Origin of the sequence: Brevibacillus fortis (assembly GCF_046196545.1) — a bacterium.
In the GTDB taxonomy this organism is placed as follows: domain Bacteria; phylum Bacillota; class Bacilli; order Brevibacillales; family Brevibacillaceae; genus Brevibacillus; species Brevibacillus fortis_A.
In genome coordinates this window covers 3,244,434-3,359,776 of record NZ_CP176370.1, presented here as the reverse complement: position 1 = coordinate 3,359,776, position 115,343 = coordinate 3,244,434, and the positions used below count along the sequence as shown (strand labels likewise).

General features: G+C 45.3%; 110 protein-coding genes, 4 pseudogenes and 2 riboswitches (1 of these 116 only partly in view). Of the genes and pseudogenes, 73 read left to right on the top strand and 41 right to left on the bottom strand.

The window, feature by feature from the left end; translation table 11 throughout:
- Positions 1-134 precede the first annotated feature (134 nt).
- The 6 genes from ACKKE8_RS16680 to ACKKE8_RS16655 all read left to right on the top strand — a co-directional run bounded on the left by ACKKE8_RS16680 (position 135) and on the right by ACKKE8_RS16655 (position 6,562).
- Positions 135-1,022 carry a MurR/RpiR family transcriptional regulator gene (locus ACKKE8_RS16680; protein WP_026043120.1) on the top strand — a complete coding sequence of 296 codons (888 nt, stop codon included), beginning with the start codon at positions 135-137 and terminating at the stop codon, positions 1,020-1,022.
- Between the two features lie 40 nt (positions 1,023-1,062).
- A complete protein-coding gene (locus ACKKE8_RS16675; RefSeq protein WP_409174064.1) occupies positions 1,063-2,364 on the top strand; it encodes a CapA family protein in 1,302 nt (433 codons plus the stop codon).
- A gap of 46 nt (positions 2,365-2,410) precedes the next feature.
- Entirely contained in the window at positions 2,411-3,670 is a 1,260-nt protein-coding gene (locus tag ACKKE8_RS16670) for an MFS transporter (protein ID WP_409174063.1), read from the top strand.
- Positions 3,671-3,733: 63 nt separating this feature from the next.
- Entirely contained in the window at positions 3,734-5,242 is a 1,509-nt protein-coding gene (locus ACKKE8_RS16665) for a fatty acid--CoA ligase family protein (RefSeq protein ID WP_409179144.1), read from the top strand.
- 122 nt (positions 5,243-5,364) lie between these two features.
- A complete protein-coding gene (locus ACKKE8_RS16660; RefSeq protein WP_409174062.1) occupies positions 5,365-5,841 on the top strand; it encodes a GNAT family N-acetyltransferase in 477 nt (158 codons plus the stop codon).
- Between the two features lie 178 nt (positions 5,842-6,019).
- Complete coding sequence (locus ACKKE8_RS16655; protein WP_409174061.1) at positions 6,020-6,562, top strand: NAD(P)H-dependent oxidoreductase; 543 nt, start codon at positions 6,020-6,022, stop codon at positions 6,560-6,562.
- 58 nt (positions 6,563-6,620) lie between these two features.
- Here the strand turns inward: ACKKE8_RS16655 and ACKKE8_RS16650 are convergent, their stop codons facing one another.
- Both ACKKE8_RS16650 and ACKKE8_RS16645 read right to left on the bottom strand, forming a co-directional pair.
- A complete protein-coding gene (locus ACKKE8_RS16650) occupies positions 6,621-6,986 on the bottom strand; it encodes a winged helix-turn-helix transcriptional regulator (RefSeq protein WP_409174060.1) in 366 nt (121 codons plus the stop codon).
- 106 nt (positions 6,987-7,092) lie between these two features.
- On the bottom strand, positions 7,093-8,604 hold the full coding sequence (locus tag ACKKE8_RS16645; RefSeq protein WP_409174059.1) for an MFS transporter: 1,512 nt from the start codon (positions 8,602-8,604) through the stop codon (positions 7,093-7,095).
- A 262-nt stretch (positions 8,605-8,866) separates the two neighbouring features.
- On the opposite strand from ACKKE8_RS16645, the gene ACKKE8_RS16640 reads away from it, so the two are divergent.
- Positions 8,867-9,691, top strand: a complete 825-nt coding sequence (locus ACKKE8_RS16640; RefSeq protein WP_409174058.1) for a MerR family transcriptional regulator — start codon at positions 8,867-8,869, stop codon at positions 9,689-9,691.
- A 27-nt stretch (positions 9,692-9,718) separates the two neighbouring features.
- Positions 9,719-10,738 (top strand): serine hydrolase domain-containing protein, encoded by a 1,020-nt coding sequence (locus ACKKE8_RS16635; RefSeq protein ID WP_409174057.1) that lies wholly within the window; start codon positions 9,719-9,721, stop codon positions 10,736-10,738.
- A gap of 81 nt (positions 10,739-10,819) precedes the next feature.
- Here the strand turns inward: ACKKE8_RS16635 and ACKKE8_RS16630 are convergent, their stop codons facing one another.
- Positions 10,820-11,557, bottom strand: coding sequence for a MerR family transcriptional regulator (locus tag ACKKE8_RS16630; protein WP_409174056.1), 738 nt, complete (start codon positions 11,555-11,557; stop codon positions 10,820-10,822).
- A gap of 132 nt (positions 11,558-11,689) precedes the next feature.
- On the opposite strand from ACKKE8_RS16630, the gene ACKKE8_RS16625 reads away from it, so the two are divergent.
- Positions 11,690-12,694 carry a phosphotransferase enzyme family protein gene (locus ACKKE8_RS16625; RefSeq protein ID WP_409174055.1) on the top strand — a complete coding sequence of 335 codons (1,005 nt, stop codon included), beginning with the start codon at positions 11,690-11,692 and terminating at the stop codon, positions 12,692-12,694.
- A 54-nt stretch (positions 12,695-12,748) separates the two neighbouring features.
- Here ACKKE8_RS16625 and ACKKE8_RS16620 read toward each other — a convergent pair whose 3' ends face one another.
- Complete coding sequence (locus ACKKE8_RS16620) at positions 12,749-13,906, bottom strand: GNAT family N-acetyltransferase (RefSeq protein ID WP_409174054.1); 1,158 nt, start codon at positions 13,904-13,906, stop codon at positions 12,749-12,751.
- A 360-nt stretch (positions 13,907-14,266) separates the two neighbouring features.
- A complete protein-coding gene (locus ACKKE8_RS16615; protein WP_409174053.1) occupies positions 14,267-16,390 on the bottom strand; it encodes a helix-turn-helix domain-containing protein in 2,124 nt (707 codons plus the stop codon).
- Positions 16,391-16,492: 102 nt separating this feature from the next.
- Between ACKKE8_RS16615 and ACKKE8_RS16610 the strand changes: the two genes are divergently transcribed.
- The 16 genes from ACKKE8_RS16610 to ACKKE8_RS16535 all read left to right on the top strand — a co-directional run bounded on the left by ACKKE8_RS16610 (position 16,493) and on the right by ACKKE8_RS16535 (position 31,859).
- Complete coding sequence (locus ACKKE8_RS16610; protein WP_409174052.1) at positions 16,493-17,965, top strand: aldehyde dehydrogenase family protein; 1,473 nt, start codon at positions 16,493-16,495, stop codon at positions 17,963-17,965.
- A gap of 26 nt (positions 17,966-17,991) precedes the next feature.
- Positions 17,992-18,882 carry an NAD(P)-dependent oxidoreductase gene (locus ACKKE8_RS16605; RefSeq protein WP_409174051.1) on the top strand — a complete coding sequence of 297 codons (891 nt, stop codon included), beginning with the start codon at positions 17,992-17,994 and terminating at the stop codon, positions 18,880-18,882.
- 396 nt (positions 18,883-19,278) lie between these two features.
- Complete coding sequence (locus ACKKE8_RS16600; protein WP_409174050.1) at positions 19,279-19,383, top strand: class III lanthipeptide; 105 nt, start codon at positions 19,279-19,281, stop codon at positions 19,381-19,383.
- 141 nt (positions 19,384-19,524) lie between these two features.
- Positions 19,525-22,152, top strand: a complete 2,628-nt coding sequence (lanKC, locus tag ACKKE8_RS16595; RefSeq protein ID WP_409174049.1) for a class III lanthionine synthetase LanKC — start codon at positions 19,525-19,527, stop codon at positions 22,150-22,152.
- A gap of 151 nt (positions 22,153-22,303) precedes the next feature.
- Positions 22,304-22,612 (top strand): thioredoxin family protein, encoded by a 309-nt coding sequence (locus ACKKE8_RS16590; RefSeq protein ID WP_409174048.1) that lies wholly within the window; start codon positions 22,304-22,306, stop codon positions 22,610-22,612.
- A 64-nt stretch (positions 22,613-22,676) separates the two neighbouring features.
- Positions 22,677-23,960 carry a LysM peptidoglycan-binding domain-containing protein gene (locus tag ACKKE8_RS16585; RefSeq protein ID WP_409174047.1) on the top strand — a complete coding sequence of 428 codons (1,284 nt, stop codon included), beginning with the start codon at positions 22,677-22,679 and terminating at the stop codon, positions 23,958-23,960.
- Positions 23,961-24,056: 96 nt separating this feature from the next.
- The gene (locus ACKKE8_RS16580; protein WP_041749457.1) at positions 24,057-24,284 is read left to right on the top strand and encodes a hypothetical protein; all 228 of its coding nucleotides are present in this window, start codon (positions 24,057-24,059) and stop codon (positions 24,282-24,284) included.
- A gap of 82 nt (positions 24,285-24,366) precedes the next feature.
- The gene (locus ACKKE8_RS16575; protein WP_409174046.1) at positions 24,367-25,578 is read left to right on the top strand and encodes an alanyl-tRNA editing protein; all 1,212 of its coding nucleotides are present in this window, start codon (positions 24,367-24,369) and stop codon (positions 25,576-25,578) included.
- 33 nt (positions 25,579-25,611) lie between these two features.
- Positions 25,612-25,995, top strand: coding sequence for a kinase-associated lipoprotein B (locus ACKKE8_RS16570; RefSeq protein WP_409174045.1), 384 nt, complete (start codon positions 25,612-25,614; stop codon positions 25,993-25,995).
- 41 nt (positions 25,996-26,036) lie between these two features.
- A riboswitch (TPP riboswitch) is annotated at positions 26,037-26,147 on the top strand.
- Positions 26,148-26,347: 200 nt separating this feature from the next.
- On the top strand, positions 26,348-26,551 hold the full coding sequence (thiS, locus tag ACKKE8_RS16565; RefSeq protein ID WP_007729348.1) for a sulfur carrier protein ThiS: 204 nt from the start codon (positions 26,348-26,350) through the stop codon (positions 26,549-26,551).
- A 5-nt stretch (positions 26,552-26,556) separates the two neighbouring features.
- Positions 26,557-27,330, top strand: coding sequence for a thiazole synthase (locus tag ACKKE8_RS16560; protein WP_186380573.1), 774 nt, complete (start codon positions 26,557-26,559; stop codon positions 27,328-27,330).
- On the top strand, positions 27,323-28,618 hold the full coding sequence (locus tag ACKKE8_RS16555) for an acetylornithine deacetylase (RefSeq protein ID WP_409174044.1): 1,296 nt from the start codon (positions 27,323-27,325) through the stop codon (positions 28,616-28,618). The genes ACKKE8_RS16560 and ACKKE8_RS16555 overlap by 8 nt, the downstream gene beginning before the upstream one ends.
- A gap of 7 nt (positions 28,619-28,625) precedes the next feature.
- Positions 28,626-29,306, top strand: a complete 681-nt coding sequence (gene tenA / locus ACKKE8_RS16550) for a thiaminase II (protein ID WP_106655437.1) — start codon at positions 28,626-28,628, stop codon at positions 29,304-29,306.
- A complete protein-coding gene (locus tag ACKKE8_RS16545; protein ID WP_409174043.1) occupies positions 29,291-30,073 on the top strand; it encodes an ABC transporter ATP-binding protein in 783 nt (260 codons plus the stop codon). The genes tenA and ACKKE8_RS16545 overlap by 16 nt, the downstream gene beginning before the upstream one ends.
- Complete coding sequence (locus ACKKE8_RS16540; protein ID WP_409179143.1) at positions 30,073-30,831, top strand: ABC transporter permease; 759 nt, start codon at positions 30,073-30,075, stop codon at positions 30,829-30,831. Before ACKKE8_RS16545 ends, ACKKE8_RS16540 begins: the two co-directional genes overlap by 1 nt.
- Positions 30,828-31,859, top strand: a complete 1,032-nt coding sequence (locus tag ACKKE8_RS16535; RefSeq protein ID WP_409174042.1) for an ABC transporter substrate-binding protein — start codon at positions 30,828-30,830, stop codon at positions 31,857-31,859. The genes ACKKE8_RS16540 and ACKKE8_RS16535 overlap by 4 nt, the downstream gene beginning before the upstream one ends.
- A 99-nt stretch (positions 31,860-31,958) precedes the next feature.
- Here the strand turns inward: ACKKE8_RS16535 and ACKKE8_RS16530 are convergent, their stop codons facing one another.
- Together ACKKE8_RS16530 and ACKKE8_RS16525 are read right to left on the bottom strand one after the other, a co-directional pair.
- Complete coding sequence (locus ACKKE8_RS16530) at positions 31,959-33,344, bottom strand: sensor histidine kinase (protein ID WP_409174041.1); 1,386 nt, start codon at positions 33,342-33,344, stop codon at positions 31,959-31,961.
- On the bottom strand, positions 33,345-34,058 hold the full coding sequence (locus ACKKE8_RS16525; protein WP_409174040.1) for a response regulator transcription factor: 714 nt from the start codon (positions 34,056-34,058) through the stop codon (positions 33,345-33,347).
- 152 nt (positions 34,059-34,210) lie between these two features.
- Here ACKKE8_RS16525 and ACKKE8_RS16520 point away from each other — a divergent pair, with 152 nt between their 5' ends.
- Genes ACKKE8_RS16520 through ACKKE8_RS16510 form a run of 3 tightly spaced genes read left to right on the top strand, consistent with a single transcriptional unit; the run spans position 34,211 to position 36,615 of the window.
- Positions 34,211-35,122 carry an ABC transporter ATP-binding protein gene (locus ACKKE8_RS16520; protein WP_409174039.1) on the top strand — a complete coding sequence of 304 codons (912 nt, stop codon included), beginning with the start codon at positions 34,211-34,213 and terminating at the stop codon, positions 35,120-35,122.
- Positions 35,122-35,871, top strand: a complete 750-nt coding sequence (locus tag ACKKE8_RS16515; RefSeq protein WP_409174038.1) for an ABC transporter permease — start codon at positions 35,122-35,124, stop codon at positions 35,869-35,871. The genes ACKKE8_RS16520 and ACKKE8_RS16515 overlap by 1 nt, the downstream gene beginning before the upstream one ends.
- Before the next feature lie 12 nt (positions 35,872-35,883).
- Positions 35,884-36,615 carry an ABC transporter permease gene (locus tag ACKKE8_RS16510; protein WP_409174037.1) on the top strand — a complete coding sequence of 244 codons (732 nt, stop codon included), beginning with the start codon at positions 35,884-35,886 and terminating at the stop codon, positions 36,613-36,615.
- 262 nt (positions 36,616-36,877) lie between these two features.
- On the opposite strand, the gene ACKKE8_RS16505 is transcribed toward ACKKE8_RS16510, so the two are convergent.
- The gene (locus ACKKE8_RS16505) at positions 36,878-37,420 is read right to left on the bottom strand and encodes a hypothetical protein (protein WP_409174036.1); all 543 of its coding nucleotides are present in this window, start codon (positions 37,418-37,420) and stop codon (positions 36,878-36,880) included.
- Between the two features lie 179 nt (positions 37,421-37,599).
- On the opposite strand from ACKKE8_RS16505, the gene dacB reads away from it, so the two are divergent.
- The 10 genes from dacB to ACKKE8_RS16455 all read left to right on the top strand — a co-directional run bounded on the left by dacB (position 37,600) and on the right by ACKKE8_RS16455 (position 50,507).
- Entirely contained in the window at positions 37,600-40,494 is a 2,895-nt protein-coding gene (gene dacB, locus ACKKE8_RS16500) for a D-alanyl-D-alanine carboxypeptidase/D-alanyl-D-alanine-endopeptidase (RefSeq protein WP_409174035.1), read from the top strand.
- A 167-nt stretch (positions 40,495-40,661) separates the two neighbouring features.
- Positions 40,662-41,726 carry an Ldh family oxidoreductase gene (locus ACKKE8_RS16495; RefSeq protein WP_409174034.1) on the top strand — a complete coding sequence of 355 codons (1,065 nt, stop codon included), beginning with the start codon at positions 40,662-40,664 and terminating at the stop codon, positions 41,724-41,726.
- Positions 41,727-41,810: 84 nt separating this feature from the next.
- A complete protein-coding gene (gene panD / locus ACKKE8_RS16490) occupies positions 41,811-42,203 on the top strand; it encodes an aspartate 1-decarboxylase (protein WP_106655425.1) in 393 nt (130 codons plus the stop codon).
- A 38-nt stretch (positions 42,204-42,241) separates the two neighbouring features.
- Positions 42,242-42,934, top strand: coding sequence for a YheC/YheD family protein (locus tag ACKKE8_RS16485; protein WP_409174033.1), 693 nt, complete (start codon positions 42,242-42,244; stop codon positions 42,932-42,934).
- A gap of 191 nt (positions 42,935-43,125) precedes the next feature.
- Positions 43,126-44,469: a branched-chain amino acid transport system II carrier protein gene (gene brnQ / locus ACKKE8_RS16480; protein WP_409174032.1), complete on the top strand. Its 1,344-nt coding sequence runs from the start codon at positions 43,126-43,128 to the stop codon at positions 44,467-44,469.
- A gap of 132 nt (positions 44,470-44,601) precedes the next feature.
- Complete coding sequence (locus ACKKE8_RS16475) at positions 44,602-45,807, top strand: DUF418 domain-containing protein (RefSeq protein ID WP_409174031.1); 1,206 nt, start codon at positions 44,602-44,604, stop codon at positions 45,805-45,807.
- A 221-nt stretch (positions 45,808-46,028) separates the two neighbouring features.
- Entirely contained in the window at positions 46,029-47,441 is a 1,413-nt protein-coding gene (locus tag ACKKE8_RS16470) for an FMN-binding glutamate synthase family protein (protein WP_409174030.1), read from the top strand.
- Positions 47,442-47,530: 89 nt separating this feature from the next.
- The gene (locus ACKKE8_RS16465; RefSeq protein WP_409174029.1) at positions 47,531-48,241 is read left to right on the top strand and encodes a YqjF family protein; all 711 of its coding nucleotides are present in this window, start codon (positions 47,531-47,533) and stop codon (positions 48,239-48,241) included.
- A gap of 129 nt (positions 48,242-48,370) precedes the next feature.
- Positions 48,371-49,546 carry an acyltransferase gene (locus ACKKE8_RS16460; RefSeq protein ID WP_409174028.1) on the top strand — a complete coding sequence of 392 codons (1,176 nt, stop codon included), beginning with the start codon at positions 48,371-48,373 and terminating at the stop codon, positions 49,544-49,546.
- 61 nt (positions 49,547-49,607) lie between these two features.
- Positions 49,608-50,507, top strand: a complete 900-nt coding sequence (locus ACKKE8_RS16455) for a DMT family transporter (RefSeq protein WP_409174027.1) — start codon at positions 49,608-49,610, stop codon at positions 50,505-50,507.
- Between the two features lie 135 nt (positions 50,508-50,642).
- On the opposite strand, the gene ACKKE8_RS16450 is transcribed toward ACKKE8_RS16455, so the two are convergent.
- A complete protein-coding gene (locus ACKKE8_RS16450; protein WP_409174026.1) occupies positions 50,643-51,950 on the bottom strand; it encodes an aminotransferase class I/II-fold pyridoxal phosphate-dependent enzyme in 1,308 nt (435 codons plus the stop codon).
- A 178-nt stretch (positions 51,951-52,128) separates the two neighbouring features.
- On the opposite strand from ACKKE8_RS16450, the gene def reads away from it, so the two are divergent.
- From def to ACKKE8_RS16435, 3 genes are all read left to right on the top strand, one after another.
- On the top strand, positions 52,129-52,656 hold the full coding sequence (def, locus tag ACKKE8_RS16445) for a peptide deformylase (RefSeq protein ID WP_409174025.1): 528 nt from the start codon (positions 52,129-52,131) through the stop codon (positions 52,654-52,656).
- Between the two features lie 30 nt (positions 52,657-52,686).
- Complete coding sequence (locus tag ACKKE8_RS16440) at positions 52,687-53,697, top strand: homoserine dehydrogenase (protein ID WP_409174024.1); 1,011 nt, start codon at positions 52,687-52,689, stop codon at positions 53,695-53,697.
- A gap of 101 nt (positions 53,698-53,798) precedes the next feature.
- The gene (locus tag ACKKE8_RS16435; protein ID WP_409174023.1) at positions 53,799-53,954 is read left to right on the top strand and encodes a hypothetical protein; all 156 of its coding nucleotides are present in this window, start codon (positions 53,799-53,801) and stop codon (positions 53,952-53,954) included.
- A gap of 64 nt (positions 53,955-54,018) precedes the next feature.
- On the opposite strand, the gene ACKKE8_RS16430 is transcribed toward ACKKE8_RS16435, so the two are convergent.
- Both ACKKE8_RS16430 and ACKKE8_RS16425 read right to left on the bottom strand, forming a co-directional pair.
- Positions 54,019-54,735 carry a CAP domain-containing protein gene (locus ACKKE8_RS16430; RefSeq protein WP_409174022.1) on the bottom strand — a complete coding sequence of 239 codons (717 nt, stop codon included), beginning with the start codon at positions 54,733-54,735 and terminating at the stop codon, positions 54,019-54,021.
- A 7-nt stretch (positions 54,736-54,742) separates the two neighbouring features.
- Positions 54,743-54,900, bottom strand: a riboswitch (cyclic di-AMP (ydaO/yuaA leader).
- A gap of 84 nt (positions 54,901-54,984) precedes the next feature.
- Positions 54,985-55,332, bottom strand: a complete 348-nt coding sequence (locus ACKKE8_RS16425; protein WP_409174021.1) for a rhodanese-like domain-containing protein — start codon at positions 55,330-55,332, stop codon at positions 54,985-54,987.
- A gap of 432 nt (positions 55,333-55,764) precedes the next feature.
- Here ACKKE8_RS16425 and ACKKE8_RS16420 point away from each other — a divergent pair, with 432 nt between their 5' ends.
- Entirely contained in the window at positions 55,765-55,968 is a 204-nt protein-coding gene (locus ACKKE8_RS16420; protein WP_007729289.1) for a cold-shock protein, read from the top strand.
- Between the two features lie 169 nt (positions 55,969-56,137).
- On the opposite strand, the gene ACKKE8_RS16415 is transcribed toward ACKKE8_RS16420, so the two are convergent.
- A complete protein-coding gene (locus tag ACKKE8_RS16415; protein ID WP_409174020.1) occupies positions 56,138-56,509 on the bottom strand; it encodes a hypothetical protein in 372 nt (123 codons plus the stop codon).
- 201 nt (positions 56,510-56,710) lie between these two features.
- Here ACKKE8_RS16415 and ACKKE8_RS16410 point away from each other — a divergent pair, with 201 nt between their 5' ends.
- From ACKKE8_RS16410 to ACKKE8_RS16370, 9 genes are all read left to right on the top strand, one after another.
- Entirely contained in the window at positions 56,711-57,040 is a 330-nt protein-coding gene (locus ACKKE8_RS16410; RefSeq protein ID WP_409174019.1) for a hypothetical protein, read from the top strand.
- An 80-nt stretch (positions 57,041-57,120) separates the two neighbouring features.
- A complete protein-coding gene (locus tag ACKKE8_RS16405; protein WP_409174018.1) occupies positions 57,121-58,710 on the top strand; it encodes a catalase in 1,590 nt (529 codons plus the stop codon).
- A 146-nt stretch (positions 58,711-58,856) separates the two neighbouring features.
- Positions 58,857-59,432, top strand: coding sequence for a TetR/AcrR family transcriptional regulator (locus tag ACKKE8_RS16400; RefSeq protein WP_409174017.1), 576 nt, complete (start codon positions 58,857-58,859; stop codon positions 59,430-59,432).
- Positions 59,433-59,509: 77 nt separating this feature from the next.
- The gene (locus ACKKE8_RS16395) at positions 59,510-61,624 is read left to right on the top strand and encodes a regulator (RefSeq protein ID WP_409179142.1); all 2,115 of its coding nucleotides are present in this window, start codon (positions 59,510-59,512) and stop codon (positions 61,622-61,624) included.
- 164 nt (positions 61,625-61,788) lie between these two features.
- Complete coding sequence (locus tag ACKKE8_RS16390) at positions 61,789-62,172, top strand: BlaI/MecI/CopY family transcriptional regulator (protein ID WP_142496850.1); 384 nt, start codon at positions 61,789-61,791, stop codon at positions 62,170-62,172.
- A 14-nt stretch (positions 62,173-62,186) separates the two neighbouring features.
- Positions 62,187-64,370: a M56 family metallopeptidase gene (locus tag ACKKE8_RS16385; protein WP_409174016.1), complete on the top strand. Its 2,184-nt coding sequence runs from the start codon at positions 62,187-62,189 to the stop codon at positions 64,368-64,370.
- A gap of 180 nt (positions 64,371-64,550) precedes the next feature.
- On the top strand, positions 64,551-66,461 hold the full coding sequence (locus ACKKE8_RS16380; protein ID WP_409174015.1) for a putative bifunctional diguanylate cyclase/phosphodiesterase: 1,911 nt from the start codon (positions 64,551-64,553) through the stop codon (positions 66,459-66,461).
- Positions 66,462-66,616: 155 nt separating this feature from the next.
- Positions 66,617-67,075, top strand: coding sequence for a GreA/GreB family elongation factor (locus tag ACKKE8_RS16375; protein WP_047068594.1), 459 nt, complete (start codon positions 66,617-66,619; stop codon positions 67,073-67,075).
- 115 nt (positions 67,076-67,190) lie between these two features.
- Entirely contained in the window at positions 67,191-67,670 is a 480-nt protein-coding gene (locus tag ACKKE8_RS16370; protein WP_409174014.1) for a DUF4265 domain-containing protein, read from the top strand.
- Between the two features lie 107 nt (positions 67,671-67,777).
- On the opposite strand, the gene ACKKE8_RS16365 is transcribed toward ACKKE8_RS16370, so the two are convergent.
- Complete coding sequence (locus ACKKE8_RS16365; protein ID WP_409174013.1) at positions 67,778-68,500, bottom strand: EAL domain-containing protein; 723 nt, start codon at positions 68,498-68,500, stop codon at positions 67,778-67,780.
- Between the two features lie 224 nt (positions 68,501-68,724).
- On the opposite strand from ACKKE8_RS16365, the gene ACKKE8_RS16360 reads away from it, so the two are divergent.
- The 6 genes from ACKKE8_RS16360 to ACKKE8_RS16335 all read left to right on the top strand — a co-directional run bounded on the left by ACKKE8_RS16360 (position 68,725) and on the right by ACKKE8_RS16335 (position 73,872).
- Positions 68,725-69,339, top strand: coding sequence for a superoxide dismutase (locus ACKKE8_RS16360; RefSeq protein WP_409174012.1), 615 nt, complete (start codon positions 68,725-68,727; stop codon positions 69,337-69,339).
- Between the two features lie 13 nt (positions 69,340-69,352).
- Positions 69,353-70,006, top strand: a complete 654-nt coding sequence (locus tag ACKKE8_RS16355; protein WP_409174011.1) for a helix-turn-helix transcriptional regulator — start codon at positions 69,353-69,355, stop codon at positions 70,004-70,006.
- Between the two features lie 166 nt (positions 70,007-70,172).
- Entirely contained in the window at positions 70,173-71,051 is an 879-nt protein-coding gene (locus ACKKE8_RS16350; protein WP_409174010.1) for a hypothetical protein, read from the top strand.
- A 97-nt stretch (positions 71,052-71,148) separates the two neighbouring features.
- A complete protein-coding gene (locus ACKKE8_RS16345) occupies positions 71,149-71,934 on the top strand; it encodes a CsxC family protein (protein WP_409174009.1) in 786 nt (261 codons plus the stop codon).
- Positions 71,935-72,228: 294 nt separating this feature from the next.
- Positions 72,229-73,428, top strand: coding sequence for an MFS transporter (locus ACKKE8_RS16340; RefSeq protein WP_409174008.1), 1,200 nt, complete (start codon positions 72,229-72,231; stop codon positions 73,426-73,428).
- Between the two features lie 78 nt (positions 73,429-73,506).
- Positions 73,507-73,872 carry a MerR family transcriptional regulator gene (locus ACKKE8_RS16335; RefSeq protein ID WP_409174007.1) on the top strand — a complete coding sequence of 122 codons (366 nt, stop codon included), beginning with the start codon at positions 73,507-73,509 and terminating at the stop codon, positions 73,870-73,872.
- A gap of 48 nt (positions 73,873-73,920) precedes the next feature.
- Here the strand turns inward: ACKKE8_RS16335 and ACKKE8_RS16330 are convergent, their stop codons facing one another.
- Positions 73,921-74,679, bottom strand: coding sequence for an SDR family NAD(P)-dependent oxidoreductase (locus ACKKE8_RS16330; protein WP_409174006.1), 759 nt, complete (start codon positions 74,677-74,679; stop codon positions 73,921-73,923).
- 149 nt (positions 74,680-74,828) lie between these two features.
- On the opposite strand from ACKKE8_RS16330, the pseudogene ACKKE8_RS16325 reads away from it, so the two are divergent.
- The 5 genes and pseudogenes from ACKKE8_RS16325 to ACKKE8_RS16305 all read left to right on the top strand — a co-directional run bounded on the left by ACKKE8_RS16325 (position 74,829) and on the right by ACKKE8_RS16305 (position 78,529).
- Positions 74,829-75,573 (top strand): annotated as a pseudogene (locus ACKKE8_RS16325) (nucleotidyltransferase).
- A 262-nt stretch (positions 75,574-75,835) separates the two neighbouring features.
- On the top strand, positions 75,836-76,120 hold the full coding sequence (locus ACKKE8_RS16320; protein ID WP_409174005.1) for a hypothetical protein: 285 nt from the start codon (positions 75,836-75,838) through the stop codon (positions 76,118-76,120).
- Positions 76,121-76,157: 37 nt separating this feature from the next.
- Complete coding sequence (locus ACKKE8_RS16315; RefSeq protein ID WP_409174004.1) at positions 76,158-76,613, top strand: DUF2628 domain-containing protein; 456 nt, start codon at positions 76,158-76,160, stop codon at positions 76,611-76,613.
- 293 nt (positions 76,614-76,906) lie between these two features.
- Positions 76,907-77,548 carry a hypothetical protein gene (locus ACKKE8_RS16310; RefSeq protein WP_409174003.1) on the top strand — a complete coding sequence of 214 codons (642 nt, stop codon included), beginning with the start codon at positions 76,907-76,909 and terminating at the stop codon, positions 77,546-77,548.
- A gap of 45 nt (positions 77,549-77,593) precedes the next feature.
- The gene (locus tag ACKKE8_RS16305; RefSeq protein ID WP_409174002.1) at positions 77,594-78,529 is read left to right on the top strand and encodes a DUF4261 domain-containing protein; all 936 of its coding nucleotides are present in this window, start codon (positions 77,594-77,596) and stop codon (positions 78,527-78,529) included.
- A gap of 481 nt (positions 78,530-79,010) precedes the next feature.
- On the opposite strand, the gene ACKKE8_RS16300 is transcribed toward ACKKE8_RS16305, so the two are convergent.
- Together ACKKE8_RS16300 and ACKKE8_RS16295 are read right to left on the bottom strand one after the other, a co-directional pair.
- Complete coding sequence (locus ACKKE8_RS16300) at positions 79,011-80,042, bottom strand: hypothetical protein (protein ID WP_409174001.1); 1,032 nt, start codon at positions 80,040-80,042, stop codon at positions 79,011-79,013.
- A gap of 155 nt (positions 80,043-80,197) precedes the next feature.
- A complete protein-coding gene (locus tag ACKKE8_RS16295; protein ID WP_409179049.1) occupies positions 80,198-81,592 on the bottom strand; it encodes a hypothetical protein in 1,395 nt (464 codons plus the stop codon).
- Positions 81,593-81,826: 234 nt separating this feature from the next.
- On the opposite strand from ACKKE8_RS16295, the gene ACKKE8_RS16290 reads away from it, so the two are divergent.
- Entirely contained in the window at positions 81,827-83,128 is a 1,302-nt protein-coding gene (locus ACKKE8_RS16290) for an AAA family ATPase (protein WP_409179141.1), read from the top strand.
- Positions 83,129-83,140: 12 nt separating this feature from the next.
- Entirely contained in the window at positions 83,141-84,859 is a 1,719-nt protein-coding gene (locus tag ACKKE8_RS16285; RefSeq protein ID WP_409179048.1) for a hypothetical protein, read from the top strand.
- A 174-nt stretch (positions 84,860-85,033) separates the two neighbouring features.
- Here the strand turns inward: ACKKE8_RS16285 and ACKKE8_RS16280 are convergent, their stop codons facing one another.
- Complete coding sequence (locus ACKKE8_RS16280) at positions 85,034-85,912, bottom strand: 5'-3' exonuclease H3TH domain-containing protein (RefSeq protein WP_409179047.1); 879 nt, start codon at positions 85,910-85,912, stop codon at positions 85,034-85,036.
- A gap of 246 nt (positions 85,913-86,158) precedes the next feature.
- On the opposite strand from ACKKE8_RS16280, the gene ACKKE8_RS16275 reads away from it, so the two are divergent.
- The 9 genes from ACKKE8_RS16275 (at position 86,159) to ACKKE8_RS16235 (ending at position 93,314) form a co-directional block, all read left to right on the top strand.
- The gene (locus tag ACKKE8_RS16275; RefSeq protein ID WP_047067213.1) at positions 86,159-86,365 is read left to right on the top strand and encodes an alpha/beta-type small acid-soluble spore protein; all 207 of its coding nucleotides are present in this window, start codon (positions 86,159-86,161) and stop codon (positions 86,363-86,365) included.
- Positions 86,366-86,551: 186 nt separating this feature from the next.
- Complete coding sequence (locus ACKKE8_RS16270) at positions 86,552-86,809, top strand: hypothetical protein (RefSeq protein WP_409179046.1); 258 nt, start codon at positions 86,552-86,554, stop codon at positions 86,807-86,809.
- Positions 86,810-86,913: 104 nt separating this feature from the next.
- The gene (locus tag ACKKE8_RS16265) at positions 86,914-87,789 is read left to right on the top strand and encodes a M23 family metallopeptidase (RefSeq protein ID WP_069844933.1); all 876 of its coding nucleotides are present in this window, start codon (positions 86,914-86,916) and stop codon (positions 87,787-87,789) included.
- A 14-nt stretch (positions 87,790-87,803) separates the two neighbouring features.
- Positions 87,804-88,619, top strand: a complete 816-nt coding sequence (locus tag ACKKE8_RS16260; protein WP_409179045.1) for a GTP pyrophosphokinase family protein — start codon at positions 87,804-87,806, stop codon at positions 88,617-88,619.
- A gap of 68 nt (positions 88,620-88,687) precedes the next feature.
- On the top strand, positions 88,688-89,908 hold the full coding sequence (locus ACKKE8_RS16255; RefSeq protein ID WP_409179044.1) for a D-alanyl-D-alanine carboxypeptidase family protein: 1,221 nt from the start codon (positions 88,688-88,690) through the stop codon (positions 89,906-89,908).
- 157 nt (positions 89,909-90,065) lie between these two features.
- On the top strand, positions 90,066-90,941 hold the full coding sequence (locus ACKKE8_RS16250) for a glycosyltransferase (RefSeq protein WP_409179043.1): 876 nt from the start codon (positions 90,066-90,068) through the stop codon (positions 90,939-90,941).
- On the top strand, positions 90,901-91,656 hold the full coding sequence (locus ACKKE8_RS16245) for a glycosyltransferase family A protein (protein ID WP_409179140.1): 756 nt from the start codon (positions 90,901-90,903) through the stop codon (positions 91,654-91,656). Before ACKKE8_RS16250 ends, ACKKE8_RS16245 begins: the two co-directional genes overlap by 41 nt.
- 180 nt (positions 91,657-91,836) lie before the next feature.
- Positions 91,837-92,544: a purine-nucleoside phosphorylase gene (gene deoD, locus ACKKE8_RS16240; RefSeq protein ID WP_069844937.1), complete on the top strand. Its 708-nt coding sequence runs from the start codon at positions 91,837-91,839 to the stop codon at positions 92,542-92,544.
- 80 nt (positions 92,545-92,624) lie between these two features.
- The gene (locus ACKKE8_RS16235; protein ID WP_409179042.1) at positions 92,625-93,314 is read left to right on the top strand and encodes a DUF4241 domain-containing protein; all 690 of its coding nucleotides are present in this window, start codon (positions 92,625-92,627) and stop codon (positions 93,312-93,314) included.
- Between the two features lie 1,083 nt (positions 93,315-94,397).
- On the opposite strand, the gene ACKKE8_RS16230 is transcribed toward ACKKE8_RS16235, so the two are convergent.
- The 24 genes and pseudogenes from ACKKE8_RS16230 to ACKKE8_RS16115 all read right to left on the bottom strand — a co-directional run.
- Positions 94,398-94,733, bottom strand: a complete 336-nt coding sequence (locus ACKKE8_RS16230) for a hypothetical protein (protein WP_409179041.1) — start codon at positions 94,731-94,733, stop codon at positions 94,398-94,400.
- Positions 94,720-95,031 (bottom strand): hypothetical protein, encoded by a 312-nt coding sequence (locus ACKKE8_RS16225; protein ID WP_409179040.1) that lies wholly within the window; start codon positions 95,029-95,031, stop codon positions 94,720-94,722. The genes ACKKE8_RS16230 and ACKKE8_RS16225 overlap by 14 nt, the downstream gene beginning before the upstream one ends.
- A gap of 40 nt (positions 95,032-95,071) precedes the next feature.
- Positions 95,072-95,566: a competence protein CoiA family protein gene (locus ACKKE8_RS16220; protein WP_409179039.1), complete on the bottom strand. Its 495-nt coding sequence runs from the start codon at positions 95,564-95,566 to the stop codon at positions 95,072-95,074.
- A 210-nt stretch (positions 95,567-95,776) separates the two neighbouring features.
- Positions 95,777-97,843 carry a serine hydrolase domain-containing protein gene (locus ACKKE8_RS16215; RefSeq protein ID WP_409179038.1) on the bottom strand — a complete coding sequence of 689 codons (2,067 nt, stop codon included), beginning with the start codon at positions 97,841-97,843 and terminating at the stop codon, positions 95,777-95,779.
- 602 nt (positions 97,844-98,445) lie between these two features.
- Positions 98,446-99,480 (bottom strand): alpha/beta hydrolase family protein, encoded by a 1,035-nt coding sequence (locus tag ACKKE8_RS16210; RefSeq protein WP_409179139.1) that lies wholly within the window; start codon positions 99,478-99,480, stop codon positions 98,446-98,448.
- A 414-nt stretch (positions 99,481-99,894) separates the two neighbouring features.
- Positions 99,895-100,686, bottom strand: a complete 792-nt coding sequence (locus ACKKE8_RS16205) for a MerR family transcriptional regulator (protein WP_409179037.1) — start codon at positions 100,684-100,686, stop codon at positions 99,895-99,897.
- A 471-nt stretch (positions 100,687-101,157) separates the two neighbouring features.
- The gene (locus tag ACKKE8_RS16200; protein ID WP_409179036.1) at positions 101,158-102,099 is read right to left on the bottom strand and encodes a PhzF family phenazine biosynthesis protein; all 942 of its coding nucleotides are present in this window, start codon (positions 102,097-102,099) and stop codon (positions 101,158-101,160) included.
- A 201-nt stretch (positions 102,100-102,300) separates the two neighbouring features.
- Positions 102,301-102,897 carry a DJ-1/PfpI family protein gene (locus tag ACKKE8_RS16195; protein WP_409179035.1) on the bottom strand — a complete coding sequence of 199 codons (597 nt, stop codon included), beginning with the start codon at positions 102,895-102,897 and terminating at the stop codon, positions 102,301-102,303.
- Positions 102,898-103,048: 151 nt separating this feature from the next.
- The gene (locus ACKKE8_RS16190; protein ID WP_409179034.1) at positions 103,049-103,768 is read right to left on the bottom strand and encodes a M15 family metallopeptidase; all 720 of its coding nucleotides are present in this window, start codon (positions 103,766-103,768) and stop codon (positions 103,049-103,051) included.
- On the bottom strand, positions 103,761-104,846 hold the full coding sequence (locus ACKKE8_RS16185) for a serine hydrolase domain-containing protein (RefSeq protein ID WP_409179033.1): 1,086 nt from the start codon (positions 104,844-104,846) through the stop codon (positions 103,761-103,763). Before ACKKE8_RS16185 ends, ACKKE8_RS16190 begins: the two co-directional genes overlap by 8 nt.
- A gap of 57 nt (positions 104,847-104,903) precedes the next feature.
- Complete coding sequence (locus ACKKE8_RS16180) at positions 104,904-105,014, bottom strand: class I SAM-dependent methyltransferase (RefSeq protein ID WP_409179138.1); 111 nt, start codon at positions 105,012-105,014, stop codon at positions 104,904-104,906.
- 621 nt (positions 105,015-105,635) lie between these two features.
- Positions 105,636-106,436, bottom strand: a complete 801-nt coding sequence (locus tag ACKKE8_RS16175) for a MerR family transcriptional regulator (protein ID WP_409179032.1) — start codon at positions 106,434-106,436, stop codon at positions 105,636-105,638.
- A gap of 242 nt (positions 106,437-106,678) precedes the next feature.
- Complete coding sequence (locus ACKKE8_RS16170) at positions 106,679-107,347, bottom strand: hypothetical protein (protein WP_409179031.1); 669 nt, start codon at positions 107,345-107,347, stop codon at positions 106,679-106,681.
- Positions 107,344-107,955, bottom strand: coding sequence for a TetR/AcrR family transcriptional regulator (locus ACKKE8_RS16165; protein WP_409179030.1), 612 nt, complete (start codon positions 107,953-107,955; stop codon positions 107,344-107,346). Before ACKKE8_RS16165 ends, ACKKE8_RS16170 begins: the two co-directional genes overlap by 4 nt.
- 152 nt (positions 107,956-108,107) lie before the next feature.
- A pseudogene (locus ACKKE8_RS16160) lies at positions 108,108-108,198 on the bottom strand (MerR family transcriptional regulator); the annotation flags it as partial.
- A gap of 180 nt (positions 108,199-108,378) precedes the next feature.
- Positions 108,379-109,032, bottom strand: coding sequence for a hypothetical protein (locus tag ACKKE8_RS16155; RefSeq protein ID WP_409179029.1), 654 nt, complete (start codon positions 109,030-109,032; stop codon positions 108,379-108,381).
- 194 nt (positions 109,033-109,226) lie between these two features.
- Positions 109,227-109,646, bottom strand: coding sequence for a DUF1801 domain-containing protein (locus ACKKE8_RS16150; protein WP_409179028.1), 420 nt, complete (start codon positions 109,644-109,646; stop codon positions 109,227-109,229).
- 43 nt (positions 109,647-109,689) lie between these two features.
- Positions 109,690-109,989, bottom strand: a pseudogene (locus tag ACKKE8_RS16145) (GyrI-like domain-containing protein); the annotation flags it as partial.
- A 43-nt stretch (positions 109,990-110,032) separates the two neighbouring features.
- Positions 110,033-110,227, bottom strand: a complete 195-nt coding sequence (locus tag ACKKE8_RS16140) for a hypothetical protein (protein ID WP_409179027.1) — start codon at positions 110,225-110,227, stop codon at positions 110,033-110,035.
- 15 nt (positions 110,228-110,242) lie between these two features.
- Positions 110,243-110,449, bottom strand: coding sequence for a hypothetical protein (locus tag ACKKE8_RS16135; RefSeq protein ID WP_409179026.1), 207 nt, complete (start codon positions 110,447-110,449; stop codon positions 110,243-110,245).
- Positions 110,450-110,606: 157 nt separating this feature from the next.
- Positions 110,607-111,629 carry a heparan-alpha-glucosaminide N-acetyltransferase domain-containing protein gene (locus ACKKE8_RS16130; RefSeq protein ID WP_409179025.1) on the bottom strand — a complete coding sequence of 341 codons (1,023 nt, stop codon included), beginning with the start codon at positions 111,627-111,629 and terminating at the stop codon, positions 110,607-110,609.
- An 808-nt stretch (positions 111,630-112,437) separates the two neighbouring features.
- A complete protein-coding gene (locus ACKKE8_RS16125) occupies positions 112,438-114,114 on the bottom strand; it encodes a M20/M25/M40 family metallo-hydrolase (protein WP_409179024.1) in 1,677 nt (558 codons plus the stop codon).
- A gap of 224 nt (positions 114,115-114,338) precedes the next feature.
- Positions 114,339-114,468, bottom strand: a pseudogene (locus ACKKE8_RS16120) (class I SAM-dependent methyltransferase); the annotation flags it as partial.
- A 252-nt stretch (positions 114,469-114,720) separates the two neighbouring features.
- Positions 114,721-115,343, bottom strand: the 3' portion of a protein-coding gene (locus ACKKE8_RS16115) for an agmatine/peptidylarginine deiminase (protein ID WP_409179137.1). 394 nt of this gene lie beyond the right edge of the window; the window shows 623 of its 1,017 coding nt (coding positions 395-1,017); the start codon falls outside the window, past its right edge; the stop codon is at positions 114,721-114,723.

The window sequence follows — 115,343 nt, the reverse complement described above, 5'->3', positions numbered from 1 at the left end:
CAGTCATTATTTCACTGTCATACACCAAAATGAAGCGAAAACTACATTTTCTAAGAAGTATTGAAGTGATTTATTGCAAGAGATATACTATTCTCAAAATTAAAACAAATTCGAATGATAAAGGAGCTTCAAGCATGGCACAACTCGTAAAAGAACGGATTCGGAAGCAGTATGGAAAGCTGACAGCAAGCCAAAAAATCATCTGTAAGATCGCGATTGAAAAGCCAAGCTTACTTGCGATCCATACCGCCAAAAAAATCGCGGAGTTTACGAATACCAGTGAAGCGACCGTCATTCGCTTTTGTTACGCATTGGGTTACTCCGGATACACAGAGCTTCAGGAAGAAATCAAAAAGTCTCTTTTAATAGGAGACCAGAGGAAGGGGCCGATCCAGAAATATCGAGACACCGAGGTTACGCTCGATCAGAGCAATTACGCGCATCAAGTGATGGAAAGTGACATTGCGTATCTCCAACAAGGCTTGCAGCAAATTGACTACACGTTGCTCCAAGAGGTGGTTAAAAGCATCGTGCAGGCTAACCGAATCGTAGTGGTAGGATTTCGTTGGTGCCATATTCCTGCAAAATGGTTGTTCTCAGCGTTGAATGCCATCAAAGGAAACACACATCTGTATACGGGAGCAGTTGATAACGCAGATTATTTTCTCACCGAACGAGATCAAGAATGGCTGGTCATTGCGATTTCATTTCCTCGTCATCCTAGCGAGACGGTTGCCATGGTCCATTCAGCAAAGGAGCTGGGAGCGAAGATTTTGGCGATTACGGAAGGCGAGTTCTCCCCCATCAGCCAAGTCGCAGATCATCTTCTGAAAATCACCACCCCCCAACCCGTTGCCACAAGCGGTATGCCCACATTATTCTCCATGCTAAATGTCTTGATCAAAGGCGTCATGCTCCATGACGCGGAAAATGTCCAGAAACGTTTGCAGCACTATGATGAAATCAGCTCGAAGCTATACTCGTTTGTCGGAGAAGATGAGGAAGACTTCTCGATCTTTTGAAAGCAGAAAAAATGAGAAAAGGGAAAGGGGAATCCTGCCAATGACCAAGCCTATTTGGTTTACTGCGACTGGTGACAGCTTCATTACACGCAATCTGCCATACAGGGACCAAGCTTTTCAAGAGGTTTCCAGCTTGCTGCACCGTGCGGATGTACGCATTGCGAATCTGGAGACGACCGTACACGATAATGAGGGCTATCCCAGCGCGCAAAGCGGAGGCACATGGGCGATGTCACCACCTTCCGTTTTGCAAGTCATGAAGGATTACGGCTTTAACATGATTGGCTGGGCGAATAACCATACGCTTGATTATTTGTATGGGGGACTAGAAGCAACCGAACGATATCTCAATCAGTATGGCTTCGTCCATGCTGGCGCAGGTAAAAATCTCGCTGAAGCGGGGGCTCCGCGTTATCTCGAATGCGAAGGGGCCAGGGTAGCCTTGATCGCTGCGACGTCGACTTTTCATCCATGGTGGGCGGCCGGAGATCAGCGTTCGGATAGTATCGGCAGACCAGGGATCAATCCGATGCGCTATGTGATGACACACCACATTACGGAAGAAAAGCTCGCTGATTTGAGGGCCATAGCGGAGGCGACGGACATTAACGCCTTCAGCAAGCTTCTCATCGAGGAAGGCTTCATGAACGATCCGGGCAAGGAGATCTTTCTCTTCGGAAATGCACGTTTCATGGTAAGCGACGAAGAGGGGACGACTACCGAACCGCATCCGCGCGATCTGAACAGAATCGCGGGAACGATTGAGGAGGCAAATAGGCGGGCTGATTACGTCATCGTGAGTATTCACGCACATGAAATGAAGGGGGACGCGAAAGAGGTTGCAGCTGATTTCTTGCCTGTTTTTGCAAAAGCTTGCATCGATGCAGGCGCTCATGCAGTGGTGGGACACGGCCCCCATTTATTGCGTGGCATTGAAATCTACAACAATCGACCGATCTTTTACAGCTTGGGAGATTTTATTTTTCAGACAGAAGCTGTTACGAGTCAACCCGCCGATTTCTACGAGCACTATGGCCTAGACCACACCAATAATGTGGCAGATGCCTTGGAAGCGATGAGTGCCAATTACACTCGCGGACTCTGTGTGCACAAAGAGGTGTGGGAGTCGGTTATTCCGTTGTGGAAAATGCAAGATGGTGAGCTGCTCGAACTGGAGCTGCATCCGATTGAATTAGGCTTTGATCTGCCTGTACATCGTATGGGGTGGCCGAAATTAAGCGGGGATACCTCAATCCTGGAGGGGCTCAAGACTTTGAGCGAACCATACGGCACAGTGATTGAGATTACGGATGGAGTTGGGCGCGTGAGGCTTTCAAAATAGCGGGGAATAGTGGCAGTCTATTTCCTAGACAAATGGAGTGATTCACATGATGGCCAGAATCACAATGGTTATGTTATTTGTGCTATACATGATCAATTATGCGGACAAAACAATTGCGGGATATTCTGCTGTGCCGATTATGACTGAATTTTCGTTGAACGAGAAAGAATGGGGAATTGTCGGAAGCAGTTTTTTCTGGTTTTTTTCCATTGCCGGGATTATAGGCGCAGCATTGTCGGACCGCATTGGGACGAAAAAAATGCTGGCGATCATGGCATTGTCCTGGACAGTCATCCAATTCGGCGCTTATGCGATCGCGGGTTTGCCAATGCTTGTCGTTGCGCGGGTATTGCTTGGAATAGGCGAAGGGCCATTTTGGGCAACGGTTGTCAGCCATTTGAACAAATGGTTTCCCGAAGAAAAGCGTGGACTGGTTTATTCAACTGTGAACTTCGGTGCTTTCGTCGGTGCGGTTGCTTCCGCACCGATGATTGTCGCGCTAATTGATAGCTATGGATGGCGATTTTCCTGGGCGTTTATGGGCGCACTCAGTCTGATATGGCTCTTGGTCTGGCTCTGGATTGGAAAAGAAAAACCACTTGTCAGCGTCGCTCCTGCAAAAGTCGCAGCTCCCACCTTGCCAAAAGCGAAATGGTCGGATATATCCGGTGTCTTGCTCTCATCCACGTTTCTATTCTGTTTTTTAATTTATTTCGCACAAATATGGGGGACCACCTTCGCATCCGTATGGGAGCCTGTCTATCTCGTCAAGGTCTTCCAGTTTACGAATCAGGAAATGGCCTATGCGATTGCTGGCACGGGACTTTTGGCCGGACTGATGACCATACTGATTTCTTCGATTGGTGATCGTTTCTTTAAAAAGCATCGCAGCTATCGCAAATCATACGTTCTGGTTGGCGGTGTTTCGATTATTTTAGGGGGACTTTGCTTTTACGGTGTTGCTCTTGTTCAATCTACGGTATTTGTTTTGATCCTTCTGTGCCTAGGAAAAGGATTTGCTTTTTCTGTGGGGACAGCTGCCTCTGTCATTGTCAGCAGCTTATTGCCGGAACGCACGGGACTTTTGGTAGGCGTGTTGTCCAGCCTGGTTACGTTGGCAGGGATCATCTCGCCGCTGGTCACGGGCTCTATTGTTCAGTCAGCCGGAGATATTGGCACTGGTTTTGGCAACGCCATGATCGTCAACGGGGTGCTCTTTATCATTTGCGGCGTGCTTTTCCTGCTCTTTGTAAAGCGCAATGAACCAGTCAGTCAATCAGCCCCGCCAATCTCCCATGTTTCCTAAAAGTAATACTTTATAGGCTTGGCTCTAGGTGTTAAAATTTTCTGAAAAGGGGGTAGATGTGTGATGTATCATTTGAATGAAAGCCTCACGCAGAGCGCGAAACAGTTTCCGGACCGCCCAGCTTTCGTCTTCCTGGGAGAAACGACCACGTACGCGGAATTCAATCAGCAGGTCGAACATCTCGCAGTAGGACTTGCCCAGCACGGGATTGGAAAAGGGGATGCTGTCGCCCTGCTCATGGATAATCGGCCGCATTTTGTTAGCGCTTACTATGCGATTCTCCGCGTGGGAGCTGTTGTTGTTCCTATGAACCCCATCTATACGGCGCGTGAAATCAGCTTCATTCTATCGAACAGTAAAGCAAAGGCAGCCATTGCCTTGTCCGCGTTGCAGCCGGTACTAACCCCGATGAAGGACCAAATAAAAGATTTGCAGCTTCTCATCTACACGGAATCCATTGAAAATGAAATAACGATCGATCAGCTTGTACAGGAAGGGCAAGAGTCAGAGGCAGGGTACGCGGAGCCGGAACGAAACGAAGATGATCTAGCTGTAATCCTGTACACATCAGGTACGACTGGTCAGCCAAAAGGAGCGATGCTCTCCCACCGCAATATGGCTTCGAATGCAGAAGCGATGGGGCTATTGTTCGAGCTGGTGCCAGAAGATCGCATGGTCGCGGTACTTCCGATGTTTCACGTCTTCTGCATGACGGTGTGCATGAATGGCCCGATTCGCACGGGAGCGGCCATTATTATCGTGCCAAAATTTCATCCGGTAGACGTCCTCCAAACGATTCAGGAGCAAAAAGCCACATGTTTCGCAGGTGTTCCGACCATGTACAACTATCTGCTACAGCTGCCGACTGCGACAAAAGAAGATTTCTCCTCGATCCGGATATACTGCTCGGGAGGTGCATCCATGCCCGTCGAGCTCCTGCACAAGTTCGAAGCGAAATACGATGCCAAGGTACTGGAGGGCTACGGTTTGTCAGAGGCAGCTCCAGCTACAACATTTAATCCATTGCACGGGACCAGAAAGCCAGGATCGGTTGGAGTCGATATCCCGCTTGTGAAGAACAAGGTCGTCGATCCCGAAGGAAACGAAGTCGCGCGTGGAGAAGTAGGCGAGCTGGTGATACAAGGGCCCAATGTCATGATAGGGTACCTCGGTTTGCCAGATGATACGGCCGCGGCGCTCCGAGATGGTTGGTTGTATACGGGAGACATGGCTCGTATGGATGGTGAAGGATATGTGTACATCGTTGATCGCAAAAAAGACATGATTCTCGTTGACGGCTATAACGTGTACCCGCGTGAGGTAGAAGAAGTGCTTTACCAGCATCCTGCTATCATCGAGGCGGCTGTGATCGGGATTCCTGACGAGGTGCATGGTGAAGCAGTCAAGGCATTTGTGGCATTGAAGGAAGTAGCGGTTTCTCAAGAGGATATCATGGCATTTTGTCGTGACAAGCTGGCGAAATACAAAGTTCCTCGTCAGGTCGAATTCGTAGCAGAGCTTCCCAAAAACAGTACGGGGAAAATCTTGCGTCGCTCGTTGCGCACCTCTTAAACGATCGCACGACGAAATGAAAAATGCCAGCTCACACAATGATCCTTTTGTTGTAAGCTGGTTTTTTCGTGTCACGGAATTGCACGAGTTTCAGTTTGTAGAATGTAAAACGGGATGTGGAGGTGTTTGGATTGCTGCATTTGATTCATGCAATGGAGGAATATGAATACGATCAAGCACGTGAACTTTTCTTGGAGTATGTAGATTCATTAGGAGTGGATTTGAGCTTTCAAAACATTGCGACCGAATTGCAAAATATACCAGGCGAATACGCACCCCCTGCCGGCTGTATTTTGCTGGCGCTAGATTACGAGCAGCCAGCAGGATGTGTTGCCTTACGAAAAATAGATGAACAAGTTTGCGAAATGAAGAGATTGTATGTGAAGCCTGAATGGAAGGGAAGAGGGGTAGGGAAAAAATTAGCCATGGCGATCATGGACGAAGCAAAATTACGGGGCTATTCATTCATCCGATTAGATACGCTTCCTACGATGGAACAAGCGATTCAGCTGTACCGCTCGTTGGGATTTTATCCAATTGAGCCCTATCGTTTTAATCCGATTGAAGGCACGCTGTATATGGAGAAAAAGCTGAAATAACACATTTGCAAAGGGGCCTCCCAACGATACAAACCTAAATCTTTAGGTTGAGGGGAGGCTTTTTTCTGTTCTTCACACTCACCTTTATGTAAGTAACTGAACTAAATGTGCATACTTACAAATTTGTAGCAAGCATTTTATACTCATAAAACAACAAACATTCAAGGAGGACCTTACTTTGAAAACTCTTGTCATCGTCACACATCCAAGCATCGAAACATCCGTCATCAATAAGCGATGGGTAGAAGAACTGAAAAAATATCCAGAAAAGTATACCGTACACGAATTGTATAAGGCATACCCAGATGGAAACATTGATGTGGAAAAAGAACAGCAATGGATTGAATCGCACGAGAATCTTGTTTTACAGTTCCCGATTTACTGGTTTAATTGTCCACCGCTCCTGAAAAAATGGCTTGACGATGTTTTCGCATATGGGTGGGCGTACGGTTCAAAGGGAGGCGATAAATTAAAGAATCGCAAAGCGGCATTAGCCGTATCTGCCGGAATCAAGAAAGAAGATTATCATGAAGAGGGAAGATATCGGTATACACTTGAGCAAATAATGACCCCTTTTGAAACAACCTTCCGCTATTGCCATGCGGATTATCGCTCATTCTTTGCGTATTATGGCGCAGAAACTGAGCCAGGGGAAAATGTACCTGGCAGCGAATTGGATAAGAGCGCGGAAGATTATTTGAAATTCATTGATAACCTGTAAGAGGCCCTATGAAAAAAGAAGTATTTCCTCGTTTTGGGAGATACTTCTTTTCCTGATGTTATGCCTGCTGTTTTACAGCCTCTTGAGGGGGCAAGCTGTTTTTCTCTCCCCAGTCGCACATCATATTTAACAAGGGAATGAGAGAAAGACCACGCTCTGATAAGGAATATTCCACTTTGGGAGGGACTTGGGGAAATTCCTTGCGGATGATCAAGTCGTCTGCCTCCAATTCTTTTAACATCAAGCTCAGCGTTTTGAAGGAAATGGTACCGATACTTCGCTTCAGCTCATTATGCCGCATCACCTTTTTTTCAGCTAGCCAATACAAAATGATCATTTTATATTTCCCGCCTATCAAAGACAACGTATATCCAAAGCCAGTGTCTTTCAGCTCCACGCCAGTTGGAACACAGGTTTCACGCACAAAGTACACTCTCCTTTGTGAAGTATAGTTTGTGAATGTACATACTATACCATACAACATTCTGTCATTTTTAGAAAGTGATGCCGAGCAAGAAACCCGTGGACCTTTATGATTCGGCACTCTTTTGATGGCGCTCAAGCTTGCCAGGGCCCGCATATAGTACAGAAAAGAAACCAATAACGGCGAAAACCAATCCCACGATATAACCATGATTGATGGCGTTGCCTAGAGAATCGATCAGAAAAGAATGAACACCTGGCTCGATTTGTAAAGGCTCACGCATGAGAGCTTCAGGGTTAAGCAGACCATCTACTTTCTCCAAGGAAATACCATGCAATGACGCCCCTGTGGATACGATACTCCCATAATTTTGGTTAACAACAGCAGCGGTGATCGATGCACCGAGCACGCCTCCCATGTTCCGACAAAACCCAACGATTGAGGAAGAAATACCCATGTATTTTTTATCGACCGCATGCACAATCGCGTTTTGTGCAATGCTCATTAACGGCCCGATTGCAGCAAACCCGAACAGAATCATCAAGAGTGTTAAGAAAAAGAAGGAAATGCCAGTTGAAAGGTACATAAGCAAAATAGAACTGACTACACATGCGAGCATAGAGAACGCCATAAGGGATCGAAAGGAAAACTTTGTTTGCAACATTCCGAATACCACGGCGCCTCCCGTCAAGGAGAGCATCAACGGGGTCAAAACACTATTGGAGTTCGGATGTCCAAGTACGGCGACAGCGAAAATAGGCAAATAAGTGATGGCAGCAAACATGATGGCACCTTGAGAAAGACAGGCGATACATGTCGCGACCACCATACGGTTTTGAAAAATCTGGAACGGAAGGATCGGTTCCTGTGCATGTCGTTCTACCATGATAAAAGCGAGCCCCGCTATTCCGGCCAGTACAAACAGCGAGATGATTTGCCACGAAGACCACTCATATGCTTTTCCTCCCCATTCAAGCGCCAGCATGACAGCTATACAGGCGACGATTAATGTAACGGTACCCAAATAGTCAATTTTTGGCTTTGTATGAGAACGGGATTCTTTAAGGGAAAACAGAAGAGTGAAGAGAGACAACAAACCGATCGGAACATTGACATAAAAGCACCAACGCCACCCCAAATAATCAGAGAGCAAGGTTCCGACTTGAGGTCCAGCGATAGAAGAGAGCCCAAAGATACCGGCAAACACGCCGGAGATTCGCGCTGTATATTTCGGATCAGAGGAAAGCGTAAATAGGATTGTGAAAGTAATAGGAAAGAGGGCCCCAGAGCCAATTCCTTGCAGAGCACGGAAAGCAATTAGCTGTTCGATGCTTTGGGCAACGCCACAAAGCGCCGATCCAATGAGAAAAATAGTAATGCCAAGTAAGTAAAACAACTTGCGCCCAAAAAGATCGGACATTTTCCCGAAGATGAGCATCGTACTGGTCGCGGCTAATACGTACGAGGTGAATACCCAGCTCATGCTCTCAAAGCCGCCAATATCTTTAATAATGGGACTAATGGCCGCCGAGGTAATGGTATTGTCGAGGGAAGACATCAGTAAGCCCAGTGCCATTGCAAGGATAATGAAGCGATTACGTGTATCGGATCGTGACATAAAAAACGAACTCCTATCTCTTTTTCTATTCATCTAAAACTTTGCTATAAGACTATTATTTGTGCATTTGTTGCCAAGAAATAGGGAAAGAACAGTTGCCAATCAAACTTTACATCAATTGTGTGCTTTTTTTGAGTTACTTATTTTTACGGATTATTTTTTGATGAGGCACTTTAAGCTTTTATACTTGCAGTTGACTTTGCCCTTAGGGGAAGGGGTATAAGTAGAATATCGATACGGAATGAACAAGGGAGGTGAGCCTGTGCTAGCAATCGGAGAATTCTCAAAGATATGTGGAGTGTCTACCAAAACGCTTCGCTATTATGCCGAAATAGGACTAATGAACCCGGACGAGATTAATCCTGAAAATGGCTATCGGTATTATTCCATCAAGCAACTGAAAAAGATGATCTTCATCAACCGTTTGAAATCGTATCATTTCTCGCTGGACGAGATAAAAGCCATTTTGGAATGGGAAGAAGATCAGTCGGAGGAGAAGCTTGTTTCCGCCCTTCTTCTCAAGCAAAGGGAGATGTATGAAAAACGAAACGCTTTGGACTATACCATAAAACAACTGAACCATGATCTTTCCAAAATGGAGCAGGGTATCCCCGTGATGTCATATCTTGACAACATAGAAGTCCAGCTTGTGGAGACCCAGCCAATCCATATTCTTTCTTTACGCCAGATGATGACGAGTGATGATTATGCAACAGGATATGGAAAGTATTTTAGTAAGCTGTATGAAAGAATTGCAACTGAAAAGCTCACCTTGCTCGGTACGCCGATGACGATTTATCACAGCCCTGAATTCAATCCTGCCGGAAACGATACCGAGTTTGCACTCCCGGTCGCGGAAGCTGTAAAGGGAACAAGAGATCTGCCTGGGGGACTTTGTGCAAAGTCAGTGTGTAAGGGCCCTTATTCAGAATTGACTGCGGTTTATGCCAGATTGCGGGAATGGGTAGAAAACGAAGGCTATGAATTGGTGAGATCACCATATGAAGTCTATGTAACGGAACCCGAACAAGCAAGTGTTCCTGAGGAGCTTGTTACGGAGGTGTATTTTCCAGTCAGAAAAAAATGACATTCGCTTGTAGAGGAGAGAATTATCATGCAAAGAAGCGATTGGCCTATTACCGAATGGCAAGCAGTAGACCCGGCCCTCTTAAACATAGACGCTGAAAAACTAGCAGACGTAGATCCTATCATAAAATCCGTGTACAGCAACATAAACGGGATCATGATTGTGAGAAATGGTTATATCGCCCATGAAAGCTACTATCATGGCTATGGGCCGAAAGATAGGCACCATGTAGCGTCTGTAACGAAAAGTATACTATCGGCTCTCATTGGTATTGCCATAGAGGAACGGTTTATCAATAATGTCGACCAAAAGGTGTTAGAATTTTTCCCAGACTATGCACCCGATCATACTGATACGCTAAAACAAGGAATTACCATTCGCCATCTCCTCACGATGACAGCCCCTTATCCTTTTGAGGACTGGCACGAACCACTGGACAAAATGTGTATGCAGTCCGATTGGGTAAAATATACCCTGGATATGCTCGGGCAAAACGGAGAGATTGGGGCGTTTAAGTATTCGACCGCTGGGGCGCACCTGCTTTCAGCCATCCTCACACGCAGCACAGGAAAAAGTGCCCGAGAATTTGCCAACGAACGCTTGTTTACACCCATCGGCATGGAAGAAATCCCTGATTATGAAATGAAGGCGTTTGCGTTTGAAGATTTATTCGGGAAAGATGTGAGAGGATGGGTGAAGGATCCAAACAACAATTCCACAGGAGGGTGGGGTCTCACGTTAACTCCCCGTGACATGGCACGTTTTGGTTGGCTCTATCTGAATCGTGGCTGTTGGGGCAATCATCAGATCATTCCAGAGGCTTGGATAGATGAATCGACCGCGTTGAATCCCAATCAATACGGGTATCTATGGTGGTTGCGTGAAGAGGACGGTGTTTTTGCATACGCTGCAATGGGCGATGGAGGTAATCTTATCTGTTGCATCCCAGAAAAAAACCTCGTCGTAGCCATTGCATCGGAATTCATGCAGAATCCTCGTGATCGATGGACGCTAATCAAGGAGCATATTATCGGCGCGGTAATCTAAGGCATCAGATAGAAAGGAAACAATGAACCGGGGAGTTGCAGCTCACCCGGTTTAAGTGTTAAACGTTCGTTTAACTACACTTTACTTGGAAGCGTAATTTTCGGCAGCAATGCAAATGTAGTAGCTTAATCCCGTTTGCTGTTCTTCCAGCATAGCGCGGTGAAACTCATCTGAAAGGAAAAACCTTGACTGCTCGGCAAAAGCTCTCGCATCAATCGGATGGTCTTTTTGTAAAAAAGCAAGATGGTTTTCGATAGCAGAAACTACTGCTTCATCGTCGACACTTTTGTTGTTTTTCAAGGCCTCTGCCATAGACGTCATGAAAGCAGTCGCTTCGGCAGCTTTTTCATTCATGGAAGCCACGTCCAGATTCTCTGTATCCAATTGAAAATCGTACGCTTCTTGCAAATGCTCATTTTGTTGAGCCAATGCCTGCCTCCATTCTTCTTCGTTTAATCCATCAAACATGTTCTCCGTGGACATATTTCCTCTCTTCCTTTCGTGTCGAATCGTTTCTTCTAAAGTAAGCAAGATGCGGTCCAATCGAAGCTGGCGTGCCTTTAACATCGCTTGCTGCTCACATAAACAACGAAGTCTGTCTGGTTCGTGATCAAGTGCAGCTTTAATGCTGTCCAACGAAAAATCAAGCTCACGATAAAACAAGATTTGTTGTAACCGCTTGAGTTCATTCTCACCATAATATCTGTATCCATTTTCTGTAACAATTTCGGGCATCAGCAAGCCAATCTTTTGATAATGGTAGAGTGTCTTGATTGTGGTACCAGACAGTTTGGCTACGTCGTTAACGGTATACAACATGGCGATTCACCTCCTGAAATTGAGTTTGCAGTCTGACCTTAGGTTGGAGTCAAGCGAAAAAAAGAAAAAAGGAGTATGGCGGAAATCAAACGAATGTAAGCATATGAACCATATATTGGATGGGGGATTCGCATGACGAGGTTATTTCAGTTGGATTCTGAAGATGACATCGAGAAGGTAGTGGCCCAGTTGCAGCAAATCGCACAAAAGGCGATGCACGAATACGACTTGGATGGGGAACAGATTCGTTTCAACCAACTATCCGACACATGCACGTTTGTGATAGAAACAGAGAAGGATGGTACCTATTTACTTCGCATTCACGGAAACAAGAACAGAAACGAAATTGATTCCGAGCTTGCTTGGCTCAGCTCTTTGCATGAAAAAATAGAGGTAGCGATTCCAACGGGAATAGAGTGCCGCAATGGTTCCAAGACAGTGAGCATCGATCTTGCGAATGGTGACTGTGTCTTCGTATCCGTCATGCGTTGGGTCGAAGGGGAGCATGCAGATGAAGAACTTACGGAAGACCAAGTTTACAAAGAGGGCGTCCTGTTAGCAAAGCTTCATACAGTATCCCAGGATTTCCAATTGACCCCTGAATTCGTACGTCCGATCTGGGGAGAAGATAGCTTCAAGCAGTCTATGACTCGGTTGACGGAGCATTACCATCGGTTTCTGACAGATGAAGAATTCGAGCTATATCAATTGGCGGCGGATAAAATACTCACTTGTCTTGCCAAATTGGACAAGAATAGCAGCCACTATGGAATCATTCACGGCGATCTGCACCAAGGTAACATCGTTTTTCATAACGGAGATCCTCGTCCGATTGATTTTGGAAGATGTGGGTTTGGCTACTATCTTTATGATATCGCCCATACCATTTTGGGTTTATATCCTGCACAAAGAGAGCTAGTCATAAAAGGCTATGAGAGTTTGCGGAAACTAGAAGGGGACTGGCTCACCACACTAGAGAGCTTCGCGGTGATGGTCATGATTGAAAATTATAGTCATCATGCTCCAGACCCCAGGGAAACCGAGGGGCTAAAAGAAGAACAGCCCTATGCAATACCTATGATCAAAAACTACTTGAACGGCAAGCCATTTCTTTTTCATTCAAAGGCGGAGAAGTAGAGGGAAAATGGATGAGCTCAGCAAAAAGCCGCCGATAAAACGGCGGCGTTTCCATTATAGTACTGATTCAGCAAGAATACGAGCGATCTGATCGCTGTCCTGTTCTCTGTACACATAATCATGATAATGCGGGTGGTGAATACTTACCCAGCCATGTTCGATAGCCTTTTTGTAGTAATGCTTTGCACGGTCCTCTTCACCACTCAGATAGAACAAGCAAGCAGCATTCCAATACAAGGCCGGATCGCCATCCCAATCCCAGCCTTTATCAAGTGCTTGGGCATAACTCCATGCGGCACGGGTGTAGTCTTTTTCCACGCCATATTTCAGATCGCCACGCATATAGTGGTTACCGTTGACAATGAAATTGTTTAAAGGAAGGTTCCATCCGAACAGAACCGGGCAATCCGCGAGCAGCTCGAAACCGACAGACAAGGCTGTTCGTTGTGAACCTATATTATTTGACCAGCACTGCCATCCCACTCTTTTGATTCCGCGTTGTTTGGCGAGTGAGAGAGCACCCAATGCTGTCTTTCGAGCCCATCCGTTACCCCGATAGTCTTCATCGGTTTCTATACCCAATTCACATTCGTCTTCTACTACCCAATCCGTCATGCACCAACTAATAATGGTAGGCCCCTCATCGGTATCTTGAATCACGGCACAACCGAAGCCTTTGTTTTCATAGGCTTCTATGGATGGCCAGTTCTCTGCTATTTCATCGATAACATCCTCAAGACCTACCAATTCTTTACGCTTCAACAAGGTGCTGTCTATCGGGACAATATGATCGTCAGCAGGAGGGGACAGATCCTGTAAATGGTGAGTAAAGATCATTCGCCCGCTTCTCATAGGTAATATATCTTTCATCACGATATCGAGAATGTCATTCCACTTCTCATCCGTTGGATAAAACAGGACGTAGTCAAGCTGTTCATCAGCAGCAAGCTGCGGTAATAGCTCCTCTTTGAGCAATGCATTCACTTCTTCAAAGAAGAGGGGATTATCAACACTGCCACCTAGAAAAATACCTTGGGGGCTAGTCAACAAGGCTGATCTCGCGTCATTTGACAGGAATACTCTACCGGGAATAACACCTACAATGACCCCTTTGATGGATACATGATGCTTCAACGCTTCGAACAGATTGGTCGCGCTATGGAAGCAATCGGTTGTGAGTTCCGTACCTTGAACCATCTTTTGAGCAAACATTTCGTTCATTTCCTCCCATAGCATATGAGAGAACGGATGAAATTATCGTTTGGAACCTCTCATATGCTTTTCCATTTGTTTTTGCGAATCCAAAACATCATCACTCCTTTACCTGTAGTAGGGCGCGAATCTTTGGGGTGTTTGGTGCCTGATGCCCCCAAGTTCATTATGGATGTTTATCCAAATATTACAAGAAGAAAAAACACATCTGTTTTTTTCACGATGTACATGAGGAAGTAATTTACATAACTTAATTATGGTAAACAAAATAACGAACACTCGTAAAAAGACTTTGCAAACAAAAAGGCAGCGGTAGCCCAGGACTTTTTCCCGTCCGAAGCTACTCCTGCCTTTTTCGATTCATCCTTCTTGACGCAAATGACAAGCAAGCTGTAATTTCAGCAAATCTTCCGGATTTCGCAAATCGATGTGAAGAAGCTCCTCGACTTTGCGCAATCGCTGATACAACGTATTGACGTGAATGTGCAGCTCTTTGGCGGTCAGTTGTGGGGATTGACTGCATTTCATATAGGTCATGATCGTCTGTTCCCATTCCTGATATTTTTCCGGGTCTTGCCAGAAAGGGGCAAAGACATCTTGAATGAATGCATCAATATCGGCCTGACTCTGGTTCAGCATGAGGCGATTGACACCCAGGTCTTTATAGTGAACCACACCAGAACGGCTACGGCTGGTCAAATAGTGTGCGGCTTTCTTGGCTTCTTCGTAGCTTTTGCTGATTTGTTCAATCCCGCTTGCCATACTTCCCACGCCAATGGATAAAGATGCTTCCTTGCCAAGTTCCCACTCATAGGTTGTCTGTTGCAGCCTCTCCCGGATGTCCTTTCCATCTCGTGAGCCGAGAGACCGGATGAGGAGGGTGACATGGTTATGGAATCCGTAGACAAACATCTGAGTTTTACTAAACTCCCATTTCCAACGGGTAATGAGCCGGTGAATGTTTGCTTCTAGCAAAGCCAGATCGTGACATTGCGTCAGATGGGCATAAACTACGTAGTATTTTGCTTGCGGCTGTAACCCCATCGAACGAGCGCGGTCAGGCAGTTCATTCCCTTTGCTTGCGATCAGCTCTTGAAAAAGATCGTGTGCTCGCTTGTACAGCACGGAGCTGATCGATTGCTTTTTCACCAAATCGAGTATGAGCACAGCACTCCCTTGCTCGACCGTTATACGTGCGAGATCAGATAGCCCGCGTTCGTCTAAGGGAATCATGAGACATCCGAGAAAGATGCTTCCATTGATCAACGGATACATACAGAACAATTGATCGTCACCAGAAGAAGGAGAGAACAGGTTGACAGAAGCAGGCTGTCTTCTTTTGTTCAGCAATGCATATAGTTCATCCCAGCTAAAAAATAATACACTCTCTCCAGGATACATTTTCTGCTCAAGCCAGTCGGCAAAATAGATGGAATGGCCTGTCATTTTGCTGAGGGTTTTTACGATTGTTTCCGCTCCTTTATTTTGCAAGGACAGCTGCTTGATGGATTCATGGATATGGTTGCGTTGTATCAAATCATCGTGCTTGGCTTGCAGTTGAGCACTAATGGCAGTCATATGTTCATACGCTTGCTTGACTTCCGCATAGAGTTCGGCATTTTGCAGGGCGATGGAAGTTTGGTCTGCAAAGCCTTGGAGGAGGTCAAGGTCGTACTCCGTAAACACATTTTCTTGATGAAACTGATGAAGGACAAGTACGCCGATACGTTTTTCTTCACGTGAAATCGGAACGCATAATAACCCATTCAAGTCGCGCAATGTTTTTGCGTGGTTCAGGGAGTGAAAGTTGTCAGCGGAGATGTCCTTCATCGCGTGGTTTGTTTCTTGGCTGGTTTTGTACATGCGTGGGATTCCGTCCTCAAACACTTTGCCAGCGATGGATTCGCCGACCTGCATTTTGAGATCCTTGAACACCGTATCATGAAAACCGACAGTCGCTTTCGGAATCAAACGGTCGATAGAGGGATCATACAAGTGCAAGAGACCTGCGTCTGCCGCCGGGATAACAGCCAGTGCGTTACCTATGATGCCACGGATGATTTGGTGAACGTCAAGGGTAGCAGATATCGAGCGAATCCCTTCAAAGAGCTTCTTGCCTTCCTCCGCTTTGGCTGTCATTTTTTCTTCTACCAACAACAGGCGAATCCCGAACCACAATAGTTCCCGTTGGTCGGAGGTAAGGAGGGGCGGTTGTTTTGCTTTATGTGCAAGACAAATAACGGCTTGTCCTTCCTTTTCGTAGAAAAAACGGTACATCTGTTGGGCATATCTATGCCGCAAGTGGCTAGCATCGTTGTCACAGAGTGGTACTGTCATACGGGGAATAATCGTGGTAGCGCTTTCATGAAAAGAAGAGAATATAAGCCGAAAATGTCGATCACGCGAAAATTGAAACCAGATCGAAAAAGGCTGATCGCCAAACCATTCGTGCAGCTTTTCAAGCAGGAGCGAAAATGAATTCATCCACGTGTCCTCCATGTAGAGAAATACACATTAATAGTTGGAAATAAGTGTCTGTATATACATTGTATTCATAATTTTTGCTATATACAATACTTCTATAAGATGCGGAAGGTGGGAGACGATTTGACAGCAACCTACAATAACTACATCGATGGGGCTTGGGTGACGAGCCATACTGGACAAGTTTTCCCTAGCACGAACCCTGCCAATACGAATGAGGTTCTCGGTTATTTTCAAAAATCGGACGGGCTGGATGCGCGTTCTGCCATTGAAGCTGCTGCCAATGCTTTTGGTGAATGGTCGCAAAAATCGGCTCCCACACGTGGAGAATTCTTGTTCGCCCTCATTCACTTGTTGGAAAAACACAAAGAAGAGCTCGCAGAAACGATCACTCGTGAAGTAGGAAAAACATTGCGGGAAGCGAGAGGCGAAGTCGCAAAGACAATCACCTCCATGAAGCAGTTGACTGGGGAAGTCACTCGCTTGACAGGTCAAACGGTGCCTTCCTTTGATGAACGGGTAATTGGTTACACAGTGCGAGAGCCAATCGGGGTTTTCGCGATTATTGCCCCATGGAATTTTCCGCTGGGGATTGGCTTGTGGAAGATCGTCCCAGCTATCCTCGCAGGCAATACAGTTGTGTTCAAGCCGGCGAGCAACACCTCCTTGATTAGCGTAAAGCTGGTAGAGCTCCTGATTGAAAGCGGCGTTCCGCGTGGGGTAGTGAATTTGGTAACAGGACCGGGTGCGGTCATCGGTGATGAATTGGCGAATCATCCACTGGTCAGGGGCATTTCATTTACGGGTTCTTCTGAAGTGGGACTTGCTTTGGGGAGAGCAGTTGGAGCCAGAGGAGGCAAGATTCAGGCGGAGATGGGCGGGAAAAATCCGGCGATCATTCTCGCGGACGCTGATATTGACCTTGCCATTGATTCCATCGTACTGAGCGGATTCTTCGATAATGGACAGCGTTGTACGGGGACCAGTCGCGTATTGGTTGTTCCCGAAGTAGCCGAACAAGTAAAAGCAAAACTGATCGAGCGAGCGAAGAGCTTGAAAATCGGGAATGGTTTCGATCCAGACAATCATAACGGTCCAGTAGTGGACGAGCATCAACTCAATTTGTATCTTCACTATGTACAGAAGGGGATCGAAGAAGGTGGCGTACTGGAATGCGGGGGTAAGCGCCTTGCAGAAGGTGATCTCGCCCAGGGCTACTTCGTCGCGCCGACAGTATTTACCGGCATTACGCAGGAGATGACGATTGCCAACGAAGAAATTTTTGGCCCTGTGATCGCCGTGATCGATGTGGATTCTTTCGAACATGCGATGCAAGTGGCTAACCAGGTAGAATTTGGCTTGTCCTCCACGATTTTTACGAACGATTTGCAAAAAGCTTTCCAATTTGTCAAAGGCATTCAGTCAGGTGTCACGCATGTCAATATGCCGTCGACTCATTTTGAATCACAGTTTCCGTTTGGTGGCAAAAAGATATCTGGATTGGGTCCGAGAGAGCAAGGGGAGTCAGCGCTCGATTTTTATGTCGAGACCAAAACGGTTTATATTCGGCCATAAGTATAGGGAAAGCAGGAGGAGCGAAGATGGAAGCGATTGGTGTTATCGGCATTGGTGCAATGGGTAAAGGGATGGTCTGTAATCTGTTGCGAAAAGGCTACCGCGTGTATGCCTATGATCCGAGTCCAGCAGCAAAAGCCTGGGCGAAGGAAAAAGGAGCAATAGTCGTCGAGTCTCCACAGGCAGTGGGTAGCGTAGCACGTGTCGTTTTCACTTCGCTTCCAGGTCCTGCGATTGTTGACGAAGTCATGTTGGGTGCGGACGGACTTTTCTTATCATTAGGGGCGGGCAGTTTCGTATTTGATACAAGTACGATCGATCCTGCTACAGCAAAACGTCTGAATCAGCACGGCGTAGAAAAAGGGATCTACTACTACGATTGCCCGGTGAGTGGAGGACCTGCGGGTTCTGCGGCTGGAACATTGACTATTATGGTCGGCGGTGATGGGGCAAAGCTTCCGGAAATCATGGACTATCTCAGGGCAATTGGAAAGGAAATTTTTTATCTGGGGGAATCCGGCTCTGCACAAGTGGCGAAGCTTTGTCACAACTCTGTCGTTGCAGTCATCACAGCAGCGTTGGGAGAGGCGTTCAGTGTCGGGGCAAAAGCAGGTGTCGATCCACACAAGCTGGCAGCCGTCATGGACAAAGGCTCTGCCCACAATCGCGTTCTCTCCGTTTTTGGGCCTAACATCTTGTACGGTACGTATGAAAATACGGTCTTTTCTTTGGATCATATGCACAAAGATTTGCAGCTCTATGCGCAAACCGCACGTGAACAGCAAGTGCCTGTTCTCGTTGGAGGAACGGTTGCGCAAATGTATGAGGCAGCGAAAGCACAAGGTAAGGGTAGCTGGGATTCGAGTGCGGTCTGTACCGTGACGGAGGAGCTGGCTCATACAACGATTGCGCGTTAAGAGTTGAATCTGAAAGAGAAAGTAGACTACAGCAACTATTGCTTGTAGTCTATTTTTTTTCTTCGTAGGCTTCTCTTCCCCAAATAAAAGATGAAAAACTCAGTAGAGGTGACTCTCCAAGAATCTTCAGTAACCGAGTGACAGCTATTGTGGGGCAAGTGGCGCTGGAAAGCCCTTATATAGGTACCATCAGCTATTTGAGAAATTTACTGAATCTATCGCAATTTATGAATTTATTGACAATAATATCCACTTATTGTTAAAATATGTAATATAGATTCGATTGAAAGGTGGTTAGAATTTTAGTTCGCGATGAAGACCGGAGCATTAATATAGTACAAGCTTTATAGATTAGTCACGACATTTCATCTAAATTTTGGAAGGAGGTGAATTATAATGAATCAAGTACTGAGTTTACAAAAACTTCCTCAAAACGAGGCAAGTGAAGTAGCTGCTAGGTGGTCATTGTATAGTAACATTTGCCCTTGGCCATGGGGGTAATGGTTGTAAAGTGCTTCTTCAGAGAAGACCTAGTTGAAGGGTAACTTCAACTAGGTCCTTTTGAATGAGACGAATACATAAGATGTAGCTTACAAATTATTGGGAGAGGTACATAAATCATTTATGAGAGGAGAGTATATCATGAAGGCAAACATGGTTTATTATGATTATTTAAATGAAAACTCGAAATATTTCACTCCTAACAAATCAATCGTTACTGAGAGAGAATTTAATGTGACAAATTTATCAGATGATTGTGTAGTTAGCAGGGGAGAAAATTCTGTATGGAAAATGTACAAGTTTAAAGAACGATCCTTGCAAGCTCAAGGCTGGAAAATCCATATTAGTGCAACACTTGATAATGCAGAACAGATATTACAGAAGGTCAGTCATATATTGGTTGAACGTAAAGTCCATTTCAAACATCTTGCAAGCGAATGGGATTATTTTACTACAAACTCAAAGATCGCAAATAGAGCAAGTTCGGGAAAGTTTATTACGATCTATCCTCCTAGTGATGATGATTTTTTAAATTTATTAGATCTACTATATACCACCCTTCATTCTTTTGAGAGTGGTCCATACATACTGAGTGACAAGTGTTGGAAAAACAGCATTGTTTACTATAGGTATGGTGGATTTGCAATGATATTCAACGAACAAGGCGAATTGTGCATTAGAGATGAAAATGATGAATTGCTTGTAGACGAAAGAGTTCCTTACTATCAAGTACCTTCTTTTGTTAAAGAATTTGATCAGTATTTAGATTCTTTAAATACCACATCTATTGTAGATGAAGTAGAAAATAATAAATTTGAAGAATACGAATTTCAAAGTGCACTTCGCTTTACGAATGGTGGAGGAATCTATGTGACAGAAAGGAAGAAAGATAAAAAGAAAGTCATTATTAAAGAAGCAAGGCCAAAATCAGGTTTGGATGGTCAAAAAGTTGATGCATTAGAAAGACAAAAAATGGAACTTGATGCTTTATCAAAGCTATCGAAAGTAGATGGAATTGTAAATATACTAGATTCCTTTACACATTGGAAACATAGTTTTCTTGTGGAAGAATATGTGGATGGAATTAATTTAGATTCCTGGATTGTAGCGAACTATCCTTTTATTAATAATGGTGATATCAAAGTCTATAAGAATAAAATACATAATATTCTTACTAGATTGGTGTCTATTGTTGAAGAAATGCATAAAAATGGTGTAGGAATGGGAGATTTACAACCAGCAAATATCATCATATCCGAAGATTTAGACGTTACTCTGATTGACTTTGAAACAGCACGACCTAAGGATTCTGAAGGAAAGCCTACACTGATAACATGCGGATTCTCTCATCCACGTAATAAAAATAACGGAGAGAGGGACTGGTATGCAATAAAGAAAATCCTGCGATATTGCTTATTGCCAACTGGACCAATCGAGGATATTGATTCCGGTATGTATGATTATCAAAATCAATGGATTGAAAAAGTTTATGGAGAGGATTTTCTACTATTTGTAGAAATGATAACGGAAAAATGTAATCAGCATTTATCGTTTATAGGAGAAGAGAATAGGTTGCAGGCCATAAATAAAAATGCGATGAAAAAGGATATTTCCTCCATTATAGAAGGTCTCAGAAATGGTATTGTTAAAAATTTTGTTCGTAGCGAAAAATTAATTCATGGTGATATCAGGCAATTTGAAAGCAAAGCTGGGAAATACAATGTACAAAATGGAGGCACTGGAGCTGCGCTAGCATTTTTTAGATCTGGTACTGTGAGTGAGATTATAAACCATTGGATTGAAAATGAATTAATGAGAAACATCGATTCCATTGAACAAGGTGGATTATTAACAGGTAAAGCAGGCATAGGGACAACATTATATGAAATCGGTTATAAAAAAGAAGCAATGAACATCTTTGCAAACATGAATCTTAATTCGTCTGATATATCTTTAAGGTCAGGATTGTCAGGTATAGGTCTTGGCTTAGTTAGTCTTTATTTTGAAGAAAAAGATGAACGTTTTCTAGAAAAAGCAATATTTGTCGCTAGTATAATTGATACTTTTATGAGCGAGAAGAAAGAGTTAAAAGTTCAGGATTGGGCCGGGATTCCAATCGGTATAATGGATGGTTGGTCTGGAGTCTCGTTGTTTTACTCGGCTTTGTATGCAGTCACCAAAAAGGAAAGTTATTACTTGAAATCTATTGAATGCATTGATAAAGATTTAGAAAAAACAAAAGAAGACAAAAGCACATTGCAAACGATTGATGACTCCAATCGCTTATTACCTTACCTTTCAGGGGGATCGGTAGGTATAGGAATAGCAATCGTTTACCTAAATCATGTTAGTGATAAAAAACTTTACCAAAGAGAATTGAGCTTAATTACTAATTTATATCGTGTTAGATGTAGCTTTAGTGGGGGGCTTTACGATGGCGCTGGAAGCTTTTTGATTATACCGCCTCTACTAGGAAAAAGTGATTCTGAGTACACAAACAAAAAAGATTGTGTAATAGAATTGTTACGTTTATTTTTAATTCCTAAGGAAAATCATATTTTATTTCCAGGGCAGTTTTGTTATCGTTTGTCTGATGACTTTCAAACAGGGAGCTCTGGTATTATACTAGCTTTAGAGGGGATATTGAAAGATAACCCATTATATTGGCTTCCATTAATAAATATCGATGACTTTTATAAAAATACAAAATATAGCCAAGATGAAGTATGTGTAAACGCCACCCCAAGTACAATAAGCAATGAGGCCTAGAGTAGTGGTTGGCTTTGTTCCATAATTGTATAAGAGTACCAAAATAGACAGTGCTACCTTATGGTTGGTTGCTGTCGTTTTTTGTTTGCGAAAGAGAAAAAGGTTATTTAGATCCTGCATCATGTCCAATATGCAGAAAGGAGTGAACGACTTGCAAGAACTAACGTCAACAGAATTGATCCAATACCTGCAAGAAAAGGAGTCGGTCGCTCTTTTTATCTATACACCGATGTGTGGGACCTGCAAGCTCGCAGCACGTATGCTCGGTATCATGCAAGAAACATTGTCTACCGTTCCTCTGTATCAGATCAACATTAATACGGCACCAGCATTGGCAGAACAATGGCAAGTGACCAGCGTTCCCGCCTTGCTTATTTTTCACAGAAATGAATTGTTAGAACGCCATTATGCCATCCAGTCTGTCGGATTTTTATACGAAGTTTTGAAACCTCTTGCCTAGACATACACCTATTTCCTTCGCCATGAATATGACAAAGAGAGAAGAAATGCGAAGGAGGGGGCGTATGCAAATCCACGTGGTGGAAGAAGGACAAACCTTAGCGAGCATCGCCGAGACGTACGGAACCACACCAGAGGCGATAACTGAGGCAAATGAACTACCTGATCCAAATAAGTTGGTAACTGGACAGGCGATGGTGATTCCGATTGTGGGAAGCTACTATTGGGTCAAGCAAGGAGATACGTTGTATACCATTGGTCAGCGCTATCAGATCAGCGCGGCAGAGCTTGCACGCATAAATGGGATTCCGCAATACAGACCACTTCAAGTCGGGCAACGACTTTACATCCCGCCCCGTCCGCGGCGAGCAGCCGATTTCAATGCTTATGTAGAACCGAGACGGACCGTCACACCAGCTATGGAGGCCGATGTTCGCACGGCTGCACCGCATCTGACGTATTTGGCTCCGTTCAGCTTTCGTATCAGACGGGATGGTACCCTCGTGCGACCGACAATGAACAATTTTCCGCAAATTGCAAAAGAAAACCAGGTCTTGCTCATGATGGTCATTACGAACCTGGAAAAAGAGCAGTTCAGCACGGAATTTGGCGAGCTCATCCTCAACAACCAAGAGCTCCAGAATACCTTGTTGAACAATATTCTTCAGACAGCACGAGAGCTGGGAATGGGAGATATTCATTTTGACTTAGAAGCATTACCCACGACCGGTGCAGAAGCGTATGCCAATTTCTTGAGAAAAGCGAGAGACCGTATCCACGCAGCAGGACTGATGATGTCTGTTGCGCTGGCACCGAAGACAAGTGCCGAGCAGGCAGGAAAATGGTATACCGCCCATGATTACAAGGCGATCGGTGCCATTGCCGATTTTGTCGTGATTATGACATATGAATGGGGTTATAGTGGCGGTCCTCCCATGGCGGTTTCTCCGATCGGGCCCGTGCGGCGTGTCTTGCAATACGCGATTACCGAGATGCCAGCCGAGAAAATTTTGATGGGCCAAAATTTGTACGGATACGACTGGACCTTGCCGTACGAGCGAGGAACGACAGCGAAAGCGCTGAGTCCACAAGGGGCCATTGCTCTGGCTGCCCAGCATAATGCCGTCATCCGGTATGATTATCGCGCGCAGGCTCCGTTTTTTACGTACACCGATGATCAAGGCAAGCAACATCAGGTGTGGTTTGAGGATGCGCGGTCGATCCAAGCCAAGTTCAATCTGGTTAAACAGCTTGGTTTGAGAGGCGTCAGCTACTGGAAACTCGGTTTGCCATTTCCGCAAAATTGGCTGTTGATCGAGGAGAACTTTCGCGTCCGTAAGCGTGCATAGTCATCTGGCGTACATTCCATCGCGGGTTGTACGCCTTTTTTTCGAATGAAAAATCATGGTATGATGAAGATGACAGTAAGGAGAAGGGGAGAAATCATGGGAGAATGCAAATTGGATCACAGCCATGAAGACGTACTCAAAAAACTGGCAGAACAAGCTCCACATCTGTCAGAGTTGCGTGTGAGTCAATTCAAAAATCAGTTGAATGGCGAACTCAGCCAAGAGCGTCTAAACGAGCTGTTTCATTTATTGAAAAAGTATGATCTGGCAAGCCCAGAGGAGCGCCAAGAGCGCGAAAAACAAATGGATCACCTGTTTGGCTAAGCTTTATACATACGTTTTTTCGTTTTGCCCCCATGTGGGAGAATCAGGCTGGAACCATGGTTCCATGCAGCGAGGAGTAACGATGGACGACAGACTCTATTATCAGGATGCCTATACGAGAACGTTTTCGGCCCAGGTGACGAGGGCTGGTGTCGAGCAAGATGGGACACCTTACGTGGTACTTAATCAAACGGCTTTTTACCCTACTGGAGGCGGGCAGCCTTCCGATCTGGGCGTATTGGAAGAGATTCGTGTGGTAGATGTGGAAGAGGTAGATGGCGAAATTCGTCACCGACTGGAAGCTCCCTTGTCCGAAAGCATAGCGGAAGTAACAGGTCACATCGATTGGGACCGCCGCTTCGATCATATGCAACAGCATGCTGGCCAACACATTTTATCTGCATCCTTCCTGGAAGTCGTGCAAGCGGAGACCGTAGCCTTTCACTTGGGCAAAGAACGTGTCACCATTGATGTACGACTGGATGAGTTGACAGCAGATGTATGGGAGAAGGTAGAAAAGCGAGCGAATCAGATTGTTCTGGAAAACCACCCCATCATTGCGCGGTTCGTTGATGACGAGGAATTGGCAACGCTGCCCTTGAAAAAACAGCCGACCGTTACCGAAAATATTCGTGTCGTGATGATACCTGAGTTTGATTACAACCCATGCGGAGGAACACATCCAGCGCGTACAGGCGAAGTCGGGATGATCAAAATCTTGGGCTGGGAGCGACACCGAGGAAACATTCGTCTGGAATTCATCTGTGGATGGCGAGCTTTGCGGGACTACAACCAAAAGCAAGCTGTCGTTCGTGATACGGCGAAGCTGCTCGCTACCAATGAAGGGGAACTGATCGCACAGACGGAACGCCTCCTTGCAGAACGCGACGCCTTGAAGGCAAAATTGGCAGAAGTGGATAAGCAACTCTTAGAAGTGGAAGTCAATCAACAACTATCTGCAGCTAGTCAACTGGGGAACTCTCGCCTCATTATGCGTACCTTCACAGACAAAACCATTCAACAGCTTCAGCAGTTCGCACAGCTGGCTACTGCTCTGGCGCCAGATGCGATTTGCCTTTTGGCTGCTACTGCCGAGGACAAAATGCAAGTCGTGTTTGCTCGTGGGCAAGAAGTCAACGTAGCCATCAATCAAGTGTTGAAAGAAACCTTGCCGGTCATTAACGGAAAAGGTGGGGGAAATCCTGCGATGGCACAGGGTGGCGGTCAGCCAGTAGTGGATGCGGAAGAAGTATTGCTGCATGCTCGCAAACTGCTGGAAGCCTCACTAATGTAAATACATTTGATTCAATAAAAGGAGGAATCCGCGATGAACTGGAATCCGGGAGATATCGTTCGCGTTGCGCAGCGAACTGGTGAATATATTGCAGAAGTATTGGAAATCCACGATTCGAAGCTGCTGGTAAAAGTGTTGGCAGTTACCAAATACCCGACACAAGGCGATTTGCATTCTTCCTACGAAGTAGATGTGCCGCTGTTTCACCAGCGTCCAGCACTCTCTTACATGGAAAAATTCATGACGCCTGTCCAAGGGCTCATTCGCTATAATGGCGCGATTCCAGACTACAAGGAATCTGTGCGTCAGGCGATGGAGAGAGAAATGGAAAAGCTCAAGAAAATGGCAGCTTGGGCAGAGCGTTGTCTCGCTGAGCTGGAAAAGATGCACAAGGAAGCCTTTACAAACACGAAATAGAGTGGTACTGTAGTACTCGAATGTAAGACAATTGCATAGCTTTACTACCAAACGGGGGCCAAGCAACGTTGGCTGAGATTGTAACGAGAGTGTTACTGACCGTTGAACCTGACCTGGGTCATGCCAGCGGAGGAAGAGGTATTTGGAATCAATATCACGTGTCGCATCCAAGCGGAACTATGCTTGTTTGCGTGCATGCATGATAAGTTCTCACTCAACCATCCGAGGCGGATGGTTTTTTTATGCCATTCGTCCGGGGAGATGGGATGGGTATACGGCTTCTTCTGTTTGTCTGTATCGACTCAGGCAGGCGGGAGAAGCCGTTTTTTTTTCCAGTAGAAGGAGGTAATCCATGATTGTTCAGCTGAATGGGAAAAAAGTAGAGTTGGCGGAAGAAATCACAACAGTGCGGGCCTTGCTTGCTTCTTATTCCCTGCAAGAGAAGATTGTCGTCGTTGAGCGAAATGGTGAAATTATTGACCGCTCAGCGTACGAACAAACACCGATTGCAGACGGAGATCGCATAGAAATCGTTCATTTTGTCGGAGGAGGATGATCATCATGATGGATACATTGAAAATTGGACCTTACGAGTTTCGCTCCCGTTTGCTTCTGGGGACAGGTAAATTCGCTGATTTGGATACACAAGGGAAAGCGGTAGAGGTGTCGGAAGCAGAAATTTTGACATTTGCGATTCGTCGCTTGAATTTGGAAAATCCGCAAGAACCGAACTTTTTGGAACAGCTCGATTTGAAAAAATTCACCCTGCTACCTAATACAGCAGGTGCTTATACAGCAGAAGAAGCCGTGCGTATTGCCCGTTTGGCTAAAGCATCTGGACTGTGTGACATGATCAAGGTCGAAGTCATTGGAGACCCGAAAACACTTCTCCCAGACCCGATTGGTACGCTCGAGGCATCGAAAATTTTGGTGGAAGAAGGCTTTATCGTATTGACCTACACCAATGACGACCCGATTCTTGCTAGACGTCTGCAAGAGGTTGGCGTACATGCGGTCATGCCAGGTGCGTCACCAATTGGTTCCGGACAAGGGATTGTCAACGAAAACAACCTCCGCTTTATCATCGAGGATGCCAAAGTACCGATTATCGTGGATGCAGGAATTGGCTCGCCAGCAGATTGCGCGAAAGCGATGGAGCTGGGTGCTGACGGTGTCTTGTTGAATACAGCAGTCGCCCTGGCTGACAATCCTGTCCTGATGGCAGAAGCGATGAAGCTCGGGGTGGAAGCAGGTCGTAAAGGCTTCCTGGCAGGCCGTATCGCGAAAAAGCGTTACGCGTCCGCAAGCAGCCCGACTGAAGGGATGATTGAGTAGCGTGGATCGACTGACAGAAGCGGTAGAATCGATTGCCAGCCGCAAAGAAGAGCTGTTCGCCTTATTGGCAGAGCTCATTTCTCATCCGACTGTGAGTCCTCCCGCGCGAAACAGCGATGCCGCACAAGGAGTAATCGCCAACAGACTGCAAGCAATGGGATTTGCGGTCGATCGCTGGACGGTATATCCAGGAGATGACAATATCGTCGGTCGGTTATCAGGGAATGCTTCTAGCCAAGCAAACAGCTTGATTGTCAACGGGCATATCGATGTGGCTGAAGTCGGAGATGACACGGGGTGGACCTATCCACCTTTTGCTCTGACACATGGCAAGGATGGACGCCTGTACGGCCGTGGAGTTGCGGATATGAAGGGTGGACTCGCAGCGAGCTTGTTTGCGATCCAAATGCTGCGCGAACACGATATCGAGCTCCAAGGTGACCTGCTCTTTCAATCTGTAATCGGAGAAGAAGCGGGTGAAGCGGGGACATTGGTCGCTATCGAGCGTGGCTATCAGGCTGACTACGCCGTTGTAGTGGATACGAGCAATCTCCAAATGCAAGGGCAGGGTGGGGTCATTACAGGCTGGATCACGATTGAGAGTCCGACGACGCTGCATGACGGAATGCGCGCACAGACGATTCATGCAGGCGGGCGCGTTCGGGGAGCTTCTGCCATTGAAAAAATGACGAAGGTAATCACCGCACTACAAGAGCTGGAGCGGGACTGGGCTGTCATGAAGTCTTACCACGGCTTTCCGGCAGGCAGCAATACGATCAATCCCGCAGTCATCGAGGGAGGTCGTCACGCAGCATTCATCGCAGACCGTTGCGCTCTATGGATTACCGTTCATTTTTATCCAAACGAATCCTACGAAGAGATTATTCGAGAGATCGAGGATCACGTCGGGCGTACAGCAGCAGCTGATCTTTGGCTGAGAGACAATCCTCCAACATTCCGGTGGGGCGGACGTTCGATGATTGAGGAGCGCGGTGAAATCTTCCCTTCACTGGAGTTGGATACGAACCATCCGGGGTTGGCAACGCTGCAATCCGCATATGAAAGTCACATGCATCAGGCGCCTATCGTTAATATGTCGCCTACAGTGACGGATGCAGGCTGGTTCGCGCATGCAGGCATTCCGGCTGTGCTATTCGGTCCGGGTGAGCTCACGTATGCACATGCCGTAGATGAATCGATTGATCCTGACCAGCTTGTTCATTTTGCCCAGATCATGGCACGTTTCATAGCCACTTGGTGCAATACCCCAAAGGAAGCGAAGGAGTGAGTATCGCATGACAACCTTTACTGATCGTTTGAGAAAAAGTGTAGCCCCGATCTGGGAGCGTGTTCATCAACATCCTTTCGTCACCGGACTTGGAGATGGCAGCCTGCCCGTTGGTGCATTCAAATATTACATGAAACAAGACTACATCTATTTGATTGATTACGCGAAAATGTTCGCGATTGCGAGTGTGAAGGCGTACGATCTGGAAACAAGCTCCAGATTCGCTGCTTTGCAAGAATCGACGCTGAACACAGAGATGGAGCTGCATCGTCAGTATGCCGAGCGCTTTGGCATCTCTCGCGCGGAGCTGGAAGCGACAGAGCCTTCGTTTGTCATGCTGGGATACACCAGCTACATGCTTCGTGTCGCTCATCAAGGGTCGTTGGCAGAATTGGTGAGTGCACTACTCCCATGCACGTGGAGCTATTGGGAAATCGGCAAGCGCTTAGCACAAGTAGAAGGAGCGCTGGATCACGAACTGTACGGTGAATGGGTACGCATGTACAGCTCTGATGAGTTTGGGCAGCTGGCGATCTGGCTGATTGATATCATGAACCAATTGGCGGAAGGAAAGAGCGAGCAAGAGCTGGCCAAACTGGAAGAGTATTTTGTCAATACCTCCAAAATGGAGTACATGTTCTGGGACATGTCCTACAGAGAGGAAATGTGGCCGTGGGAGAACAACTAGCTTTCGCCGACGTCAGCTTTTCGTATGGCGACAAGCAGATTCTTGATCATTTTGATCTACGTGTGGAAAAAGGAGAGTTTGTCAGCTTGATCGGTCCGAGCGGAATCGGGAAAAGCACCTTGTTTCAGCTCATCGCCGGTCTTCTTGAGCCGGGACAAGGCGAAATCAGGCTCGGCAGTGTACCGGTAGCAAATCGTTTGGGGCAGGTCGGCTATATGCCCCAACGCGATCAGCTCATGCCATGGCGTACAATTGTCGAAAATGCAGCTTTGCCGCTGGAAATCAAAGGTATGACGAAAAAAGAAGCGCATGAGCGTGTCAGACAGCAATTGCCAAGGTACGGGCTTCAGGATTGGGCCGACAGCTATCCAGCCCAGCTTTCCGGTGGAATGCGTCAGCGAGTTTCCTTTTTGCGCGCATTGTTTTCAGGTGCAGAGATGATGCTGCTGGATGAACCGTTTAGTGCATTGGATGGGATTACGAGAATGGACATGCAAGAATGGCTGATGGAAAAGTGGCAGGAAACAGGCAGTACGATGCTGATGATTACACATGACATCGACGAAGGCATTTTGCTTGCAGATCGCATCATTTTGCTGACAGGTAGTCCGATCATCAAGCCAATTGAACTAACTGTTCCAGTGAGCAGACCGCGAACGGCGAGCAGCCGCAACCAAGCCGGATTCTTGGCATTGCGTGAACAAATTTGGGAACTGCTTCGACAGGAGCGCCAAGCAGCAATGAAGCCGTTGAGGAGAGAAGCATGATGGGGAGAGGCATCTGGTTTGGCATCTCCATCGCCATTTTTCTCCTGGTGTGGGAAGCCGGTTGTCGCTTCCTCGGAGTGCCGCCATTCATTTTACCGCCACCTAGCGCTGTGGTCGTATCATTGTGGGATTTACGTTCCTCTCTAGTAGGTGTACATCTTTGGGCGACGTTAAAGGAAGTGTTATTGGGGCTATCGATCTCGATTGTGTTTGGAATCTCCCTTGCATTTGCGATGATTCGCAGTCGCATTGTGGAGCGCTTGGTCTATCCGTATATCGTCATCTCCCAAACGATCCCCATTATAGCCTTATCACCCGTATTTATTTTGTGGTTCGGGTATGATTTATCTGGAAAAATCGCTGTAACCATTCTGTTTACTTTCTTTCCGATTGTCGTCAACACGTATGATGGACTTCGCTCGACGGACAAGGAAATGCTCCAGCTGTTAAAAACGATGGGGGCAACAAACGGACAAATTTTCACCAAGCTGCAACTCCCGTCGAGTTTACCCCATTTCTTCAGTGGTCTAAAAGTGGCTGCTACCTACAGTGTAGCTGGAGCGACGATTGGGGAATGGCTGGGAGCGAGCGAGGGTCTCGGGTACTTTGGCAGACGGGCATCGGGCAATTTTCAGGCTCCCGCGTTGTTTGCCTCGGTCCTGTTACTCTCGATTCTCGGCATGCTGCTGTTTTGGCTGGTTGGACGCGTCGAACGTCATTTTTCCCCGCATATGAAAATCAAAGGAGAACAACAATGAAACCTTTTCACAAATGGACGAAAGCATTCATGGCACTAACATTGGCAACAGGTCTTGCTGCATGCGGCAATCAGGCGAGCACGGATGCTGGTCAGACACAAGCCCCTGCTGATAAAGGAGCGGAGCCGACTGAGCTGACGATTGCGCTCGATTGGTATCCGAATGCTGTACATTCCTTCTTGTATGTCGCAGAGGAGCAAGGCTATTTCAAAGACGAGAACCTTAAGGTAACCATGCAAATGCCTTCGGACAGCAATGATCCGTTGAAGATGGCGGCAGCGGGTAAAGTAGATTTGGCAATCAGCTATCAACCACAGCTCGTCCAAGCTCGTGCCGAAGGAGTTCCTGTCGTATCTGTAGGTGCACTCGTTCGTCATCCGTTAAACGTTATCATGACGCGCCAAGACAGTGGAATCGATACTCCGCAAAAGCTGGCTGGAAAAAATATCGGTTATCCATCACTTCCACTCGATGAATCGATCGTACGTCAAGTTGTTACGCATGCTGGTGGGGATGATTCCGGACTGACCTTCACGGATATCGGCTTTGACATCGTCCCAGCGTTGACGGCCAAAAAGGTCGATGCAGTGGTAGGTGGCTATATCAACCATGAGCAACCGATTTTGGAGAAGCACGGCGTTCCAGTCAATGTGTTTAAGCCTTTTGAGTTTGGTGTTCCAGACTACTATGAGCTCGTATTGGCGACGAGTGACGATACGTTGGGTAAAAAGCAGCAAGCTGTGGAAGGTTTCCTGCGTGCGATTGGCAAGGGCCAAGACTATGTGAAAAATAATAAGGAAAAGGCACTCGATCTGTTGTTGACCAAACAGGCTGGCGATTTCCCGCTGGAAAAAGACATTGAAACCAAGAGCTTGGATATCTTGATTCCGTTGATGGATGCGGGAGAAAAGCCTTTTGGATACCAAACGGTGGAATCGTGGCAAACACTGATTGATTGGATGAAAAAAGAGAAGCTGATTACGGCTGACGTCAAAGCAGAAGAGATCATGCGCGAAATCGTGAAGTAATCAGTCAAAAAGCACCCCCTTTGCACGCTTTTGAGAGGCTATTCTCCATTGGCGAGACAGAGGAGGTGCTTTCTTTTTTGCTAGATGGTTCTATTCCGATTAGGAGGTGAGGGGGAAACAAAGTACTGCTGTCATCCCTTTTCCTGTATCGCTTGTTAACAGCAGACGTCCATGATGAGCGGCAGCAATACGTGCAACCATGGGTAAACCGAGACCATGACCATTGTGTGAGGGAGATTTTCTTTTTGACGAATAAGGCAATTCCACCAAGTCAGGCAGCATACATTGCTCGATGCCTTTTCCGTTGTCGGTGACGATCAGGAGAGCATTGCGCTGGTTGGGTGACAAGGTCGTTCGCACGTGGATGTGACAGCCTGATGGGTTATGCACGATGCTGTTTTGTACCAAATTCGTGATGGCGCGGACAAGAAGTTTTTCATCGCCCATCACGAAGCATTGCTCAGTCGTGACATCCAGCTCGATGGCAAAGGTCTCTGCCAAGTCATTGTTCAAAAAGTCAGTGACAATTTGCCGCGCAAGTGTCGATAGCCGAATCGGTTTGGTATGAACGGGCTGCATTTCGTATTCCAGCATGGAAACGAGATTCAAGTCGCTGACCAGAGACCGGAGCTTTTCCCCTTGCTTTCGAATAATGCTTGCTTTTTGCTGCTGTTCGTAAGGAACGGCATCGCTCTCTTCCAATTCACTGGCATACCCGAGCACCATCGATAATGGCGTGCGTATATCGTGGGAGATTCCAGCGATCCAGTTCGAGCGTGCTTCGTCTCTTGCTTTTAGCAAAGCGTTCTTCTCTTGCAGAAGCGACGATGCATGATTGATGCTTCTGGCGATCCCGCTGAACATTCCTTTTACCTCGACATGTGTATGCTGATCTTCTGACAGAGCGTGAATCCCGCTAATCAGTGGGCGGATTGCCCGAATGAGTCGAGAGCCGATGAATAGAGAGAGAAGAGCGGCGAGTAGTATGTTTCCGAAAAGCAAAGCCAGTAATCGATACGGCAAATCGCTTATCCAACTGATCGGCAAATGAAACTGGTACTTGGCGAGACTGTCCTTCGGGAAGCCCACGACGACCAGCCCCAACTCATGCTCCCAGACAAAAACAGGATAGTCCTGTAAGTAATTTCGTGAGAACTGCGCCACTTCTGCCAGGGAATAGGCGCGGGGCAATTGGTCCGGTATGGCGTGCTCCCAGACGACCTTCCCATCGTTCGTAATCAGCATGGCCCAAGCATGGCTCTTTTGCAACCAATCTTGTGCATTTGGTTCCAACGTATAACTGTTGGAACCGTTCTTGTGGAGACCTTCTGCGACAGTTTGTGTGACGTGAACGGGAGGAGATCCTTCGTTCATGCCTTTGAAAACAAATGTACCGAGAATGATGTAATTGACGATGAGTAAAAAGACAGCGATCAGGATAGAAGCACCTGTATAGCGCCGTAAAATTCGTGCGGCTCCATCCATCTACAACTCTTCCTTTACGAGTAATTTGTACCCGAGTCCTCTTACTGTCAGCAAATATTCAGGGGTGGACGGACATGGCTCGATCTTTTCGCGAATGCGCCGCATATGAACCATCAGCGTGTTTTCATACCCGTAATAATCATCACCCCAGACGGATTGGCACAGCGCATCACTCGTGACGATTCGTCCCCGATTTTCATACAGTTTTCGCAAGAGTGCGTGTTCCTTGGCGGTCAAAGCGTATTCATGGTGATCTCTCGTCACGATTGCCGCCTCCAAATCGATCGTACTGTCACCTAGCTGGAAAACGGGCAGACGATCGATTTGGGGAGGAGCGTAAACGCGTCGTAAAATGACCAGAAGACGAAGAACGAGCTCGCGCGGTAAAAATGGCTTCACAATATAGTCGTCAGCCCCTAGGCCAAGTCCGAGCAATCGATCTTCATCTTCCCCTCTCGCTGACAGAAAAATGACAGGGATATGCGAGAAACGACGGATCGAAGTCAAAAGTCCAAATCCATCTCCATCAGGCAGCATGACATCCAGGATCGCGACATCAGGCTTGTCCGAAGCGCATATCACTAACGCCTCTTTACAACTACCCGCATGAAAAATACGAGAGAATCCTTCCTTACGCAAAAATCCATCGATCATATTTCTGATTTCAAGCTCATCTTCCACGATGAGCACTTTTTTCTGTTTCCACTCTTCCATATTGAATCACCCGTATTCATTATACTCGCTTGAATTGTGTGTTCTACCCTATCGGAGTCAATTTAAGGTTGTCGTAAGGTTCCTGTCAGCTTATCGACGGGTTCGGACTCTATGATTTCGTAGGAAAGACCAACAGATAGGAGCGAGAAAAGATGAATACTGTGATTCGAACGGTAAACCTTTCAAAACGCTATGGAGGGGTCTATTCCGTCCAGCGTGTGAATCTTTCGGTAGGAGAAGGGGAGGTCTATGGCTTCCTTGGTCCAAATGGTGCAGGAAAATCGACGACTCTAAAAATGCTGCTAGGCTTAGTCAAGCCGACCGAAGGGAGTGTCTCTGTATTCGGGAAGGATTTTAGCAGGAACCGACTGGAGATTTTGAGTCAGACGGGTTCCTTGATCGAGTCTCCTTCTTACTACGGTCATCTTACCGGCCTGGAAAATATGCGGGTCATGCAGCGGCTGCGAGATGTCCCGGACAAACATGTAGAGAAAGCCTTGCAAATCGTCCGTTTGGAAAAACAAAAGAACAAAAAGGTAGATCAGTATTCTCTCGGGATGAAGCAGCGACTAGGAATTGCCATGGCTTTGCTGCATTTCCCAAAGCTCGTTATCCTCGATGAACCGACAAACGGTCTGGACCCTGCGGGAATCGGTGAAATTCGGGAATTGATTCAATCGTTGCCACAGCAGTATGGAATGACCGTCTTGCTCTCCAGCCATCTGCTCTCGGAAATCGAGCAAGTGGCCACGTCCATCGGCATTATTCACGGGGGGAAACTGCTGTTTCAAGGGAGTATGGAGCAGCTGCAACGGAATAGTCAGCCTCATGTTTGGATGAAAACGCAGGACAATGAAAAAGCGAGAAGAGTGCTTCAAGATATGGAGCTTTCTCCAAGTCTTCAAGATGGCTTCCTTGTCATGGAAGGCATGGGAGATAGAGAGGTAGCGCAGACAAACCGGGCGCTGATTATGGCGGGCATTGATGTTTATCGTATTGAAGAGCACAAAAAAAGCTTGGAGAGCATTTTCCTCTCCCTTACAGGCAAGGAGGGGAGCTTGTAATGAGGACGCTCTGGCTAGAGTTTTATAAAATTCGGCATAAGCGTTTGTTTCTCATGCTCGCCATTCTTTTGAGCATCGAACTGGCATGGGGGTTTATGGCCGTCAGTATCTCCATGACTAAAAATCCAGATGCCGCGACGTGGAGCGCCATTCTGGTCACAATTACAGCCATGAACGGGTTGTTTTTGCCGATCGGTTCGGCTGTCATTGTTTCACGGATTTGTGATATGGAACACAAAGGGCGTACATGGAAGCTGCTGATGGCTGCCTCTGTCAGTCGAAAAACGGTTTATGCGGCAAAATTCGTCTCTGCGGCTGTTTTGATGGGGGGTGCCGTCATTCTACAGGTATCGGCGATCGTTGCATTTGGCATTGGCTATGGTTTAGCAGAGCCAGTCCCGATTGGTCTATTACTCCGCTTTGTAGCAGGGACTGCGCTGACGAATCTCGTGGTGATTGCTCTGCAACAGTGGGTCTCTCTCGCCATCAAAAATCAGGCGTTCAGCCTATGCCTCGGGATGATCGGGGGGTTCATTGGCATGACAGCGAGCTTGTTTCCGCCACAAGTCGGACGCCTTTTCATCTGGTCGTACTATGTAGACTTTTCGCCCGTTACGTATCAATACGTGAACGAAACCATGCAGTTTACTACACGCGAAGTCGGCGTTCATTTGCCGATCATCGTCGTACTCATGGGCATTGCATTCTACCTTGCTGGGAGCATTCACATATCCCGGCAAGACGTATAGGGAGGACCTTTTATGCTAATCAGATGTTTGGGAGCAGAATGGGTAAAACTGCGTCGTTCTCGTATATGGCTCGTTTTGCTTGTCCTTCCTGTTTTCAGTACGTTGATCGGTTTCGCCAACTACTGGATGAACCAAGCGATCCTGCAAAATGGCTGGTACAGCCTGTGGACGCAGGTGAGCTTGTTCTACGGAGAATTTTTCTTACCTATTCTCATCGCGATCTGCTGTTCGTTCGTGTGCAGACTGGAGCATGCAAACCGTAACTGGAATGTGATACTGACAGCGCCTGTATCGACTCCAACGATTTTTATCGCGAAGCTGGTGGTGGTTGGCGTTCTCCTGTTTGTTGTGCAGCTTTTCTTCTTTGTGCTGTATATTTGCGCGGGTTTCATCGCTGGACTACACACACATTTTTCGTTTCCTCCAGAAGTGTTCGGATGGATCATGCGAGGTTGGCTGGCTTCGCTCACCATCATCGCTTTCCAACTATGGCTTTCCACGCGGATACAGAGCTTTGCTGTACCTGTCGGCATTAGTGTGTGTTCTGTTTTTGTAGGGCTGGGCTTGTATGTGTCTGGGCTCGGGATGTTTTTTCCTCTATCGCTATTAACGATTGGCATGGGCGTGCTCAGTCAAGAGAGTTTGTCGCTAGGAGAGCTGGTGACGTTTGTATTCATGTGTGTACTGTTCGTGACGAGCGGCTGTGCGCTGGGGATTCGTCGTCTTACGAGAGCAGGTTTTTAACAGTTTTCGCCACATTAACGGTTTCCCTTTCCTGTCAAACAACCTTATAATAGAAGGTGAATGCTTGAATGAGGAGAAGTTTCCATGGACGACAAACACATAAACAAGACGAATAGCAAATGGGTGATCTGGGGGTTTGTTCTCAGTGTACTCGCTTGTGCTGTGTCTATGGTGATTTTCATCTACGTGATGCGCAACTGACAGCACATGATGGAAACGTCAAAAAACCGCTCGTTTACGAGAGCGGTTTTTTGCTGTGGCGTTAGCGGGAAATCGCTGTTATTTTTCGGACGACTTCGTCTTGTGACAGCTGGTTCAGCTCCGTAAAGCCAAGATTGGACAGGGCAATCGTTTTTCCTTGATAGATCGGGTAAACGCCCTGCCACAGACCTGCTGTACTGTACAGCTGTGATCCTCTCACTTTTCGCAAAAACAATAAATAATTCCCTTCCGACAGCGGTCCAGGATATTGCAGGTTGAGCGGACTGGAGGCATCGGGGAGCGGCTCTACGCCAGTGCTAACCACAGTTAATCGTCTGGACGACGTGCCTTTTATCATTGTTTTTACTTGGAGGCTTTGTGTGTAATTCACGATCTTGCCTTGGGGAATGGCGCGCCCCGTTGGATAAGGCTGGTGAGTACCGCTTACCGATGCGATGACGATCAAGTCTGACCTTTTTACAAGCTCCGCAAGAGAAGGATACGGTGAGGGATCTACTTGTACACGCCCGATGTCAGTTTGGGCATGGACGGGGAATGAAAAAGCGAAGAGAAGTGACAAACTGAGCAGCAATCGATAGAACATGCAACCATTTCCTCCAAACAAAAGAAGTCTTGAAGGTAGTATGAACGGAATGGGTATCGTTCATGCCTGTAGACTTTTAGTATAATGGTAATATTCCGAATAAATAGAATACATGCTATCATGATGGCGTACTGTGATTTGTTGGTTGAAATCGCCCAGACTATGACAAGGAGGTTATCATGAATCATTTGTTTGCTTTTCGACGTGTCGGTACGTGGTTTTTCGTGTTGGCTCTCTTGTTGCAGGTAGCAGCTTCGCCTGCGCTAGCCAAGGGAGAGGTCGATTCTTCTAGTCCTCTTGTACTAAGCATAGAAAAATTCCTCGCCGATTTGAAAAATGATGAGAATAGCAAGGGGATGTACGCTGGAATTGCAGTCTACGATCTAACCGACAAAAAGTACGTATATAAGTACAATGCCAAACGTAATTTTATCCCGGCTTCCAACATGAAGCTGTTTACGACAATAGCGGGTCTGGATAAGCTGGGGCCGGATTATCAGTGGAAGACCGAGGTTTTTGTTTCAGGAAAGGTAAATAACGGAGGCATTTTGCAAGGGGATTTGATACTAAAAGGCTATGGGGACCCTAGCCTGACGCCAGACGATTTGCAGCAAATGGCAAAAGCCATCAAAGATTTGGGGATCAAACGAATCAATGGAAATCTGCTTCTCGATGACAGCTATTTCGATGAGACCAGATTGGGCACGAGTTGGATGTGGGATGATGAACCGTATGGGTACAGCGCTCAGGTCAGTGGATTAGCCGTAAACAAAAACTTTACGACGCTAACCGCAACCCCGGGAAAAACGGTGAACGATGCCCCCGTCCTGACCATGAATCCGGCTACCACATACATAACAGTCACAAACCAGTTAAAAACGACAGAGGGCAAGGAGAGCAATGTGCTCGTCGAGCGTCCGCGCGGAAAAAATGAAATCATCGTATCCGGTACGATCGGGATGCAAGCAGCTCCTTATGATGAAGATGTCACGATGGAAGACCCGGCTTTGTATGTGGGCGATCTATGGAAGGATCAGTTGCTGAAACAAGGGATTGCCTTACATCCGAAGACAGAAGTGAAAAAAACAGTGCTGCAAAGCGGAGTACCGCTCTATACACACTTGTCTAAACCGTTGGGTGAGATCACGGTGGAGCTCAACAAGGATAGTGACAACTTCTATGCGGAGATGCTCGTAAAGACGCTGGGTGTTACCGAGAAAGGAGAGGGCAGCTTTGAAGCAGGCAGTGAAGCGGTAGCGGACGTGATGAAGCGCGCTGGCATTGAGTCAGGCTTCCGTCAGGTAGATGGCTCGGGGTTATCGAGATTTAATATGATCACTCCAGAACAGATGATCGAAACCCTCATCTTTTTGCAAGAGCAAGAATATCGAACGGAACTGGAAAAATCACTCCCAATCGCAGGAGTGGACGGCACTTTGAAAAACCGCATGAAAGGAACCAGTGCGGAAAAGAATCTGGCTGCGAAGACAGGTTCATTAAGCGGAGTCAACACCATGTCGGGTTATGTAACGGCAAAAAATGGTCATAAGATGGCCTTTTCGATTTTGATCAACGGCATCTATAAATCGAAGTATGCGAGGGAGCTACAGGATCGAATCGGAATTCTGTTAACAACCTACCCGGATATCGCAGCTCCGGAAGGATTCAGCCCTCCAGAGAAAAAGACGTACGAACTCTCTGCTTTGATCGATCCCATCCTCGATACGCCGGAAGCAGCAGGTGTAACGGCTGGGATCATGATCAAATCGTTGGATTCAACAGGTGAGCCTGTTTTATACGAACGGGATGCGGATACATTGCTTACCCCAGCTTCGAATCTGAAGCTGCTGACGACTGCCACAGCATTGAACCAGTTTGGTTCCGATTACGTATTCAAAACGGAAGTGTATGGAGACGCACCGATCACCTCTAAGGGCGTACAACAAGGCAATCTGTATGTGAAAGGATACGGTGACCCAACCTTGCATACAGAGAATGCGCTTCAGGTACAGGAAGGTGTGTCGATTGAAAAAATAGCAGGGTGGATCAAGCAACTAGGAATCACGCGTATCAACGGGAATCTCGTGATGGATGAAAGCTACTTTGACCAACAACGGCTTGGACTAGGCTGGGCATGGGATGACGAGAGCTACTATTACAACCCGACCATTGGGGCTCTTGCAATGAACCGAGGGACGGTCATGATCGAATTCAAGCCCGCTAACGATGCTGGAGAACCAGCTGTCATCAACGTACTACCCAAAACAGCGTATGTGCAAGTGATCAATGAAGCCAAGACCGTACAAAAAGGGGAAGAAAATACGTTTGCTATCCTGCGTGACCGTGGCACAAATACCATTAGACTAACAGGGAACCTCCCACTTGATCACGAAGGCGATTACGAGCGTGTGCCTGTAGAAGAGCCAGCTAAGTACGTGGGGACCGTGCTGAAGGAAACGTTGGAGCAGCAAGGAATTACGTTTGCTCCGAAAAGCGAAGTGTTGATCCAGCCCGTTCCCTCGGCAGCGGTGAAATGGACACAATTTGAGTCACTGCCGTTGAAGGATATCGTTCAGTACCTCAACAAGCGGAGTGACAATTACTACGCCGAAATGCTTCTCAAGGCACTCGGAGCTGCAAAGAAAGGAAAAGGAAGTGCAGCGGCTGGGGCAGAGGTCGTCATGGAAACCGTATCTTCGCTCGGCGGGAATACCACTTTCGACATGATGGATGGATCAGGATTGACGCGCTACAATCTTATTTCTGCTCGGCAGATCGTATCTGTACTTGAGGGAATGACCAAGGAATCGTTATTTGCCACTTATGATGAATCTTTACCCATAGCGGGAATGGATGGTACGCTGAAAAACCGCTTGAAGGATACACCCGCTGTTAATAATCTGCATGCGAAAACAGGTTCGATGACGGGTGTGAATACACTGTCGGGGTATATCACGACCAAAGGTGGGGAGAAGCTCATCGTTTCGATTATGTTTAATGGCTATGTCGAGGATGAAGAGCTATTTACCAAGATGCAGGACCAGATCATCACAATACTGGCCAGTTACGAATAGGAATCAAGCAAAAAAGGAGCCCCATTATCGGGAGCTCCTTTTTTACGTTGATCGTCGATTGAACTGGGTCAATGCCTGTAGCGGTCAATCAGCGGGAGACATATCTATATTCAGATTAGGAAGCAGGCGAAATACAGAACAGCGGTGAAGGAGGGGAAAAAGAGAAGATGCACCCTGCACTCTTTCATTGGAAGCAGTTGGAGCAAGTCGTAACAGAAGTGCTTGTACAGGCAGGTGCCAGACGCGAGCATGCAAGGCTTGTCGCAGAATCCCTCGTCCATGCTGATTTGCGCGGCATCGAGTCTCATGGTTTGGCGAGGCTGCCGATTTATATCCAACGAATCGAAGCTGGCCTGATCGAATTGAACGATGAACCAGTGGTATGGAAACAGGAGGGAGCAACAGCACTGGTAGACGGCAAAAACCAGTTGGGTGCGGTAGTCGGGGTGGCGGCTTTGGAAGAAGCGATCAAATTGTCACGTCAGATGGGAATCGGGGTTGTTGGTGTTCGTCATTCCAACCACTTTGGCTCCTGTTCGTACTATGCAGAACGAGCAATCGCAGAAGGAAGGATTCTTCTTGTCCTTTCTAATGCCCCTGAAGCCATGGCTCCTACAGGAGGGATTCGTCCTTTTTTCGGAACGAATCCAATTGCAGTGGGAATACCCGCAGGGGAAGAGCCATCCTTTTTGTTAGATATGGCTACGAGTATCGCTGCCAGGGGAAAAATCGCCTTAGCCGTAAAAAAAGGGGAAGCGATTCCTGCGGATTGGGCCATCGATCCCAATGGGAAGAAAACGACTGATCCCGCACAAGCCTTACTAGGCTCACTTTTGCCGATCGGGGGAGCAAAGGGTTATGGATTGGCGATGTTCATCGATATCTTGTGTGGGCTGCTAACAGGTGCAGCAACGGGACCACACGTAAAAAGCCTGTATGATAATTGGAACGATCCACAAAACATTGGACATCTATTCTTGACGGTGGATATTGAACGGTTTATGCCACTGCCCGATTTTTGCGCCAATATGGATGCATACATTCGTGAGGTAAAAAGCGTACCTAAGAAAGAAGGAGTATCAGAAATTTTCATTCCTGGGGAGATCGAGAGCCGAAAAAAGCAAGAACGCATGGAAAACGGTATTCCATTCGATCCAAATCTGACGAAAGAACTAAGTCAATTATGCCGCACCTATGGAGTCGATTTGCAGGCTGCGTATCATGTCCCCTAACCAGATTTCCTATCGTAGGAGGTTTCATGGACAACACATCGCACATAGACTAATGTCATCGGTTTGGAAAGGAGTGAACCGCCTATGCAACGACACATGTGCAAAGGTAAAATTCACAGGGCGACAGTTACGCAGGCCGAACTGGATTACGTGGGGAGTATCACAATTGACGTTGCTCTCATGGATGCGGCAGATATCAAGCCATATGAAATCGTGCAAATAACCAGTTTGCGTAATGCCACGCGCTGGAAAACATACGCGTTACCCGGGGCATCGGGTAGCGGGGTCATCTGTCTGAACGGTCCACCTGCCCACCTATTTTCGCCAGGAGATCTAGTCATCATTTTGAGTATGGGCATGTACGATGAATCCGAGATCGAACAGCTTGTTCCCAAGGTCGTGTTTGTGGACGAACAGAATCGTATCACGAAAATAGAGGAGCATCATCTGATAAAGAATGGAGAGACACTGCCATAAAACCGCCAAACGTAGGAAAATGGGGCAAGCATAAGCACATGGTCAAAGACGAACTTTTGCAGGAGTATTTGCCCAAAACCCGCGTGTACTCTCCTGAAGAGCTATGGGAGTATGCAAAAGCGTTTACACACGTGATGCTGAAGCCTTCGGGAGGCGGCGGTGGGGCAGGGATTATTCAAGTAACGGCGCGAGGAGAAGAGCAGTATTTGGTTCATAGTGGGAGTCGTCGTCGTCTCGTGGATGGGAAGGAGGCCACGATCCGATACGTGGAATCGTTGTTTCGACCAAAAACATACCTGCTCCAGCCACGTATTCCACTCGGTAGAATCAACGGCAAGCCCTTTGATGTGCGAGTCATGATCCAGCGCAAGGGCAAAAAGGAGCCTTGGGTCATAACAGGGTGGTGTGCAAAGCTTGCAGGTCCGGGCTATGTTGTGACAAATGTAGCTCGCAGCCGTGGAAAAGTTTTGCCCATCCAAACGGCAATCAAGCTGTCGAATATAGAAGCAGGTCCGCATCTCTTGCGTGATATCCGCATGGTAGCTGCGGCGGTAGCTAATCGATTGGGAAGAGCCTATCCGACACTCCGGGAGATCGGTTTGGACTTGGGGATTGATGTGGATGGCAAACCGTGGATTATTGAAGCCAACTTCCGACCCGCTCTTTCTCTCTTTCAAAAGCTAGAGGATCAGTCCTTTTACAAACGAATTGTCTCTATGAGAAAACGATAAGAGGAAAACCACTTGTCGAAGTTGTTCATACGGTAAGATATGGCAGGTGGTTTCCCTTGTTTTTCTACTTTCAATAATAGTGGAAAAAATGTTAATGATCTTGCAATTACAACTATGGCGTTGCTACTAGCGAAGGAACGCAAAAGTTGATAGAATGCCTCTCAATAAGATGGGAGGTAATATACACATCGATGATAACTTTGTCTAAGAAAGAAATGTTGCTGGTCAGTTTTATGCTGTTTTCGATGTTTTTTGGTGCAGGAAACCTGATTTTTCCACCCTACCTGGGTCAAGAGGCTGGTTCCTATGTTTGGCTGTCGATTGCTGGCTTTGTATTATCGGCTGTCGGTCTTCCCATCCTCGGGGTGATTGCCATCGCAAAAGCAGGGAGCTTTTTCCAATTAGCGAGTCGTGTTCATCCAAGCTTTGCTCTTATTTTTCCTATTTTGATTTATGTGTCGATTGGACCCGCACTTGCTATCCCACGTGCAGGCAGTCTCGCGTACGAGATGGGAATGGCGCCGTTTTTGCCGGCACAAGCCGCTGATTCCACCTGGAGTCTTTTCTTCTATACGATCGTATTTTTTGGCATTGTCTTTTGGTTTAGTCTGACTCCATCCAAATTGATTGATCGCTTTGGGAAAATACTGACTCCTGCCCTGTTGACCATGATTGCCTTGATCTACATCAAGAGCTTATTCACACCTCTAGGCCCAACCGGGGTAGCAGCAGGAAAATATGCCACCAATCCAGTTGTGCAAGGTTTTCTGGACGGGTATTTAACAATGGATGCTTTGGCTGCACTCGTATTTGGTATTGTGATCGCCAATACGCTGCGGAGCAAGGGAATCGAGGACAAAAAGCAACTGTCTGCGAATATGATCAAAGCAGGTCTCGGAGCAGGTATGTTGCTAACATTCATCTATGTCATTTTGGGATTGCTCGGTTCATCCGGAGCCTCATTAGGTAGGCCGGAGAATGGCGGGTTGCTCCTGACAGCTATCATGAGGCAGCTATTTGGGACAAGCGGTACGCTGATTCTTGGTGTCATCTTTACCGTCGCTTGCCTTTGTGTATCGATTGGACTCGTAACTTCTTGCAGCCAATACTTTCATGGACGATTCAAAGGTTTGTCCTACAGAGGATGGGCAGTGATTCTCTGTGTTCTGAGCATGGCAGTGGCAAACCTGGGACTATCGGAGATTTTGAGTGTATCTGTCCCAATTCTGGGTGCAATTTATCCAATTGCTATCGTGCTCATTTTATTGGCGTTGTTAGAGCGCTGGATACCTGCGCATTCGTCTGTATATATGACGACTGTCGCAGTTGTGACGGTTTTTGGTGTCGTGGATTTGATGAATCTTACGTTTTTTAATCAGAGCTGGAACGATATCTTGGGGGTTCTTCCGTTTTATAAGGAAGGGGCCGGTTGGATCATGCCAGCAATATTTGCTGGTTTTGTCGGTGTTCTGCTCGACTTTCGGAAAAGGACAAACCGCACAGGAACGGGAACAACGACTTCCCCATCAAAATAAGGCAGCACGTAAGAGAGGGCTTCGTTTTTGCGAAGCTCTCTTGTTTGTGGAAGAAGCATTTGTTACTTTTTTCGAGGTTCATTCGTATTAAAAGTGTTAAAGCCAAAGGAGCAGTTGAGGAGGTTCATTGACGTGAAAGTAGCACCTGTTGCGGAAGGTGAGCGAATTCGACAGCTAGACGGGATTAGAGGCTTTGCCCTCTTGGGGATCTTGCTGGTGAATATGCCGTCATTTTTGTATCCCATCATGTTCTTACCAGATGCAGGGATGGTCAATACCCATTCGGAAATAGATGGTTGGATACGACTTTTGTTTAACATGTTTGTACAGACGAAGTTTTACACCATCTTCTCGTTTTTGTTTGGTGTAGGCTTTTTTCTGTTTATGCATCGCGCCGAGAGCAAACAGTTGCCTTATCAGAGTCTGTTTACTCGCAGATTATTGGTGCTACTGCTTGTGGGGATGGCACATTTTGTTTTCCTCTGGTATGGAGACATTCTTCATACATACGCCCTAGCTGGTTTTCTTCTGTTGCTGTTTTACCACAGGCAAGAAAAGACGATCAAAAGATGGGCGTGGACGCTCTTGATTGGTATGCAGGCCTTGTCTGCTCTGATGCTGACCGTTCCAGAGGACCTCGTTCCAATGCCAGATCAATCACCGCTCATACAAAAAGCTATTGATGCTTATACCAATGGGTCGATTATCGAGTGGTTTCAATTCCGGGTTGCTTACGAAATTCCAGTCGTTTTCTCCCTTGAGTTTATTCTTATCCTATCTGTTCTCCCTCTCTTTTTATTTGGATTTCTTGCAGCCAAGCGGGGAGTATTTGAGAGGACGGAAGAATTTATTCCAGCCATTCGCCGCGTATGGTGGCTGGCGCTGGGCTTGAGTGTTGTGCTTGTACCGATGGTTCCGCTTGTTCAATTTGGCATCGTAAAATTTCCAGCCTCGATCTCGATTGCCGTTCAGACATTTGTTACCTGGAGCGGTCTTAGTCTGTGCGCTTTTTACATCACATCACTGCTGCTTCTATATCGGAAAGAGAGAGCCAAGCGCATGCTGAAGCATTTGGAACCGGTAGGCAGAATGGCATTAAGCAACTACTTGAGCCAAACCATCATCGTTGTTTTAGTGGTGCGTGTTGGACATTTGTACGGAACGCCTGAGTTGGCTCTCGGATTGGTGTTTAGCTTGATGATCTTCATTGCGCAAATCTTCGTTAGTCGCTGGTGGCTCGCCAACTATCAGTTTGGTCCGGCAGAATGGCTTTGGCGCTGTTTGACATACGGCAAATTTGTACCAATGAAACGAAAAGGAGGATCTCATGCGATTTGACACTATCATGACAATTGCTGTCGTGCTTGTGCTAACGTCCTGTTATTTTTATTTGTGGAAAATGCTTCGCTCGAAAACGTCCAGTTAATCTGGGCGTTTTTTCTACCTTTAAAGGACAGGGGAGAGCGTAGGATAAAAGTGGCATGATTGGGGCAAAATTTCCCTATCTCACATACCTAGTAACAAGCAGCAGCGCTCTGAAAGTAGGAAGGAGAAAGAGGATGGCTGGCAACTGGATTTCGTTTTTGATCGGCTCCTTTGTAGGATCGATAGCTGCACTCATCGTGGTGGGACTGCTTTTGATCTGTCTTTTTCGACCTCTTACCCAGTGGCTGCTCGCCAAGTTCATGAAGCGCCTCATGTCAGACCGTTATCCGGAAAATATTTTTGAGATGGTCTCCGCAATGACCAAAGTCAGTCCACGCTACGTCCTGGAGAATAGCTTGCGAGCAGCTACTGGACAAGCCATCGAACGTCCTTTCGGGAGTCCACGCAAGTTCTTGAATTTCGATAGCTTGATATTTTCTCCTGCACAGCTGGCCAAGCTGCCTTCGAGTGAGGATGCAGAAGTGGATATGCAAATCACGATTGGACCCATGGCAAAAAAGCCGTTAACCTTGGACATTCCGCTCATGGTAGGGGCAATGGGGTACGGTATCGGTGTAAGTGCCGATGTGAAAATCGCGATGGCAAAAGGAACGGCCGCAGTGGGGACTTTGACGAATACGGGGGAAGGCCCGTTATTGCCGGAAGAAAGGAAATTCGCCAAACATCTGATTCTCCAATACAACTCGGGAAAATGGGCAAAGGATCCGGAAATTTTACGACAGGCGGACGCCATCGAAATCCATATTGGGCAGGGGGCGACTGCAGCTGCCGCGAGCTTTATCCCTGCTGAATATATCCAGGGAAGAGCTGCTGAAATCATGGGCGTTCAGGATGAAGAAATGATCATCATTCCTTCACGGCAGCCGGAAGTATCGAACCCGGAGGATCTCAAGAAGCTCATAGACAAGTTACGCACGATAACAGACGGCGTTCCGATTGGGGTCAAAATCTGTGCCAGTGCCATACTTGAAAAAGACCTGGAGATTGCAATTCAAGCCGGCGTAGATTTTATCAGTATCGATGGCGGACAGGCGGGGACAAAAGGAGGACCTCCAATTCTGGAGGATGATTTCGGCTTGCCGACGATTTATGCGTTGACCCGGGCCGTGCGCTATTTAAAGAAAAAAGGTGTGAAAGAACGAATTACCTTATTGTCTGGGGGCGGATATAACACCCCGGGTGAGTGCTTGAAAGCAATTGCTTTGGGAGCAGACGGCATATTTATGGGGACAGCTGTTTTGTGGGCGATGACTCATGATCAGGTGACAAAAGCAATACCGTGGGAACCACCGACAGAGCTGATCACCTATCCAGGGAGCTTGAATAACAAATTCGACCCCGATTCAGCCACGAAATACTTGGCTAACTTTTTTCTTTCGTTTGTGGATGAGATGGAAATTGCTATCCTCGCGCTGGGGAAAACGTCTCTTCGTGAAGTTACCGCTGCGGATCTCGTCTCACTCGATGAGATGACGAGCAAAGTGACGAAAGTACCCCTTGCTTATCATTCATCCTCTTCCAATTAAACAGCTTGATCGATGTACGAATGGGAGGGATTCGTATCGAACAGAGGATCATCCAAATTAAGTCGGCCGCACAGTATAACGGATGGACCATGACGCAGACATGGGAGCATCTTCTTTTTTTACATTGGGCGATTTCCCCAGCGTCTATCAAAGCGCTCATTCCAGCAGGACTTGAGCTCGATACTTACGATGGCAAGGCATGGATCAGTATTATCCCGTTTATGCTGAGTGGCGTGCGTTTGCGCCGGATGCCATCCGTACCATTCACGACGACTTTCCCTGAAATCAATGTGAGGACGTATGTGAAGGTGAAAGGGAGGACGGGCGTGTATTTTCTTTCGCTGGATACGTCGAATCCTCTCGTAATCAAGATTGCGAAATTTTGGTACCGACTGCCTTATTATCGGGCTCAAATGGCTTTTCATTGCCAAAGGGATCGGATCGATTTTACCTCTCGACGTCTATATGGTCAACCTCAGTCTCCCTGTTTCGAAGGCAGCTATCAGCCTCTCGCTGACAGATTTTTCGCCAAAGAGGGAACGCTGATGCATTGGCTGACAGAGCGATACACGCTCTTTTGCACGTGTAACAGAACGAAGCAAATCATGTATGCAGATGTGGTGCACGAGCCGTGGCAGCTACAGGAGACAGCCTTTCATATTCGTGAAAACTCGATGACGAAAAACCTGTCGATCCCACTCACGGATTCTCCGCATCTAGCAATGTATTCACGTGGGGTACAAAGTCTTATTTGGCCGATTCGAAGTCTAGCGGATCTATCTTCGGATCAAGGTGGATAGTAGAGGCTGATACCAGTAGAAAAGGGTATCAGTCTTTTTGTTTTTGAGGCTTGCCAGACTGACTTTTGGTCGGTAAGATGGTAGGTAGCACTTTTTTTCGTAAAAACAGGAAGGATCTGGTATTTGGTTATGGCTCGAAAAGAACGAATTGGTGAGTTGGATCTGATCCGGGCCTTTGCATTCTTGGCTGTGGTTTATCAGCATGTCATTGGCGTGTATATCCGTGAGCCGGGACTGACAGAGCAGGTGTCGATCGTCTACGGAATGCTGTTTCATTTGCTAAAATTCGCGGTACCAGCATTCATTTTCATCACGGGTCTTGTTTTGTTTTACAACTACTCCGAAAAAGTGAACTATATTTCCTTCACACGTAAACGGATAACCGAGATTTTGGTTCCGTATGGAATATGGTCAGTGGTCTATCTTTACTTGATGGAGAAGCCTTTGGGTGAGGGAGCATCGTTCATCTGGAATGTAAGCAAAAATTTCCTCACAGGGACGTCCTCGTATCATCTGTGGTTCGTCGTGATGATTTTTCAGTTCTATCTTTTGTATCCGTTTTGGCAAAGAGTATTTGAACTTTTCCGCAGATTCGTGACAAGCCGCTTCCGTCTCGTTGTCGCTCTTAGTGTCTCCGGATTGGTTTATGGGGGCCTTATGTGGTTTTCAGCGCGTTACATTCCTGCGCACGGTTTCCGTTTTGATATGAATTGGCTTGATACGTATTTCATCAAATACCGTGATCGAAATGCGTTCTATTATTTCTATTACTTTTTGTTCGGTGGCTTGGTCGCTTTCACGTTGCCCGCATTTCGTGCCATCCTGAAAAAATACTGGCAATGGATCATCGTTTCGGTTGGTGTTTTGTACGCAGTTATTGGCTATGAACTTTTCCGTGATTCAGGACAAGGCCAAATCAATTTAAACGTAGCGACATCCTTGAAACCGTCCATGTTCCTCTATACGATGGCTTGCTTATTGGCTGTGTACGCTCTCTGTCTATGGATGAGCAAAAAGCAGTCCAAATGGACACATTGGCTAGGACTCCTTGGGAAATATTCGTACGGAGCTTATTTGATTCATGCGCTGATCTTGACGTACTTGATGAAGATTTTGCGCGAGCTTCAGCTTTTTCACACGGGCGTGTGGGGAAGTATGGTAGCATTCGTCTTGTGCTCCATTCTTTCTTTTGCCATATCATATGGGTTGGGAAAACTGCCGTTTGGTTCTTGGCTGGTGGGGGCAGCAGAGAAAAAGACAAAAAAGATCCCGTCATCTCAAAAAGAATGGCAAAACGCAGGGTAATCGCAAGCAGTTTGGCCAGATGCTGGGAATTGTAGGAGGTTGAAGGGAGAAGCGGGTCGTCATGCTGTTAGCTTACATTCAGTTAGCCTTGGCTATGGCCTTGGTCGGAAGCAACATCTCCATCGGTAAAGAAATTGTTTCCCATGTTCCTGTGTTTTTGTTTTCGGAGCTGCGCTTTTTGCTTGCGATCGTCATCCTATTGCCGCTGCTCGCTATGCGTGGGGAATGGAAAACGTCTTGGAGCCGAGAGGAAGGCAAGGTGTTATTCTGGCAGTCGTTTTTCGGCGTGTTTTTGTTTAGTATTTGCATGCTGTACGGCGTACAGTGGACGACCGCTACTGCAGCCGGTATCATTACGAGTACGGTACCTGCCTGCATCGCTTTGTTTTCGTTCTGGATTCTCAGGGAAAAATTACACGCCAACAGTTTAGTGGCGATCGGTCTTTCAGTGGGGGGCATCGGCTTCATAACGTTCACAGGAGGCGGCGGGGAGCAAAACTGGATAAGCATGCTCGGCAATCTCTTCGTATTTTTTGCGGTCGTCAGCGAAGCGCTCTTTACGATTTTCGCCAAAAGACTTTCTGGGAAAATCACGCCTTTCCAAATGACGGCTGCGATTAATGTCATCAGCTTTGTCTTGTTTCTTCCGTTTGCGATCTGGGAAAGCTTGCGGTTTGATTGGAGTGTCGTACCTGCAAATGTGTGGTGGCTTCTCGTATACTATGCGTTTACGGCAAGCGTCTTATCCTTCTTTCTCTGGTACAAAGGAGTGGAGAAGGTGGAGGCTTCCAAAGCGGGCTTGTTCACTGGAATGATGCCGATCAGTGCTGCTCTCGTAGCTGTCTTTTTCTTGAACGAAGCATTTACTTGGATGCATGGAATGGGGATGATCCTGGTGCTCGCCTCCATTTTTATCGGTACACAGCAGCCACGTCGTATACGTTCGTCGATTGAGAGCTGAAAGAAATAGCATGATGGAAAGGTCTCGGAAACCCTCGCATTTATACTTACGGGGTATCCGGGTCTTTTTTTTGAAAAAAAGAGAAAAGCGCCCTGACACGAGGTCAAGACGCTTTTGCAATAGAGTTTGTTACGTTTATTTGGTCAATGCATTTTCCAAATCTTTCACACCGCTGTAAACCAATTCGAACAAGTCAGCAATGTTTTCTTCCTCAATGCAAGAAAAGGCAATGCGCAAATCGGTTTGACCGAGAGCGATCGTGCCGACGCCATACTGTTCCAGCAAGTGCTGACGCAATGTTTCTGCTTCGACAGTCTTTAGCTTGAGGCACATGAAGTAGCCGGAGTTGAATGGATAGTAGGTCCACACGTCATTGTATTTTCCGCTGTCGAGCACTTCCTTGACGCGGTTGGCGCGGCCTTTCATGATATCGAATTTCTCCTGCTTCTGTGCTTTATACTCCGGTGCAGTGATTGCGTGCAGGACGAACGTTTGGGAAGGATGTGATCCGCTGGAAAGAGTCGCGCGAATGATTCCCATTGTCTTCTGCTCCAAAGCGCTGAGCAAGTCGCTGGATGGAGATGCATACGTAATGAAGCCAACACGGAAGCCCCATACGTAATCTTCTTTGGTAGCTCCATCTACTTTTACAGGCAGGATGCGCGGGTGAACGTCGCACAGGCTAGCGAAGAGAGATTCGTGCATCGAATCCTCGAAGAACAAGCCGAAGTACGCGTCATCTGTCACCGCAACAATGTTGATTCCAGCCTCTGCGCCTTCTTTGAGTGCAGCGACGATTTGTTTTCCTTCCTCTGGACCTGGTGTATAGCCAGTTGGGTTATTCGGGAAGTTGAGTACGACGATGGCTTTGCCTTTGTCTTTTTGTGCAAGAATGGCATCACGCAAAGCAGTAGCATTAAATTTCATCTCGTCGTTATACAATGGGTAGTAGACCATTTCCGCACCACGGCGAATCGAAAAGGTAAGCTCGTAGTTTTCCCAGTTTTTGTCCGGGATGATGACACTGTCGCCGCTGTCAGCGAACAAGTCAGATACGATGCTCAGTCCATGCGTTAATGCGTTTGTAACGATTGGGTTACTAAACGTATGGTTAGCCAGTGCAGGCTGTTCCTCGATCATTTTTTTACACCATGCTGCACGCAGCTCAGGCTTTCCGGCTGGGGGAGCATATTCGTAAATGTCTTTTGGCTGGTAAGCAGACAGGTTATCCTGAATGACCTTAAGGTGCATCGGTTGACCGTTTTCCAGTGCAATCCCGATGGTTGCGTTGTACTTTTTCGCTTTTGCTTTCGCTTCTGCCGACTGGCTGAGAATCCCCTCTTTTGGGAAATAAATCAGCTTGGCAATATTGGACAGCATTTCATACACGTGCGGGTTTTCTCGTTGGATGGTTTCGTTCAGCGTTGATGCCAATGAATGCATGGTAGCCTCCCTCTTCATTTACAAACATCTATCTTTACCAATAAAGATAGCGTATCTACATGCATTTGTCACCCTTGCCTAGCGGGATATTTCAGATTTTGTGAGGTTCCTTTTGACAGTGGGGAACGGATTTGCTACCTTGAAATCGAAAACTGAGTAATGCGGGAGGGAGAAGGAAATGGCTGAACGCATGATCGTTCGCCTGGGGGACCCTATCTTGCGTGAAACTTCAAAAAGAGTACCATCCATTACTCCACAGGTTGAAAAGATTTTGGATGATATGGCCCAAACGATTTACGCTGCGAAAGGTCGAGCAGGCTTGTCCGCGATCCAGATTGGCATCCCGAAGCGTTTAGTTGTGATGGATTGTGGTAGCGGCTTGATTGAACTGATCAATCCGGTGTTGATGGAAAAATCAGGTGAGCAGGTAGGGCAAGAAGCTTGTCTTTCGATACCGGGTGTTTTTGGAATCGTTCGTCGGGCGAATTATGTCAAAGTTCAGACGCTGAACCGCCAAGGAGAAACGAAGACAATCGAAGCCGAAGATTTCCTGGCTCGGTGTATTCAGCACGAGATGGACCATTTGGAAGGAATTTTGTTTATTGATCATACGGAAGAGCTCTACTCAGCAAAAACAGGCAAGAAACTGAATCGGAAGGATTTGCATCGGATACAGGCTAAAAGTAGAAAAAAATGGTGGAAATAAACGGAGCATAAACAGCAAGGAGATTGACTCATGAAACGTTGGAATATTATGTTAACAGGCTTTGGAACGGTAGGACAGCAAGTAGCCAGACTGCTGGAGCAGCGACGGGACAGATACCGCGAGCTTTATCAAGCGGATGTCAGACTCGTGGGAGTCGTTCGTTCGGCTTCCGGTCTCTATGATGAGAACGGAATCGATTCAGGAAAATGGGAAGACTATGCTCATACAAAACAGGTATTGAACCCATCATGGAACTCGCTGGAATTTATCAAGTCGGTTCAAGCGGATGTGCTCATCGAGGCTGGTCCATCTGAAAAAGAGGGAGGACCCGGTCTTACTTTTATTCGTTATGCATTGGAAAATGCTATACATGCGATCGCGATTTCAAAAGGCGCGCTTGTTGTCGATTATGCTGGCTTAGCCGCTCTAGCCAAAAAACATGGCGTCGCGTTGAAAGTGAGTGGTGCAACAGCAGCAGCCCTGCCAACAATCGATCTATTGCAGTATAACCTGGCAGGCTGTGAAGTGAAACGAGTCGAAGGCATTTTTACGGGAACGACTAACTTCGTGCTCACAAAAATGATGGAAGAGGGGCTCACCTGTGGGGAAGCAGTCGAGCTCGCTCAGAAGATGGGGATTGCCGAACCGGACCCTTCTTACGATATCGATGGTTGGGATACAGCTTCGAAGCTTACGATCTTGGCAAACGCCGCTTTTGGCGCGCAAGTAAAACTGGCGGATATCGCACGCGCAAGTATTCGTGAAATAACCTCGTTACAAATCGAGAACTGGAAAAAGCATACCAAGATTCCCAAGCTGATCGGAAGCATCCAAAAGGGAGCGAATGGCAAGCTTTCTGTAGCAGTTGAGCTTTGTGCAGTGGATTTTACCCATCCATTTGCAGCTGTTTCAGGTACGACAAAAGCTATACGGGTAGAAACAGATGTTATGGGGGATTTATTGGTCGTTGGAGGAAAATCTGATCCTGTCGCGGCAGCAGCGGCTGCCTTAAAAGACCTTGAACATATTATTAGCAGATAGGTTCATTTGCATGTGCTTCCAGTGTTCCTTAGGAATGAGTCGTTTACAACAACGAGCATACTAGGGATGCACCACCAAAAACGGCGAGGGGGGCCATACGGATGAAACAATCGTCTGATGTCAATGCCGAGCTGCAGCAAGTATCTGCTTACCCAACCAAGCAAGAAATGAATCAAAAAGACGTTGCTTTGTTAAATGAGCAGGAAAGCAGCTGCTGTACCCCCAAAAAACAAGCTTTCGAAGCACAGCAGGAATAATGCCAACACGAAAAAGCCGGGTCTCGATTAAGAGACACCGGCTTTTCGTTTCGTGCAGTGCGTTCTATCCGATAAATTCTTGTACCCAGTAGCCATTTGTGAAGCCTACACCAATTTTTGTGAACGCAGGGTTCATAATATTTTGGCGGTGGCCTTCACTGTTCATCCATTGTGTCATAACTTCTTGTGGACTCTGTTGACCCATGGCGATATTCTCACCTGCAGTCGAGTACTGAATGCCATACTGCTTCATCATGTCAAATGGGGAACCGTACGTAGGACTGTTGTGGTCAAAATAGTTGTTAGCAGACATATCTTGTGCTTTTGCCAACGCTACTTTGGACAATGCTGCATCCATTTGAACAGGCTTGAGACCTGCTTTTGCACGTTCTTGGTTCACCAAATCCGCGACTTGTTTTGCAAAGTCACCAGTTTTTGCTGGATCCGCTTGATTTACTGGAGCGGCAGGCTGAGTGACGTTATTGCTAGGTTGCGCTGGTGCAGGTTGTACCGGAGTTGGTTGTACCGGCTTTGCAGGTTGCATCGGTGTCATTGGCTGTTGTACGGGCATAGGTTGTCCAGGGGCAAAGCCTTGTTTTTGTTGAAAGAAGTTCCAAAATTGCTGGGAATTTGGAGCTTTTTGGAATTGTGGCATATAATATTGGAATTGTCCGCTAGGAACAGGGCAATTAGTAGCAGCCGAAGCAGAAGTAGCGAAGCCTGTGAGAGCCAAGCCCAGACCAAGAGTCATCGCGATTGTAACAGAACCAAAACGTTTCATTAAATAAATCTCTCCTTTTTTTTGCCTACGAGGTTAGTTGTCGGATTCGGATTGAGGAAACAACCCTACGCCCAGTTTGGCGATTCACCCCAATGTGGAATATCACATCCACAAAAAAGTCCCCCGCACTTCCTTTTCAAGAGGAAGTCTCGGCTTATTTCGTTTGGCATGAACAACGATATCAGACAATCCCAATCGAAATAAAGGAGTAATATCTGGCAAATGGCTACAATCGTTGATAAATTAGGCTCATTTCGCTCCGTTTGATTGTTCCTTCCATGCGGTTAAGCCGCCTTCCAATGCATTTGCTTCAAAACCATGCTCGCGAAGAAGAGCAGCAGCTTTTTGAGCTTTGTTTCCGGTTGTACATAGGGTGACAATCTGTATATTCCGCCCAAGTTTTTCTGTCTCCTCATCGAGCGGCTTGTCCTGTTCTTTCATTAGAAGATAGGGAATGTTTCGGGTCGGTGCGTTTTCGCTAAAAAGACTGCCGGTCATAAATTTTTCAACGTCGCGTACGTCTAATAAAAGAACCGGCGTTTTTTGTTGGAGCATTTGAGTTAATTGAATTTTTGTCAATGTATGATGATTTTGCAATGATATCCCTCCCGTTGTTATTGTAACAGAGTATTGCAATGACCAGAATAAGGGAGAACGGTTGATTTTATTGGACAACCATGGTAGAATGAACTTGCTACTTGAAAAATTGATACCTAATCATTCATCGAGGTGTATTTTTATGCTGATGGATAACATTTTTGAATCCCCGATTCACACTGGCGCGGTCATCGGAGCCGCAAGGATGGAAGAGAGGAAGGGCTTTCATTGTTTTAGGTTTTCAAAAGGTTTAGTTTTTAATTTTGCAGTTCCGTCCTATGACATTCGTATATTCGCCGAGTAGGTAAAATTCACATATCATGAAGGCGTATCATGGCACATGATTGGTATTTCTTCATGATATGTGAGCTTTATTTGCTTCGGTAAATATGACTAGCATATTCAAATTGAATTTTTGGAGGTTTTTTTAAAATGCAAACGAACGGAACAGTAAAATGGTTTAACGCAGAAAAAGGTTTCGGTTTCATTCAAGTAGAAGGCGGAGACGATGTATTCGTACACTTCAGCGCAATTCAAGGTGACGGTTTCAAAACTTTGGACGAAGGTCAAAAAGTTCAATTCAACATCGTTCAAGGCAACCGTGGCCCACAAGCTGAGAACGTAGTAAAACTGTAAGTCTCCTTTTAAAAGAAACTGTCCTTTCGAGGGCAGTTTCTTTTTTCTCGTGGGTGTAAAAGCAAGAAGGCGTTGGGATAGTTCCCGGCGCCTTTTCCTGCATGCGAATGGATTAAAAAAGGAACTATGGCGTCCCACCATAATTCCTTATTTTCATTCTGCAAAATGATTAAATACAAGACTCGATTTCGATTGTTTGGAATTGACTATCAAGCACTGTAAGACCAACAACTTGACCGCCGCCGATAGCAGTACGGCCATAAGTGGTGAGAAGCACATTTTCGTTGTTACCTGCTACGGTGAGGCGAACTTCATAGTGGTTGGAAGCGGGGACAAGTCCATTGAATGCAGTACGAGTATTGGCTGGGATAAATTGCGTAATGTCAAGCAAGGTGCTAACCGGATTGGTTTGCGTAACCGCAGCACCCCAGTTCAATATTTGCACACGTACTTCAACATCCTCTGTGTTCAGATTGACTAGGTCGAGATGAGCGGTGAGAGCAACCCTCAGGTTGTTTTGCAAAATACCAGTCGTTCTCACAGTATTTCGTCTTGGGCGTCTGTGGTTTCTGCTTTCACCTTGATCGTCGTCGTATTCGATTTCAGACATCCATGTTCACTCCATTCTTGTGTAATCTAGTGGGACAATAATACGATATTGTTTCTTGTCTTGATTTGTAACGGCGAACGTAAGGGGACGAGTAACTATTTTTAATAGAGGATGGTGGAGGTTTTGGGAGAAATGCCTGTATTCAAACAATTAAACTATACGGCACGATTTGATTGGGGATATGAAGGGGTGGAACAGGTTGGCTCAGCATCGGATATGATCGTCATTATCGATGTGTTCTCCTTCAGCACGTGTGTTGATATCGTAACGGGACGTGGAGGTATCGTCTATCCTTATCAGGTAAAGGATGAATCACACCTTCCCGCTTACTTGCAGAAATGTGCTTCCGGCCAAGAGCTGATCAGCATGGGGTACTCGGAAGATGTTGCACTTGCAGCGGCATGGAATCAGAGTTGCACGGTTCCAGTGCTTAACGATGATTTTGCTTACGAAGCTATTTAGTCTTTTCGCATAAAGAATCCCTCATTCGGTAACCATGGTTATGAACCACACATGAGAAAAACTGGACAGGGAGGATTCATATGGATGACAATAGCAAGTCCAATAACCAGTCAGAAGAAAATATCCTGACGAATCGCCAAGGCCATCCGATTACAGACAACCAGAACCTGCGCACCGTTGGAAATCGCGGGCCAACCGTTCTGGAGAATTACGACTTTCTGGAAAAAATCACACATTTTGATCGGGAGAAAACACCTGAGCGTGTCGTGCATAGCCGAGGAGCAGGAGCACATGGCTATTTTGAAGCGTATGGAACCGTTGGTGATGAGCCGATTTCTACGTACACGAGGGCAAAGCTGTTTTCGGAGCGGGGGAAAAAAACGCCTGTGTTTGTACGTTTTTCTACGGTTAATCATGGCACACATTCACCCGAGACATTGCGCGATCCACGTGGGTTTGCGGTGAAGTTTTATACTGAGGACGGGAACTGGGATCTGGTTGGTAATAACCTCAAAGTTTTTTTCATTCGGGATGCGATGAAGTTTCCTGATCTTGTACATGCGTTCAAGCCTGATCCTGTCACAAACATTCAAGACGTGGAACGGATCTTTGACTTTATCTCGAACACGCCTGAGGCCATGCATATGATCACGTTTTTGTTCTCCCCGTGGGGAATACCAGCGAACTATCGGCAAATGCAAGGCTCTGGTGTCAACACGTACAAGTGGGTAAACCACGAAGGAAAAGCGGTCCTGGTCAAATACCATTGGCAGCCATTAACGCAAGGGATTAAAAATTTGACACAAAAACAGGCGGAAGAGATCCAAGGGAAAAACTTTAATCATGCCACGCAGGACTTGTATGAAGCGATTGAGCGAGGAGAATATCCGGAGTGGGAAATGTGCGTCCAGATCATGAGTGATGACGATCACCCAGAGCTCGATTTTGATCCGCTTGATCCAACGAAAATATGGCCAGAAGATCAATTTCCGTTTCTTCCTGTAGGCAAAATGGTATTGAACAAAAACCCGGATAACTATTTTGCAGAGGTCGAGCAAGCAGCTTTTGGGACAGGCGTTTTAGTGGATGGACTTGATTTTTCCGATGACAAGCTACTGCAAGGAAGGACCTTCTCCTACTCCGACACGCAACGTTATCGGGTTGGCGCCAACTATTTGCAGCTTCCGGTTAACGCTCCTAAAAAGCATGTCGCTACCAACCAGGAAGGCGGTCAAATGCTGTATCGCGTAGATCGGACGCAGCGGCATATTAACTATGAGCCATCGACGATTGGCGGGTTGCAGGAAGCCAAGCAGGCCGCCCCTGATCATCAGCCAGAAGTGGAAGGGAAGGTCGTTCGTCAAAAAATTGATCGCACCAACGATTTTAAACAGGCGGGAGAACGTTACCACCTCATGGAAGACTGGGAGCGAGAAGACCTCATTGCCAATCTGACGGATGCACTCCTCTCCTGTGATCCACGCATTCAAGAAAAAATGCTCGACTATTTCTCGCAATGTGATGAAGAGTATGGCCAGCGTTTGAAATCTGGAATCGCACAAGGCAATGGCGGAAACAGCAAAGAGATGGGCGGACCGATGGGCGCTACGAATCCTGGAGCGGCAGTCAAAGAAGCCGAACAGAAGTCTCGTCCGTCTCAACCTTACTGATGACCCGAGTCAACAACAAGACTGAATGAACAGCGGAGCTTTGCCGAATCCATGGTAAAGCTCTTTTTATGTATCCGGTTGTAATTTGACTTAACAATCAGTAGGCTAAAACGTATGGGATCGATTTGCCAAAGGAGACGTCATTCATGTCAAAAGATAATAAAACACATCAACATATTGTAGAAGCAGCCTTTCAATTGTTCGCGGAGCATGGGATTGAAAAGACGAGCCTGACGATGATTGCTACAGAAGTAGGGATCACGAAGCCGGCGATCTACTACCACTTTGCATCAAAGGACGCGCTTCTCGATTATTTGTTCGATCAACTGTTTGGAAACTATACATTCTCCCATTTTTTTACGGTGAAAGATTTTACAGCGGACAATTTCGAGGAACTCCTTATCGAAAACGGGTTGAAGCTATTGCCGAGCGAGGAAGAGGATTATGCCTTTTTACGTGTCTTCAATCAATTTCTGCTGTCTGTTAGTCAAAAAGAGAAGTACCGTGACAAGCTGCGTGTGATGCAAGAAGATTTTTTGCAGGGCTTTACTTCCTTATTGGAGCGAGGGGTAGAGTTAGGTGTCGTCACGCCTGACCGTATCGTAGCAAAAGCTCATATTCTAGGGCTCGTCGTTGATAATATCAGTAATTACATGTTGATGGGGATCGAGCTAGACCAGAGGGATATCTGGACTGAAACAGTGAGTAGCGTGTTAAAGTAATCGAAAAAACAGTAACACAATTCGAGTTGCCAGCGTCTTACAATTGTTTACATTAGACGATGGTGAGGAGATTCATGATGGTACGAAGAGAGAAATGGGTAGCACTATTGAGCTATACTGCGGTACTCTCCCTATTGACGACGGGTGGGGTCGCTGCTGCATCCCCTGCGAAGGGAGTTTCCCAAAAAGTAGAAGCATCGGCTGGCACGACAGGCTATACCGAGGTGAAGCTACAGGCTTGCAGTCAAGACGACGCGAAAGCGGATGTTTCGGACACAACGATGAAGTCCTGGAAACCATTGGAGAAAAGGCCGGTACTGGAGGGGATTACCTCCATCGCAACGGGCGTCATTTTTGATGAAGCAGGCTATGGGTGGAGGCCCGGTATTTCTTATGCCTTCACCGAGGATGGGCAAGTGTGGAAATGGGGCTTTCAATCTGACAAAAAGTATGAACCGCACAAGCTAGATGGGATCAAAGATGCCAAGCAAGTCATGACCGATTATGTCCTCACGAGCGCCGGTGAAGTATGGCGGATCGATGAGAAGAAAGCACCAGAAAAACTGGCCGGTCTGGATAAAATCAAGAACATTCAGCAGCTCGACCTTCATGAAGGCGTACTCTTTTTACTGAAAGAAGACGGTACCGTACTGAAATGGGAAAAAGGAGCGAAAGCAGCAGAAAAGGTATCGAAGCTTTCGAATATCCGTGATATGTATAGCTCAGCCTTTTCCTTGTTTGCAATAGATGACCAAGGGAAACTTCTTTATCTCGATGGCAAATCTGGAGAGCTGAACACAGAAAATCTGCAAGTAATGGATATCCTAGGGAAAGTCAAACAGGTAGCCGTCGATTATACGGATCGTGCCTTGATCCAAACAGAAAAGGGCGAAGTGTATAGCTACAATACAAAAGAAAATGAAAAAGTAGTGCGTGCCGCTCATGCAGATGGTGCCACGCGGATGGCAGTTGGCGGAGAAGGATTGTACTTGGTCGTAAAAGCGGACGGAAGTGTTTGGGGCTGGGGACATAATACACTAGGAATGCTCGGTGCGAATCTGGAAAATGAGCTTGAGGTGCCTGTCAAAATTGCGGGTCTTTCTGATATTACAGACGTCCAAGCAGGAACCGACCATGTGATTGCTCTCGATAAAAAAGGAAACGTCTATTCATTTGGCAGCAATATGACAGGACAGCTGGGTCGAATCCCTGTTACGTTTGACAAATGGACAGAATTGGGCGAATTACGTGATGTAAAACAGGTAGTAACTGAGCTGGATCGACCGTACTTTGTTCGTAAGGATGGTTCTGTATGGAGTTTTGGCGCGGATCGAGTGCCATATGAAGTGAAAGGACCTACGAAAGTAAAAACATTGGATAGCATCATGGATTCTCCGGTTACCTTGAATGAGAACGGACAAATCCAGTTGTGGACCAGTAAATTTAGCAGCTGTGAAACATTGGCGCTGCCTTCTCGCATCAAGGATTTTGTTGGTGGGGAGAAGCATCTCTTATTGCGTACGGAAGATGACCAATTCTTGACTGTGGAATTCAGTTATGATTCCGCCGAACGCGGAGGGGTATATGTCATCACGAACTTGCGCCCACAAAAAGTGGAAACCATCAAAATAGATTCAAAATTGGCAGCGGATGTGACTAAGCTTTATGCCAATCTGTATACGTTTTTTGCTGTAACGAAAAATGGACAGGTATTGTACGCAGAACGGAAGAATGATGAGCCATTCACTTCATTTGTGCAGATAGCTGGTTTAGAAGGAATTCGCGAGCTTGCACCTGAGTATTTTGTCCGTTACACAAAGGATACCGCTTCAGTATGGGCGATCAATGATGCAGGCAAGGTTCAGGAAATTCAGGTTTACCCTGAGAGCGAAGGAAATGACGCAGGAGCTATCAACGTGAAGCTGGAACCCAAAACAGAAGAAGGCATTGCCATGATGAGCGGACGTTTGCGGATTACCAAGGATGGGGAAATCTTCGAACACGAATGGGAATCGCTTAAAAAGCAAAAAGTGGCTGCTCCCGTTAGACTGATTTCCTCTTCGTACGACTATGCGATCGAAGGACCGGGCACGCATTATCATGTGCTGGTCACCGAAAATGATAAGATCATATTGATTGGCGATAATCCATACGGAAAAGGTGAGCTTCAACCAGATATAGTCAGACAATAAAAGACTGAAAGAAACGGCACAGTGGGAGCACTCATTTTCCGCTGTGCTTCTTTTTTGCCCTTTTTAGAATGGATGGAAAAAGATGGTTGACAATTTAAATTTACAATTGTAATATCTTAACAGAAGTTGAATTTACATTTGTAAATCTAAGAGGTGATGACGTGATGAGCAACATTCCAAAAATTTCGGAGGCCGAGTGGGAAATCATGAAGGTGATCTGGCGAGATCATCCAGCGACAGCGGAGCAAATCATTGAGCGTTTACCAGCCGATATCGAATGGACAGAGCAAACGGTACGCACGTTTTTGAACAGGCTGCTCAAAAAGAAGGCAATCAGCTATGAAAAATCTGGCCGCAGCTACCGATATTTCCCACTCGTCCAAGAAGATGAATGCAAACGGGCGGAAAGCGAATCCTTTTTGAAACGAGTATTTAACGGGGCAGTAGGCACGATGATGACCAATTTTCTCGAAGATGTACAGCTATCCAACGAAGAAATCGACAAGCTGCAAAAAATTTTGACGGAAAAACAAAAGAAAAAGCAATGATGAGGGACCTGTAAATGGAGCTTCTCTGCCAAGTTTTTTTGTGGATGTGCTACGCCTCGCTGGGGGCAAGCCTGGTAGCTATTTTGTTGGTAGCTATTAAAAAAGGGGTTCGCCAAGCGATTAGCTGGCGCATGCACCATTTGTTATGGTTCATCGTTTTGGCACGTCTCCTGATTCCCGTGCTACCTGAGAGTTCTTTTAGCCTCTTCACCTGGATTTCCTGGGCGAGTAACGGGATATCGGTCACCCAGCCGCTCTTTACCTCTATCGAACCAGAAGTGACACAAACGGGACCTCGTGTCATTCCCGCTAATATTGACCTGGTCGAACAAGGAGAGAATGATGGGGTCATGCAAGTCGAAGCTGTCGAGGATGATAAAATGGGCGCTGCATCCACTCATGCTGCCTATATTCAGATTTTGGCGGTAGTGTGGCTTATCGGCGTAGTCATTTTGCTGGCAAGACTATTCGCTTACCTGTATAACATGCACACCAAAGAACGCTTTCTGATGCGAGTGACAGATGAAAGAGTAACGACCATCATGAATGCGTGCAGAGTGAGGTTTGGTGTGAAAAGGCAAATACCTGTCTACACAGGGACACTGGCGAAGGGACCGCTAATCTCTGGGATCTTTTCACCTTGGGTTTATTGTCCACGGGAAGTATACCAATCGTTGTCAGATGCCGAGCTGTATCACGTCTTCGCACATGAGCTCGCTCACCACAAGCGCAAAGATTTGCTGTGGAGCTTCATCGGCTCCATCGCACTCGCAATCCATTGGATGAATCCGCTTGTATGGGTATGGATTCGAAAAATGAAGGCAGATATGGAACTTGCGTGTGATGAATATGTTTTGGAGATTCTGGGGGAGAAAGAAGCGATTCCCTATGGCATGACACTACTTTCATTTGCGAGACAGATTTCAGAGAAAAGACCCATGCCGTATCCGCTCTATTTTCACCATTCTCACCATATAGATCAAATGAAGAGGAGAATTCAAATGATTTCCACGTTCAAAAAAGGCTCCGCAAAGTTGTCAGCTGTAGCCATTGTATGCGGGCTAGTTATTAGTGCAGTCACACTTACAAACGCAGCAGAGCCGTCAACACTTCAGATGCCTGTAAAACAGGATGAAAAAATGCGCCCCTTGTTTGGGGGAACACCCGTCAAGGGGACGAATCGGCTGGAAAAAGCTGAAAAACTTGCTGGTTTTCCTTTCAAAGTTCCGTCTTATTTGCCACGAGAAGTTACCTACCAAAACACCAATATCTATCGCTTCGAGGAATCTGAACCTTCGGATAACGGCGTGGTCCATTATTTCCGAGGTCCCGACGCCAGGCTGCTCAAAATAGAAACGAGCACAGTCGAAAGGACCCAGGAGTCTTTACAAGTGAGATCGGAAGACGGTAGTATCATCTCCACACTCTCAGCAGAAGAAGACCTATCCGCGAATGGAAAAACCGTAAAAGTTATCAAAAGAAAGACAACTTCTGGTGATGGTTCGGTTGATCAAGACCTACTTTATTTCTGGAGTGAAGAAGGTCTCTATTACTTTATCGAAGGATATGGCCTCTTAGAAAATGAGGAGATCGTAAAAATCATTGAATCGTTTCAAGCTCCAAATGAAGAACTGAGAAAAAGGTACGTCAATTACGACCTTCTGAATAACGACATCCTTGATTTAGAGGATCTGGAGTATTTCTCAAAAATGATCGGTTTTGCACCCGTTTTTCCTTTGAATCTGCCTTCCGGTTATAAAGCGACAGAAGCATATGTTAACAAAAAGCTCAATTTTAGTTACCCTGAAAACGAAGAGGATAAACATAAGCGCACCATTCATATCATGTTTAAAAATCCTGATAAACCAAAAACGATTGTGCTGTTTGCCCAAATTAAGGACAAATCCATTGTGGAAAACATGAGAAAAACAAAAAAGATCCCTTTTGAGAGAATAGACGGGGTAAAATTTGAAGTGCCAGTCACCACTTTGAACATCAGTGGACAAGAAGTATTCCGCACAGAGCCGTATAAAATCGATGATACACTGAGTAGCCCAACGGAGAAGGACAACCACACTTATTTTTGGCTAAAAGAAGATGTCTGCTATAAAGTAACGTTCAAAGAAGTGGAAGCGGAGGTGCAACAGCAATTGGTAGCCGCTCTGGTAAAAGAAAAGCCGATTGATCTGAAAAAGTAGCGGGAACATTTAGAGTCTGTACGTAAATCGTGCAGACTCTTTCCTTTTCCCAGAGAGGTAGTATTCATCATTGTCATGGATAAACATGGAGGACAATGTAGAATTATGTCGAACGTATATTTATGAATAAGCATGAGCCTATACGTACGTTGGTTCTATGGAAAAGGAGAATCTATGGAAATGCAGAAGTCATCAAATTCGTCCAAAGAAAACAGCGCTGCATGCTGCCAACCGTCGAATTCGCCCGCAGACGATTCTGCACGGATAGTAATAGAAGGAAACACCGAAGTTATCGCACAAATGAACATGATTAACTTGACGGAAGAGGATTTGCAGTTAATCGCAGCGTTTCGCCCTGTCATTGAGACTGAAATTGAGCAGATTACTTCTTCTTTTTATGAATCGATTCTCCATGTGGACTCTTTGAAACAAATCGTGATAGAGCACACAACTGTTGAACGTTTACGTCAAACCTTAAAGAATCATTTAATCGAAATGTTTGACGGCCGGATCGATCCTGCCTTCATTGAAAAACGATTGAAGATTGCGATGGTTCATCGAAAAATCGGGCTTGCTCCCAAGTGGTACATGGGTTCGTTTCAAAACCTGTTAGGCACACTCATGCGAATCATAGATGATCGGAAAGAAGTTTATCCTGACTCGAAAAAAATGGCACAAGCCATTACGAAACTGCTCAGCTTTGAGCAGCAATTGGTCCTGGAGGCTTATGAAGACCAGACACGTATGCTGGAGCAGCGCGCCAAGTCGATGATGGAATATCAGGCGTTTCACGATGAATTAACCGGCTTGCCGAACAGAAGGAAGCTCCATCAAGCCTTGCAGGAGGCGATTGTTAGCAATAGCGAACAGGGTACGCGATTTGCGGTGCTCGTACTGGACATCGATCGTTTTAAAATGATCAATGACTCTCTGGGCCATACGTACGGGGATCGTTTTTTGCAAGAAGTGAGCGATCGGATCAAAAAAAGTGCGGAAGGATTCGATGTGACGATTGCCCGTATGGGTGGTGATGAGTTCACGCTGATTTGCCAAAATGTTGAAGGCGATCACAAGTTTTCGACGTTGGCTGATCGGGTGGTCAAGGAAATCGAGATCCCTTATCTCTTGCAAGGAAAAGATTATTATGTCTCGGCGAGTATTGGCGTAGCCGTGTATCCCGATCACGGATGCAGTGAGGAGCAATTGCTCAAAAATGCTGATGCTGCTATGTACGAAGTGAAGAAAAACGGGAAAAACGGATTTCAGTTTTTTACCAATGAGCTCGATGACCAAGTGTTGATGCGTATCGAACTGGAGAGGGATTTGAGAAAAGCGGTAAAGAATGACGAGCTGGTTTTGTACTACCAGCCACAGGTTCAAACGGGGATCAATCAGCTCATTGGCGTGGAGGCACTTGTTCGGTGGAATCATCCGATAAAAGGAATCCTGTCACCCGGTGTGTTCATCCCGATCGCGGAAGAAACGGGCTTGATCTTTGAGATTGGCACGTGGACATTGAAGGAAGCATGCAAGCAAATGAAGAAATGGCATGATGCGGGGGGACCCTTGATTCCCGTTTCAGTCAATCTGTCCTCTCGTCAGTTCCACCAACCCAATCTCGTAGGCTACATCCGAGAAATCCTGGTAGAGAGCGGACTCGAACCGCAGTACTTGGAATTGGAAATCACGGAAAGCATGATGATGGACCCAGAACTTTCCACAGAAATTTTAAAAGAATTGAATGAATATGGTGTAAAAATTAGCCTGGACGACTTCGGAACGGGCTACAGCTCGCTCAGCTACCTCAAGCTGCTGCCCATTCACAAGCTAAAAATCGATCGTTCATTCATTTCGGATATTACGATGAATCCGAGTGATCAGGCTATTGTCGCAACGATCATTTCCATGGCGAAGCATTTAAACATGAATGTCATTGCGGAAGGGATCGAGACGCAGGGACAGTTAGACTTTCTCACGGAGAATGCCTGCAAGGAAATCCAAGGGTATTACTTTAGCCGCCCATTACCTGCAACGGAAGTGGAGGAAGCATTCTTTATGCCAGTGCGCGAGCGTTTTGATCATCCTCTGTAAAGCATTTCGAAACAGTCGATGGAATCATTTTGAAATTATTGATACAATGATGAGAGTCCCTTCGGGGGCTATTTTTTTAAGGAGGGTTTTTCCGATGAAGAACATTACGTTCATCAAACATGTCTATGAAAAGCAACTGGGGGGTGAAATCTACTATGAACCCTAGTATTTTGAATGGCACCAGAAATCATCTGATCAACCAGCTTGTCTTTTTTGACGAGCAATATTCACTCTTTTACGATCAATATGTACGGAACTATGGAAAAGAAAAACAAGCCATCGATGAGATTGTCGAGCGTTACAAGCAAACACTTGAAAGCCTTTTGGCCAAAGAAGACAGTGCACTCTTTCAATCGCTTAAAGCAATTACTTTATTAGGCAGCAGTGTAAAAGTGCTATTTGAAGAAGATCAATTTGAGGAGTCATTTACTGTGGTTTATCCCACAGACATTGACCCGGATAACAACAGAATTTCATTCTTATCGCCCATAGGCAGGCAACTGCTGCTAGCGGCTCCACACGATTCTGTTGTGCTGGAAAGTCCGGTAGGCAGGCAGCAGGTGCAGGTACGGGAGATAAGCTTTACATATATGGGGGGATTCTCGTCACCTTAGAAATCTACCCATCGCATCGAGCATATGAGAAGACACTAACAAGAGGTTAGTGTCTTTTTTTTGCCAATTCTAGTAAAATGCAAGAAAAGCAAAAGAGATAGGTGTGGAGCATCGTATGGAAGATAAATTAACATTGATTAAGGTTTTTGCTGGCACAAGTTCACAGGGAACAGTTTTAGAAGAGCTTCCTGCAGAAGACCTAAGCGATCAAAAATTCAAATTACGTGCATCTCCAGGGCTAGCACTAGGCCTTGCGAAAGGAGATACAATAAAACTCCATCCCAACGGAGATTTTGAATTAATAAAGCATGGTGGAAATTTCTGTATTCAAATTTACAAAGAGCAGCCTATCAAAGAAAAGATAGAAGCAGTTGAATCTATAGTCAAAAGAGAACTTTCAGGCTCTCTAGATGGATTTCATAATGGTTCACTCGCGTTTACTGCTCCAATCAGTAACGGATTTGATGCAACCAATCATACGTTCAATAAAATTAGAGACGTACTAGAAGCAGAGTACTATTACTCTAATATTTACAAGAATCCATATAATTTTGAAGATCAAGAGTTAGTTAGTTGGGCTAGAGATCTGGATTAATCGTGAAGCTTATCAACGTGAAGGCTACAACTATGTGGCTTATGCACTGAACGCTTCCATGGAGCCAGTAGAAAAATAGTCAGACACGAGAGACGATGAGAAAGTTATCATCGTCTTTTTTGTGTGGCTTGAAGTGGTTCTGGGTACCCCAACAAAAACCCTTGACCAACAGGTACCCCAAGTGCCAAAGCGACAGATAAGTCTTCCGGCTCCTCGATTCCTTCCAGAACAAGCTGAGTCTGATCTTGGCAGTATTGGACAAAAAGCGAGACGAGCTTTTGCTTTTTCGGCATGGAGGACAATTGCTTGCCGAAGTACCTATCGAGCTTAACGATATCTGGTTCATACTCCACGATCTTTTTTAATGACGCGGCACCCGAGCCGACATCATCTAATGCGATCAGGAATCCATGCTGACGGAGCTCACGTATTTTTTGCCCCAACAATCTTATCTCCCACATCTTGTCTTCTTCATTGGCCTCGTTGATTTCCAAGACAATTCGACTATTCCACGATCCGTATAAACTCTCGGTAATAAACGATAGGAAAGCAGGGTTCAACAACGTAGAAGGAAACACATTGATGAACAAGAGCGGGACATAATCGTGAAAAGTCACACTTGTAAAGTATGATTCAATTGCTTTTTTCATCGACAACGTATCCAATTCATATAAGTGTCCCTCTGACCGAGCCTTTCGAAAAAGAAAGTCTGGCGAGTGGTGTGTAGAGGAGCGAAGTAGTGCTTCGTACCCGAAAAACTGTCCTGTCGCCAGTTGCACCAGGGGCTGAAAAACAGGATATAGCGGTTCCTTTGCCAATACGACGTTCATGGAATCATATTCCTTCCTCTACCAAAGATTTGACTTGAAGAAAAATTGTTTCCTTCAGGAAAGATAAGTTGTCGATATTTTACAACATAGCGGTGTTGTTTGCAATGCAAGCTTCATACGCAATCAAGTTTTGCATTAAGGAAACAAAATTGGATGTGTACAAAATATTTTTCATCTTGTAAACTAGGCTTGTAACCGACAATCAAGATTGGAGGAAATAGGAAATGGAAGCCTTTACGCTACCGGAACTGCCATATCGCTATGATGAGTTGGAGCCTTACCTGGATGCGAGAACGATGGAAATTCATCACGGAAAGCATCATGCAACGTATGTGGCCAACTTAAACAAGGCTCTAGAAAACTACTCGCAGTTCAGGAATGCATCAGTAGAAGAACTAATCAGTAACTTGGAGGATATCCCGGAAGACATTCGCATGGCAGTTCGAAATCATGGAGGCGGGCATTATGGACACAGCTTGTATTGGTCGATCATGAGTCCGACTGGCGGCGGGAAACCAACAGGGGATATTGCGAAAGGAATCGACAAGTATTTCGGAAGTTTTGAGGAAATGAAGGATGAATTGACAAAAGCAGCTGTCAGTCGTTTCGGATCAGGATGGGGATGGCTCGTCGTCAACGGAGACAGGTTGGAAGTGACGAGCACGCCCAATCAGGATACTCCTTTTATGGAGAAGAAAACGCCCGTATTGGTCGTAGATGTGTGGGAGCATGCTTATTACTTGCAATACCAAAATAAACGCCCTGATTTTGTCTCGTCGTGGTGGAATGTGGTCAACTGGGAGGAAGTCAATCGTTTGTATAACGAAGCAATACGCTAAAGCAGGTCCATCGATGAACAGACAAGCGGTCTATTTTCAAGAACAGGAAAAACGTCGAGAAATTTTAGTGTTGCTGAAGAAGCGCCGTTCGGTCGATGTCCAGGAACTTTCAAAGCGTCTCGGCATAACCAAAGTCGCGGTGCGTAAGCATTTAGATGTTTTGCATAGGGAACGGTATATCGAATCTCGACTCGTTCGCCAACGAACAGGCAGACCAGCCTATGTGTATCATCTAACGAATACTGCTGAACAATTATTTCCGCGTCACTACAGCGATTTGGCTACAGAGATGGTGGCGGGGATTCAGGAGTTGTATGGGGAAGCTTTCGTCGATCAATTATTTGAGAAGCGGAAGGCACGGATGTTACAAAACTATCGAGAGGTAATGAAAGGTCAAGGCTTTGACCAGCGAGTGAAAACGTTGGCGAGCATACAAAATGAAGAAGGATACATGCCTCACTTGGAAAAAATCAAAGATGGTTTGTATACGCTTGAAGAAGCAAATTGTCCTCTTCTCCAAGTCGCCATTCGCTATCGCCAAGCATGTAAATGCGAGCTCTCCTTGTTTGAGTCGCTAGTAGACGCGCATGTAGAACGTACTTCGTGTATGACGGAAGGACAAGTGAAATGCCGTTACCTGATAAAAGAAAAGCTCAGCAATGAATAATCGTAGTGAGCAAGACATCCATTACAAGGGCGGATGTCTTTTTCTCGGTTTTTTCGGGAAAGGGTTGTTCTTTTTTTGTCAGGGGAAGACGAATTGTTTAGCGAAAGGGCAAGTGTCTATACAACCAGACGGGCGATCACGTATGGATAAAGGGAGGAGTATTTTGATGGAGGGGAGTGAGGAAATGCCGAATGACAAGAAAAATCCTAAGAATAGAAGACCAATTCTAAACCATCGAGGGTCCTTGAAAAAGTCGAGTGCATCACTCCCGCTCCTCTTTGTCTCACCAAAGGAACAGATGCAGCCTCAAGAAGGTGCCATGGATAAGCAGAAAATGTATCGCTCCAAGAAAGCTAAGGGCAAAAGAAATCATGCGAGACGGCCTCCTGCCAACCAGATAGCTACCGAACACGTCTCTCCTCATTCCACTCCCACTCCCACCCCTATGGATACCAAGGATCTTCCGCAAGAAAACAACAGGGCCCAGGAAGAACTGATTCAAGCAAAAGTAGTATACGTTGAACGAACGGGTCAATCGTTCATGCAGGTTGCTTTCCTGGAAGAAATCTGGGACGTAGAGTGGGTCCATTCCTTACGCGTGCCCTGGAAGCTTGATTGGAAAGAGGTGGAATGTCAAAGTAAGATCGATGTCCAGCACGTTCGCCACGATGATAGCAAAAAGCTTATCTGGGTATCTGGTGAGTTGGAAATCAAGGGTTTGGGGGTCACTGTCCATTCGGAAAAATTAGAGCACGAAACGATTCGCATTCCATTTAACTCGACAGTATTACGAGCCTCCTTACCGAAAGCAAACGTAGGAACAAGCGCAATTCTCCTCACAGCACCAGCTTGTCCGACGAATAGATGGGTAGAGACGGGAGAATGGCAAATCAACCTTATGGCAGATCCGCTCACTCATTCGCAATCAGAATGGAAGGAGTTCAGCGGCTTGGCAACCATTAGCGGTCGTGTATGGTGGTATCGGAAGCAGCTGGTTCCCGTTCCGCCTCCATACATAGCGAAAAAGGTAAACAGTCTTTTCTAGAAAAAAGGGCAGATAACGCTTGGCATCAGCCAAATCCATATTGAATCTAGTCCATATAATATAAAGAGAGTAGGTGTTTGAAAAGGAGAGTGTAATAATGGGTATACATGGCGATGGCTGTAAATGTGGCCAAACTCAAGTAACGCAAAATAGCTGCACGGTGGAAAACGCCCGTGTGTTCGGAATGGCTTCAACCGAAACCATTTTTCCTAAAACCATTAAAGTACCTGTAACGTTGGCAGAAACCGCTGTTGTCGTATGTGTGGAGGCGAATGTCCATTTAGAGAGGCCTGCACTAGAGATCATTCGGGTATTAAAGAGTGTCATTTTGGAGCAATGTGAGCTGGTTCCTACATTCAACCCGTTGTCTGCAAAATTGTTCGTCAGTGGTTTTATTCGCAAAAATATCGAGTACACCACAGTTGATCAAGTTACGGGAACAGCTGTATGTGGTGATGTACGGCATACAACGGCGCTGATACCATTCGATTTCTGTACAGATCTTACTTTTCCGGCTACAGGACCGACTTTGCAACTGGCACCAGATTTCGAGTCACACGGAGAATATTTGAATAAATCGGGTCATGCGGCAAAGGTTAACGTAGGTTTGTTCGGCAACCGAAAAATTTACAACGAGAGGCCGTATTGTGAGCTGGTATTCACGGAATTCACCGAATTAGACATCGGTTTGGAAAGTAAGCGGTGCAAAGACACAACCAAAACATTCTCAACCGTCCGTGAAAAAATCGTCCTGCGTCTTGGTCTGAAGGTTTTGCAGGATCAACAAGTTCCTATTCCAACGGCACCACCACCGACACATCCTCCAAAACCGACATTTCCGCCACCTTGCAAACCGATATGTCCACCTAAGAAAAAATGGTAGTACAGCTGTAGGAAAAGAAACATAGAAGAAGGGCAGATGAGACTTCCGGTAGCGTTAGTGCATGCTTACTGGTAGTCTCATTTTGTAACATAATTTGGTATGATGCAAAAAGAAATGTTTATATGGCCCAAATTAAACCGTTACTTGAAAAATATCCAGTTGATTTTTCCAGTTGAAGCGACAAACAAAATCCGTTTCGGGGCATAAACTCTCCGTTCCTAGGTAGTAGCGATCACGCATTTCTTTTACGATTTTTATTAAAAAGCGTGCGCTTTGGAAGGAGAAGGATGTGCGATGTTTCGAATCCGTTTTAGTATATTTTTGAGTGTATTTGTTGCGATGGTGGGGTTGATGATTATTGCCCCCGTAATGCCGCCGCTTATACGTGAATTAGGCCTCAGTGAAATTCACTCTGGCATCATTATTTCTCTCGGCTCTATTGCAATGGCGGTGATGGCACCTGTCTGGGGGCGGTTAAGCGATCTCAAAGGAAGGAAAGCGGTCATTGTCATTGGTTTCCTCGGAATGTTTGTGAGTTATGTCCTGTTCACAGCGACCATGTACGCAGGATTATCGCAGGTAATAAGTGGCGGGCTTCTCGTTGTATTGCTCATTGTGGCACGCGGATTGATCGGTATGTTTATCCCAGCGGTTCCCTCTGCAGCGCAGGCGTATATAGCGGATATCACGAGCGAAAATGGTAGAGCGGCAGGAATGGCCTTAATCGGTGCAGCCAATGGGATGGGTCTTGTTCTAGGTCCAGCGATTGCGGCAGCCTTTGCACTGATTGGTTTGATTTGGCCGTTATACATTGGTGCACTGTTGCCGCTTGTCGCATTAGGCATCGTGTGCTTCTTGATTCCAGCTCAAAAACCCATTATTCACGAGAAAGCTCCCAAAGTGAATCCGTTTCAAAAAGGTCTCCCCTTATATTTGTTTGCCGGATTGGCAACGATGCTCAGCATTATCACCTTACAAGTCGTTGGAGGGTTTTATTTCCAGGATCAGTTGTCTTTGACAACAAAGGAAACCGCCAGAATGATTTCAGTAGGCCTTATGATTTCTGGTGTAGCGATGATTGTTACACAAGGACTGCAAATGAAAAATCCAAAATGGCAACCAAGATCGCTCATTCTTTTTGGGGCAGTGCTCTTAATCATCAGCTTGTGTCTCTTTCTTTTCTTCATCAATGTGATCGTCTATTACGTGGCATTTTTCTTGTTTGGTGTTGGAGCTGGGCTTATGATGCCAGGATTTATGGCAGGGGCTTCCCTTGCCGTTGCTCGTGAACAGCAAGGAGGCGTAGCGGGACTTGTGGCATCGGTCCAAGGAATATCCGCTGTCATCGCACCGATTCTCAGCACAAGCCTTTACCAGCTGAATAAGTATCTGCCTTTTGCCGTAGTAGCATTATTCGTGATGCTGATGGGCGCGACATTGCTTTTCGTCAAAAGAAGGTCAAAAAACAACGAAAAGACAAGCATAGATTCGTAATCAATAACGATATGGATACCCTGACATTTTGGCATATAATTGGGATAGCATTCTCATACGAGGAGGGTCCTTTGCTGCGTGAAAATAAGCGAATTATCCCAATTAACCAATGTCAGTACCCGGTCGATTCGCCACTATGAAGAAAAGGGCTTGCTACAGGCAGAACGACTGGAAAATGATTACCGCAATTTCAATGAATCGGCAGTCAAGCGCGTCAAGATGATTCAACTGTACTTGAAGCTGGGGTTAACAGCGGATGAAATCAGAACGTTGTTCAGAGGGGAAGTGGCATCTCCCGACGATTACGAATATTGCGAGGAAATGCTGTCGATTTACGAAGAAAAGCTCAGCAAAGTGAACGAACAGATTGAGGCACTCCAAGAGTGGAAGAAAACGCTGGAAAGGCAAATTTCCATTACCCGTGGAAAAAAGGTTACGAATTAATTCATAGGCACGGCCCCGAAGCGATCAGCTGCTTCGGGGCCGTTTTTTTTACAAAGAATGTAAGCTTTGTCCGATTCCACCATCCACAGTTAGTCTCGCACCAGTCGTAAAGGTAGCGTCAAAGGCGAGGAAAAGCACTGCTTTCGCCACTTCTTCTGATGAACCATGACGTTTCATTGGTGTAACCTTATCGCCAAGCTCCTGGAAGGTAGCTCGTTCTGCATCCGTGAAACTGGCAACTCCCATGGAAGGCGTATCAATGAAGCCGGGACTCACGACATTGACGCGAATCCCCTTGTCCAGCAGCTCTACCGCAAACCCGGAGGCCAAGGAACGCAATGCCGCTTTGGATGCACTGTATACGCTCATGCCGGGGTAGCCGCCTTCATCTGCTACGGAAGATGTAAATACAATCGAACCGCCTTCATGAATAAGCGGCGCCAAGCGCTGGACGGTGAAAAATGCCCCTTTCGTATTTACCTCAAAAATCTGATCGTAAGTCTCCTCAGTGACTTCCAAAAAAGGCTCCAGAATGGAAGTGCCTGCATTCACATGGAGAAAATCGATCTTGCCAAAATACTTTCCAACATAGTCTCCGAATGCTTGCACATCCTTCATGCTCGATACATCAGACACTACAACATGTGCCCGTTCGCCCAGCTCACGTTTTGCTTCTTCCGCATTTTTCGGATTGCGGCCAGAGACGATGACCTCCGCGCCGCCTGCCAGCAATGCTTTTGCCACGGCCAAGCCCATACCATGTGTACCTCCAGTTACGACTGCTTTTTTCCCTGTATAGTTTTTCATTTCTGTTCCTCCCTGAGTGAATGAGTTATCTTTCTGAACGTAGTCTAAACGTTCACGCTAATGTGAAAGTCAAGGGCTCTCCAAAAATTAGGCAGACGGTATACCGAAAGAAAAAACTGTTGTAAAATTTTTGAAAAGGAGTGTGTGGAATGTTAAAACAGAAGCAGATTATCGAAGCGGTTCAAGAAGCTTGTAAGCAAGATACCCAAGTCACATCATGCATGATGTACGGCTCCTTTACGAAGGGAGAGGGAGATCAATACTCGGATGTTGAGTTTTATATTTTTATCGACGATCCTTCATTTGGGACATTTCAATCCAAACAATGGGTTGCCAACATCGCTCCGTACGATTTGATGTTTTTCAATGAATACGGAACCGAAGTCGTGATTTTTTAAGCCGACGGGAGTTTTCCCTGATACAAACTCCATGTTTATTTTCGACAACACAGGGATGCTGAGAGAATATCTGGATTATTTAGGGGGCAAAGGCCCAGAGAGAATGACAGATGAAAATGTTTCCTTTGCTTTCCATAACTTTGTTAACGCTTGGTTGTTGGGCATAAACGTGTTGCGGAGAGGAGAACTCGCACGATCTTTAGAGGTGTTAGCCTATGTTCAAAAGTATATGTTGCAGCTCCTTAGAATTAATGAGCAGAATGTAGAGCGGTGGCTAAACAGCACGAAGAATTTGGAGAGAGACTTGAGTCCAGAAGCTTACAAGGAATATGCATTGATCACAGCAAGGTTACGGAAAGACGAGTTGGAACAAGCCTATACACATGCGCTGCTGCTGGCGGACAAATTGAGGAAACAATTGGAGCCTCACTATGCTTTTGATGTGGATGAGAAAATGATCGGCAAGCTTCGAGACTATTTGAGTCAAAACGAATAATAGAGGATGCTCGAGAAAGAAAGTGAAATTTGGAGTGTGTATGTAAAAATCAAGGTTTATACGGAAACATATTGGATAAAAGACACTAGAGTCGTTCTACTAGTGTCTTTTTGTCTGGTTATCTAACGCAAGCAACTGTCCTTTGAGGGATAAAATATACAAAATCGGGTTCGGTGTCGAATAGGTTGGTTATTTTTGGTATAATTCAATGGCATTGAAGCTTTGGGGTTGAATCCGACATAAATGGAAGTGACTGTATTACATGATCAATCTGGGGCAATATCCTCATAGCAAAGAGAGTCTTTGTCAACTACTTGAACAATCAAGAACGAGAATACTCTCCCATGAAGAAGTCGCAAAGTGGTGTTGGCTGTTTTGGTCAAGATGGAGATCAGATGAAGACGATTTATTTACAAAAACAGATGAGATGGCAATCGATATCGTGATGGAGATTGGAGAATTTTGGGTAAATAAACCACGGTATGGTGTCCAACCAATCATTTTCGGGAATGAACAGATAGATATGTGGATTGGCAGATTACAATAATCGGTTAGAAAAGCACGATAGATTTGGAGGGGAATACTTGGACACTCAACTAACGCTAAATTTTTTATCTGCTTATGTCCACCACCATAAGTACTATCTGGATGTGTGGCGTACAAAAGGGTTCTCATGGAATTGGGGAGCTGCACTTTTTGGAGAAGCATGGTTTGCCTTCCGAAAGATGTATCTGTTTGCAACCATTATTTATTCTGTGAATCTATGTGTAGGTTTACTATTGGGGTTAGTTGGACTTGATGATGCTACTTTTTATGAAATATACATTGTCTTCGCAATTACTCAACGAGTGCTTTTCGCATTAACAGCCAATTTTTTGTACTATGTTTCGGCAGTGCAAACAATTAAAAAAGCTCACAGTAAACATACAACGCTTGATCTAGAAGAGACAAAGAAGCTGGGTGGGACTAGTGTCCGGGCTGTTATTGTGGTGGTGCTGGTGAATTTGTGTTTTAGTCTGCTGGATCGATTCTTAGCATAGTGAAAAAGTACAATAGCTCGCTTTCAAGGTTTATATATTTGCGAGAAATGCAACTATCTACTAAATGCCACCTTTTTGCAAATGGAGTCAGATACCGATACATATAAGAACAGCTATGATTGTCACCGATGTTCAGAGAAAATGCCTTCTATGCCTATCGATGAGGAGCTTGATCACGGTCTTGCGTTAGTTTGTCCAGATTGTGGCAAGGAAAAGCTGTCCGTGGAGTGTTTTTTGCATTGGGATTACAGATGGGTTATTACAATATCTGAAAACCTAAAGGAGAATCCAACATGAGCATTTGGCCTAAGCCTTTCTTGGAGCCCGACGCATTAAAACAGCACATGCTAATTCTAAGCGCACTTGATATCGTATTGTGTCAAGAGGAGTGGCTGCGCAGATATCAGTTCGATCCAGAATGGGATGAAAATACAACATTCGCGAGCGTTAGCAACGGTTCAGGCGACGATCTTTACATTCTATTCACCACCGAGGGCGTTATTGTTAAAGGATTCGATCATGAATCGGAAATGAGTCCACATGCCAGGGAAGAATACGAGGTTTGGCCTGGCATCTATGAGCAAGTCCCTCCCGCTTTGCTTCATCGACTCGATGACGAAGCGTTTACCAAGGAGGACGTTACATTTTGCTTATGGCGAGAATCTACTGATCACGTGTGGAAAACGGGAGACATACATAATCCGCAAGGGCTGGATGATGGATCAGATTTTTTGCTTGGGATGATATATGATATTCCAGAAGACTATGTAGAGTGGGCAGAGGCCTATTACGAGGTGAAGGTCCCGCTTGATGTAGTTGGTTATACGTTTTCAAATACTGCCATTACCGAAGAAATGATTACGGAGCTGAATCCGGAAATTGATCTGGAAATCGCGATCAAGGAGCTTCAAGCGATCGGATTTACAGTTACGTAAAGTACGCCCTGATTCAGAAAAATACAATGGAAAGAAGATGACGATATGCCAAAAGGTATGTATTCTCAAGGACTTGCCGTACTGCTGTCAACGGCGGTTCCGATTCACAAAATAGCAGACATGCTCAAGGATCAATTCGAAATTGCCAGCATCAAGGAAACGTTCGACCAATGGGTGTTCAGCGGCCCTAGCTTGCTTATTCCGTATCGTCCAGAAGTAAACGGGTATATCCAGGTCGATGTCGTCGATAAGCCTTGGCCGGATAGTATGGGAGACCCGGCAGAAGACACAATGCTGTTTGGCGCTTGGTCGATGGGCTTTTTCGGACCGTTTACGTTCTCGAATAGCCTGGAGCGGGCAGTTCAGCAATCGTGGGGATATCCCGAAGGGGGGCAAGCCGCATCCGAGCACAAAGCGTTTATCCGTATTCGCTCTTCTTTCGTGTTGGGGGAGTCAAACGATCAGGCTCCTGTACTGCCTGAGGATTATGAAGCGCTCCCGGAGTTGATTACTGTCACTGCTATTGCTGAGTCGCTGTTGAAAATGCCGGAATCCCTTTGCTTTTTTAATCCGAATGGGGAATGCCTCGCGTCTGCTGAGCTGATGCAAGAGCTGAATCTGCGATATGAGCAAATACAGCTCCTTCCGCTAGAGCTGTGGTCCAATGTCCGGTTGTTCAATCTTCCGGAAGGATGGATCTTGATGGATACCGTCGGCATGCAGCAGTTGGATGTGATCGATCATGAGGCGGTATTTAATGGGGATGCCTACGATCCGAATGAGGTCGCGAGTTTTCTGCGTAATATATCGAACTATGTATACGAGAATGGTCCTGTTATCAATGACGGCGATACAACCGACGGGCCGGGTGATGAAATTTGGAAGTGTGTCTTGTTAGAGGAAGGGTTGGCAAGCCCTCCGCGTGATGTACTTCGCTGGTATCCGTTGGATGGAAGGGAAAAACCTGCGGGATTGGAATAAATGAAGGCGAAGAGTGAAGGACATGGTCCGATCACTCTTTTTTTATTCCTATAAAATCGAAAGATAGCGACTGGAAGTAAAATTCGCGGAAGCGGTGTTGTCGGAGACTAGTGAGCAACCAGAATCGGTGCGAAAATGGCTCAACACGCCAACCAAAGTTCGTGTGATTGGACCTTACTACGATCCCGAGAAAGACGCTACCTTTTTTATGGAAGGTGCTCTCGCTGATTTGTTTGACGTTTATCATTCACACGCGGAAAATTACCCCCGCTCAGATGTTGGAATAGTGAAAGGTTTAGATTATTTACGTACATTAAATTCACATATCGGTTTTTTGTTCGTGTTTAATGGCGGTATCTTGCATTTTGTTAAAAAATTCTCGGGGGTAATACTTTTAGCAAGATTGTGTCCCCTTCTCAAAACCGAACGATAAGTTTTAGACCTTCTTGCTTAGAAACTTCCCCGAATGACAGGCTCACGATCAAAATCTATGCCGAGGAATAGTCCCTGGAACCGAAATCCGACAAAGCGTAGACAACCCCAAATACCCAAACAACGGATACAAAAACATGAGCAGCTGACTATACCCAATCAGACACAATACGAAAGAAGTAGAGAATAAATACAAGTAAAGCCGCGATTCCGGAACGTCCAATAATTCACGCAGCTGCTGACCAATCCCGAACACGTTGGAAATCAGTGTGGTAAAAATCTCGGAATAGAGTACGAAAACAAAGAACAGCTGGAGCCACTCGTTCCATTGATCTGTTACGAAAAGAATCGGGATATTCATAAGACGGACATCGTCCCAGTTAGCCAACATCGCAGTATGGACGACGAGGAGCATGAATCCAAGCACGACCCCTCCAATGACGGCTGCCCGAAGCAACACTACCTTGTCGCGGATCGCATAGCCGATCGGAATGAGAACGGATTGGGCCATGGCTAGATTAAAGGACACGTATAAGACTGTTTTCCATAAGAAGGAGTAATCGGATGGGAGTGAGAGCGGCATGGGAGATTCTGCGGTGCCATCCAGCAAAATGAGCAAAGCGAACAATACCATGGACGGAACGACGATCGCATTCACGACGAGTAGTTGCTCCAACCCTTTTCGTAGAATCAACAGGGCAAACAGAACAGTGGCTGTGGTCCCGACCATATACGGAATGTCAAACTGCTCCTCCAAGACCGAGCCCGCTCCTGCCAACATGACAGTCGTTACGCCAAAAAGGGTGAGAAAGACCAAAATATTCATCGTACGACCGATCATCGGTCCAAACAGTTTTTGATTAAAGGATTCATAGGAGGGTGTACGTAAATGATGAGCGATTAGCATCATCTTGTAGCCCAGCCAAACAAAAAGAGATGTGGCGAGCAGGATGCCGATTGTTCCGGCATGGCCGTAGGCGGTGAAAAACGCGAGAATTTCTTGACCGCTCGCAAACCCGGCGCCTACGACGGTTCCAATGTACGTTGCTGCGACCTGAATACTTTTTCCCCACAACTTCATACTGGTTTTTTCCTTTCCCATCCAAATAGATGCTAGTACAAGTGTATGAGTCTCGGAGAAAAACAGAATGAGAAAACTTGTCTATCTCATAACCCAACTATGGAAAAAAGCGAATGGCACGTGACCATTCGCTTTTTCGTATAGATACCGACGTTTTACAGAAGAAACATCGCTACGATTGTCGTCACCAAAAGTCCGATCGCCACGGGATACAGATTTCGTCTCGCCAGCTCAAAAGGGTCTACGCCACAAATCGCCGCAGCTGGAATCAATGCCCAAGGAATGATCGTTCCACCGCCGACCCAGACGGCGGCAATTTGTCCAAGGGCTGTTAACGTAGCCGCACCGGCACCCAAAGCAGTTGCGAATAGTTGGGCCAAAGAGCCAGCTAGTGTAATCCCGGAGAAGCCTGAGCCATCCAGCCCTGTGATGACACCTACTGCGGATACAGTGAGAGCAGCTACTTCCTTGCTAATGGGAATCGTCTGTGCAAGCGCTACGCCGAGGTCATTCACGATTCCGTGGGAGCCCTGCGGTAGGACTTCCCCAAACACCTTTATAAACCCACTGTCGCCCATATAAAAGAAAGCAGCAATCGGGATGACTGGCCCAAATACTTTAAAGCCGAACTGAAAGCCTTGGATGAGATGTGTGGTTACTTGCTCGAATCCACTTTGCTTGTGCGCAAGCATCGTTGCGATGATGAGAATGAGCAAGGCGGTTCCGCCCACAAGCGCCGTTGCATCGCCTCCGCGTAAATCAAAAGCAAACATGGCCACGACATCAAGGACAAATAATACCGGCACAAGTCCAGCCAACGTACGCCGCACGCCATCTGACAAAGGGACTCGTGTGGAAGTAAAAACAGCATCGGGTACAACTGTCTCTTTGGGGGAAGCAAGCACGCCGAGCTTCATGTCTTTTTTCAAATACCAGAATGCAATTGCAGTCGTCACGACACCCATAATGATAACGAGAGGGACACTGGCTGAAATTACATCCGAGACAGGAATTCCTGCGGCTTTTGCCGTTAAAGTGGGAGCCCCTTGAATAATATAATCACCGGACAGTGCAATCCCGTGTCCGAACAAGTTCATCGAAACAGCGACACCCATCGCCGGTAAGCCAGCGCGCAATGCCACGGGTAACATGACAGCACCGATCAGTGCGACAGCTGGAGAAGGCCAGAAAAACCAGGAAATGACCATCATGACGATCCCGATAACCCAATAAGCCAATGTAGGATTTCGAACTAAATGGGTCATCGGCCGAATCATCGTTTCATTTACGCCCGTATCTGTCAAAACGTGACTCATGGCAACGATGATACAGATAACTAAAATCGTCGGCAATAGCTCGGTAATCGCATAGATGAAGCTGCCGAATATTCCGCCGACGGCTGTTGTCACAGACCCTGTCGCGACGAAGCCGAGGATCGCTATGCCCACGATACTGATCAAACTCGTATCTTTTCGCAAAACCATCACGAGAATAATGCCGATCACGAACAAGACGTACACACCATGTATCCACAAAAGCTCGATTCCCATGTCGCACCCTCCTTTTTCGTTACTCCGATGAAAGTACCTTGATGTCACAACATATGCGAAAAATAGGCCATGGGTGAACGCACACCCTAGAGAGGACGAGTGGATCAACTGGAAAACTGGCATTTTTGTCCATGATATGCCACTATTAATGAATGACGAATATTTGGGTTCCAAGCAAGAGAGGGGGATCGGCACATCGACGTGCTTAACCAGTCCGTCGTGCAGCCAACTACGATGAATTCGACTACACCCATCCAACGTAAAATGGACCAGGCAATTGAGCTTTTGGAGCGCCGTTTCCTGGAAAGAAGTGAATTGATTCGCCTTTTAATGCTCGGCATCATGAGCGGGGAGAATGCTTTGTTAATCGGTCCACCGGGAACAGCCAAGTCTCAGCTAGCACGGTCTGTCTCTCAGCTTTTTGGATCGGAACATTGGTTCGAGTATTTGCTTACCCGTTTTACGACGCCCGATGAGATATTCGGTCCAGTCTCCCTTCAACAATTGAAGCTGGATCAATACGTACGAAAAACAGCAGGCTATTTACCCAACGCTCAGTTTGCGTTTTTGGATGAAATTTTCAAAGCGAATAGCGCGATTCTGAATGCGTTGCTTTCTATATTGAACGAACGAATTTATTTCAATGGCAGAGAAAAAGAGGAGGTTCCGTTGCAGTTCTTAATCGCTGCATCGAACGAACTTCCCGATGACGATGATCAATTGACTGCTCTTTATGACCGCTTCCTGTTCCGCTATGAGGTTCACTATTTGAAGCATGCTGCAAGCTATGAGCGCATGTTTTCATTGCCAACGACGCCTCTTCCCGTTGTGTTCTCTCTGTATGACGTGAAGGATATTCAAGCGGCAGCAAAGCAAGTGGTCATTCCAGAAACCATCATTTACTTCTTGTACCGTCTAAAACAAGACCTGGAAGCAAAAGAGTATGTGCTCTCCGACCGTCGCTGGAGCAAAATCGCGCATGTATGGCGTACTTCTGCTGCCTTGCATGGACGTGAGCAGGTGACAATCTGGGACACGGTTTTCACTCCGCATATGCTGTGGAATGTTCCTGAGGACTCGACGGTCATGCAGGAAGCGTTCGAACAACAATTTACGGAAATGCTGAAGAATGATATGGAGAACGAATTGCCACTCCAACGCTTCGGACAAATTGCAGATAAATGGAAGGAAAAAGAATCGGAGCTGCATGCGTTCCAGTTTAAAAAGGAAGTGGGCGCAAAGCTGGGCAAGGAAGCGATGGAGCGCAATGTCCGGTTGTTGGAGGAGAGTCGCGATGAGGTGGAAGAGACGGCGCGAGACTTGCGTAATCGTCTCATTCAGTGGGAGAAGCGGGAGCACGATTTGCATGCCTATGTCCTGGAAAAAAACCGCTTGATTCCGCATGTAGAAAAATACGCGGTCAAATATTCGTACCTGCGAATTGAAGGCGAACGGATTTTGCAGCAGCTACAGCGCACATATCGGACGATTTTTGACAAGGAAATCCCCGGGGCGGATTATGATTTTACGTTGTAGGGGGTAGTTCGTATGATCATTCGCGCTAGCGGTGTTGATCGCTATGTATTTGAAACGTACCTCGCCTCTTCGCGTACCGCTCAGGAATGGGTTCATGAGGCGCGGGCACGAGCAGCGTGGTTTGATTTAGAGCTCTTGGCCGATTTTTTCCTCGTCTTTTATTTGGAAAAGCCGGAGATCGATCTGACGCAAGAATCCACTCCTTTTCATCATTGGATGATTCGTACGCTCATGAAGCAGTATTTTACACGCATGATTCATCCTCGGACAGTCGGGCAGGAAAGTGCGTCGTTCAAAACCGCAATCAAGGCCTTGCTGTGGCTGACAGAGACGTTTTCCGAGGAAGTGAAGCAGCGGGAGAAGGATCAACGGCTTTCTCCGCTTTTAACTGGCTTGAAAGACCAACAAGGCCAGGAAGGAAGTCAACAAGCTCAGCTTTCCGAACTGCTGACAGAAAAACAAAAGGCCAAGCTCGAGTTAGTTGGTTATACGCTTCAACAGGGGAAGCGGGTCGTGGAAGACAAGCAAGAGGCCATGGACACCAAGCCTTTAGTGCGGGCAGAGGTATTGTCTTTGCAAAATCGCATTACTGAGCTGCAAGAAGAAATGAAAGTACAGTTCACGAAGCGGACCAAGCTTCTGCAAAAGGTGAAAAAACTGGAGAGTGATCTGGCTCATAGGGAAAAGCAGCTGGATCGACTCCAAAAGCAAGAGAAGGAAGCGATCGCCGCTTTTGAAAAAGAGCTGGGACAATGGCTGGAGAAATCGTTAAAGGCCACGCTATCCGCTGAAGAACTCGATACGCTTTTTGTTGAAGAGGTATTTACGGCCAGTCAGCGTTTTGCCAACCGAAGCTGGGGACATGAGCTAGGTAAGCTGCGCAGGCAAAGCTTTGAGCAGTATTTGAAATGGATTGAGAAATTGAAGCGCCATCCTGACCTGGTCGCTTTTCTGAACGAGGTAGGCAGGCAAGTCCATCGCTTTCGTGTAAAGCGCAAAGAAATTCGCTCCAGACATTTTCCTGAGGAATACTATGATTTGCGGCAATCGGGGGATATTGCACACATGCTGCCAGGTGAAGCAGTGCTTCTCGCTGATCCGGACTTCGAGAACTACTTCATGCTCAAATGGCTGGAGCAAAAGCTCATGACCTACGATACCGCGGGATGGGTAGAAGAACCGCCAAAAGGTCCGGTGATCTGCATGCTCGACACATCCCATTCAATGCGCGGAAGTAAGCTGCGGCTTGCGCAAATTTTCCTCATGACGTTTGCAGCCCTCTCGATGCTGGAAAAGCGTGATTTTATCCTCCTCTTATTCGGGGCAAAAGGCGAGATCAAAGAGCAACCGCTCTATCACAAAAAGCCAGATTGGCCTGCCTTTTACGGCCTGGCGCAAATGGCGTTTGGCGGTGGGACTCACTTTGACGCCCCGATGAAGCGAGCCATCGAGCTGGTTGAAAAGGAACAAGCGTGGCGTGGAGCAGATTTTGTCATGGTAACGGATGGAATTGGGGGCATTTCTCCTTATGTCCAAGAAAAACTCATCTCTTTGGGTCAGCATAAACAAGTTCTCTTACACAGCTTGATTGTGGGTTCGGCGAGACAGCATCTCGTACAAGCATATGACTTGCTGGGCGTTTCTCACCGTGTCAAATTTGCTACGAGCTGGGAAGCGGATGGGGAAGAGAACACGGGACTGCTCCTGGATGTATTTCACACAGCCAAATAAGTGATTTGACGTCACTTCCAAATCTCGTCTCCTAATTGGTACGAAGATTCCGAGACCAAACGGATCGCCGAATCGTGTGGGTTTCTCTGACGGAGCGATTATGCAGTGCATAAAGGAACCGGCTGAAAAAAAGTGGATAGACCGCTTCTTCTCAGCCGATGATCATGACCCCAATTAGCCGACTCTCGCTGCCATCGTACGTCCGAATTCAAGCTCATCGAATTTGCTCTGAACGACTTGACGATCGTATTCCCACACGGCATCCTCCAGCGCATACTCCACCGGAACATCCCGGATAATCGTAGCCAGCTTTCTGCTCAAGTACACCTGATCTCGATTCTCTTCCAGCTTGCTACGCATTTTAGGCGTACAGTTTGCCAGATTTACATATAGGTTGTCCAAATCACCATGCTCGGTAATCAGTTTTGTCGCTGTTTTCTCGCCGATACCTGGGCAGCCTGGAATACAGTCAGATGCATCTCCCATTAAAGCTTTGACGTCAACCACCTGTTCAGGTGAAATTCCACGCAATGCCAAGAGGCTCGCTGGATTATAATGCTCGTGTTTGCCACCATTTTTCAGGATTTTTACACTAACTCGCTCAGATATGAGCTGCAAGCTATCGTAATCACCCGTAGCAATGATGACCTCGTGTCCTTCTTCGGAAAGACGTGTGGAGAGCGTGCCCAATACATCATCGCCTTCATAGCCTGGGCATCCCAAGTTCGGAACCGAGAACGCAGCCGTTACTTCTTTCACCAAATCGAATTGTGGAATGAGCTCATCCGGTGCCGCTTGACGATTTGATTTATAGCCATCATACCATTGACTGCGCACCAGAGACTCGCGCGAAGCGACATCCCAGCCCACTACAAGATGGGTAGGGCGAGTCAATTCTGCGTAATCGAGCATCATTTTTGTAAACCCATAAACCGCATTTGTGTACACACCTGTTGAAGTCTGGCGATAGGCTCCACCCCAAGCAGAACCATAAAAGGCGCGAAATAAAAAGCTCATGCCATCGATGAGAAGTACTTTTCCTGAATCACTCACAAAACCTTGCCCCTCTCACTACCAAACTATACGCACCATTATAGCATAAAGAATGGGGACAACCTTGTCAGATTTTACAACTGAAATATCAGCGAAAACGTGTATGTACTTCCGTTACGGTGGGATGATAGTACCACAAGAGGTAATCAACTCCCTCTTGAAATCAACTTCCGGTCTCAAGGCGAGGAGCATACGCTGACGGTTCAACTCCGTCCCGGGAGAAAAAAGCGTTGGGAGGAATCAATCATGGCAAACAACGGTGGAAGCTCCAACAACCTGCTTGTTCCTCAAGCGAACCAAGCTTTGGATCAACTGAAGTATGAGATTGCATCTGAATTTGGTGTAAATCTCGGACCAGACACTACTTCTCGCCAAAACGGTTCTGTTGGTGGCGAAATTACCAAGCGTCTGGTGAGCTTTGCTGAGCAACAAATGGCAGGCCGTCAAGTTTAACGTACTGACAAGTAAATAGCTGGATGAAGAGAGGTCCCTTTTTAGGGGCCTTTCTATGTTTATCATGAAAAGCCCTTTTCTTTCCTGTGTGGTGCAAACACACAAGCACAATCGCGGACTAGTCATATGGTGTAACGAACAGTTAACTATCCTCGTTTGTCCAGTGGAAAGGAGAGACGTCCGGCTATGAAGAAAAAAGAAGTAAAGCAGCTTTTAAAAAAGCATCCCGAATTTGAAGCGTGGGTTCTCGAAGATTCCATGCGGATTAGAGCGGTCCGTAGCAACCCCGTTATGGCGGAAGAATTGTTTAAAAGATGGAATGATCGAAAAAAAGGGGTGCTTGATTTTGAAGGCATCTCGCAAAAAACCAAACGTGCAAGCGAAATGCTGACAGGCGTACAATCCATCATGGAAATGATGTCGGATTATTCGAAGAAACAATGAGATTACATTTGGAATGATTGGAGAAGGCTAGCTGATTAGCCTTCTTTTTCTTTTTCCTTTCAGGGTGTGTTTTGTTATACTAGAAAATGGGAGGGAGCATGTCTATGTTCAAATCAATGGTTAGTCTCATGTTGGTCACCGCATTGACGCTCGTCTCTGGGACAAGCATATTCAGCCAGACAGTAGAAGGGGTTTACGCCCAAACAACGAAACAACAACCAGCGATCAGCGTAACACCAGCCAAAACATATCCTGGGGACGTTATTTTTGTACGCAGTAAAGAGCCACAAACCGTAACGGTATTCTCTCAGAACTATCGTTTGCAAAAGACTCAGGATGAGTATGCCCGGTTTATCCCGATTCCTTTTAACACGAAAGCGGGGACTTATAAAGTCACCTCTGCTGACAAAAAACTTTCTGTATCTGTGACAATCGCACCGAAAAAATTTGAAGTAGACAAGCTCACGGTAAGCAAACAGCTCAACAAAATGCGACAGGATACGAATCGAATCAATGCCGATCAAAAAAAGATCAATGCAGCCAGATCAAACTCGAGAGCGATTCCGTATTTCTCGGAGCCGTTTAAACAGCCAGCAGTCGGAAAATTAACGACGCCATTCGGCTACCAACGCGTAGTAAATGGTGTACCAGCCAACCGGCACTCGGCGATCGACATCGCGAACAAAACAGGAACTCCAATTTGGGCGAGTAACCATGGAAAAGTGGTTCTGGCCGACTCTTTATACTTAACAGGCAATACCATCATCATCGATCACGGGTTAAATATTTTTTCCATATATGCTCACTTGTCCAAGCTAGATGTCAAGACAGGGCAAGAAGTGAAACAGGGACAGGTGATTGGACAAATGGGTAGCACCGGTTTTTCTACAGGTCCTCACCTTCATTACGGCATGTTAGTGGGTAATACGTATGTAAATCCTCAGCCGTTTTTTGATGCATCACCTTTCCTCTGGAAGTAATTGGAGGTGTCTTCATGAGAGTCACAAATGTGCCAAGCAAAGTGCTCAACAACATGGTTCATTTCTTGGCGCCGTATGAACAGGCAGTTGAAGAGCTAAAGTTAAAACTAAAAGGAATTAAATACGGCTTTCTAAAAAGCGGCCGTTATTCTCCTATTGAATTTGTTGTCGGACGAGTAAAAAAAGGCGACAGTTTAGTAAAGAAGGCGAACGAAAAAGGAATCGATTTTTTGGGAGATCATTGGCAAAGTGACGTAGCCAAGGAAGTCCAGGATATCGCGGGTCTTCGAGTTGTATGCCGCTATGTAGACGATGTACGCGAGGTGCAGCAGTTGTTGCAGGAGCGGGAGGATATCGTCATTCACGATGTCAAGGACTACATTGCATCCCCAAAGGATTCCGGCTACAGAAGTATTCACATGATCGTATCCTATACGGTCTACCATGGCAGCGAAAAGAAAACACTCTTTTGTGAGATCCAAATCCGTACATTGGGCATGAACTTCTGGGCGACGAATGAACACGAACTGCGCTACAAGTATGCGGGCAACATTCCGACAGATGTGTTGGAGCAGCTTCATGAAGCGTCCGTTATCACTCATCAGCTCGACGTGTTGATGAACAATTTGCGTCAAGAAATTCTCACACCGGCAGAAGTTGATACGACACTGGAAGAAAAATTGGAAGAAATATTTTCTTTGTATGTCAAGCAGGATTTGGATTCTGCCGCAGCTTTGTACAGAGAACATGTCAGTGGTTTCGAAGAGGCTTTTGCGGACAATCCTAAGTTTAAAATGATTCACGATTTGTTGGGAATCCGGTTGAAATAACTTTTGGTGTCAACAGACCACATGTAACCTGAAAAAACGCGACAAAGTAGGAAAGGATATAGACTAACATGCGCTTTTTACTAACGAACCTACTCGTTGTGGTGATGGTTTTGTTCAACCTTGGCATGCCTTCCGCTTTTGCTGAGGAGTCATCAAGCCTGGAACCTAATACACTCACTGGACAATCAGCCATTCTGATTGATGCTACAACGGGACAAGTCTTGTTTGAAAAGAACCCTCATGAGAAGTTGTACCCTGCTAGTATTACAAAAATCGCAACAGGTATTTACGCAATAGAAAAAGGGAATCTGGATGACACTGTCACTGTCTCAAAAAAAGCACGCCGTGAAGAAGGTACACGTGTTTATTTGGAAGAGGGAGAACAGATTTCCCTACGCAACTTGTTGTACGGACTGCTTATGAATTCAGGTAACGATGCTGGTACAGCGATTGCTGAGCATATGAGCCAGACAACAGAGCGTTTTGCAGTGGATTTGAACGCCTATTTGAAAGAAAAAGTAGGTGTCACCGAAACGAATTTTACTAATCCACACGGACTGCATGATCCGAATCATTACACGACTGTCGCAGACATGGCCAAAATTTCACAGTACGCGATGAAAAACCCCGTTTTCAGGGAAATTGTCGGTACGAAGCGGCTGCCTTGGCATGGACAAACGTGGGAAACAGTGTTAGTGAATCACAACAAGCTCCTGCGCGATTACGAAGGTGCGACGGGAATCAAGAACGGTTTTACTGATCAGGCGATGCATACACTGGTAGGCTCCGCCAAGCGTGGAGAAATGGAGCTCATCGCTGTCACGATGAAGGCTTCTACAAGTGCAAATGCATACAAAGATGTCAAAAAGCTGCTAGACTTTGGCTTTCAAGGATTTGAGACCAAACCAATCGCCAAAAAAGGGGATTCTTTTTCAGAAGTAGCTGTTCCTGGCAACAACTCGGTCGTGACTTTTACAGCCAAGGAGGACTTGTATGCAACGGTACCCAAAGGTGTGGAGCCTTTGGTAGAGCTAAAAGCAGATGGGAACCTGTCTGTTCAGGCTGGCAAGCTAGCCGTCTCTTATCCGTTGCTTCGTCATGATCCGCCTGCTCCAGCTCCTGCTACTATATTTGGGGATTCAGAAAGTGGCAACACACATCCGCTGGCCCGTTATAGCGTATTGATCGTCTGGTTAGGAATGAACCTTTTCTTAATCGTGTATACGTTTTCCCGTGCACAGAGGAATAAACGAATCCGCGAGCGCAATCTTCAACGGCGGTTCTACTAATACGAAAATGAGAATAACAACAGGACGTAGCAATATGCGCGTCCTGTTTTTTTGTAAGTCATCTCTTGTTGAGTTGTGAGGGATAGATGCCGTGTCCAATCGTGGAAAACGAGCGTACATTAGAGTAACAACTTATCATCTGGTGAGGGGGAGTGAGATGGACAACCAAATCTATGATCACCCTGCCGTGTCCGTCATCATCCCAATAAGTGACAACGCCAGGCATATGAAAAAACTGCTCTCTGTTGTCAAAAGATTAGATCCAGACACGGAAGTAATCGTCGTGTGCAACGGAGTGAGCTCCCAAGAGGCTATCCTGTCCAATGTATGGGGAGCACAAGTCATTTCAACCGGTTTGGTAGTAGACAGCGATGAGGCAAGAGCGATCGGGTCTGCTCACGCGCGGGGAGACGTTGTCCTCTTTATTGACGAACGCCTCGCGATGCCTCTTTTATACTTGAAGAAATATGTCACGCTGGTCAAAAAGGGATCGGATGTCATTATCACGACATGCTCGGACCATTCGATATCCAGAAGAGGAAAGCGTTCGCCAAGAATTGCCTATTGCTTGTTGAACCATCTGCTTGGTCAAAAAAGAATGGGCTCCGCTTCCTTTGAAAATATTCCATTTGCCTTGAGCCGAAATGCTCTGGAGGCAATTGGTTCCGAGACTTTATGCAATCCGGCAGTTGCTTTGGTTCAAGCATCAGTATTGGGGCTCAAAATGACGACAATCGCCCCGTTTGTCCCGGAAAAACAACCAACAGGCACTCGTGATATCGTGCGAAAAGACATCCGTACGATTTACAGGGAGCATGCGAAGGCAATCCAGTTACTAACGGGTGGAATGAAGCTGCGACGCGCAGAGCAGGATGGACAACGACACCGCGACTTGGTGCATTCATCAGACGTTTTGCATTTGCGCTCGGTCTTTCATCTGGAATCGCGCGTTAAGGAGGGCGGTGGATGGGGTGGCAAATGCAAAGCGAAATATGCGAGATCCCACAAAAAAAAGCAAAGAAGAGAACATTAATGGCAAAGAAAAATGCCAGAATTTAAATCGATTAAGTGTCATCCTCTCTGTTCACCACCACGAGCGGACGATCAAAAAAGTACTCAAACAAATTGAGAAGCTCCGACCCATGGAAATCGTACTCGTTGTGGATGGCTGCCCGGATCAATCGGTGAAAAAGATACTCAAGCATTCCTCTTGTCCACTCACAGCATTTGTGTACCCGTTTCTTTTAGGCGATGATGTATGGAGAGCAATTGGTGCCAAGGAGGCCACAGGAGATGTGTGGTTGTTTCTCGATTCGGATCACGTCGTGGCTGCAAATGATATGCAGTCCTTTGTCAGAACGTGTTACCGGGGAGCAGACATCGCTTTGAGAAAGCGCGTGACACCACTTCGACAACCATCAATGGAACCAGATACCGTTTTGCTAGCGAAGACATTTCTTAATACCTTGGTTTCACGGCAAGAACTCGGAATTTCCTCAATGTACGATTTACCTTTTGCCATGACACGACAAGCTGCCTCTATCATCGGCGTTCAACATTTGGTCGTACCTGCCGTTGCGCACGCCATTGCTCTGCACAATCAATTGCGAGTCGTACCATCTCATCACATTGCGTCAGCAAAGCTTACGAGAAAAAGAGCGACGCAAAGAAAGAATAAACCGAGCGTTAACCAGACAATCCTGGGAGATCACCTGGAAGCAATGGATTACGTGATGTCCCTCAAATGAAGGAAACTGTTGTCGAGGCGATGCCATCTGTCGGTATCGCTTATTCGTTATTTTCAAAAGTCTCACGCAAGCGCAATCAAAGCCGCTGGAATCATTTGATCTCTTGACTTTGCATTGTTCGGTTTTTGTAGTACGATAGGTAAGTAGGTCATTTTTTCTTGATAAAGGAGCAAACAGATTATGAGTATCCATATTGGAGCACAGCAAGGTCAAATTGCTGAAACCATCCTGCTACCGGGCGATCCGCTACGGGCCAAATACATTGCTGAAACTTTCCTCGAAGGAGCAGAGTGCTACAACAACGTACGTGGCATGCTCGGCTTCACAGGTACATACAAAGGTAAGCGCGTTTCTGTACAAGGAACGGGCATGGGAGTTCCTTCTATCTCGATCTACGTCAATGAACTCATGCAATCTTATGGCGTTCAAAACCTGATCCGCGTAGGCACTTGCGGCGCGATCCAGGAAGACATCAAAGTACGTGACGTGATTATTGGTATGGCTGCCTCATCCGATTCCCAAACGAATCGTCTCCTGCTCAATCAGGTTGATTTTGCTCCTACTGCTAACTTTGATTTGCTGTACAAAGCGTATCAAGCAGCGACAGAGCGCAATCTGTCTGTTAAAGTGGGCAATATCTTTACGAGCGACAGCTTCTATCGCGAGAACCTCGATTTGTACAAAAAATTGGCATCCTATCAAGTGCTTGCTGTTGAAATGGAATCTTCCGCGCTGTACACATTGGCTGCAAAATACAAGCGCAACGCATTGTCAATCCTCACCGTAAGTGATCACATCCTGACCGGTGAAGAAACTTCCGCTGACGAGCGCCAAACGACCTTCAATGAAATGATTGAAGTAGCCTTGGACGCAGCTCTGATCAAGTAAATTAGCATGCAGACGACATCCCACTGGCAAACTATCGTCAGTGGGATTTTATGTAGAGGTTAGAAAAAGGGGATGGAATCATGAAACATAATTGCCCTGCCTTTTTTGAAACGGCATTTGACGAAGGGTATACGATAGAGCAGGATGGCTATTTATATCGGTTGTTCCGCCAAGATATGGGCAATCTTCAGGTGAAAACAGGAAAAATCGTGGCGAATGATCCGTTTGTCATGTTTGAGACGGAACCGTTTGTGGAGATTTTCCCAAAGGGGAGCTTTTCCGTGCAGCTCGCTATCGCGCAAGTTCAATCCCTTTCAAAGGAAGAGCAAACGAATGACGCTCTGGAGCCAGATGAACGGGTAGCATTGGCACGGATTGTCTTCTCAGAGAAACCTGTCGTGTCTTGGAAAATGGCTGTTTGGGCGGAGTCAGATGTGTCACAGCTTGGCGAAGGGGAATTTTTTGGCTACGGTGTGGATGCGGGTACTGGCTCGTTCATGGATGCAGAAGCTTGCGCGCTTTTGGAACGAGAAATGGAGAATGATGAGACGTTCTATGAGACGTTGACGAAGAAAATGGACCAAACGTATAAACACACGCGTAGTTGGGGTCTGATCGATATAGGGGAAGGCTGTAATGTTGCCATGTTTTCAACTGGATGGGGAGACGGCAGCTATGCGAGCTATATTGGTTATGATGCCGATGGACAAATCGCACGTTTGGTAACAGATTTTTACTTGTTGGATTGGATGGGAACGGCTGAAGAATAGAAGTTGGGTAAACGGGGAAGGAAGAGAGAAGAAAAGTTGATAGACGCCAAAGTAGAGTGCCTCCGGTGGCACTCTTTTTATTGGTTATTTTTTCTTATTTCGTTCGAGGTATTGTGCCAGGTTATTTAAGGTATTTTCGTACGATCTTTTTTTCAGTGTAGTGGTGATCGTTTTGGATTTTGGGATTACTTTGGTCATTTGGGGACCTCCGGGCGTTTTTAGTTATAGTGATCTTAATTATAATATATATGAATTTACAATAAATGTAAACATTGTTTTTTATTTAAAATGAATTTTTTTATTATAATGAAATTTTAATGGTAATATGCAGTTTATGTAGATAGATGATCAATGTATTAGTGGCTTTATTAGATGACCAGCTGTTGGTTGTTGCTGTTCATGTCTTATTGTGAAGCTGATAAACATACTGGGAAAGCTCCTTATTTGAGTAATGAATGTCATATGGCACCGACAGATGGGAAAAAACTATTTGTTTTACATCATCTTTTAATTAGATCCATGTACGAATGAGTTTGTGACACATAGCTTATAAAACAGGTGAGTACCCCTTTCAGAAATTATGCATTTCGTTTTGAGTCCGATAATATATATTATGTAAACTCATAAAAAGAGCAGAAATCGGATAGGTGTAAATATCATGGGATTTGTTGTCTAGTGACACAATCATGTATACCAAAGTGACACAATCGTGTATACTAACAGTTCTTTGTGGTTACTGTGACACAAACATGTATACTAAATTTGGATCATTGGTATACTTGTTTGTGTCACAGTTTTAATGATTGTTTACGGACACGAGTGCCTGGCGACACCAACATACCGCTATAACATGCGTGATTATTGCATATAAATATATTGGAGGGTCTTAAAGCCCACAAGTACAAATGTAGAGGTACAATGTACATGTTCTTCTCCTAGTGAATGATTCATTTTGTTTTCAGTTCATGAAATGTAGTTTTCATGAACTGAAATTAAACAAAAAAGAACCTACTTTTTTATGGGTTCTTTTTTGTTTGTCAATTTACTTTATTAAATTCATGTTATTGTTTTTCTAAAAAGTTTTCATTCATTTTTCAATAAGTACTTTTTGATATTTATATGATACGGAGATTTTCTTCTGTAATGTGAGTCCCATTGACCTACTATTCCTCCACCTGAAAAATCCTCCCATACTCCCTCCCAATGCATCTGTAACAGGCTATTTTCCTTGTGGTTATGAATAAGAAAATCTAATGGATGAACCAATTCCTTCAGATCTCCTAAAAACTCAATTAATCCTATTTTGTTTAATTTAAACTTATAATAATGTAGCGGAATTGCAAATTGCTTTCCAAGGATCTGTGCTCGAAATACCCTTTTTAGCATATTATTTAAAAATTTTGTTCTATAAGATCCCATGGAATTCGGCTATCCCTTGTTGATATAGCCATAATTGCCACAGTTGGCTGGGTGTTTCTATTTGCTCTTGCCCTTCCACTGTTAATAAAAATAATCCTGGAAAGCTTTCTGGAGTAAGTTGGTATTTTTTTGTCAAAGCTCGGAAAAGTTCTGATTCTTCGTCCGTTAAATTCTTTAATAAGTTACCTCTTCTGTCCATAAGATTTTGAAAATATACCTTTTGAGCAGCCTTTTTTTGTTTAACTTTCTCTTGTTCTTGTTGTTTAGCTAACTCTTCTTCTGCATGTTTACTTTCCACATAACCCGTTAGATGGTTTCTAAATTTCTCTTCTTGTTGTTCATAAAAATCGTTTAGTTCTTGAATCCATAAAGTTAAACGACTCTCCTGTGATTGAAGCTCTCTGATTGCCCCGGGGCCCTTTTCCGGTTGAATTAAAACTGGATAAGTTACTTGTTATGAATACATCAGGACTAACATCAAAGATGAAACCGTTAAACTTATATAGAAAACGTTCATGTAGTATTACTTTTTTCGTTATGGTATCTAAGTAAAACACACGTTGGTTATCTTGGTAGATTGCATTTTCTAACGGGGATTTTTTCTCCTTGTTTCTGTGTAATACAGAGATCCCTAGCATCCAAAATGCTTTAATTCCAGCTGATTTATATAAATTGTTTCTCTTACTCCAAACGTCTTTAGAGATTGGGGAACATTGAAATTCAATTGCCCATTTTTCACCATTTGGATGGATAACGATTACATCACTACGTTGTTCGGTTTCTTTAACACGATATTCCAACTCTACTTGCGATTCAGGATACAATTCTTTCACGACCAGGTGTCAAAATATATTCATGCTCTTGCACTTCCGCAAGTTTCGTAGCTTCACAGAAGCCTTTCGTGTCTTCATACGCACTGGCTTCTGATTGACCACGCCAAGCATGATAAGTCTCTTCGAAAAGATAATACGCAAACAAACAAGACCAGCAAAACACCTTTTCGGTGTCGTACTGGTTTTGTTGAAGTCCATCTTGAATTGTAGCTAGTTCAACGTGATTGCAAATTCCGAGTTCGGCGTACCAGCAAATACAACCGTTCCATTCTTCGGCAGCTTTACTTTGTTATTGCCGCTTACAACGGTAAAATTGATGCATTCTCCCTTCTCATCATACACCGCGAACGTACTCTTCGCTGGCAACGCCACGGTCATCGTTTTCCCTGCTGCCGCTTCCGGGATCGTAAACCATTTCGCATACCCATTTGCTTGCAGCGCAACTTTGGATGTTTGGCTTGCATCAAGCGGTTTTATGTTGGAACCACTTACGTATAACAATCCGGCCATCTCCATATATTCATTGCCGCTCTCTGTATAGAAATGAGCTTGCGTCGTATCACGACCTGCCATCACGGGGATCTGGAGCTGATGCTCCGCTGTGTTCGGGCCTGTAATTTTTCTGCCGTCCCAATAGCCCGTCAGGCCGTCCTTACGAGTAATTTGTGTGGTTAGCATCTGTTGTGCGAGATATCCACTAGAACTGAATTTCTCGTTCACGAGATAGAACTTGACGCCTTCCCGCTTCGCCCATGCGGCTGCTGTTTCCTTCGATAGAACGTTGTCTTCTAGCTTCTCGGCTAAATAGTGAGTGATCGCATCTTGCCCCAAGCCTGGCGTCGATTTATATGTGCTCTCCCTCAAATACGTTCGTCCATTCTTCTCGGTAACGATGTTGAGCTTGGAGGTACCCTTCTCATTAATAAAGCTTCCATCCTCTGTATATACATATTTTTCTTCTGGCTTAGATGGTAAGAACAGTTCCCCATTCTTCGTAATTTCTATTTTGCAATGACTAACGCTATCGCCATAAAAGCCCGCTTTCTTCGCCACGTCTTGAGGCATCTTAGCCTTGACCGGCTTGCCAAAGGATTTGTTCGGCTTGATGTCCTTAATGGCGCCCTTCTCTTTGAGCGCAGCGAGCAGCAATTCAGTTGCCAGCAGTTGATTTGTAGAACTGTCACCGCCGGATGACAACACAGCCGCTGCCATCTTCTGTTCCGGAAGCACGACCAGTATAGCATGTTGTAATACTGTGTCGCCGCCTTTAGCCAAGCCCTTTATCCCATATTCACTGAATGGATAAAGTTTCACACTGTCCCAGCCAAGACCATAGTTGATACTATTATCTCCATCCCCCGGCCACATTCCTTTTTTATATTCCTCTTGCTCCATCGCCTTGACTGCCTTATCAGAGAGGATCCTTTCTCCCTGTCCCATAAATATTTGTGAGTATCCCACCACATCTTCTGCCGTGGAAGAGATCCCTCCCGAACCAATCGCATTCACCGATTCAATGGGAAGTTGCCCTTGATACGTCGGAATATAAAGTCCAGCCCGCTTATCGTCTTCCCATTTATCCTGCGGCGTTTTCGTATGATTCAGCTTTAACGGTTCTGTAAACCGTTGATGTAGAAATTCAGTAAAGCTCATACCACTGACTCTTTCCACCAAAATCTCGGCCAGCGTAAAGCCGTCGTTGCAGTAAACCGAGAATGCGCCAGGGTCCGCCTTCAAGCTCTGGTTGGACAATTGCCGCAACAAGGTATCATGGGCATAGGTATCATTATCTTTAAATAACATGGTATTACTTGACGAGGAACCTTGCAGGCCGGAGGAGTGGTTCAACAGCATACGCGTCGTAATGCGTTTGTACCGTTCGTCCTTCATCTTGAACTCAGGAACATAATGGACGACAGGAACATCCAAATCGACTTTTCCTTCGTCGACCAATTTCATCACAGCCGCTGCTGTATACACTTTACTGACTGAACCAATCCCGTATTGTGTATCTTTGGTCAGCGGTTGTTTCCCTTTTTGATCATTTTTGCCTGTCTGGCCCGACAAAATTATTTTCCCATTATCAATCAACGCATACTGCACGCTATTCGTCCCATTGGACTTCGTTAGTAGCGCCGCCTTCTCCTCCGCAATCTTCTCCAATCCTTGGGTAGCTGCCACCACAATCTTACTGTTCGGAGCAGCCATTGCGACTGTCGGTTGGATCAGCGTTAGCGCTAATGTAGAGCATAGCACCCCAGCTAGTGTTTTCTTCATAAGAGAGTTGCCCTCCTTTGAAAAGTGATTGATTTCAGTGTTCAGCAATTTTTCGTTCATAGAAAGTTACCTTCGAAAGAGCCCGCCTACTCATTTTCAGCGGGTTTTCCGTCTCACAATTCGTTCTCCTTCAACGAATGTAAGACACAGTGTATACCTTGACATCGTGTCAAAGTCAACCACTGTCTAGCCAATCGAATTCATAGAGTTGTACGTTGCGAACCACTAGGAGTGAATAACCCAGGAATTAAGAAGGGTTTAAAAAACATGGTGGATGATCAAAACATATCATTCACTCGACCAACATTTGAGTGTTATGCAATCAGAATCTATTCAACGTCTCATAAAGTCTAAGGCGAAAGATACGTGGCTTGGTCTACGAAAAACTCTGAGATAATTAAACAAATTTAATACTACTTTCAATATATGTAAACAATGTGACAACCATTGTTTTTACAGTGATTGTCACATTGAAGTAAAGATAACCGCGATTTGTTGGCGGGACCACTAAATTTTCCGTGAAACCTGTAAACCAGCAAGCAAGCTGACTTACGGATTATATTTAGCCCGCATCGGTTCAAGCGCAATCGGTGCGGTTGCCGTCATGACGTTCCCACTGCCGCCGCTTGGGTTTGCGGAAGGTTTTTTAAAAACTGTTCAATAGACTCATGATAAGCGGGTACGGTAATTTGTCTAGGCTTGAATAAGAAAGTCAATGTTGACTTTACTTCCGAAGTAGCGATATCGGCGTGTATTGCGCCATGGTCGGCATCCGGGAAAACTTTCACCGTTAACAACTCCGGTTTGACCATTTTCCGATACCCTTCTTCCGTATTTTTGTAATCCACATTAATGTCGTGTGCCCCCAGCATCAGAAGTACCGGTGTTTTGAAATTGGGTAGGTCATGGGTCGCATCAGATAAAAAGTTTTTCCCAGCAAATATCCATCTATCTTTTGTCATCACTCGATCTTTACGAGCAATTTGTAAATAGTCCTCATACGAAGCGTGTTGTTTTAAGAGTTGGTTCACTTTAAGATCGTATGCCGTTTTCTCTTGAATTTCGGCTTCGGAATATCCCTTCATCTTCATTTCTGCACGTGAATTATATAATCCTTGCTCTATCCAATTAATGGCGGGTGCCAAAAGTATACTAAATGCGATTGGCTCTTCTTTGGCAAGTTTCGGAAGCACCCAGCCTCCTTGGCTCGCTCCCCAAGCCCCAATCCGATTCTCGTCAATCATAGGCTGTTGCCTTGCCCATGCAATCGCCTGTCTCGCTTCTTCCACTCGATCGTCGATAGTTTGATGCTCCCAGTTGCCTTCAGAACCGTTAAGGCCTCGTTTATTTAGAGACAAAGAGGCATAGCCGATGGAAGCCAACTTCTCCCAGAGGGGTTTATAGCCATCCCCATGAGTGGAGTCGACAGGACCGTCGCCGTGAACAAATAACACGAGTCCTAATTTTCCCGTATAATTTTTAGGTAATACAAAAGTGCCGGTCAACTTGCCTTGAGGTGTCCGAATCTCTACATCTTGTTCAACCATATTGAAGTTATGTTGAACCATAATATATATGCCAGTGCCAGCTACCAAAAGAACCAAGATTAGAATGCATGTGAGTATTTTTTTCAAGATACATTGTCCTCTCAAAGTGAATTTCTGTAAGTCCGTACCATGCATTTTATCGAATTTTAAGGCAAATTTCTGCGGCCGGAACGGCCTATGGCGGTTCTGTAGCCTGCATCCGCCAGTACTGACGTGTCTATTCGTCACGAACAACGACGCTGTGCTTGGGCTACCTCGCTGCGCAGTTCGTTCGCTTCGTGCCCGTTCTTATTTTTGAGCGTTTTTTCCCGTGCTTTCAACAGCGCGTTGACCGCCGACGGCAGATCGGGAGTGTCTTGCACCCAGTGGTGGAACTGCCCCTTGTACGGGGCGCCGTCGGGCGATCAGGAATGCCTGCGCACTATTAAAACGTTGACTATACGCTCGCTTGCCCATTCGAATTTTTCACGAGCGAGCTCCTGCCCTGCGATATTTGAACGCCTGTCATGATAGATTTCCCCCTTTCAAATTTGGCATGCTGTTAACCGCAGCCCTTAACTCGTAATGCAATAAATGTTCGGTGAATAAGGACAAGTAAGATTTTTCAACGAGAATTAGAGGTGCTGTTATGACATAAGATTGCGTTGTCGCATAGTTGCAGAACGCTTCTATCATTTGTTCAAGCTCATCATCCTCTTGAATCAGCCTCTGTATAGAAAGATAGTCCCCCGCTGGTAAAGAAAAATCGCCAGGGGCCTGCGCTTCCGTACATAAAGCAATAGTGTCCGATCCATCAAAAATATGATGAATGTCCGCTTCAAACAAATTCGAAATGCTTTTGGTCTGGGTGGCCAGAAGTTTGGCGTCAAGCTTCACGCTAGAGTCCATTTCCATCCAGCGGATTAAATAGGTCGCGTCCCTCCGTTCGATTTGATATTGGTCAAGCTTTGAATGAATGGTATGCTGTTCGTGCAACACTTTCTTGATGAACTGCCGAAGCTCTGTAAGCCGTAGCAACTCCGCCTCCACTTCTTGTAAGGAACGATGAAACAGTCGCCTATACTGATCTGTTGAAAAAGAGGTCATGCATTCCTTAATGGCATGAACTGGCACGCCCAGCTTGCGGAGCAATAAGATATGGGAGAGCTGATAGATTTGTGCGATGCCGTACATTCTGTATTGATTGTCATCGGTATAGGCAGGTTCGAGGACTCCCTTTTCCTCAAAATAACGGATTTGATGAGTCGATACGTTCATCAGCTTGGCCAATTCACTAATCGTAATTTCATGCTTCACAGGTTCCACCCCACTTATGTTTGGCCTTGGCATACGTTCACTCTACACCTTAGGTCAGACCCAAGGTCAAGAACTTCGTTAAAAATAATCCCCCCTCAAATCAATGCGTTAGGAAAACTTTCCGAGAGGATTCTTGATGGGGTACCGCCAACGAAATGACATACAACCTACGACTATATAAAAACTCGATTTCCTGTACGCTAAGGAACTCGAGTTTTTATATAGTCGTATGGAATCTAAAGCAACAAATCTCACTTAATAATCTTCGAGCTTTGCGGGAGAACAGGATTCGGAATTAATAAAGCAGAATCGCCGACCCTTAATGTACAAGGATTCGGTGATTTCGTATCTAAAATATGTCTAAACGCACAATTATTCCGAATTGATATGGTGATCACTTATAGATTCGCCTACTTAAAAAACGCAACCATTTATGGCTACGCTGCTGAATAAAACAAGGGTTGATTATAGTTAGAGTTGTATCCATTTTACGGCCAAATTCGCTGTCGCCCCGCCTACTTGCACTTCCAGCACCTGCTGATCCATCCCAAGCGTCAACTTTGCCTTGATCTCGGAGGGCTGGTTCATCGTGTGGCCTTGCTCAAATCGCACCTCGCCCGCATGACCCGTTCTCTCGCTGCCCTTTCCGTATGCATGGTTCTCATCGCCCTCACTTGGGTTGTACTTTCCGTATTTGCGCAGGTAACAAAGCAAGGCACCATTTGATGTTCCCGTCGCGCTTTCCTCCGGGATGGCGTATAGGGGGGCAAAATTTCTACAGCTGGCGAGCGCCTCAATGCCCGTGTCCAAGGTGAATACGTGGTAGCCGACGACTTCGTATTTTTTGCTCACTTCTATGATTTTTGCAAAGTTGGGCTGGATGTTCTCTAGAATCTCTTTGCTTTTCACTGGCACCATGACATCACGCAAGCCAGTCGACACAATCTGGAGGGGCAGGTCAGTGGAAAAATCATCCACGCTAAGCCTTAAAGAATCTGCGATCTCTTGCTTGTTCACTGTCTCAGAAAAATGCGGCAGTGTCTGACTGAGGAAAACATCCCCGTTTTCGCGTACGTACACTTGTAAAAGTCCGGCTTTGGTCTCCAGGCTGTAGGTTCCAACCCCGACCAAGCCTTGGGAAAACATTACCGAAAAAGCCGCAATCGTCGCATGCCCGCATAAGTCGACTTCATTGTTTGGCGTAAAGTATCTTGCCCTGAAATCTGCGACGGAAGATTCCAGCAAAAGCGCCGTCTCGGAAAAACCGACGATAGCCGCTGTTTTTTGCATCTCTTCTACTGTCATGCTGTCCGCTTGCAGAACCACTCCGGCTGGATTTCCGCCCTTTTCTCCTTTTGCAAAAGCATCCAGCGTGAAAACCTCCACTTGCTTTGCCGCTTCTGTGCGCTCCATGGTCCACTCTCTCCTTTTTCCAGCCTTCACCTTCACAAAAGAAAGAATACCAAAAAACCATTTGCGTTACATTGATATTCTCTCGCGATTCAAACTTCCTATAATATTCAGGCTTCGCATGATCATAGCACGAAAAAATCCTGTACACTGGAAAGTTCAGGTCGATCTTCAACAATCGAGCCCGCTTGTTCAATAATGATTTTAAATGATAACATCGTATTCCATTATTTTAGCGGTTTCCCGAGCAACCTCAATACCTAATAATCGATTCACAATATGAAAGGACATATTGATACCTGCTGAAATTCCACCTGACGTAATTACATTGCCTTCATCTACAAATTTAACTTCCCGTTGTACTTCGACTTGTGGAAATTCTTTTTCTAATCTTTCAAGACTTGCCCAATGAGTTGTTGCCATTTTACCATTAAGTAAACCAGCCTTTGCTAATAGTAAAGCACCCGTACATACAGATGTCATGAGTTGCACCGTTTTCATTTGACTTGTAATCCACTTTATTACATTATCATTATGTATTTCTCGTTCTCTAGCACCTAGACCACCAGGGATAATTAAAATATCGAATCTAGGTATAGTATCAAAACTGTAATCTGGCTGTACCTTTAACCCATTACAAGCAATTACTATGTTCCCTTTTTCTGATACTGTTTCTACTACAAATGGCTGATGACCATTTTCTAATTCTGTGACAGAAAAAACTTCAAATGGACCTGCAAAATCTAAAACCTCTACATCATCAAACAAAAAAATTCCTATTCTCCATTGTCTTTTATTCATATGAGATTCCCCCTTTTTTCAATTTATCTTTGTTTATTCTACAGCGACTTTCACATCCAATCCAAGGAAAATGGTAGATCAATTTCGCCACGCTTCCAGGCCTTTGCATACTCTTCCAAAGAAATCATGGATGCTGCATTGCTCATGTAAATCACCTTCCATCGCTTATTTCACTACAACCGTTTTTATTTGTATGACAAAAGCGAATTTGTTCAAAGAGAGCAGCCGGCTGATTGTAATATTTAGCCCACTCTCTGTCACCGTAGGAGAAATGCCACCACTCGCTGTCCGTCGGGGCAAATCCAGCCTGCAACATGCAATGGCGCAAGATCTGCCTTCTGTGCCACACGTCCTTTTCGATAAACGGTGAATGGACATAGTGGTCTTTACTATTGTCATCCTCTGGCCCCAAGTTCATAACTTCGCCATCCGTTGTGATAAGGAGAACGTCAACAGCGCCTCCGGTCGGATGCCCGGCAACCTCTGGGACAGCAACAAAGCGATGAGCAGCCTCTGTTAGCTCATCGCCTTCCAGATCAGGGTTTTCCGCTTTTAGTTCTGCTTTGTAGTCGTAATATGCTTTTTCTTGTACATCTGGATGGCGATATCCATCGATTACTTCGAGATCGTAATCGGGAAATGTGCTTTTCAAAGCTGCCCGAGCGCTGATCAGCATGTCAACAACACTGGCCCGAACATAGATGCTGTCGCCAGTATATGGCTCCATTTCTTCGTAATTCGTTACTTTTCCTTCAAATTCAGGACCAATTGGCACCAGAGGGTCTCCGTTATCCATGACCGGTATGGAGGAATAATCTCGGTACATCAGAAATTTACTCTCGAGCATCGTGTAATAAGCTTCCTTATTCATAAAAGTCATCCTTTCTATTATGTGAGCACAAATGAGGCTCCCTTTTCCCTAATGCAATTTCTGCGATTCTTTTCGCATACTCTTCAGCATCAAAATCCGCATCATTACTTAATACAACAATAGTCATACGTTCTTCAGGGAAACGCATAAAGTGTGAACTGTAGCCAGCCCAACTTCCAGAGTGTTCCAAGTATTGACAATCAAAATCTTTGCCAAGCGACACGCCAAAAGCATAATCTTCATCATCAATAATCATCTGACCATCTGGAGAAGTTTTCGGGCCTACCTCAGCGATTCTCTTAACAAGGTCTTTCCCACCTACCGTACCTGAAGTGAAGTTTTGTCCCCATTTTACCAAATCTTCCACATTTGAATGGACGGCTCCATCGCCCATATGTTCCCATGGGCTTTCATAGATTTCATATGCCCCTTGCTCGTTCTTCAAGTAGCCACGAGCAACTGGGAAGTTTGTAGGATAGCGATCCACGAATGCTGTGTCGTTCATGTGTAAAGGTTCAAAAATACGCTCCCTCGAAAATTCGCGAAGGTTTTTTCCACTGGCTTTTTCAACGACTAACGATAATAAAAAGTAACCTGTATTACTGTACTCAAACTTTGTTCCGACTGGAGATGTTGCCATTTGATGGTTTTCAAGATGCTCCAATGATTGTTCAGGAGTTAATTTATCTGTATCTTTATAATTCGCTTGTTCAGCTAACTCCATATAATCTACTAATCCACCAGTGTGATGAATGAGATGCCTTAGCGTCACAGGTTCAGCATATGCACCAAGAGTCGGTACATACTTTAAAATCGAATCATCCAGATTCAATTTCCCATCCTGCTCTAGCAGTAAAATGGCAAATGCAGTGAATTGTTTGGAAACGGATGCGAGATTAAAAATGGTCTTTGTCGTTATTGATCGTTTGTCTTTTATTGAATCTAAACCTACCGCTCCTTTGTATGTAACACCATCGTCAAAATTCACGATATAAGCACAACCAGGTTCATTGGTTGAGAACTTGTTAAATAATTGGTCAAGCTCTGCCTGTGTTGTTTGATAGTGTGTAAGATTCATATATATTCCCTCCCTTTAGGATAAACTCCGTACCGTACAACGTTTGTAATATTATTGCTAGTTATTGGCCGCTCGTTTTAACATCGCATCCGAGAAATCTACACCAGTAACATGAGATGCCTCTATCTCAATCAAAGCTTTTGTGTAAATGCCCCCTCCATAACCGATATCTGAAATTTGCTTGTTTATTAGGTTTTAGGTTTTCATTCAATGACACATCCATGATCGCATTATAAACCTTCACATAATGTGAAGCTCAAGTCCATTTGCATTTTTTGATTATTCGGACATGTTTAAAACCGGATCTGCACAAAATGCTCCGCCCACTGATTCAGTTATTCTTTTAATGTGACCTGATAGACACAAAAAAGTCCCTGTTTCACAGCAATGTTGGACTCAGCGAAGGCATGCGCACCGGTGTTAAGCCGTGCGTCACATTGGCTTCACGTCTCGGTCAAGCGGCTGTCCTAGCCGAGACTAGCAAGGAGCTCGTTTGTCCACAAGATTGAATTGTGAATAAACGAATATGGAACTTTCATGAGGTTGAACGACTAGAAAAAGCGAACCGTACAGGTTAGATCTAGAATATTTTGCATAGATGAATAGGAGTTGAAGTCTCGGAGATTTACTGAGGAAATTGAAAATGAAACTATTAGCTAACGCAATTTAACACGTGAAAATTTCAAAAAAAGGAGAGACCATGTCATACAAAGCGTTCGTGATTGCTTACGTTCTACAAGCTTACCTATCACGTCCGCGCTTCCTGTATGGCCTCCCTACCAACTAGACTTACTCCATAATTTCGATACTAACTTCGGTGACAAATTCATCTTTATCTTTTGTAATATACTCATCTACATAATACTTTTCAATAAAAGGGCCGCCTAAACGATGCCCATGAGAATTAGCCCAGTCATATAAGGCGTTATAAGCAAAACTAATGCTGTCATAATTCCCCATATGTATTGTATGTAGATAGTTTGTTTCTCTAAATAATTTGATTCTAGAATCATTCGTCTCAGTTTCTAATAAAATGGGTTGACATACTTCGACATCATATTGATTATAATCGCTCTCCTTCACAGAATGAAAAATAGAAAAATATTTGCCAGCTAGAACTGGATTCATTCTATTAACGTGATAATGAAGTTGGTCGATTAACAACTCCAAGCCAGCTTCATCCGCAACCTTCCTTAAGCAAAAAGCATGAAATGGTTTCCTTACTCCCCAAAACACATCATAAGTATTCACCCTGTGTATCGTTTTCTTTGGTTCGATGTAGGTTTTCATTTCCTCAATGACATCCATATATTCAATGGCTCTTTCATTTAATTCAGCTATTTTTCGTTGAAATATGAATTTGGTTGCTTCGGAATCCATCTCTAATACATTCTTTATTTCATCTATTGAAAAATGGTATTTGCGCAGCAACTTTAATTTACTTACCGTATTAATATCGTTATCTGTATAGTATCTATACCCGTTCACTTCATCTTTTCTTGGCTTTAATAGAGATTTCTCATCGTAATATCTAAGCATTCGTTGTGATATTTTATTGATTTTTGCAAATTCACCGATTTTATATAACAACCAAATCACCTCTTAACTTAGTGGTTCTAACATGTTAACTCAATGGGCATTGTGACTAACGTTTAGAAGATATATGACCACCTTCGTGCTGACGAAAACAGGATCTCCGCCCACTTCAATAGCAGCGCTTCTCGGTTATCGTTATATGAAATGAAAATGAGGTTAAGCAGATTAAGCTGCTAACCTCATAAAACGAGAATAATTAACAGACACTATCTTTTTAAAGAAATACCTGCTGATGTTTATCGATAATATTGCCTTTTGTCCTTTTCTTTTACGGATACTTTTAGTTTCCAAAGTTCTTGAGCTAACTGAAAAGCTTCTTCATCATTTCCTTTTTCAATGGCTATTTCCCTTGCTTTTAATAGTGCATTCGCAGCAGGGGATAAGTCTGGAGAATCCACAACCCATATTTTAAAATCATGTTTAAATGGATCCGTATCAATCCAAGTATAATTATGTTTTATAAATGCAGCAGATACTCTGCTTTTATTAAGCTCCTGTTTACAACGAAATAGTTCTTTCTCATCATTACCTACTAACACCAATTGCTTTTTATCCATAAATACAAGAGAGATATCTTTCTTTTTGAAAAGAATTTCATCATCTCTTAGTTTACATGTAACTTTATCATCGAATACAGATGTTTCTAAGCTTTCATGAAAAGAGAAAAGAGTCAAGGCAATGCCCGCAATCAAGCCCAGGATCATTGTAACAAAACCTACCCATGCTCCATTATAGGATGCAATTAGTTTTAAAGGCCCCTCAAAAGGTATCCACGGCAAAGAACTGCCCCATTTAGCAATACTCGGAAGAAACCAGCCTAACACTAAACCGCTAAGAGGGAAACCAAGCCACAAGATAACCTTATCCGTTTTTGAAAAGTTTAACACTGTATGATTATCACTCATTTAAAGTCTCCTTTTTTAGATAATACACTTGTAATGGTTTCTCTCCATACGGCTGAAACATCTAGTTGAATCCCAATTATCGGATAGTTTGATAAGTTATCAAGGGTTAATGCTAATACACATGCTTTTTCACGTAAGCCCTTTGAATCAGTAAGACTAAATTCTTCTCCTTTTTGTAGTAATCTTATAAAACCCTCAATAAACCCTTCCTGTATGGCTTTAATTTTTAATCTATATTCTTTATTATGGGAAGATTCTCGGCTTCCATATAAAAGAAACTCATTTAATACCTGTACAACAAGCATTTGTTCATCTGTAGTCTCTTCCATCAACAATTGCAAGCCGTCACTAATCATCTTCTCTACAAAATTATTTTTCGTATACTCATTAATCTGAAAGTATTTTTCAAAACTATATCCTTCTAAAATCCAAGCGAATACAGCGTCTACTAGTAGTTCTTTCGAAGAGTAATAATAATATATGGATGGCTTCTGTATGCCTACAGAATTAGCAATCATAGAAAGTGAAGCTTTTTCAATTCCATACTGTCCGATCAACCATGTGGTCGTTTCAAGAATTTTTTGTCGTGTTGCTTCGCTTTTACTCATTTGCTCACCATTTTCTACCTAACGTTAGTTAAATGATTGCGTCTAATTACTCTGATTGTCAAGATGATTCATTGGTATCTTCCCACCAACTGTGCTGCTAACAGGAATTGGAGAAAACAAACGCTGTCCGCTATTCTCTGCTTAAATCGCAAGAGTACTCCTTTCTCTTCAAAAATATCCAATTTGGTGAACAGACACGTTCATTAGATTGGCTAATTCACTAATTGTAATTTCACTCTTCATAACGTTCACTCCTAAGAACAAGCTTGGAATATTTCAACGATATACTTTTGGTCACACCTAAGGTCAAGTGTTTTGCATTAAAATTTTTGTTAACCTGATCATTTCATTCTTATATTAGAAAAAGACCCTCCTTAAGGATAAGGAGCGTTTAGTTAGGGAGTGGCTTAAATTTAGTTTTCCCTAACGTAGAGACAGGGCTGGGTCTACTATACATATTTCAAAATTCAACGAACTATCATTCAGTGTTACCAGCTTTTGATTTGAATTACCTAATTCAGAATGAAAAATGATTTTACTTTTAGTAATGCCTTCCTCATAGCGAATCATTGGAAATAACTCTTCTACCTTTTTGTTTGATTTTCCAGGTAGGATAATCTTGTTTAGATTCTTAATCTTGTATTTGCCACCATGAGAATTTTTGAACTCTTGTTCCAGCCTGGTTCTCCATCCAGCTGTGTTAAAGTGATATTCAACCAAAAATATCGTTGGAAAAAGTTGCTCTTCATTTATGGTAACTGTAGTATGAGCTTTACTTTCCTCACCAATACGATAAGAAATATTGTGTTCTTTTAACAGATTGAACGTCTCTTCCCGTGTATGTGATGAAATAAAAGAAATACCGCTTAACCCAGTAAAAGAATTCGCAATCTTACCAAAGCGAAGTTTGAACTTAACAAACTCTAGGTTAATTTGTCCAAAATTAATTCCTACACTTGAATATTCCTTTCCTTCAGAAAATGACCATGCATATGGAAGTTCAAAGGCTTCTGAGAACTCTTTAGCCAATTTCTCTGGATCATCCGTTTCAATCATTACATGATCTAAAGTAAACATTTTTCCCTCCTTAATTTACTCGATTAAGTCATTATTTGTATAACCCTCGGCGCTTTGAATGTACATCAAATTCCATTCTCTTCGTAAACAGATTTTTCATTTACATTAAAGTGGTTACCATGACTCGATCACCCGGAGTGATTCGGAAAACTTCTCACTAGTAGAAAAATGAAGTTTCTAAACGAAGCATGAGATCATAAACCTAACATAGGGAGATGTTTTCGGGTATGGTAAGTGAGCGTTGCAGAAATGCATTGCTTTAGTTCATCTACGAATATCTCGTCGTCTTCATCGAACACGATCGCTCGGTTGCCTTCAAATTTGAAGTTATCACGGTACATTTCCCTGAATGTCTCAACCAGCTTTGTATTACAGTTAAAATATAGGGCATACCGATTGGGAGTTGACTTTTTCCAACCTATTCGAATTGTGCTCCCTTTTTTCGTGACATAACTAGGTTCACCCCATTTTAAAGTCTCTTCCACGGAATCAACTCCATCTGTTTCCGATGCAGTATCCAAAATGAGTTGACGGAGAAAAAACAGCTTCTCCTGAATATTTATTGGATAATGTTCAAATACAGTTGCTACCTTCGTGTTTTTAATCTCGCTCACACGGATTATCCCTACCTTTAAATTATATCGATGGTGCAAGGGGCTACTTGCGTAAAGCAATATAAATCTCGGCTTGTCCATCGTTCGGATCGATATGCGGGTCATAATACTCAAAATCACCTGAAAACGCCCGTTCATTGCCGGCTTGTTGCGACCATCTCCAAATATTAGCCCAAGCTCGCTGCACAACCTCTATAATTGGTCCCCGTTCTGTTATGAAAACCGCGTATTTTGCAGTGGGAACCGTAAACGTCTTGATTGATTCCGGATATTGATCCTGCAGTGCTTCCCGAACGTGTACGCCAACCATGAATTCATAGTGTCCTGCGTCGTCTCCTTCATAATTGAAGTAACACTATAATGGCCAGGTTGTTGTTGATATTCTCTCAGTTGATCGCCAATGCTGTGTGAATGAAATTGTTCAAAAGCTTCCCGATTTTTCCATTGCCGCTTATTTCGGCGGCATTTGTCGTAACCGTGCTAATGCCGGCTAATGTGAAAGAGGGAAGTTCTTCGACACGGGCGGGTTCTTCAATGTGTTTGCTCTGTTTATTAATCATGGATTCGTCTTGTTTCATCATGAATCACTCTCTTCTCTATATATATTTGCAACTCGCTCTGCGCTGCTTCTTCTCTAAGCAATACGTTTGCAGATACCACTGTTTCCCTTTTAGAATAAGCCAGTGCGGCTCCACATCCGATGCAACTTCAATAAAGTTTCCTTCGGCAGCTGCGCCTCCCCTTTCTGTAACTTCATTCCTTCCATCTATTCCTTGTACATCATGGATTTCGTATTGTTTCATTATTTACGCATCCTCAATTGAGATGGAGTGGTGAAAAAACCGCTCGGGAGAACGCCATAATGGTCGTTCTCCTTACATTCGTGCCATAGGAGAAGCATGGGGCTGTGATTGAACGGATGTAGCAGTGATTGGGTAGTCACTTCGCTTGAAGCAGGGCTTACAGCTTCGGTAATATACGTTTCAGATTCGTAAATCTTAACAAAACATCCGTTACAAGCAAGACGACGAAACCCAAGATCATAGCTGAATAATCCGTCATTTGCTGTAAACCCAAGAGCAGCACGCTCCAGCCAAAGATTACCCATTGAATGATATAGATCCCAGTGACTTGACTGCTCCAGAAATATATTGGTTGCAACAGCTTCTGAAATCCGGATTTATTTAACTTCGTAACAAAATAATCAGCTAGAACCATCCATAAAAAAATAAAACTCATCATCAGCAAATGAATAGCCAATCCACTTCGGTTGTAATCACCTATTGGAAATAGCGGAAACAATGCAGCACCGGCTATCCCTAAAATCAGACTGCCTATCAAAAATTTTTTATTGATCTGCGCCTCCAATTTCTGCGTTTGAAGGTGTTTACTTACATACATGCCTAAAAGAAAGTATACCCCCCATGGAAATAAGGGGAATTGAGTATTGGCGCCAGCCCCCCAAAGCGGGTCGAAAATAGACAAAGCGCTTTTCAATCCCCACAAGTAGGGTGAGATCAGCAGGATGCCCAGGATAAATGCCGGCAGAATGATTACATGCTCTGCAAGCTTTTTAAAAGCGGAGAAAAAGATCAGGGACAATCCTGCTAATTGAAAAATATCTACCATGAAAAAATGTGACACTGCTTCCCCCGAATCACCGGCCAATGAAAAAGGAATGGTAAATCGAAGTAGATTCAAAACATAACCAAAAGCGAATATTTTACAACCACGTATCATATTTTCTGCTACGCTTTTCTTAGAGCGTACTGCGAAAACCCCCATAATAAATATGAACACAGGCGCAGCAGGTGCGGTACCTAATAAAACAAACAGATTGCCCAACAGGGTGTCGCCTGCGCCTGATGTTCTTTCATGCATGATCATAGTATGTTGCATAATCATAAAAAACACAGCCAATCCTCTGGCAAAATCCAGATGAAAAATGCGTTTTGAATCTCCTTGTGCCAGATTTCCCTCCATAGCATCCACCTCCGCAGGATATGTATTCCTTTTGACATGTTGCTTCGACTGTTTAATAGAAGTCTAAACTTTAGGTCAAACCTAATGTCAAGAAAGATTTTATTGGAGGTCTAAAAGAAAAGGAATGGGACGCGCTTCATGCTTCAATTATTTAACTTCTGTAGTATTTCGATCTCATCATCGCCATTGGGGGCAAATTCAGTAACGCTATAACCAACAACCTGGAAGTTTCTCTGCACGTCCTCTAAATTGATTCACGGTCAATACGCTCATATCTGACTGAAGAATATAGCTTTCCTCTGGCTCGTCCAAATCTCGGACACCTGCAAGGATGACTTGAGGTACTGTAAGGGTTGAAAAGCATTGTTTGCGGATCTCATCATCCCCCTCGCCTAATAAAGCTCGCAATGGCATTCCATGCGAGCCAAATCACGGCTAAGTCACCATTGTAAATTTTGTTCAAATCAGAAGCCGGCGCTACTTCAATGCCACAATCTCCACAAATTGTAAAGATTTGCTATTGGCTTCGTCTCGTCGATCACCCGAACTGCTTCTATTAATTGCCGAAGGATTTCGCTGTATCCGAGAATATCATTTTCCATTTCCAATTTGCCGTCTTCACTCACGCCTACCAGTGTTACCTTTTCATTTGATAACCAACGATCCCAAATGATTAATGAACCTTCTCATAATTTTTTTCTCGCTAAAACCTTGCTATTGCGGAAATAGTAATTTCATTTGTACGGTTCAATGCCTCCTCCATTTTAAGAATAAAACCCGTTTTCTGAAGAATAATGCTCGTAGTCGATTAGAGCTCGGCATGAACTGGCTGGCTTACCCGAATAGAACTCAAATTGGCGAAAAGCGGCTGCACCAAGGAGAAGGTAACGATACAGAACACCGTGACAAGTGCATTTGCATCTAGCGGCAAGCCTGTATATAAGAGATGATGTAGACTCGTTGTCAACGTTAATGGTGCGATAGCTAAAATGAAAATCACCCAAGGACGCTGTAATGTCTTTTCTGGACTGCTCTTATATAGAGTCCAGCCGATGACTACGCAATGAACGATAAGCGGCAGCATAAATAAATAGCTGGCTCCTGGCATCAGCCCCGCCATTGCTACCAAAAGTAGGAAATAGATCGTCATTCCGCTCAGCATCATTTCTAGTACGCTCACAAAGCGATTCATCCAACGCGAAACGAGCAGATGCACAAGTAACACAACGACAATAAAAATGAGATTGAGTTGAGCGGGTAACTTTTCTTGGTCAATTCTAGCTCCTGTAATAAGACATCCTATTTGTGTAATACCTAGATACAAGAGGTAAGATATGACAGCAGATGACATAACCCCCCCAACAATAGCCAGAAGGCTAAACGCCATTCCTTTCATAGTGATTGCTCTCTTCTTGAGAAGTTTTGCTAGAGAGAGCACCAACATTATGCCGATAAGTATGGTAATGGGTATAACCCATGAGTTCGGATAATGCACCAGTAGACCAAACCAGTTGAAGTACACGCGATCGGATTCATTCAGGTTATCTAGACTCATGTTACCGAATCTTTGCGCGACCGCAATAGCATTCTCTCCATGATGCTGTAGCGAAGCAAGAGATACATTTTCGGGCGAATCATCGACGGCATGATATTTGTCCCACCCGCCTATATAAGCAAAGTCAAGTCCAGGTATCCCTGCCTCGATTGATACATTTAAATCCGTATAATTCGGCATCTTCTGATACATATTGCCAAGCATTGAATTACTTACCGGGTACCTCGCAATAGAGGCAAGCTCGGAAATGAGCACGCCGTTGTCTGGGCTTGTTTGGAACATAATGGATGGCCCGCTGGATCCTCGCGCCTCAAAGTTGGCTACGAGACCAATTGCATCGCGATGTTTGCTTTCTTTCCAGAATTCCTTAGCTCCAACCATTCCTGCCTCTTCCCCATCGGTAAAGACGAACCATATATCCCGTTCCGAGGGAGGGTCTGCTTGTAGAATTCGAGCTGTCTCCAGCAGTGTTGCTACTCCAGATACGTCATCGTTAGCTCCCGGACCATCCGGGACAGAGTCATAATGAGCGGTCAACATCAGTGCTTTGCCTGGTTTCGTGCCTTGACGTATTGCTACTATATTGTGAACGTCAAAAGATTGAACCTCTCCTTCAATATCGTAACCAGACCAATGATAAGTATCGACTCTAGATAACAACCCTAGCAATTCCAACTGCTTCAGTACGTACGTTCGAACTTCTGCATTTGCTGCTGAGCCAACCGGATGAGGTTGCGTAGCCATAGCTTCGATATGTTTTAACGCTCGTGCGGCGGAAAATTGATCAGTAGATGCATTCTCATCTTTGAAAGTAAAAGGCTGTTCAAACCAAATCGTTGAGAAAATAAGCAACAAACATAGGAAGGAGATTCCAATCGTTCTCCACAGACTTAGCCTAGAATCTACCTGTTTTTCGAATCGTTCGCTCATGCTGAACTCCTCCCATTTCTACGTGCCTCCCTACCAAGATGGAGAGTGAATTGTAGCTGTCGTTACCAGCAGTTTTATCTACTGATTCTAAACCAATTGCTCCAATCCGTTACGATATCATCGAAACTCGCAATAAAAGCAAACCGCTCTAATTTCGGTGGCAATCGCAAACGATGCACTCATGGCCACGGCGTAGGCGAATGGGGGAAAGTCAATGTAAATATGCGTCCCTCACCCTCTGCAAACGCGATAACTTTTCGACATGGTTCTAATCGGAAAAGCTTGTTGTTGAATAAATAGGTTTGGTTCTTCCCCATAATAATATTCTTCTGAATTAAAACGCGCCTTACCCATACTCACTGGTCCCCAGACATTAAAATATTGCCAAGTGCAATCACTTTGGTTATGTCTTTCATAAAACAAAAAAGCAGCCTGGTGCAAAACATCATTCGCTGATTTGGTTATTTTAGTCTTCTATTGCGTAGTTTATTGTGTCCGTAATATCTTCAAAATCGGTGGTGTATCAATAGCGCGTGGTATCGAAGGCATTCCGATTCACCCCTGTAAAGTCCGGATTGGACGGATACACTTAGTGGAAGTGTTTCTTTATTTTGGATGCTGTTGCGTTACGCAGTGAATCATGCCACCGTACGCATACAATTTCCTTACATTTACTCCGACAATTCTTCTACCTGGGAATTGGCCTTCCATGATTTGAAGTCCTAACCTGTCATGTTCATCACCATATACCGGAACCAATACAACTTCGTTTCCAATATAAAAATTTAAATACGAACCTTTACAGCCAGCTTCTTTCACTACTCTTCTTGTAACGGGCACTGGAATGAGTTGAAATGGCTTTCCATCCGTATTTCTAGCTTGGCGTAACTCCTGATAATGCTTTTCGTAAGCCTCCAAAAGATGCGCTTCACTTTCGCCAAAAGGATCAGACTCATAGAGGATCGTATTTTCATTAACGAAGCGTGCTGCCCCATCGATATGGAAATCTGTTACTTCATCATGATTATCCACTCCACGAAGACCGGTTATCCAGATAAAGTTCGTGACTCCTAAATACTTAGTTAACTCATTTTCGATTTCTTCTTGACGAAGTGTAGGGTTTCGATTCTCATTCATGATGGAGGATTTTGCTGCCAACAAAGTACCTTTTCCATTTACTTCGATTCCCCCGCCTTCCAGACAAACACTGGTCTTAACGAGTGGGATGC

Bases quoted from the DNA above. Each gene is read 5' to 3' on its own strand.
- ACKKE8_RS16295 (WP_409179049.1), bottom strand. From the start codon at position 81,592: ATGGGAATCGAGCTTTTGTGGATACATGGTGTGTACGTCTTGTTCGTG.
- ACKKE8_RS16235 (WP_409179042.1), top strand. From the start codon at position 92,625: ATGAAACATAATTGCCCTGCCTTTTTTGAAACGGCATTTGACGAAGGG.
- ACKKE8_RS16390 (WP_142496850.1), top strand. From the start codon at position 61,789: ATGAGCAACATTCCAAAAATTTCGGAGGCCGAGTGGGAAATCATGAAG.
- ACKKE8_RS16635 (WP_409174057.1), top strand. From the start codon at position 9,719: ATGCAAAGAAGCGATTGGCCTATTACCGAATGGCAAGCAGTAGACCCG.
- ACKKE8_RS16540 (WP_409179143.1), top strand. From the start codon at position 30,073: ATGGGGAGAGGCATCTGGTTTGGCATCTCCATCGCCATTTTTCTCCTG.
- ACKKE8_RS16405 (WP_409174018.1), top strand. From the start codon at position 57,121: ATGGATGACAATAGCAAGTCCAATAACCAGTCAGAAGAAAATATCCTG.
- ACKKE8_RS16355 (WP_409174011.1), top strand. From the start codon at position 69,353: ATGAACAGACAAGCGGTCTATTTTCAAGAACAGGAAAAACGTCGAGAA.
- ACKKE8_RS16170 (WP_409179031.1), bottom strand. From the start codon at position 107,347: ATGAGTGATAATCATACAGTGTTAAACTTTTCAAAAACGGATAAGGTT.
- ACKKE8_RS16585 (WP_409174047.1), top strand. From the start codon at position 22,677: ATGCAAATCCACGTGGTGGAAGAAGGACAAACCTTAGCGAGCATCGCC.
- ACKKE8_RS16375 (WP_047068594.1), top strand. From the start codon at position 66,617: ATGAACCCTAGTATTTTGAATGGCACCAGAAATCATCTGATCAACCAG.
- ACKKE8_RS16605 (WP_409174051.1), top strand. From the start codon at position 17,992: ATGGAAGCGATTGGTGTTATCGGCATTGGTGCAATGGGTAAAGGGATG.
- ACKKE8_RS16215 (WP_409179038.1), bottom strand. From the start codon at position 97,843: ATGAAGAAAACACTAGCTGGGGTGCTATGCTCTACATTAGCGCTAACG.
- ACKKE8_RS16570 (WP_409174045.1), top strand. From the start codon at position 25,612: ATGAACTGGAATCCGGGAGATATCGTTCGCGTTGCGCAGCGAACTGGT.
- ACKKE8_RS16290 (WP_409179141.1), top strand. From the start codon at position 81,827: ATGAATTCGACTACACCCATCCAACGTAAAATGGACCAGGCAATTGAG.
- ACKKE8_RS16140 (WP_409179027.1), bottom strand. From the start codon at position 110,227: ATGATGAAACAAGACGAATCCATGATTAATAAACAGAGCAAACACATT.
- ACKKE8_RS16245 (WP_409179140.1), top strand. From the start codon at position 90,901: ATGCGAGATCCCACAAAAAAAAGCAAAGAAGAGAACATTAATGGCAAA.
- ACKKE8_RS16440 (WP_409174024.1), top strand. From the start codon at position 52,687: ATGAAACGTTGGAATATTATGTTAACAGGCTTTGGAACGGTAGGACAG.
- ACKKE8_RS16265 (WP_069844933.1), top strand. From the start codon at position 86,914: ATGTTCAAATCAATGGTTAGTCTCATGTTGGTCACCGCATTGACGCTC.
- ACKKE8_RS16610 (WP_409174052.1), top strand. From the start codon at position 16,493: ATGCGGAAGGTGGGAGACGATTTGACAGCAACCTACAATAACTACATC.
- ACKKE8_RS16485 (WP_409174033.1), top strand. From the start codon at position 42,242: ATGGTCAAAGACGAACTTTTGCAGGAGTATTTGCCCAAAACCCGCGTG.
- ACKKE8_RS16525 (WP_409174040.1), bottom strand. From the start codon at position 34,058: ATGGAAGAGTGGAAACAGAAAAAAGTGCTCATCGTGGAAGATGAGCTT.
- ACKKE8_RS16320 (WP_409174005.1), top strand. From the start codon at position 75,836: ATGATCAATCTGGGGCAATATCCTCATAGCAAAGAGAGTCTTTGTCAA.
- ACKKE8_RS16130 (WP_409179025.1), bottom strand. From the start codon at position 111,629: ATGGAGGGAAATCTGGCACAAGGAGATTCAAAACGCATTTTTCATCTG.
- ACKKE8_RS16450 (WP_409174026.1), bottom strand. From the start codon at position 51,950: ATGCATTCATTGGCATCAACGCTGAACGAAACCATCCAACGAGAAAAC.
- ACKKE8_RS16455 (WP_409174027.1), top strand. From the start codon at position 49,608: ATGCTGTTAGCTTACATTCAGTTAGCCTTGGCTATGGCCTTGGTCGGA.
- ACKKE8_RS16155 (WP_409179029.1), bottom strand. From the start codon at position 109,032: ATGTTTACTTTAGATCATGTAATGATTGAAACGGATGATCCAGAGAAA.
- ACKKE8_RS16495 (WP_409174034.1), top strand. From the start codon at position 40,662: ATGCACCCTGCACTCTTTCATTGGAAGCAGTTGGAGCAAGTCGTAACA.
- ACKKE8_RS16430 (WP_409174022.1), bottom strand. From the start codon at position 54,735: ATGAAACGTTTTGGTTCTGTTACAATCGCGATGACTCTTGGTCTGGGC.
- ACKKE8_RS16360 (WP_409174012.1), top strand. From the start codon at position 68,725: ATGGAAGCCTTTACGCTACCGGAACTGCCATATCGCTATGATGAGTTG.
- ACKKE8_RS16460 (WP_409174028.1), top strand. From the start codon at position 48,371: ATGGCTCGAAAAGAACGAATTGGTGAGTTGGATCTGATCCGGGCCTTT.
- ACKKE8_RS16505 (WP_409174036.1), bottom strand. From the start codon at position 37,420: ATGTTCTATCGATTGCTGCTCAGTTTGTCACTTCTCTTCGCTTTTTCA.
- ACKKE8_RS16435 (WP_409174023.1), top strand. From the start codon at position 53,799: ATGAAACAATCGTCTGATGTCAATGCCGAGCTGCAGCAAGTATCTGCT.
- ACKKE8_RS16305 (WP_409174002.1), top strand. From the start codon at position 77,594: ATGCCAAAAGGTATGTATTCTCAAGGACTTGCCGTACTGCTGTCAACG.
- ACKKE8_RS16380 (WP_409174015.1), top strand. From the start codon at position 64,551: ATGCAGAAGTCATCAAATTCGTCCAAAGAAAACAGCGCTGCATGCTGC.
- ACKKE8_RS16165 (WP_409179030.1), bottom strand. From the start codon at position 107,955: ATGAGTAAAAGCGAAGCAACACGACAAAAAATTCTTGAAACGACCACA.
- ACKKE8_RS16270 (WP_409179046.1), top strand. From the start codon at position 86,552: ATGAAGAAAAAAGAAGTAAAGCAGCTTTTAAAAAAGCATCCCGAATTT.
- ACKKE8_RS16620 (WP_409174054.1), bottom strand. From the start codon at position 13,906: ATGTTTGCTCAAAAGATGGTTCAAGGTACGGAACTCACAACCGATTGC.
- ACKKE8_RS16310 (WP_409174003.1), top strand. From the start codon at position 76,907: ATGAGCATTTGGCCTAAGCCTTTCTTGGAGCCCGACGCATTAAAACAG.
- ACKKE8_RS16250 (WP_409179043.1), top strand. From the start codon at position 90,066: ATGGACAACCAAATCTATGATCACCCTGCCGTGTCCGTCATCATCCCA.
- ACKKE8_RS16370 (WP_409174014.1), top strand. From the start codon at position 67,191: ATGGAAGATAAATTAACATTGATTAAGGTTTTTGCTGGCACAAGTTCA.
- ACKKE8_RS16535 (WP_409174042.1), top strand. From the start codon at position 30,828: ATGAAACCTTTTCACAAATGGACGAAAGCATTCATGGCACTAACATTG.
- ACKKE8_RS16575 (WP_409174046.1), top strand. From the start codon at position 24,367: ATGGACGACAGACTCTATTATCAGGATGCCTATACGAGAACGTTTTCG.
- ACKKE8_RS16260 (WP_409179045.1), top strand. From the start codon at position 87,804: ATGAGAGTCACAAATGTGCCAAGCAAAGTGCTCAACAACATGGTTCAT.
- ACKKE8_RS16465 (WP_409174029.1), top strand. From the start codon at position 47,531: ATGACGCAGACATGGGAGCATCTTCTTTTTTTACATTGGGCGATTTCC.
- ACKKE8_RS16365 (WP_409174013.1), bottom strand. From the start codon at position 68,500: ATGAACGTCGTATTGGCAAAGGAACCGCTATATCCTGTTTTTCAGCCC.
- ACKKE8_RS16515 (WP_409174038.1), top strand. From the start codon at position 35,122: ATGAGGACGCTCTGGCTAGAGTTTTATAAAATTCGGCATAAGCGTTTG.
- ACKKE8_RS16530 (WP_409174041.1), bottom strand. From the start codon at position 33,344: ATGGATGGAGCCGCACGAATTTTACGGCGCTATACAGGTGCTTCTATC.
- ACKKE8_RS16345 (WP_409174009.1), top strand. From the start codon at position 71,149: ATGGGTATACATGGCGATGGCTGTAAATGTGGCCAAACTCAAGTAACG.
- ACKKE8_RS16395 (WP_409179142.1), top strand. From the start codon at position 59,510: ATGGTACGAAGAGAGAAATGGGTAGCACTATTGAGCTATACTGCGGTA.
- panD (WP_106655425.1), top strand. From the start codon at position 41,811: ATGCAACGACACATGTGCAAAGGTAAAATTCACAGGGCGACAGTTACG.
- lanKC (WP_409174049.1), top strand. From the start codon at position 19,525: ATGAAGGCAAACATGGTTTATTATGATTATTTAAATGAAAACTCGAAA.
- brnQ (WP_409174032.1), top strand. From the start codon at position 43,126: ATGATAACTTTGTCTAAGAAAGAAATGTTGCTGGTCAGTTTTATGCTG.
- ACKKE8_RS16275 (WP_047067213.1), top strand. From the start codon at position 86,159: ATGGCAAACAACGGTGGAAGCTCCAACAACCTGCTTGTTCCTCAAGCG.
- ACKKE8_RS16645 (WP_409174059.1), bottom strand. From the start codon at position 8,604: ATGTCACGATCCGATACACGTAATCGCTTCATTATCCTTGCAATGGCA.
- ACKKE8_RS16665 (WP_409179144.1), top strand. From the start codon at position 3,734: ATGTATCATTTGAATGAAAGCCTCACGCAGAGCGCGAAACAGTTTCCG.
- ACKKE8_RS16470 (WP_409174030.1), top strand. From the start codon at position 46,029: ATGGCTGGCAACTGGATTTCGTTTTTGATCGGCTCCTTTGTAGGATCG.
- ACKKE8_RS16520 (WP_409174039.1), top strand. From the start codon at position 34,211: ATGAATACTGTGATTCGAACGGTAAACCTTTCAAAACGCTATGGAGGG.
- ACKKE8_RS16350 (WP_409174010.1), top strand. From the start codon at position 70,173: ATGGAGGGGAGTGAGGAAATGCCGAATGACAAGAAAAATCCTAAGAAT.
- ACKKE8_RS16615 (WP_409174053.1), bottom strand. From the start codon at position 16,390: ATGAATTCATTTTCGCTCCTGCTTGAAAAGCTGCACGAATGGTTTGGC.
- ACKKE8_RS16125 (WP_409179024.1), bottom strand. From the start codon at position 114,114: ATGAGCGAACGATTCGAAAAACAGGTAGATTCTAGGCTAAGTCTGTGG.
- ACKKE8_RS16200 (WP_409179036.1), bottom strand. From the start codon at position 102,099: ATGGAGCGCACAGAAGCGGCAAAGCAAGTGGAGGTTTTCACGCTGGAT.
- ACKKE8_RS16400 (WP_409174017.1), top strand. From the start codon at position 58,857: ATGTCAAAAGATAATAAAACACATCAACATATTGTAGAAGCAGCCTTT.
- ACKKE8_RS16300 (WP_409174001.1), bottom strand. From the start codon at position 80,042: ATGAAGTTGTGGGGAAAAAGTATTCAGGTCGCAGCAACGTACATTGGA.
- deoD (WP_069844937.1), top strand. From the start codon at position 91,837: ATGAGTATCCATATTGGAGCACAGCAAGGTCAAATTGCTGAAACCATC.
- dacB (WP_409174035.1), top strand. From the start codon at position 37,600: ATGAATCATTTGTTTGCTTTTCGACGTGTCGGTACGTGGTTTTTCGTG.
- ACKKE8_RS16680 (WP_026043120.1), top strand. From the start codon at position 135: ATGGCACAACTCGTAAAAGAACGGATTCGGAAGCAGTATGGAAAGCTG.
- ACKKE8_RS16190 (WP_409179034.1), bottom strand. From the start codon at position 103,768: ATGAATAAGGAAGCTTATTACACGATGCTCGAGAGTAAATTTCTGATG.
- ACKKE8_RS16410 (WP_409174019.1), top strand. From the start codon at position 56,711: ATGCCTGTATTCAAACAATTAAACTATACGGCACGATTTGATTGGGGA.
- ACKKE8_RS16560 (WP_186380573.1), top strand. From the start codon at position 26,557: ATGATGGATACATTGAAAATTGGACCTTACGAGTTTCGCTCCCGTTTG.
- ACKKE8_RS16510 (WP_409174037.1), top strand. From the start codon at position 35,884: ATGCTAATCAGATGTTTGGGAGCAGAATGGGTAAAACTGCGTCGTTCT.
- thiS (WP_007729348.1), top strand. From the start codon at position 26,348: ATGATTGTTCAGCTGAATGGGAAAAAAGTAGAGTTGGCGGAAGAAATC.
- ACKKE8_RS16285 (WP_409179048.1), top strand. From the start codon at position 83,141: ATGATCATTCGCGCTAGCGGTGTTGATCGCTATGTATTTGAAACGTAC.
- def (WP_409174025.1), top strand. From the start codon at position 52,129: ATGGCTGAACGCATGATCGTTCGCCTGGGGGACCCTATCTTGCGTGAA.
- ACKKE8_RS16255 (WP_409179044.1), top strand. From the start codon at position 88,688: ATGCGCTTTTTACTAACGAACCTACTCGTTGTGGTGATGGTTTTGTTC.
- ACKKE8_RS16600 (WP_409174050.1), top strand. From the start codon at position 19,279: ATGAATCAAGTACTGAGTTTACAAAAACTTCCTCAAAACGAGGCAAGT.
- ACKKE8_RS16580 (WP_041749457.1), top strand. From the start codon at position 24,057: ATGGGAGAATGCAAATTGGATCACAGCCATGAAGACGTACTCAAAAAA.
- tenA (WP_106655437.1), top strand. From the start codon at position 28,626: ATGACAACCTTTACTGATCGTTTGAGAAAAAGTGTAGCCCCGATCTGG.
- ACKKE8_RS16670 (WP_409174063.1), top strand. From the start codon at position 2,411: ATGATGGCCAGAATCACAATGGTTATGTTATTTGTGCTATACATGATC.
- ACKKE8_RS16675 (WP_409174064.1), top strand. From the start codon at position 1,063: ATGACCAAGCCTATTTGGTTTACTGCGACTGGTGACAGCTTCATTACA.
- ACKKE8_RS16195 (WP_409179035.1), bottom strand. From the start codon at position 102,897: ATGAATAAAAGACAATGGAGAATAGGAATTTTTTTGTTTGATGATGTA.
- ACKKE8_RS16330 (WP_409174006.1), bottom strand. From the start codon at position 74,679: ATGAAAAACTATACAGGGAAAAAAGCAGTCGTAACTGGAGGTACACAT.
- ACKKE8_RS16630 (WP_409174056.1), bottom strand. From the start codon at position 11,557: ATGTTGTATACCGTTAACGACGTAGCCAAACTGTCTGGTACCACAATC.
- ACKKE8_RS16135 (WP_409179026.1), bottom strand. From the start codon at position 110,449: ATGAAACAATACGAAATCCATGATGTACAAGGAATAGATGGAAGGAAT.
- ACKKE8_RS16340 (WP_409174008.1), top strand. From the start codon at position 72,229: ATGTTTCGAATCCGTTTTAGTATATTTTTGAGTGTATTTGTTGCGATG.
- ACKKE8_RS16230 (WP_409179041.1), bottom strand. From the start codon at position 94,733: ATGGGATCTTATAGAACAAAATTTTTAAATAATATGCTAAAAAGGGTA.
- ACKKE8_RS16385 (WP_409174016.1), top strand. From the start codon at position 62,187: ATGGAGCTTCTCTGCCAAGTTTTTTTGTGGATGTGCTACGCCTCGCTG.
- ACKKE8_RS16185 (WP_409179033.1), bottom strand. From the start codon at position 104,846: ATGAATCTTACACACTATCAAACAACACAGGCAGAGCTTGACCAATTA.
- ACKKE8_RS16420 (WP_007729289.1), top strand. From the start codon at position 55,765: ATGCAAACGAACGGAACAGTAAAATGGTTTAACGCAGAAAAAGGTTTC.
- ACKKE8_RS16625 (WP_409174055.1), top strand. From the start codon at position 11,690: ATGACGAGGTTATTTCAGTTGGATTCTGAAGATGACATCGAGAAGGTA.